92 protein-coding genes and 1 tRNA gene (2 of these 93 running past the window's edge) are annotated in these 115,343 nt (G+C 62.3%); 44 read left to right on the forward strand and 49 right to left on the reverse strand.

Annotation, left to right across the window (positions count from 1 at the left end):
• Both HDE79_RS07030 and HDE79_RS07035 read right to left on the reverse strand, forming a co-directional pair.
• Window positions 1-1,093, reverse strand: the 5' portion of a protein-coding gene (locus HDE79_RS07030) for a methylmalonyl-CoA mutase family protein (protein WP_184601245.1). 2,390 nt of this gene lie to the left of the window's left edge; 1,093 of the gene's 3,483 nt are visible here — the first part of the coding sequence; the start codon lies at window positions 1,091-1,093; its stop codon lies off the left edge, out of view.
• 110 nt (window positions 1,094-1,203) lie between these two features.
• Window positions 1,204-2,142: an alpha/beta hydrolase gene (locus tag HDE79_RS07035; RefSeq protein ID WP_255488318.1), complete on the reverse strand. Its 939-nt coding sequence runs from the start codon at window positions 2,140-2,142 to the stop codon at window positions 1,204-1,206.
• Between the two features lie 283 nt (window positions 2,143-2,425).
• Between HDE79_RS07035 and HDE79_RS07040 the strand changes: the two genes are divergently transcribed.
• The 6 genes from HDE79_RS07040 (at window position 2,426) to HDE79_RS07065 (ending at window position 8,583) form a co-directional block, all read left to right on the forward strand.
• Window positions 2,426-2,758, forward strand: coding sequence for a YXWGXW repeat-containing protein (locus HDE79_RS07040; protein WP_184601246.1), 333 nt, complete (start codon window positions 2,426-2,428; stop codon window positions 2,756-2,758).
• A 115-nt stretch (window positions 2,759-2,873) separates the two neighbouring features.
• Entirely contained in the window at window positions 2,874-3,224 is a 351-nt protein-coding gene (locus HDE79_RS07045; protein ID WP_184601247.1) for a hypothetical protein, read from the forward strand.
• Window positions 3,225-3,382: 158 nt separating this feature from the next.
• Window positions 3,383-3,736: a YXWGXW repeat-containing protein gene (locus tag HDE79_RS07050; protein ID WP_184601248.1), complete on the forward strand. Its 354-nt coding sequence runs from the start codon at window positions 3,383-3,385 to the stop codon at window positions 3,734-3,736.
• A gap of 231 nt (window positions 3,737-3,967) precedes the next feature.
• Window positions 3,968-5,071 (forward strand): Glu/Leu/Phe/Val dehydrogenase, encoded by a 1,104-nt coding sequence (locus HDE79_RS07055; RefSeq protein ID WP_184601249.1) that lies wholly within the window; start codon window positions 3,968-3,970, stop codon window positions 5,069-5,071.
• A gap of 94 nt (window positions 5,072-5,165) precedes the next feature.
• Entirely contained in the window at window positions 5,166-7,331 is a 2,166-nt protein-coding gene (gene yccS, locus HDE79_RS07060) for a YccS family putative transporter (protein WP_184601250.1), read from the forward strand.
• A gap of 94 nt (window positions 7,332-7,425) precedes the next feature.
• Entirely contained in the window at window positions 7,426-8,583 is a 1,158-nt protein-coding gene (locus tag HDE79_RS07065; RefSeq protein ID WP_184601251.1) for an isovaleryl-CoA dehydrogenase, read from the forward strand.
• Between the two features lie 118 nt (window positions 8,584-8,701).
• Here the strand turns inward: HDE79_RS07065 and HDE79_RS07070 are convergent, their stop codons facing one another.
• On the reverse strand, window positions 8,702-9,400 hold the full coding sequence (locus HDE79_RS07070) for a hypothetical protein (protein ID WP_184601252.1): 699 nt from the start codon (window positions 9,398-9,400) through the stop codon (window positions 8,702-8,704).
• A gap of 149 nt (window positions 9,401-9,549) precedes the next feature.
• Between HDE79_RS07070 and HDE79_RS07075 the strand changes: the two genes are divergently transcribed.
• Both HDE79_RS07075 and HDE79_RS07080 read left to right on the forward strand, forming a co-directional pair.
• Entirely contained in the window at window positions 9,550-10,713 is a 1,164-nt protein-coding gene (locus HDE79_RS07075; protein ID WP_184601253.1) for a histidine kinase, read from the forward strand.
• Window positions 10,710-11,351, forward strand: coding sequence for a response regulator transcription factor (locus HDE79_RS07080; protein ID WP_184601254.1), 642 nt, complete (start codon window positions 10,710-10,712; stop codon window positions 11,349-11,351). Before HDE79_RS07075 ends, HDE79_RS07080 begins: the two co-directional genes overlap by 4 nt.
• A gap of 158 nt (window positions 11,352-11,509) precedes the next feature.
• Here HDE79_RS07080 and HDE79_RS07085 read toward each other — a convergent pair whose 3' ends face one another.
• The 8 genes from HDE79_RS07085 to HDE79_RS07120 all read right to left on the reverse strand — a co-directional run bounded on the left by HDE79_RS07085 (window position 11,510) and on the right by HDE79_RS07120 (window position 26,664).
• Complete coding sequence (locus tag HDE79_RS07085; protein ID WP_184601255.1) at window positions 11,510-12,628, reverse strand: ricin-type beta-trefoil lectin domain protein; 1,119 nt, start codon at window positions 12,626-12,628, stop codon at window positions 11,510-11,512.
• A gap of 139 nt (window positions 12,629-12,767) precedes the next feature.
• Complete coding sequence (locus HDE79_RS07090; protein WP_184601256.1) at window positions 12,768-14,633, reverse strand: beta-galactosidase; 1,866 nt, start codon at window positions 14,631-14,633, stop codon at window positions 12,768-12,770.
• A 120-nt stretch (window positions 14,634-14,753) separates the two neighbouring features.
• Window positions 14,754-16,823 (reverse strand): enterotoxin, encoded by a 2,070-nt coding sequence (locus HDE79_RS07095; RefSeq protein WP_221440075.1) that lies wholly within the window; start codon window positions 16,821-16,823, stop codon window positions 14,754-14,756.
• Window positions 16,824-16,915: 92 nt separating this feature from the next.
• Window positions 16,916-20,035, reverse strand: coding sequence for a TonB-dependent receptor (locus HDE79_RS07100; protein WP_184601257.1), 3,120 nt, complete (start codon window positions 20,033-20,035; stop codon window positions 16,916-16,918).
• A 380-nt stretch (window positions 20,036-20,415) separates the two neighbouring features.
• Window positions 20,416-23,406 carry a TonB-dependent receptor gene (locus HDE79_RS07105; protein ID WP_184601258.1) on the reverse strand — a complete coding sequence of 997 codons (2,991 nt, stop codon included), beginning with the start codon at window positions 23,404-23,406 and terminating at the stop codon, window positions 20,416-20,418.
• Between the two features lie 311 nt (window positions 23,407-23,717).
• Window positions 23,718-24,638 carry a 1-phosphofructokinase family hexose kinase gene (locus HDE79_RS07110; protein ID WP_343205937.1) on the reverse strand — a complete coding sequence of 307 codons (921 nt, stop codon included), beginning with the start codon at window positions 24,636-24,638 and terminating at the stop codon, window positions 23,718-23,720.
• A 5-nt stretch (window positions 24,639-24,643) separates the two neighbouring features.
• Complete coding sequence (locus HDE79_RS07115) at window positions 24,644-25,567, reverse strand: carbohydrate kinase family protein (protein WP_184601260.1); 924 nt, start codon at window positions 25,565-25,567, stop codon at window positions 24,644-24,646.
• Window positions 25,564-26,664 carry a tagatose-6-phosphate ketose isomerase gene (locus tag HDE79_RS07120; protein ID WP_343205924.1) on the reverse strand — a complete coding sequence of 367 codons (1,101 nt, stop codon included), beginning with the start codon at window positions 26,662-26,664 and terminating at the stop codon, window positions 25,564-25,566. The genes HDE79_RS07115 and HDE79_RS07120 overlap by 4 nt, the downstream gene beginning before the upstream one ends.
• Before the next feature lie 156 nt (window positions 26,665-26,820).
• Between HDE79_RS07120 and HDE79_RS07125 the strand changes: the two genes are divergently transcribed.
• From HDE79_RS07125 to agaR, 3 genes are all read left to right on the forward strand, one after another.
• On the forward strand, window positions 26,821-27,738 hold the full coding sequence (locus HDE79_RS07125) for a fructose-bisphosphate aldolase (protein ID WP_184601261.1): 918 nt from the start codon (window positions 26,821-26,823) through the stop codon (window positions 27,736-27,738).
• A 26-nt stretch (window positions 27,739-27,764) separates the two neighbouring features.
• Window positions 27,765-29,027 carry an amidohydrolase family protein gene (locus HDE79_RS07130; RefSeq protein WP_184601262.1) on the forward strand — a complete coding sequence of 421 codons (1,263 nt, stop codon included), beginning with the start codon at window positions 27,765-27,767 and terminating at the stop codon, window positions 29,025-29,027.
• A gap of 270 nt (window positions 29,028-29,297) precedes the next feature.
• Window positions 29,298-30,095 carry a transcriptional repressor AgaR gene (agaR, locus tag HDE79_RS07135; protein ID WP_184601263.1) on the forward strand — a complete coding sequence of 266 codons (798 nt, stop codon included), beginning with the start codon at window positions 29,298-29,300 and terminating at the stop codon, window positions 30,093-30,095.
• A gap of 57 nt (window positions 30,096-30,152) precedes the next feature.
• Here the strand turns inward: agaR and HDE79_RS07140 are convergent, their stop codons facing one another.
• A complete protein-coding gene (locus HDE79_RS07140; protein ID WP_184601264.1) occupies window positions 30,153-32,978 on the reverse strand; it encodes a S8 family serine peptidase in 2,826 nt (941 codons plus the stop codon).
• Between the two features lie 225 nt (window positions 32,979-33,203).
• On the opposite strand from HDE79_RS07140, the gene HDE79_RS07145 reads away from it, so the two are divergent.
• From HDE79_RS07145 to HDE79_RS07155, 3 genes are all read left to right on the forward strand, one after another.
• Entirely contained in the window at window positions 33,204-34,388 is a 1,185-nt protein-coding gene (locus tag HDE79_RS07145) for an acetyl-CoA C-acyltransferase (protein WP_184601265.1), read from the forward strand.
• A gap of 168 nt (window positions 34,389-34,556) precedes the next feature.
• Window positions 34,557-34,970: a hypothetical protein gene (locus HDE79_RS07150; protein ID WP_184601266.1), complete on the forward strand. Its 414-nt coding sequence runs from the start codon at window positions 34,557-34,559 to the stop codon at window positions 34,968-34,970.
• A 162-nt stretch (window positions 34,971-35,132) separates the two neighbouring features.
• Window positions 35,133-36,740, forward strand: a complete 1,608-nt coding sequence (locus tag HDE79_RS07155) for a carboxyl transferase domain-containing protein (RefSeq protein WP_184601267.1) — start codon at window positions 35,133-35,135, stop codon at window positions 36,738-36,740.
• A 25-nt stretch (window positions 36,741-36,765) separates the two neighbouring features.
• Here the strand turns inward: HDE79_RS07155 and cgtA are convergent, their stop codons facing one another.
• The 4 genes from cgtA to HDE79_RS07175 form a co-directional block, all read right to left on the reverse strand.
• Window positions 36,766-37,845 (reverse strand): Obg family GTPase CgtA, encoded by a 1,080-nt coding sequence (gene cgtA, locus HDE79_RS07160; protein ID WP_184601268.1) that lies wholly within the window; start codon window positions 37,843-37,845, stop codon window positions 36,766-36,768.
• A 142-nt stretch (window positions 37,846-37,987) separates the two neighbouring features.
• Window positions 37,988-38,245, reverse strand: a complete 258-nt coding sequence (gene rpmA / locus HDE79_RS07165) for a 50S ribosomal protein L27 (protein WP_184601269.1) — start codon at window positions 38,243-38,245, stop codon at window positions 37,988-37,990.
• A 20-nt stretch (window positions 38,246-38,265) separates the two neighbouring features.
• Window positions 38,266-38,580: a 50S ribosomal protein L21 gene (gene rplU, locus HDE79_RS07170; protein WP_179477175.1), complete on the reverse strand. Its 315-nt coding sequence runs from the start codon at window positions 38,578-38,580 to the stop codon at window positions 38,266-38,268.
• A gap of 138 nt (window positions 38,581-38,718) precedes the next feature.
• On the reverse strand, window positions 38,719-39,510 hold the full coding sequence (locus tag HDE79_RS07175) for a DUF2059 domain-containing protein (RefSeq protein WP_184601270.1): 792 nt from the start codon (window positions 39,508-39,510) through the stop codon (window positions 38,719-38,721).
• 245 nt (window positions 39,511-39,755) lie between these two features.
• Here HDE79_RS07175 and uvrA point away from each other — a divergent pair, with 245 nt between their 5' ends.
• Window positions 39,756-42,749: an excinuclease ABC subunit UvrA gene (uvrA, locus tag HDE79_RS07180; protein WP_184601271.1), complete on the forward strand. Its 2,994-nt coding sequence runs from the start codon at window positions 39,756-39,758 to the stop codon at window positions 42,747-42,749.
• Window positions 42,750-42,877: 128 nt separating this feature from the next.
• Here the strand turns inward: uvrA and HDE79_RS07185 are convergent, their stop codons facing one another.
• Window positions 42,878-43,885 carry a sialidase family protein gene (locus HDE79_RS07185; RefSeq protein ID WP_255488320.1) on the reverse strand — a complete coding sequence of 336 codons (1,008 nt, stop codon included), beginning with the start codon at window positions 43,883-43,885 and terminating at the stop codon, window positions 42,878-42,880.
• A gap of 140 nt (window positions 43,886-44,025) precedes the next feature.
• Here HDE79_RS07185 and HDE79_RS07190 point away from each other — a divergent pair, with 140 nt between their 5' ends.
• Window positions 44,026-45,426, forward strand: a complete 1,401-nt coding sequence (locus tag HDE79_RS07190; RefSeq protein ID WP_184601273.1) for an alpha-L-fucosidase — start codon at window positions 44,026-44,028, stop codon at window positions 45,424-45,426.
• A 93-nt stretch (window positions 45,427-45,519) separates the two neighbouring features.
• Here the strand turns inward: HDE79_RS07190 and HDE79_RS07195 are convergent, their stop codons facing one another.
• The 8 genes from HDE79_RS07195 to HDE79_RS07230 are packed head-to-tail and all read right to left on the reverse strand — an operon-like array spanning window position 45,520 to window position 61,651.
• A complete protein-coding gene (locus HDE79_RS07195; protein ID WP_184601617.1) occupies window positions 45,520-47,352 on the reverse strand; it encodes a beta-galactosidase family protein in 1,833 nt (610 codons plus the stop codon).
• 23 nt (window positions 47,353-47,375) lie between these two features.
• Entirely contained in the window at window positions 47,376-49,745 is a 2,370-nt protein-coding gene (locus tag HDE79_RS07200) for a GH92 family glycosyl hydrolase (RefSeq protein WP_184601274.1), read from the reverse strand.
• 34 nt (window positions 49,746-49,779) lie between these two features.
• Window positions 49,780-51,237, reverse strand: a complete 1,458-nt coding sequence (locus HDE79_RS07205; RefSeq protein WP_184601275.1) for a glycoside hydrolase family 125 protein — start codon at window positions 51,235-51,237, stop codon at window positions 49,780-49,782.
• A 21-nt stretch (window positions 51,238-51,258) separates the two neighbouring features.
• Window positions 51,259-53,904: a glycoside hydrolase family 3 protein gene (locus HDE79_RS07210; protein ID WP_184601276.1), complete on the reverse strand. Its 2,646-nt coding sequence runs from the start codon at window positions 53,902-53,904 to the stop codon at window positions 51,259-51,261.
• Window positions 53,904-56,588 (reverse strand): glycoside hydrolase family 2 protein, encoded by a 2,685-nt coding sequence (locus tag HDE79_RS07215; protein ID WP_184601277.1) that lies wholly within the window; start codon window positions 56,586-56,588, stop codon window positions 53,904-53,906. The genes HDE79_RS07210 and HDE79_RS07215 overlap by 1 nt, the downstream gene beginning before the upstream one ends.
• Window positions 56,585-58,948: a family 20 glycosylhydrolase gene (locus tag HDE79_RS07220; RefSeq protein WP_184601618.1), complete on the reverse strand. Its 2,364-nt coding sequence runs from the start codon at window positions 58,946-58,948 to the stop codon at window positions 56,585-56,587. Before HDE79_RS07220 ends, HDE79_RS07215 begins: the two co-directional genes overlap by 4 nt.
• Window positions 58,949-58,964: 16 nt before the next feature.
• The gene (locus HDE79_RS07225; protein WP_184601278.1) at window positions 58,965-60,014 is read right to left on the reverse strand and encodes a glycosyl hydrolase family 18 protein; all 1,050 of its coding nucleotides are present in this window, start codon (window positions 60,012-60,014) and stop codon (window positions 58,965-58,967) included.
• Entirely contained in the window at window positions 60,011-61,651 is a 1,641-nt protein-coding gene (locus HDE79_RS07230) for an alpha-L-fucosidase (protein ID WP_184601279.1), read from the reverse strand. The genes HDE79_RS07225 and HDE79_RS07230 overlap by 4 nt, the downstream gene beginning before the upstream one ends.
• 224 nt (window positions 61,652-61,875) lie before the next feature.
• On the opposite strand from HDE79_RS07230, the gene HDE79_RS07235 reads away from it, so the two are divergent.
• A complete protein-coding gene (locus HDE79_RS07235) occupies window positions 61,876-62,055 on the forward strand; it encodes a hypothetical protein (protein ID WP_184601280.1) in 180 nt (59 codons plus the stop codon).
• Window positions 62,056-62,068: 13 nt separating this feature from the next.
• Here the strand turns inward: HDE79_RS07235 and HDE79_RS07240 are convergent, their stop codons facing one another.
• The gene (locus HDE79_RS07240; protein WP_184601281.1) at window positions 62,069-64,741 is read right to left on the reverse strand and encodes a TonB-dependent receptor; all 2,673 of its coding nucleotides are present in this window, start codon (window positions 64,739-64,741) and stop codon (window positions 62,069-62,071) included.
• 70 nt (window positions 64,742-64,811) lie between these two features.
• On the reverse strand, window positions 64,812-65,942 hold the full coding sequence (locus HDE79_RS07245; protein ID WP_255488322.1) for a glucokinase: 1,131 nt from the start codon (window positions 65,940-65,942) through the stop codon (window positions 64,812-64,814).
• Between the two features lie 360 nt (window positions 65,943-66,302).
• Here HDE79_RS07245 and HDE79_RS07250 point away from each other — a divergent pair, with 360 nt between their 5' ends.
• Genes HDE79_RS07250 through HDE79_RS07275 form a run of 6 tightly spaced genes read left to right on the forward strand, consistent with a single transcriptional unit; the run spans window position 66,303 to window position 72,398 of the window.
• Window positions 66,303-67,331: an aldo/keto reductase gene (locus tag HDE79_RS07250; RefSeq protein ID WP_184601282.1), complete on the forward strand. Its 1,029-nt coding sequence runs from the start codon at window positions 66,303-66,305 to the stop codon at window positions 67,329-67,331.
• Window positions 67,328-68,203: an amidohydrolase family protein gene (locus HDE79_RS07255; RefSeq protein ID WP_184601283.1), complete on the forward strand. Its 876-nt coding sequence runs from the start codon at window positions 67,328-67,330 to the stop codon at window positions 68,201-68,203. Before HDE79_RS07250 ends, HDE79_RS07255 begins: the two co-directional genes overlap by 4 nt.
• A gap of 49 nt (window positions 68,204-68,252) precedes the next feature.
• A complete protein-coding gene (locus tag HDE79_RS07260) occupies window positions 68,253-68,999 on the forward strand; it encodes an SDR family oxidoreductase (RefSeq protein ID WP_184601284.1) in 747 nt (248 codons plus the stop codon).
• A 16-nt stretch (window positions 69,000-69,015) separates the two neighbouring features.
• On the forward strand, window positions 69,016-69,879 hold the full coding sequence (locus HDE79_RS07265; protein ID WP_184601285.1) for a fumarylacetoacetate hydrolase family protein: 864 nt from the start codon (window positions 69,016-69,018) through the stop codon (window positions 69,877-69,879).
• Between the two features lie 52 nt (window positions 69,880-69,931).
• Window positions 69,932-71,251, forward strand: coding sequence for an L-fuconate dehydratase (locus HDE79_RS07270; RefSeq protein ID WP_184601620.1), 1,320 nt, complete (start codon window positions 69,932-69,934; stop codon window positions 71,249-71,251).
• A gap of 4 nt (window positions 71,252-71,255) precedes the next feature.
• Window positions 71,256-72,398 (forward strand): alpha-hydroxy acid oxidase, encoded by a 1,143-nt coding sequence (locus tag HDE79_RS07275; RefSeq protein ID WP_184601286.1) that lies wholly within the window; start codon window positions 71,256-71,258, stop codon window positions 72,396-72,398.
• Window positions 72,399-72,433: 35 nt separating this feature from the next.
• On the opposite strand, the gene HDE79_RS07280 is transcribed toward HDE79_RS07275, so the two are convergent.
• Both HDE79_RS07280 and fucP read right to left on the reverse strand, forming a co-directional pair.
• Entirely contained in the window at window positions 72,434-72,781 is a 348-nt protein-coding gene (locus HDE79_RS07280; RefSeq protein WP_184601287.1) for an L-rhamnose mutarotase, read from the reverse strand.
• Window positions 72,778-74,052, reverse strand: coding sequence for an L-fucose:H+ symporter permease (gene fucP, locus HDE79_RS07285; protein ID WP_184601621.1), 1,275 nt, complete (start codon window positions 74,050-74,052; stop codon window positions 72,778-72,780). The genes HDE79_RS07280 and fucP overlap by 4 nt, the downstream gene beginning before the upstream one ends.
• A gap of 228 nt (window positions 74,053-74,280) precedes the next feature.
• On the opposite strand from fucP, the gene HDE79_RS07290 reads away from it, so the two are divergent.
• The 3 genes from HDE79_RS07290 (at window position 74,281) to HDE79_RS07300 (ending at window position 77,520) form a co-directional block, all read left to right on the forward strand.
• Entirely contained in the window at window positions 74,281-75,051 is a 771-nt protein-coding gene (locus HDE79_RS07290) for an IclR family transcriptional regulator (RefSeq protein WP_184601288.1), read from the forward strand.
• 212 nt (window positions 75,052-75,263) lie between these two features.
• The gene (locus HDE79_RS07295; protein ID WP_184601289.1) at window positions 75,264-76,727 is read left to right on the forward strand and encodes a DUF4139 domain-containing protein; all 1,464 of its coding nucleotides are present in this window, start codon (window positions 75,264-75,266) and stop codon (window positions 76,725-76,727) included.
• A 22-nt stretch (window positions 76,728-76,749) separates the two neighbouring features.
• Window positions 76,750-77,520 (forward strand): enoyl-CoA hydratase/isomerase family protein, encoded by a 771-nt coding sequence (locus HDE79_RS07300; protein WP_184601290.1) that lies wholly within the window; start codon window positions 76,750-76,752, stop codon window positions 77,518-77,520.
• Between the two features lie 15 nt (window positions 77,521-77,535).
• On the opposite strand, the gene HDE79_RS07305 is transcribed toward HDE79_RS07300, so the two are convergent.
• From HDE79_RS07305 to HDE79_RS07315, 3 genes are read right to left on the reverse strand one after another with little or no spacing between them, the layout of a single operon-like run.
• Window positions 77,536-78,390, reverse strand: a complete 855-nt coding sequence (locus tag HDE79_RS07305) for a sulfurtransferase (protein ID WP_184601291.1) — start codon at window positions 78,388-78,390, stop codon at window positions 77,536-77,538.
• Window positions 78,387-79,199, reverse strand: a complete 813-nt coding sequence (locus HDE79_RS07310; protein ID WP_184601622.1) for a CoA pyrophosphatase — start codon at window positions 79,197-79,199, stop codon at window positions 78,387-78,389. The genes HDE79_RS07305 and HDE79_RS07310 overlap by 4 nt, the downstream gene beginning before the upstream one ends.
• 54 nt (window positions 79,200-79,253) lie before the next feature.
• Window positions 79,254-79,994, reverse strand: a complete 741-nt coding sequence (locus HDE79_RS07315; protein WP_184601623.1) for an FKBP-type peptidyl-prolyl cis-trans isomerase — start codon at window positions 79,992-79,994, stop codon at window positions 79,254-79,256.
• 170 nt (window positions 79,995-80,164) lie between these two features.
• Here HDE79_RS07315 and HDE79_RS07320 point away from each other — a divergent pair, with 170 nt between their 5' ends.
• Window positions 80,165-80,947 (forward strand): enoyl-CoA hydratase-related protein, encoded by a 783-nt coding sequence (locus tag HDE79_RS07320; protein WP_184601292.1) that lies wholly within the window; start codon window positions 80,165-80,167, stop codon window positions 80,945-80,947.
• A 1-nt stretch (window position 80,948) separates the two neighbouring features.
• On the opposite strand, the gene HDE79_RS07325 is transcribed toward HDE79_RS07320, so the two are convergent.
• The 6 genes from HDE79_RS07325 to HDE79_RS07350 all read right to left on the reverse strand — a co-directional run bounded on the left by HDE79_RS07325 (window position 80,949) and on the right by HDE79_RS07350 (window position 88,076).
• A complete protein-coding gene (locus HDE79_RS07325; RefSeq protein ID WP_184601293.1) occupies window positions 80,949-81,326 on the reverse strand; it encodes an MmcQ/YjbR family DNA-binding protein in 378 nt (125 codons plus the stop codon).
• A 76-nt stretch (window positions 81,327-81,402) separates the two neighbouring features.
• Window positions 81,403-82,329, reverse strand: a complete 927-nt coding sequence (locus tag HDE79_RS07330; RefSeq protein ID WP_184601294.1) for a DUF1684 domain-containing protein — start codon at window positions 82,327-82,329, stop codon at window positions 81,403-81,405.
• Between the two features lie 68 nt (window positions 82,330-82,397).
• The gene (gene mutL / locus HDE79_RS07335; RefSeq protein WP_184601295.1) at window positions 82,398-84,218 is read right to left on the reverse strand and encodes a DNA mismatch repair endonuclease MutL; all 1,821 of its coding nucleotides are present in this window, start codon (window positions 84,216-84,218) and stop codon (window positions 82,398-82,400) included.
• 92 nt (window positions 84,219-84,310) lie between these two features.
• The gene (locus HDE79_RS07340; RefSeq protein WP_255488323.1) at window positions 84,311-85,852 is read right to left on the reverse strand and encodes an N-acetylmuramoyl-L-alanine amidase; all 1,542 of its coding nucleotides are present in this window, start codon (window positions 85,850-85,852) and stop codon (window positions 84,311-84,313) included.
• Window positions 85,853-86,086: 234 nt separating this feature from the next.
• Window positions 86,087-86,587, reverse strand: a complete 501-nt coding sequence (gene tsaE / locus HDE79_RS07345) for a tRNA (adenosine(37)-N6)-threonylcarbamoyltransferase complex ATPase subunit type 1 TsaE (RefSeq protein ID WP_184601297.1) — start codon at window positions 86,585-86,587, stop codon at window positions 86,087-86,089.
• Complete coding sequence (locus HDE79_RS07350; RefSeq protein ID WP_184601298.1) at window positions 86,574-88,076, reverse strand: NAD(P)H-hydrate dehydratase; 1,503 nt, start codon at window positions 88,074-88,076, stop codon at window positions 86,574-86,576. Before HDE79_RS07350 ends, tsaE begins: the two co-directional genes overlap by 14 nt.
• Before the next feature lie 14 nt (window positions 88,077-88,090).
• Between HDE79_RS07350 and queG the strand changes: the two genes are divergently transcribed.
• The gene (queG, locus tag HDE79_RS07355) at window positions 88,091-89,188 is read left to right on the forward strand and encodes a tRNA epoxyqueuosine(34) reductase QueG (protein ID WP_184601299.1); all 1,098 of its coding nucleotides are present in this window, start codon (window positions 88,091-88,093) and stop codon (window positions 89,186-89,188) included.
• A 22-nt stretch (window positions 89,189-89,210) separates the two neighbouring features.
• On the opposite strand, the gene panD is transcribed toward queG, so the two are convergent.
• From panD to pcnB, 5 genes are all read right to left on the reverse strand, one after another.
• Complete coding sequence (gene panD, locus HDE79_RS07360) at window positions 89,211-89,597, reverse strand: aspartate 1-decarboxylase (RefSeq protein WP_184601300.1); 387 nt, start codon at window positions 89,595-89,597, stop codon at window positions 89,211-89,213.
• Between the two features lie 100 nt (window positions 89,598-89,697).
• Complete coding sequence (gene panC, locus HDE79_RS07365; RefSeq protein WP_184601301.1) at window positions 89,698-90,543, reverse strand: pantoate--beta-alanine ligase; 846 nt, start codon at window positions 90,541-90,543, stop codon at window positions 89,698-89,700.
• Window positions 90,544-90,563: 20 nt separating this feature from the next.
• Complete coding sequence (gene panB, locus HDE79_RS07370; protein WP_184601302.1) at window positions 90,564-91,394, reverse strand: 3-methyl-2-oxobutanoate hydroxymethyltransferase; 831 nt, start codon at window positions 91,392-91,394, stop codon at window positions 90,564-90,566.
• Window positions 91,395-91,472: 78 nt separating this feature from the next.
• Complete coding sequence (folK, locus tag HDE79_RS07375) at window positions 91,473-91,952, reverse strand: 2-amino-4-hydroxy-6-hydroxymethyldihydropteridine diphosphokinase (protein WP_184601303.1); 480 nt, start codon at window positions 91,950-91,952, stop codon at window positions 91,473-91,475.
• Entirely contained in the window at window positions 91,949-93,307 is a 1,359-nt protein-coding gene (gene pcnB / locus HDE79_RS07380; RefSeq protein ID WP_184601304.1) for a polynucleotide adenylyltransferase PcnB, read from the reverse strand. Before pcnB ends, folK begins: the two co-directional genes overlap by 4 nt.
• A 141-nt stretch (window positions 93,308-93,448) precedes the next feature.
• Here pcnB and HDE79_RS07385 point away from each other — a divergent pair.
• Both HDE79_RS07385 and fdxA read left to right on the forward strand, forming a co-directional pair.
• Window positions 93,449-93,524 (forward strand) — tRNA-Glu (locus HDE79_RS07385).
• Window positions 93,525-93,673: 149 nt separating this feature from the next.
• Complete coding sequence (gene fdxA / locus HDE79_RS07390) at window positions 93,674-93,997, forward strand: ferredoxin FdxA (protein ID WP_184601305.1); 324 nt, start codon at window positions 93,674-93,676, stop codon at window positions 93,995-93,997.
• Window positions 93,998-94,094: 97 nt separating this feature from the next.
• On the opposite strand, the gene HDE79_RS07395 is transcribed toward fdxA, so the two are convergent.
• Both HDE79_RS07395 and dapA read right to left on the reverse strand, forming a co-directional pair.
• Window positions 94,095-94,700 (reverse strand): hypothetical protein, encoded by a 606-nt coding sequence (locus tag HDE79_RS07395; RefSeq protein ID WP_184601306.1) that lies wholly within the window; start codon window positions 94,698-94,700, stop codon window positions 94,095-94,097.
• 34 nt (window positions 94,701-94,734) lie between these two features.
• Entirely contained in the window at window positions 94,735-95,631 is an 897-nt protein-coding gene (dapA, locus tag HDE79_RS07400) for a 4-hydroxy-tetrahydrodipicolinate synthase (RefSeq protein WP_184601307.1), read from the reverse strand.
• Window positions 95,632-95,755: 124 nt separating this feature from the next.
• Here dapA and HDE79_RS07405 point away from each other — a divergent pair, with 124 nt between their 5' ends.
• From HDE79_RS07405 to HDE79_RS07425, 5 genes are all read left to right on the forward strand, one after another.
• Complete coding sequence (locus HDE79_RS07405) at window positions 95,756-96,319, forward strand: glycine cleavage system protein R (RefSeq protein WP_184601308.1); 564 nt, start codon at window positions 95,756-95,758, stop codon at window positions 96,317-96,319.
• Between the two features lie 283 nt (window positions 96,320-96,602).
• Window positions 96,603-97,064, forward strand: a complete 462-nt coding sequence (locus HDE79_RS07410) for a peroxiredoxin (protein ID WP_184601309.1) — start codon at window positions 96,603-96,605, stop codon at window positions 97,062-97,064.
• Between the two features lie 130 nt (window positions 97,065-97,194).
• Complete coding sequence (locus HDE79_RS07415) at window positions 97,195-98,574, forward strand: PhoH family protein (protein ID WP_184601310.1); 1,380 nt, start codon at window positions 97,195-97,197, stop codon at window positions 98,572-98,574.
• A 503-nt stretch (window positions 98,575-99,077) separates the two neighbouring features.
• Window positions 99,078-99,581, forward strand: coding sequence for a GNAT family N-acetyltransferase (locus tag HDE79_RS07420; RefSeq protein WP_184601624.1), 504 nt, complete (start codon window positions 99,078-99,080; stop codon window positions 99,579-99,581).
• 288 nt (window positions 99,582-99,869) lie between these two features.
• Entirely contained in the window at window positions 99,870-100,805 is a 936-nt protein-coding gene (locus HDE79_RS07425; RefSeq protein ID WP_343205938.1) for an aspartyl/asparaginyl beta-hydroxylase domain-containing protein, read from the forward strand.
• 90 nt (window positions 100,806-100,895) lie between these two features.
• On the opposite strand, the gene HDE79_RS07430 is transcribed toward HDE79_RS07425, so the two are convergent.
• From HDE79_RS07430 to grxC, 3 genes are all read right to left on the reverse strand, one after another.
• A complete protein-coding gene (locus HDE79_RS07430; RefSeq protein WP_184601312.1) occupies window positions 100,896-101,909 on the reverse strand; it encodes an isocitrate dehydrogenase in 1,014 nt (337 codons plus the stop codon).
• A gap of 275 nt (window positions 101,910-102,184) precedes the next feature.
• Entirely contained in the window at window positions 102,185-102,571 is a 387-nt protein-coding gene (locus HDE79_RS07435) for a carboxymuconolactone decarboxylase family protein (RefSeq protein WP_184601313.1), read from the reverse strand.
• Window positions 102,568-102,831 (reverse strand): glutaredoxin 3, encoded by a 264-nt coding sequence (grxC, locus tag HDE79_RS07440; RefSeq protein ID WP_184601314.1) that lies wholly within the window; start codon window positions 102,829-102,831, stop codon window positions 102,568-102,570. Before grxC ends, HDE79_RS07435 begins: the two co-directional genes overlap by 4 nt.
• A 136-nt stretch (window positions 102,832-102,967) precedes the next feature.
• Here grxC and HDE79_RS07445 point away from each other — a divergent pair, with 136 nt between their 5' ends.
• The 7 genes from HDE79_RS07445 to HDE79_RS07475 all read left to right on the forward strand — a co-directional run bounded on the left by HDE79_RS07445 (window position 102,968) and on the right by HDE79_RS07475 (window position 112,155).
• Window positions 102,968-104,641: a M48 family metalloprotease gene (locus HDE79_RS07445; RefSeq protein ID WP_184601315.1), complete on the forward strand. Its 1,674-nt coding sequence runs from the start codon at window positions 102,968-102,970 to the stop codon at window positions 104,639-104,641.
• A gap of 162 nt (window positions 104,642-104,803) precedes the next feature.
• The gene (phoB, locus tag HDE79_RS07450; RefSeq protein WP_184601316.1) at window positions 104,804-105,493 is read left to right on the forward strand and encodes a phosphate regulon transcriptional regulator PhoB; all 690 of its coding nucleotides are present in this window, start codon (window positions 104,804-104,806) and stop codon (window positions 105,491-105,493) included.
• A gap of 113 nt (window positions 105,494-105,606) precedes the next feature.
• A complete protein-coding gene (gene phoR, locus HDE79_RS07455; RefSeq protein ID WP_184601317.1) occupies window positions 105,607-106,878 on the forward strand; it encodes a phosphate regulon sensor histidine kinase PhoR in 1,272 nt (423 codons plus the stop codon).
• A gap of 56 nt (window positions 106,879-106,934) precedes the next feature.
• On the forward strand, window positions 106,935-109,028 hold the full coding sequence (gene ppk1, locus HDE79_RS07460) for a polyphosphate kinase 1 (RefSeq protein WP_184601318.1): 2,094 nt from the start codon (window positions 106,935-106,937) through the stop codon (window positions 109,026-109,028).
• A 97-nt stretch (window positions 109,029-109,125) separates the two neighbouring features.
• Window positions 109,126-110,643, forward strand: coding sequence for a Ppx/GppA phosphatase family protein (locus HDE79_RS07465; RefSeq protein WP_184601319.1), 1,518 nt, complete (start codon window positions 109,126-109,128; stop codon window positions 110,641-110,643).
• Window positions 110,644-110,716: 73 nt separating this feature from the next.
• Entirely contained in the window at window positions 110,717-111,418 is a 702-nt protein-coding gene (locus HDE79_RS07470) for a peptidylprolyl isomerase (RefSeq protein WP_184601625.1), read from the forward strand.
• Window positions 111,419-111,426: 8 nt separating this feature from the next.
• The gene (locus HDE79_RS07475; RefSeq protein WP_184601320.1) at window positions 111,427-112,155 is read left to right on the forward strand and encodes a UDP-2,3-diacylglucosamine diphosphatase; all 729 of its coding nucleotides are present in this window, start codon (window positions 111,427-111,429) and stop codon (window positions 112,153-112,155) included.
• Between the two features lie 30 nt (window positions 112,156-112,185).
• Here HDE79_RS07475 and HDE79_RS07480 read toward each other — a convergent pair whose 3' ends face one another.
• Window positions 112,186-112,410, reverse strand: a complete 225-nt coding sequence (locus HDE79_RS07480) for a hypothetical protein (RefSeq protein ID WP_184601321.1) — start codon at window positions 112,408-112,410, stop codon at window positions 112,186-112,188.
• 92 nt (window positions 112,411-112,502) lie between these two features.
• Here HDE79_RS07480 and HDE79_RS07485 point away from each other — a divergent pair, with 92 nt between their 5' ends.
• A complete protein-coding gene (locus tag HDE79_RS07485) occupies window positions 112,503-112,661 on the forward strand; it encodes a hypothetical protein (protein ID WP_184601322.1) in 159 nt (52 codons plus the stop codon).
• A gap of 316 nt (window positions 112,662-112,977) precedes the next feature.
• A protein-coding gene (locus tag HDE79_RS07490; protein ID WP_184601626.1) for a TonB-dependent receptor crosses the window boundary here: on the forward strand, window positions 112,978-115,343 show its 5' portion. The gene runs 601 nt beyond the window's last position; the window shows 2,366 of its 2,967 coding nt (coding positions 1-2,366); the start codon lies at window positions 112,978-112,980; the stop codon falls past the right edge of the window.

Raw genomic sequence — 115,343 nt, forward strand, 5'->3', positions numbered from 1 at the left:
GCGCGTCTTCCGCGCCGCGCTTGTCGAACTTGTTGAGCACGATGAGCTCGGCGTAATCGATCATGTCGATTTTTTCGAGCTGGCTGGCGGCGCCGTATTCGCTGGTCATCACGTAGACGGGAAAGTCGACCAGGTCGACGATTTCCGAATCGCTCTGGCCGATGCCGGCGGTCTCGACAATGACGAGGTCGTACGGCTGGCTCTTCAGAAAATCGATGCAGTCGTGCAGCACGATGCTGGTCGCCGCGTGCTGGCGGCGCGTGGCCATGGAGCGCATGTAGACGCGCGGGCTGCGCAGCGAATTCATGCGGATGCGATCGCCGAGCAAGGCACCACCCGAACGACGACGAGTGGGATCGACCGCCAGCACGGCGATGCGCATCTGCGGAAACGCGTGCAGAAAACGCAGCAGCAGTTCGTCCACCACGCTGGACTTGCCGGCACCGCCGGTGCCGGTGAGGCCGAGCACGGGCGTCTGCTTGCCGGCCAGCGCCCACTGCTTGCGCAGCAGCGCGAGGTCGGTGTCGGCCAGCTTGCCCTCCTCGATGGCCGAGAGCATGTGGCCGATGGAAATTTCGTCGTCGATATCGACCTTGGGTACGGCAGCGACTTCACTCTGCGCGCGCTCGGCAGCACCGGTGCCGGCGCGCGCCATGACGTCTTCGATCATCTCGGTGAGGCCGAGCTTCATACCGTCATTCGGGTGATAGATACGCTCGACGCCGTAGGCCTGCAGCTCCTTGATTTCTTCCGGCGTGATGGTGCCGCCGCCACCGCCGAACACGCGCACATGGCCAGCGCCGCGCTCGCGCAGCATGTCGACCATGTATTTGAAGTATTCGACGTGGCCGCCCTGGTAGGACGACAGCGCGATGGCGTCGGCATCCTCCTGCAGCGCCGCGCGCACCACGTCTTCCACCGAGCGGTTGTGGCCGAGGTGGATCACTTCAGCGCCCTGCGCCTGGATGATGCGGCGCATGATGTTGATCGCCGCATCGTGGCCGTCGAACAGGCTGGCGGCGGTAACAAAGCGCAGCGGCGTGGACTCGGCCTGCGTGTCGCTGGCGGGAACGTGCTTGGCAGGCGTACTCATGGCGCAACTCCGACTCAAACGACTAGACCGGCCATTCTAGTGGGGTTCGTGCGCCCACTCTGGTGCACTGCAGCGGACGGGTACGACCGCGTTGTCTGGATGCCGGTCGTCTAGATGCCGTAAGCGAGATTGGGGCTGCCGACGATGCGATCGCCGACGTTTTCGCCACGCACGAAAGCCAGTGATGCATCGATCACTTCCGGCGCATCCACCACGCGATGGTGCCCCAGGCCCTGGGTGCTGAGCAGGCGCGCACTGGACCAGTGGCTGGCGCAGCGTTCGCCCTCCTCCCATGGCACGTCTTCGTCGCCGAGGTCGTGCACGATCAGTCCGGGCTGGCCCAAGGCGGCCAGATGCCGATGGGTTTGCAGATCCTGCGGATGCACACCGGTTTTCTGCTGATGCCAGGCAAAAAATGGCTCGCGCAGGTGTGGACCCAGATGCACCATCTCCATAAAGCGATCGGTAGCGGCAACCATGTCGGCGACGGGTGCCAACAGAATCATCCGATGCGCGCGCCATTGGTGATCCTGTGCCATCACCAGCGCAGCGGCGCCCAGTGAATGACCCACAGCCAGCGCGGCCGGACCGAAGCAGCGGCCGATCTCGTTGGTGGTTTCAACGAAATTCGGCAGCGTGCAGTATTGCCCGTCGCTGAGTCCATGACCGGGCTGATCGAAGGTGATGACTGCATAACCCAGGGCGCGCAGATGCGGTATCCATGACAGATAGCGCAAGCCGAAGCTGGACCAGCCGTGCACCAGCAGCGCATAAGGCTGGGTACTGGGGTCGCCCCAGATGTAGGTCACGACGCGCTGGCCATGCAGAAAGATTTCGCCGCGTCGCATGTCCGGATCAGGCTTGGCCGCGAGCGCGCGGCGATGGCTGCTGGCATAGGGCGTGGAGAAAAGTTTGGCCGCGCGATCGAGCGTTCGATGCGGCATGAGCCGACTGCCGAGCGCAAAGCCGGCGCGTACCGAACTCATCTTGAAGCTATGGCTGGCGGTGTGCGAGGAGGAAACGGGAGTGACAGCGGATGGATAAGGCATGGCGTTGCTCCGTTGGATTGGAAAGAGGCCGGGCCAGACACTGAAATCAACGTACGCGTGCTGGCGTATGACGTTGCTTGTTGCGTTGCAGCATAACCATAACGCATCCGACACGGCTTGGGGAAACGCCAATCGGGTATCGACTCCGGGAAAATTTCGTGGCGCGGCAGGTCTGCTGTTCCCCCGGCTCGAACCTGAACGAGCCGATCGCAAGAAGTCAACAGAGGCCGTGGCGCGGCGTTACTGTCATTGCAAGCCGCATGGTGCGGCCGGGAGATCAACGATGAAAAGCATGCCTCTCAAGCTGGCCCTGCTCGCCGGACTCGGCTTGGCGTTCGCCGGTGCAACGGCCTACGCACCACCCGCTTCGGCACAGGTTTACGTGACCACGCGAATTGGCGTTGCGCCGCCGCCGCCCCGTTTCGAGCGCGTGCCGCCGCCGCGCTATGGCTACGTCTGGGCGCCCGGTTACTGGCGCTGGGACGGTCGCCTGCGTCGCCACGTCTGGGCTGGTGGTTATTGGGTGCGTGGTCGCCCGGGATACAACTGGCGTCCGGCCTATTGGGACCATGGCCGTGACGGCTGGCGTTTCCGCAACGGTTATTGGGCGCGCTGAACGCGCAACAACCTGCGATCAGCGGACGGGTGTCGAGAAAGCCGCCGTCCGCTGACACTAGGCGCACCACGCAACTTTACATTTCTCAACCCAAACCCAAGGAAAGCATTCGACCATGTCCATTCGTCTTATTGCAGTCACGTCGTTAATCGTCGCAGCTGCGTTAGCCAGCGGTTGCGTGGAGGAGCGGGTGGTGCATGACCGCCCGGTCTACGTGCAGCAGCAACAGCCGGCGTACGTGGAAGTGGTCGCGCCGCGCCCACCACCGCCGGTTATCGTCGAGCAGGTTGGCCCGCGCCCAGGCTATATCTGGTCACATAGTTACTACCGCTGGGACGGCCGTCAGTACGTGACCGTGCGCGGTCACTGGGAAGTCGTACGCCAGGGTTACCACTATGTGCACCCGCATTGGGAACAGCACGGTGATGGCTGGCACTGGCGCGCCGGCGTGTGGATTGTCGGCTGAGATCGCCCGTAGCTGATTGATGTTGCTTGATGAAAACGCCCCGCCGATCGGGGCGTTTTCATTGGTGGGATGGGCACGATCTGTCTGTGTGCAGAGTGCCGCGATAAACTCCAGCGCCGTCATACTCTTCAATAATCCACCCTTTGGAATCGCACGCTATGGCCTATCGCGCACCCGCTCTTGTCACACTCGTCCTGGCGGCTGCACTTGCCGCCGGTTGTGCCGAGCAGCCATCGAACGGCCAACCGGTGGTGCACCGGCCGCTGTTTGAAAGCACGTACTCCCACGATCTGGTGTCGCCACGCGAGCCGCCGCCGTTTGTGATCGAGACCGTGCAGGAGCGCCGCGGCTATGTGTGGGCACACAGCTATTCCCGCTGGGATGGCCATGATTACGTGGCCGTACCCGGCCAATGGATACCGGCAAAACCCGACTACCGCTATGTCGACGCCACCTGGGAACGGCACCGGGACGGCTGGCACTTCAAGCCGGGATACTGGCTCCCACTGTGATCCTTGCATTCCCAGCCGGGTGACACACGCCAGATGATGCAGCGCGGTACCACCTCGATTGAGTGACGTATTAAACTTCGGCACCTGATTCCTCGCCCCGACCTCGGTCGGGGCGTTGAGTTTTCGGCTCGTTTATCCCCGACCACGCGGGCCACCTTCCGCTCTCGCTGTCTTCAGATGCCGCTCGACACCATCGACCCGGCACCGTCCTTCATGGAGTCAACCGTTCCAATGATCTTTGAAACCATCGCCAACACCGGTCACGAAGAAGTCGTGTTCTGCCAGAACAAGGACGCCGGCCTCAAGGCCATCATCGCGATTCACAACACGGTGCTGGGCCCTGCGCTCGGCGGCCTGCGCATGTGGCCATACAAGACCGAGCAGGAGGCCATCAACGATGTGCTGCGTCTGTCGCGCGGCATGACGTTCAAGAACGCGGTGGCCGGCCTGAATCTGGGCGGCGGCAAGGCAGTGATCATCGGCGACCCGAGCAAGGACAAATCCGAGGCGCTGTTCCGCGCGTTCGGCCGCTTCGTCAATTCGCTCAACGGCCGCTATATCACGGCCGAGGACGTCGGCATCGACGTCAACGACATGGAATACGTGTTCCGCGAAACCGAATACGTGACCGGCGTGCATCAGGTGCACGGCGGTTCGGGCGATCCGTCGCCATTCACCGCGTTCGGCACGCTGCAGGGCCTGATGGCCGCGCTGCAGTTCAAGTACGGCAACGAGGATGTGGGCAAGCACAGCTACGCCGTGCAGGGCTGCGGCCACGTCGGCATGGAGTTCATCAAGCTGTTGCGCGAACAGGGCGCCAAGGTGTTCGTCACCGACATCAACAAGGAGCTGGTGCAGCGCTGCGTCGACGAACTGGGCTGCGAAGCCGTTGGCCTGGACGAGATCTACGATGTCGACGCCGACGTGTATTCGCCGTGCGCGCTGGGCGGCACGATCAACGAGCAGACGATCGATCGGATCAAGGCGAAGGTGATCTGCGGCGCAGCCAACAACCAGCTGGCGACCGATGCGATTGGCGACGAGCTGTTCCGCCGTGGCGTGGTTTACGCGCCCGATTACGCGGTCAACGCGGGTGGCGTGATGAACATCTCGCTGGAAATCGATGGCTACAATCGCGAGCGTGCGATGCGCATGATGCGCACGATCTATTACAACCTCGGACGCATCTTCGAGATCAGCAAGACCGAAAACGTGCCGACCTACCTGGCCGCGGACCGTCTGGCCGAAGAGCGCATCAACGCGATCGGCAAGATCAAGCTGCCGCACATGGGCAACGGCAGCACACGCTTCCAGGGTCGCATGCGCGGTCAGTAAGCAGCGCCTGTCGTAACCATCCAACGCCGGTCTTTCGAGGCCGGCGTTTTTCATGCTGAGTCCTGTCGACAGGTCACGTATGCTGGTAACCGTGATGACTGTATCGACACCTGTTTATCGTTGGCGCCGGCTGCGCGGCTCGGATCGCTTCGCCGAGTGCGTGCGGGTATTTCTCGCGCTGGGTGGCATCGTGCTCTGGTGCGTCATCAGCCATCAGTTTGCCGTGGCGATTCCGGCAATGCTGGGCGTCATTGCCTGTGCGCTGGCGGAAACCGAGGATCACTGGCGCAACCGCCTCGCTACCTTGCTGGTGACGATGGCCTGCTTCGCCATCGCTGCGTTCGCGATCGAGTGGCTACTGCCTTACCCAGCGATCTTTGCAGCCAGCTTGCCCATCGCGACCTTTCTGCTGGTGATGCTGGGCGCGGTAAGCGGGCGCTATGCGACCATAGCTGGCGCCACGTTGATTCTGTCGATTTACACGATGATCGGTGCGGATCAGCACGGCGCGCACACGTTGAGCCTGTGGCGCGAACCACTGCTGCTGCTCGCCGGTGCAGCGTGGTACGGCGTGCTGTCGCTGGCCTGGAGCGTGCTGTCGCCGCAGCAGGCGATACGCCATTCACTGGCGCGTCTGTTCGAAACCCTGGCCGATGGCCTGGACGGAAAAGCAGCGCTGTTCGCGCCCCTGCCCGGCGTCGATCGCGAAGCGCTGCAACTCGCGCTGGCCATGCAGAACGAGCAGGTGGTGACCGCGCTCAACGACACCCGGCTGGTACTGATCGATCGCATCGGCACACGGCGACCACGTGGTGCGACGGCGGCGCGGCTGCAGCTGTACTTCATGGCGCAGGACATCCACGAACGGATCAGCTCGTCGCACTATCCCTACGACGCCCTGGCCGAAGCGTTTTTTCACAGCGACGTGCTGTTTCGCTGCGAGCATCTGCTGCGTCTCGAAGCAGGCCACTGTCGACGTCGCGCCGAGACGCTACGCCTGCGACTGCCTCTGGATGACGATGCGCAGGCCGCAGCGGCACTGGCCGATGTCCGTGCCTCCGTTGACGCATTGCGCGACCAACGCCAACCGCCAGCCGCCCATCTTCTGCGGGCGCTGGATGGGCTGCTGCGCAATATGGCGGCGATTCGCAAACAGCTCGCCGGTGACAGCCGTGTTGCCATGCCGGTCGAGGACGACGACAGCGCGCTGCAGGACCCCAGCCCGCGCTCACTGATCGACGCTTGGTCACGCATACGCCTGCAGCTCACGGCGAGTTCGCGGCGTTTTCGCCATGCGCTGCGGCTGGCCATCGCGCTGTTGGTCGGTTATGGCGTGCTGCACCTGGTGCACCCGCAGAACGGCTACTGGATTCTGCTCAGCACGTTGTTTATCTGTCAGCCGAGCTACGACGCTACGCGCCGTCGGCTGTTGCAGCGCGTCGCCGGCACGATGCTCGGTGTGGTGATCGGATGGGCGGTGCTGCAGCTGCTGCCATTCGGGCCAGCACAGCTATTGCTGGTGGTGATCACCGGTGTGGGATTTTTTGCCGCGCGCCAACGCTCGTACGCGCTTGCCACCGCCGCCATCACCCTGTTCGTGGTGCTGTGCTTCAACCAGCTTGGCAGCGGTTATGACGTCATGTGGCCGCGGCTGCTGGATACGCTGATCGGCGCCGGTATCGCCGCGATGGTGACGTATTTCATCCTGCCGGATTGGCAAGGCCGCCAGTTGCATCAGGTGATGGCCGATACGGTGCAGACCGATGCACGCTACCTGGTGCAGATAATCGCGCAATACGCCTCCGGCAAACGCGATGACCTGCCCTACCGGATCGCGCGGCGCGATGCGCACAACGCCGATGCAACGCTTAGCGGGACACTGGCCAGCATGCTGCGCGAACCCGGGCGACATCGGCAAGGGAGTGAGCCGCTGCTGCGCTTTCTCACCGCGGCGCATCGGCTGCTGGGTCACCTTTCCGCACTGGGTGCACACCGCCAGATGATTGCTTCACCGGTTGCGCTGGAAGCCGTCGTGCAGGCTGGTGATGTGACGATCGCCGCACTCGATCGGCTGGCTGGCGCGCTGGCCACGCATACCCCGGTTACGCCCTTCGGCGATAGCACGGCGTTTTTCAAGACACTGGAGTCGCACGATGTCGACGATGAGATCGCGACCCTGGTGATCGGGCAACTGGCCCTTGTACTGATGCTGCATGACCAGCTCGGCGAACTGGGCGTGGCCATGCAAAATCCGGACTGAGCCTGGGTACAAGCGACTTGCTGTCACGGACCAGGGCAGTTTGTTCGCTGTCGCGCTACCATCTGTGGCTGGCAATCCTCAGGAGCTTTATCGCATGCGTCCCTTTCCGCTTGGAGAAGACATCGATCTGTTGCGCGAAGCCGTGCATGCGTTCGCCGAAAAGGAAATCGCCCCGCGCGCCGATCGCATCGATCGCGACAACCTGTTTCCCGCCGACCTGTGGCAGAAGCTCGGCGAGATGGGCCTGCTCGGCATGACCATCCCGACCGAATACGGCGGTACCGGCATGGGCTTTCTGGCGCATATGGTGGCGATGGAGGAGATCTCGCGCGCTTCGGGTTCGGTCGGCCTTTCGTATGGCGCGCACTCGAATCTCGCGACACAGAATATTTTCCACAACGGCAACGAGGCGCAGCGGCGCAAGTACATTCCGAAAATGTGTAGCGGCGAATACGTCGGCGCTCTGGCCATGAGCGAACCGGGTGCCGGTTCGGACGTGGTGGGTTCGATGAGCTGCAAGGCCGAGCTGAAAGGCGATGTGTGGGTCGCCAACGGCAGCAAGATGTGGATCACCAACGGCCCGGATGCCGACGTGCTGCTGGTCTATATGCGCACCGCGCCACGTCCGGCCGGCAGCCGCTGCATGACCGCCTTCATCATCGAGAAAGGCATGAAGGGTTTCACCACCGCGCAGAAGCTCGACAAGCTCGGCATGCGCGGCTCGAACACGTGTGAGCTGGTGTTCGAGGATTGCGAGATTCCCGCCGAGAACATCGTCGGTGAGGTCAACGAAGGCGTGCGCGTGTTGATGAGCGGCCTGGATACCGAGCGCGTAGTGCTTTCCGGCGGACCGCTCGGCATCATGCAGGCGGCGCTCGATCTCACCATTCCCTACGTGCGCGAGCGCAAGCAGTTCAACGCACCCATCGGCACGTTCGGCGTGATGCAGGCCAAGATCGCCGACATGTACACCGCGCTGCAAAGCTCGCGCGGCTTCGCGTACATGGTGGCGCAGCAGTTCGATGGCGGCGTGAAGTCGCGCATCGATCCGGCCGCGTGCCTGCTCAACGCGTCGAAGAATGCCGTGCAGGTCGCGCTGGAAGCCATCCAGGCACTCGGCGGCAACGGTTACATCAACGACTACCCGGCCGGCCGATTGCTGCGCGACGCCAAGCTGTACGAGATCGGCGCCGGCACCAACGAAATCCGCCGCATGCTGATCGGTCGCGAGCTGTTTCACGGCAAGGCCTGATCGCAAAGTCTGGTCGAATACCGTATCAGCCACGCGCAACTGATGCTGCATGCCGAACAGCCGGAGAACTTGCGTCATCCGGCTGCCCGAGCCCACCGCGACACCATAGCGTTGCCGGCTAGTCCAGCGCCAGCGCGTCGGCAGCCTTGCGCGGAAAATACCTGCGGTTGAGTCGCACGCCAGCCACCAGGGCCGCCAGCACCGGCCCGAACCAGCTGAGCAGATCCAGTATTCCGCCCGGCTCGATGCCGGCGCTCTGCAAAAGCCGAGTGAGACCGATCGACAGGAAGGCGATATGCGTCGCCACACCGCAGGCCAGCATCGCCGCGAAATGCTCGCGCAGCCACCAGCGAGGACTGTTCAGCGGATGCCTGCGTCGCCGCAGCATGGTTACGCCGCCGTACGCGCTGATTGCGGCGAATCCCATCAGCACGGCAGTGCCCGTGCGCAGACCGATGGTGAATACGATCGCCGCACTGATCAGGTTGGCCAGCGCCACGGCCAGATAGGTGCGATCGCGAAAGCCTGCCTGATCGCTCTTGCGACGGACCGCCCGCCAGCCCAGCCATAACGCGGTCGCGGTAATCACCACCAGATAGGCCAGGAAAATGCCGGTGCCGGTATGGCCACGCATGAAAGCCACCGCAGCGATCGGCAGCGCGGTGGCGATAATGCCAAGCATGCTTTTCACGTAGATGCGCCCTGCCGACTTGTGCCTGGGCGAACCCTTGCGGCTGAGCGCGGCTGTCCAGAAACTCACCAGGGCCACCGTGCCCAGACAGGCATGTGCCATGACCAATATGCGATATGCATCCATCGTGACTCTCCCCGTCGAATCGATGCATGCATTCTTCGCGATCCACCGAAAACCCGGCAGGTGCAGATGGTCACCGTGCAGGGGTGAGAAAAGTCACCACTTGCACCAGGCCGTGCCGTACAGCGCCCCGGCATGCCTATACTCGAAGCATGCCGCTATCCGCATCACTATCCCGCAATCGTCATCGGCGCACGTCGGTGCTGGGGCCGCTGAGTCTGGCTGCATATGTCACCTGGCTGGCGATCGCATTGCGTTCGATATCGCCGGAACGACTCGTCGCCGGCGATGTGCGCTTCTGGATCGGCTCTCTCAGCCTGCTCGCCATGCTTGTCCTGTTCGTCGCGCATACCTTGAGCCAGCGAGCGCCTTCGCTGCGCCGCTCGCTGATGCTGATACTGCTGCAGGCTGCCGCGGCGCTGCTGGCCGGTTTCATGCTGCGCGATGGCTGGACCGGCGTGTTGTTGATCGTGGTCGCGGCGCAGCTGGCACTGCTGATGCCGGCGATGCGCACCATGGCAGTCATGCTGGCACTCAATCTGGTTCTGCTATATCAGTGGTGGCTGCTGGACGCGCACCTCGGCAGCGTGGCACTCGAACTGCTGCCGCTGCTGGCGTTTCAGGCTTTCGCCGCGCTGACCGCGCATTACCAGTCCGATGCCGAGCACAGCCGCGACGAACTGGCCCAGCTCAATGCCCAACTGCTGGCCACACAGGCCCTGCTCGACGAAGGCACGCGCAACGAGGAACGCCTGAAACTGTCGCGCGAACTGCATGATGTAGCCGGTCACAAGCTGACTGCGCTCAAGCTCAACCTGGCCTTGCTGGCGCGCGATCCGGCCTTGCGCGAACGGGCCGAAATAAGCACCGCGACCCTGCTGGCGCATGAGCTGCTCGACGATATCCGCGCCGTGGTCAGCCAGTTGCGGCGACACGACGGCATCGAATTACGCGCCGCGCTGGAAGCGTTGATCCGGCCGATTCCTGGTCCGCGTTTTACCTTGCAGGTCGACGAGGATGCACGCCCACCCTCAATGCAGGCGGCGGAAACCCTATTGCGCTGCGCGCAGGAATCGATCACCAACGCGCTCAAGCACGGCCAGCCGCGGTTGATCAGCCTGTACTGCCAGCGTACCGATGGGCGCATTCAGCTGCGTATTCGCGATGATGGTTCGAGCCAGCCGACCCTGGTGGCCGGCAACGGATTGACCGGCATGCGAGAACGGCTCGAAGCATTGGGCGGCGATTTGCGAGTGGCAGCCAATGCCGAGCGCGGTGTCGAATTGATCGCGCGACTGCCGGCAGAGCAGCCATGACATCGACCGATGCCATCCGCATCGCCCTGGCCGACGACCAGGCGCTGGTGTTGAAAGGGCTGTCGGCGCTGCTTGCCGACCAGGGCTTGCAGATCGCGTTGGAAGCGAGCGACGGCGAGGCGCTGCTGAGCGGGCTGGCGCAACGGCCGGTCGACGTGGTGTTGAGCGACATCCGCATGCCCGGCATGGATGGCTTTGCCCTGGTGCAGGCTCTGCGCGAACGCGGCGACGCCACCCCGGTGATCCTGCTCACCACCTTCGACGACAGCGAGCTGATGTTGCGCGCAGTCGATGCCGGTGCGCAGGGCTTTCTGCTCAAGGATGCCTCACCGGAAGAACTGTGCCTGGCGATCCGCCGCGTGGCGGCGGGCGAGACCTTGCTTCAGCCAGTGAGCCTGGGTGCAATACGTGCGCGCTGGTCAAGCAGCGATAGCAATAACGAACGACTACGCCTGACCGAGCGCGAGGCCAGCATTCTGCGGCTGGTCGCCGGCGGTTATTCCAACAAGGAAATCGGGCGCAGCCTGCATCTTTCCGAAGGCACGGTAAAGAACTACATGTCCGATCTGCTGGTGAAACTCGACTGCCGTGATCGCACGCATGCCGTGCTGAAGGCGATCACCCAGCGCCTGCTGTGATCGCCTCATGCACTGATCTCGCCATCGACTGCAGAGATCGGCATGCACATGCCGGAATGCTCGAACTGGCCGGTGTAATGGTTGTAATCGAGCTGTCGCGTCGAGCACAGCGTCATACCTCAGTTCCTACGCCATCAACCTCAACCTCCGCTCGTCGCTCAGTATTGGGACGGCGGCAATCGCCAGCTCTGGTTTGCGGCGACTTTGCATTTTTCCGTGGTCAGCGGCTCGCCCGCGGCCGAGGATGTCAGGCAGAGACCCGACATGTCATTGCTGAGCTGTGTGCCCACCCTGCTCCACTGCTGCTGACGATTGCCACTGCAGCTGTCGACGATCACCGGCGTGCCGGCTGTGGTGCCACTGCCGCTTGCGACATCCAGGCACAAATTATTGTCCTGCAGGCGCAGCGTATGATCGACCGCGAATACCCATGCCTGATTGGCCCCGCCGCTGCAGTTGTAGCTGATCGCCGGCACCCCGTTCTTCTCGCCACCTTGCGCATCGACACAACGGTCGCCCTCACCGACGATGGCGCCGCGCGATGAATTGCCGATGGCGTTGCGTTGCAGGCTTCCAGCGGGATTCTTGTTGATCTCGCTATAGGCCGTGCATGTCTTGCTGAGGCTGGTTTTTGAAATGCTTGCCAACGCGCTGCCCGTATTGCCAACCGGCAAATCAAACTCGGCGCTGGCATAGGGTTGATTGAAGCAATCGGAATCCGCCGAGCTCCATTCGAAATATTCAGTCCAGTTGACCATGCCGGCCGGCGAGATGCTGTTTGACGCGGTGCGGATGCTGCCTAGTTTGAACGAGCCGTGGGTGGTCAGATCGGTGACTGTCACGCCGAGCCATTGGTCGCCCTCGTAAGCGACGTGGAAACGATAGGTATGTCCTTGTTGCCACTCATGCACCATCCGACAGCTCTTGCCCACGCCTTCACCACCGAAGTTCACACAGGCACTTCCCTTGCTCCCTGACCTGGCTTCGGTCGCGTCCCAGATCGAAAACAGAAACATGCGATCGCTGCCGCCATTGCTCTGCATGCCGGTGTAACCGCCAGAGCGGGTGCCGACTAGGCTGAACTGGTTGCTCCAGAACACATTCGCGCGATAGCCGGGATCGGCCTTCACGGTGATGCCGAAGTCGACCGAGTTGAGCGCAGTCACCGCAGGATCGAATTGATAGTTGGTATAGGTCCCCGGCGTATCCCCCGCATGCGCGGTGACCGACAGCATCAACAGCAACAGCAGGCTGCACAGACACAGCGTCTTACTCATCATTGACTCCAGACTGATTCGACCACATTCGACAGCATGCGGTACGGTTGAACCATGCTTACGGGGCTTTTCGAAAGCTCACCGACAACGCGTCAGCTCTCCTGCCTTTCCCCGTCTGCAGCGAAAAATCACCGTTGTCTTATCCCTGCAGCGCATCGACACCGCGAATCGGCGCAGCCTCGGTGCGATGCAGGTCGAGCACCAGCACCTCGTTGTCGCCACGGCGAAACCACGAAGCGGGGCAATACAGCCGCTGCTGCGGACCGATATGCCAATAGCGGCCGAGCAGATGGCCGTTGACCCACAGATAACCCTTGTTCCACGCGCTCATGTCGATGTAACTGTCCTGCGCCTCGTCGAGATGCAGGGCGGCGCGGAAAAAGATGCCCGGCCGATCGAACGAACGCGACGGCTTGAGCTCGCGCATGTAGGTGGCATCCAGCGGAATGCTGTAAGCGTTCCACGTGTTCAGCACCTGCTGATCCAGCGTCACCGATCCCGTCAGCCCCTTGCGATCGGTGGTGTCGTGGCCATAGCCGACGTGCCCGAAACTGTCGACCAGAATATCCAGCGCGCATCCGGTCGCGGATGCCGAAGGCGGCAGCGCGATATGTGTCTTCGTCGGCAACCCAGGCTTGTCCACGCGGGATATCGCGTCGAGATAGCGCCCGTCGGCAAACACGGTGGCGTAGTCGTGCACGCCGTTGACCTCCAGCAGGTGACCTGCCGGTAACGATTTTCGATACAGCACCATGCCGTGTTCCTGCGCGAACAACAGCTCGTTGGGCAATGGGTGATCCACGGCTTTGGCCGCTGGCAGGTTGTCCCATAGCGAGGCCCAGGGACGCGGCGTTATGGCTGGCCATTTCGCCATGCTCGGCGACACGGGTATCGCGGGCAGCGGGTAGGCAACGGACTTCCCTATCGCATCGCGAAAACGGTGGTACGCACTGGTAGGAGTACCGCGCTCATCGATCGGTGCGCCGTAGTCATAACTGGTGATCACCGGCTCGAACTTGCTGCCATCACCGCTGGCATTGGCGCCTGCACCGAAGCCAAAATTGGTACCGCCGTGGACCACGTACAGATTGAACGAACGCCCCGCATCGAGCAGTTGTTGCAGCGTCGCGGTGTAATCGGCCGTCTGGAAGTCCGGCTCGCCCCAGTGCGTCAGCCAACCGGGATAGCCCTCGCCCACCCACACTGGCGCATCGCCGGCAATCGCCTGCCCGGCCTTGAAATCGGTATCGCCATCGAGCCCCAGTGCCGCACCCTCAAGATAAGTACCGGCCTCGCGAACCTGTCCCAGTCCGTCCGAAATCGAAAAGGGGCCGTCGATTCCGCGTGCCTGCCACATCGATCGCAATAGCTCGAGATAGCCCAGATCCTTGCCGAACGAAGCGTATTCGTTCTCCACCTGCAGCATCAGGATCGGCCCACCGTTCGCGGCCATCAACGGCACGATCAGCGGTGCAATGGCATCGAAGTAACGGGTGACTGCCCGCATGTAGTCAGCATCATCTTTGTCGCGTATGCGGATGGACGGATTGCGCAGCAGGTAAGGCGGCAGCCCACCGTAATCCCACTCGGCACAGCAGTAAGGGCCGGGACGCAGATACACCCACATGCCCTCTTCCGCACACAGTTTGATGAAGCGCACAAAGTCGCGATTGTCACTGGTGAGATCGAATACGCCAGGCTCGGATTCCAGCGCATTCCACATCACATACAGCGAGATGGTATTGAGCCCCATCGCCCGCGCCATCCGAATGCGATGCCGCCAGTACTCGGCCGGGATGCGGATCGGGTGCATCTCCCCGCTGCGAATTTGAAACGGCTTGCCGTCGAGCAGAAACACCTGCTCGCCGAGTTCGAAGCGATGTAGACGACCGTCCGGCGCGCACTCGACTGGCCTTGCTGCCAGGTGCGACCAGGCATCGACACGCCAGCTCAAGGCAGCGAGCGGCGTGAGTGCGGTCAATCGAAGAAAGTCCCGTCGTTGCATCATGGCTCCTTTGGATGGCCATACCCGATCGTTGGTGTACCAATGGCAATACTTCCACGTCGCTCACCCTGAACGCAGGGCCGAACGACGTGATTGAACTTCATCGCCAAACCGACGCTCTCAAGACCCAGCCGTCAACTCCAGCGTCAACACCTCGAACGGCGCCAGCGTGATCGAATCCGGATGATCCGCGTCCAGCTTCAATGCGGGTTTTCCGGCATCGCTCTTCCACGGGCTGCGTGCACGGAAACGACGAACTGCACCGGCGGGAAGCTCCAGCTGGCGTTGCAGGTCGATCACCGCCAGCTGTGTGTGGTCGCTCGGATTGCGCAGGGTGATGATCGACTTGACCGGCGACCACGCGGCCCATCCATAGACGTCCAGACGTCCGGGGTCGCCGCCGATCCAGTGCGTGTCGCGCAAGACTTCGGCATTCGCGCGCGACCAGCGTGCACTCTCGGCCAGCACGTCCCAATCCGCTGCAGTCAGCAGCGACGGCGTGATGTACATCTCCTGCAGTTGCGTGCCGGTAGCGAAGTACGAGTGCACCTCGTTGGCGAAGTCGTGGCCCGGGTCGGTATTCAGCCGCGAATTCTTTTGCGCGTAGATGATGCCGTGGAGCATCAGCGAATTGATCGGAAACAGCGGTCCCTGGACGACGATGTTCTCGTAGGTCTGCTGATCGCGATAAGTGATCCACTGCTCACGCTCGGTACCCACGCCGGCGTGCCAGTCATCCTCGCCGCCGCGCCAGATCGAATCGGCGTAATGCAGCCAGAACGGCGACGCCCAGGTACCGGTGGTGAGATTGATGAAAGTATTCGGCTTGTCGGCGCGAATGTCATCGATCAAGGCGATGGCCGCCGCGAAATCGCTGTCGAAGCGACTGCCCGGAAACACACTTTCGGCATTGCCGGTGCCGTCGAACTTGAACTGGTTGATGCCGTCGGTATCCAGCAGTTTCATCACCACGTCGTGGAAGCGCTGGTAGTACTTCGGTCCGGACAGCGCCAGACCACCATTGATGATTTCGTAACCGGTCGCCGTGCCGTTCTTCACCCGCTCCTTCTCGGGCGGACCGTAACCACCCCACGGCGACAGCCACATGCCTGGCGCGGCATCGTACTTCGCCGCGGCATCACGTAGCGGTGCGAAACCGCGCGGAAAATCCTTGCTGAAATTCCAGCTACCGCTACGGTCGTCCCAGCCATCGTCGAACAGGAACGAATCGAGTTTCACGCCACGTTTTACGCTCAGCTCCTCGCCGAAGGTGTTGATGCGATCCAGCGCCTGCGCCTCGGTGTACGGCGTGAAATAGCCGATGTCGTACCACGAGTTGTAATGCAGAAAGGGACGATACGGGTGCGCCCGCTCACGCTCGACGTAGCTGGCGAAATCGCGTCGCAGCTGACCTTCACGCACCACCCCGACCACCGCCGAATAGGTAATCGACTGACCTTGGCGCAGTGGCAGGCTACGGGCCATGGTCAGCGTCACACGTTTTCCGCGCACTTCGCTATCGGACAGCGGATTTTCAAAGCCCAGATAGACTTGACCGGCAATCACCGGCGAACCTTTCACCGTGCCATCGACCTCGGCACTCGCCGCCTCGGCTGGCAGCAGCGATACGCTGGTGATGGGTTCGTCCTGCTTGAGCGCGGTAATCGTCACCACTTCGCGCAGATAGGCCGAACCCTCGCGCTGCACCAGCTGCAGGTCGACGCGGAAGCGACCCTGCGCATCGATAAAAGTGCTGCTGACGCCCTGCCCCTGCAGACGCTCGGCCAAGCGTGATGCCTTGGCATTCACTGGCAACGCCTGTTCACTCGGTGATGTCTGCAGGCGCATGTCGCTGGCGCTGATGGTTTGCCCATCCGCAAAACTCAACGCGAAGGGAGTTTTGATCGTCAGCAGCTGACTGCCGTCGTGACTGACGATGGTCATATCCGTCATGTGGCTGTCGGCGACCTTCCAGCGGGCACCGATCGCGGCATTGCCAAAACTTTCCTGCCCCGCCTGATCCACGAACGATGGCGCGCCAGGCCGGGCGATGCCCGCACCGTCGATACCGGCCAATGCACTGCAAGCAAACAGCGCACTCAGTACACCAGCAGCAAGCAGCGACCCGCGCCGAATACGATCGTTGGGGAAGCCAGTCAATCCCGGCTTGTTGAAACACTCATAAGACATGTCTGTTCCTTCGTTGCGATTAATCATCAAATGTCTGCGCACTGAACCTCCGATCGGCATCGAATCCGATTGGGCTCCACCACTCTCGAGCGTCAGAACTTCTGCTGGTACTGCATGTAGACATAGCGACCGATGTCATACGAGGCGCTGTAATCGAAATAACTGTCGGTACCGCCATTGAAACCGCCGCCATAGATATACGGCCCGACGTGGTTGAAGATGTTGTTGACACCTAGCGAGAAGGTCGCCTTCCAGGGTGCGTTCCAATGCACCTGCAGGTCGTTGAAGGTGGCTGACGGATACTGTGTCAGTGGTTGCACGCCGGAACCGGGCGCGTAGTGGTCGGGCAAGGTGCAGGCGAAGCCCGGGTGTGCTGAATCGGGCGGCGGGTAGGCGCAGCCGCCTTCGAACGGCGAGTAATAACGCATGGTCCAGTTCGCGCCGAAATTACCCAGAGTCCAGCCCAGCGTGAGGCTGCCGCGCACCCGCCAACTGCTATAGAGGCCGGCGTCGTAATTGATGGCTGCGCCTTGGGCCGGCAACAGATTGAAGCTGGAAAGGTAGGTACTCTGCATGCCCAGCGTGAACTGGCCGAAGCTGTATTTCGGCAACACGTACTTGAACCCGAAGTCCCAGCCACGCTCCTTTTCCCAGCCCGCATTCGTTTCCAGATTCATCAGATTGATGATCTGGCCGGTGCCCGCCTGACGCTGGAATTGTCCACAGGCGGAAGTGATGCCGAACTGATAGCAATCGGCCAGTACCTGATCGTTGCTGATGCCGGTGATCAGATTGCGGATGTTGTAGGTCCACCAGTCCGCGGTGGCAGTGAAGCCCGGCACCCATGACGGGCTGTAGACCAGACCGACATCGCCGTTATAGGACGTCTCGGGCTTCAGATTGGTGTTACCACCGTTATAGCTGTTGGTAACACCGTAGGCCTCGGTTCCGGTGACCGGCACGCCGTTGGCATCGGTCTGCCGGAAGCCGGCGGGTACCCCGGGCAAGCCAGCGGTCCCGCTGCTGCAGCGTTTCGCCACGGCAGCACTGTAGCCATACTGGGATGGCCCATAGACCGAATCACAAGGGTCGGTAAAGCCGCCAGCCAGATAGAGTCCCTGATAGAGATCGTTGATGGTTGGCGCGCGGAAGCTGGTGCTGTAGCTGGCGCGAAACAGCAGATCGTCGAAGGGTTTCCAGGTCAGCTTGAACGCGTTGTTCTGCGTACCGCCGAAGTTGCTGTAGTGCGACCAGCGACGCGCCACATCGAGCGCAAGACTCTGTGCGCCCGGCAAGTCCTTCAACAGTGGCGCATAGAACTCGACGTAACCTTCGTTGAGATCGAAACTGCCCTGATTGGGGGCGACGGCATAGGCACTGGAATAGCCCGAATAGGCGGCCGGATCGGTATCGTCGAAACCCGCCTCGGAACGATGCTGCACACCCACCGCAAAGGTGAGATCACCACCAGGCAGCTCGACGATGTTGCCGCCGAAATCCGCCGCGGCGACCTTTTCGTCATAGCCGGTACGTTCTTCATAGTTGATGCGCGAATAGTCGATCATCTGCTGCGTGACCTTGCCCAGCGGATCGAACGGCACACAGCCGGCGATCACATTGCCCGGCGTACCGCACTGGACGACACCATTGGCCCCCATGAAGGATGGCCCAAGTGCCTGCGTCAGCTTGATCAGGTTGAAGTATCCGTTGCGGATATCGACGTCTCTTATCTTGCTGTCGTAGGTATAGACATCCCAGTTGAACTCGTGGTCGCCCACGCCGAAATGGCCATCCAGTCCGAAGCTGTAGCGGTAGTTTTTCGAGCTGTTGTCATTGCTGTAGAGATATTCGGGCAGGAAGCGGTTGATGCGCAGCGTTGCCGGCGTCTGCCCTGGCACATTGAGCGGGTTGTAGTAGCTGTGTGCGTCCAGCGTGATCGGATAATCGGGATTCGGAGAGAAGCCGCTGTAAATCGCACTCGGACTGCCCACGCCACCGTTGATGCTCTGGTTGTAGCCCAGGTTGATATGCGCATTGATGTTGTCGGTCAGATGGTAAGTACCATCCAGATAGAGATTCTTGGTCTTGTTCGGACTCAACAGTGTGGTCTGCTCACCACTGTTGTGGTTGTACATGTAGCCACCTTCGTTGGCGGGACTGTCGATAAAGCCGGTCACCGGATCGAAGGTTTGCGGTGTGACCCGGTAGTAGTCGGCAATATTGCGTGAGTCCCCGCCGGGTTCGAGCACCAGCGTATGACTCTTGCCATCCGGAAACAGCGAAGCGGGGGCACCGCTGATGACTCCACCATCCGGCGGGACATACGAAAGACCGAAATAGGGATGATTGTTGGTGTAGGGATACGCCGACCATGGCCGATTACCGGCCCATACCAAACCGCTGTTTTGATAGGAGGTGCTGAAGACCACCGAGCCCTTGTCGCCAGTTTTGCCGGCAGTAACACTGTATTGCTGTTGGCGACCATCCTCATGCGGCATGTACTGGCCGTCATAGGTGTCGATCTCCGCACCGTTGAAATTCTTCAACGTGACGATGTTGATCACGCCCGCAACCGCGTCGGAACCGTAGACCGCCGAAGCGCCATTGGCCAACACATCGATATGATCGACGATCGAGGTGGGAATAACGCTGACATCGGTATAGCCGCCATGGGTTGCACCGATACGTTCGCCATTCACCAGCACCAGTGTGCGCGGCGCACCGAGTCCACGCAGATCGATAAAACTGCCGCCCTGGTTGGGACCCAGCGACCCTGCGTCGGCACGACTCAGGTCGGGTGTGGCCGCCGATGAAATGTTCTGCAACAGCTGGGCCACCGTGGCGAAGCCCTGGCGCTGTATCTCTTCACGGGTGATGGTGATGGTAGGCAACGCCGTTTCCATATCGACACCGCGGATGTTCGAGCCAGTCACGGTCACCTCTTGCAGCTTGACGGCTTTGTCCTGCGCTTCCGACGTTGCGGCATCCTTCGCGGATTTCTTTTGGGCAGTCACCTTTTTAGTCGGTACCTTGACGGCCGTGGTAACAGCTGGCGGTGAAGTCTCGATCTGTGCCATGGCGATACTCGAAAAGGCCAGTCCGCCAACCGCACACGCCACCTGCATCGCCATCAATGACTTGTCGATGGATGCCGTCAACAACTTTCTGCTGATGCCATCGACCGTAGAAAATCCCCTATTTCCAATACGCATAAATGCTCTCCCGTAGTTCGCGATCGCCTGCGCAGACATGACCTCTCCCCTCTGCACCAAGCGGTTATGGATATTTCTCCTGTACGTGAACTCGCCTGCAGCTTCGTCAAGCCTCCAACGAGTGGCCAAACCCGGCCACGTTCTGCTCGCTGGAGCACACATGCAGCGTGTCCAATGGCTTGTTGAAGCTCGTGCGGTGCAATCCATCAGTCCACATCCAATGACTTGCCTCATCACAGAACTTCAACTCGCTGCCCTGAAAGCATTCGGGCAGCGTTTCATTCCGCTCGGACGTCAGAACTTCTGCTGATAGCGGAAGTAGACGTAACGACCGATGTCGTACGACGCGTTGTAGTTGTAAGGATCGCCGCCGTCCTGGATCAGTAGTCGTAGGTAACACCGAGCCGCACGTAGCGCGGCGGCTGCAGCACCAGCGGCGTGTCGTAGAGCGGGTTCGGCGTGCCCGCGCTGTTACCGTTGAAGTCGGGCGACAGGTTGAGCGGCGCGTGGCCGTTGAACACGTTGAATACGTCCACGCTGAAGGCGAGCTTGTGGTTGGCAAACGCCGGGCTGTAGTGGATGCCCAGATCAAGCTGTTTCATCCATGGCAGGCGTCCGGTTGCCCCCGGCGGCGACGGCTGGCCGTTGCACCAGTGGTAGTTGGAGCCGTAACTGTCTGGATCGGTTTGGCCTGTCCCGTAGTAGCCCAGACAGTACTTCGGTCCACCCGACGTCAGGTTGAGGTTGGCCGAAACCAGCCACTCGGGCGTTACCGCGTAGTAGCCGTAGGCCTTGATCACATTCGTGTGGTCGTTGCCTTGCGGGCCATCGGCGTAAGCCATCAGTTCCGGGAAATCCCAGTCCTCGTTTTGCGTGCCGCCAGTGGCCTGAATGTCGGACTGGCCCTGGCCTTCGCTGTTGCCATAGCTGCGCGAGAAGCTGTAGCTGACCTTGCCGTACCACTTGCCATCGAACGGATGCTCGAGGAAAGTCTCCAGCGCGTAATAGCGGCGCACCGCCTTCGGGAATTGCATGTCGGCGTTGGACAGCGTGACGCTGTGGAAAGCGCCGTTCGGATCCTGCACCGCGAAGGTGTTGGCCTGGCCCGGGTTGATGTAATAGCAGGTGTCGGTGTTGACGTCGGTGATGCCTTCCGAAGCCGCCTTGTTCACCACCGCCTGGACGTCGCACCAATCGTCGATCACGTGCCGCAGGATGCGCCGGGTGAGCTTGGCACCATAGATCCAGTTCGGGCCGGCGGTCTTGCTGAAGCCGAGCATGAACTCGTCCTGGTCCATGGCCTTGAGGCTGGTCGCTGTCATGGTGCGCGGATCGGGCGTCTGGCCGTAGGCACCGTTCGCCGACACCGGTGGCGACATCTGCGTCAGACCGGTGGGCGTGCCGTCCGCCGCGATACCGCTATACGTGTAGTACTGCGAGGTCGCCACATAGCCGTTGGCAGGATCGCCCGGGGCGATCGGCGAGCCGAGGTAGTAACGCCCCGCATTGCCGAACACTTTGAACGAACTGTCGCCGAACACGTCCCAACTGAAGCCCAGGCGTGGTGCCCACTGCGGCTTGGTCTGCTGCATATAGGGCTGCGCGCTGGCATTGCTGTTGGTGAAGCCGTCGTCGCGCAGGCCAATGGAAAACAGCAGGCGGTCGTTGACCTGCCACTGATCCTCGATGTACTCGGCGCGCTCGCTGGAGAACAGGTTGCCGCCCTGATTGAAGATGTATTTATAGGCGTAATAACCGCTCGCCCCGTTCGGGTAATTGGCCGGGGCGCCCACACCAAGGCCCGGATACAGCGGCTGATTCGGGGTAGTCGTATAACCATAAGCCCATTGGTAGCCCGGTCCGGAGGTCAACTCATCCTGATCCCTGGCCGCCGTACGCAGGTTGTCGATGCCTGCAGTGATCGTGTGGTCGCCCAGGGCATACGTCAGCGCGACGCGCAAGTTGGTGGACACGAAATTCATGCCCGGGTTGGTGATCTCGCTGACGTTCTGGTTGTTGGTGATCGGCGTTCCGCCGTTCAGTGCCGGGTTCTGGTTCGTATAGTTGGAGATATACGTCAGGCTCGGGTCATAGGCGGGGTTCTCGCTATAACTGCGCGTTGTCATGCTGCCGTACGCGGCGGTGAAGGTCAGCTTGTCCGTGATGTAACTGGTGAACTTCGCCTGCCACATGTCGCCGCCATGCTTGGTGTTGTTGGCGTAGGACTTGAAGCTCGAATCGCTCAGGTTGTTGTAGTCGTAGTTGTAGACGCTACCGCTCGTCTCGCTCTTCTCTGATGCGCCGGTCAGCTCGAGGAGATTGTTATCGGTGATGTTCCAGTTGACCTTGGCATACCACTTGGGCAGCGTGTCCTTGTAGTGCGAATCGGTTCCGGAAGTAACGCTGTTGACCCCGTTCCCTTCCGTATGGGCCATTTCCGCCGAGGCGAAGAGAAACAGGCGATCCTTGATCAGCGGGCCGCCCACGTAAAAGTCGTAAACAGACGTCCAGCTGTTGTTCTGGTTCCTCGGGTCGTACAGGTTGCCAGCCACAGGCGACGGCGGCAGGCCGTTCGCGTAGTACGTGTTGTTCTGGCTCGCAACCGTCGAAGACGGTTCGTAGAGATACTGCCCGCCGAAATGCCACTCGTTGGTGCCGCTCTTGCCGATCATGTTGAGCACGCCGCCATCGCTGCGCCCGTACTGCGCGCTGTAGCCACCGGTGTAGACCTCTTCCTGGTCAATCGAGCCATACGGCAAAGTGATGCCGCCTTCGGAGAGGTTCGGATCGGTGGTGTTGAATCCGTTGAGGTAGTACGCGTTCTCCGTGGACGACGAACCGCCGAAGCTGATCAGCGGTTGGCCCGTCGTGCTGGTCGCGCCGCCCGCGCCAAGGTTGGTCGCCGGCGCCAGCAGCGCCACCGCTTCCGCGCTATGCCCCAGCGGCAGCTTGGCCAGTTGGTCGGCAGTGATGACCGTACGCGAGTCCACCGAGCTGACGTCGATCGGCGGCAGCTTGTTGACCGTCACGTTCACGTCCGACAACTGCTTCGCATTCGCCACGCTCGTTTCAGCTACCGCGCCGCTGAACGAAATTTCCGCACCCACGCCCACTTGCAACAGCACATTATCGCGCGCTTGCACGACCTTTCCATCGCGCATCAACGAGACCGAGTACGTGCCGATCGGAAGCTGTGTCGCGTTGTATCGCCCCTGACTATCGACGCTGACGGTACGTGTCAGGCCGGTGTTGTTGCGAACACTGACGGTTTCGCCCGGCTGCACCGGTACATGGCCAAAGATGCTGCTGGTCGTCGACTGTGCGTGTGCGGTGTTCGCACCAAACGCAACCAGCAACCCCATGGCGAGCATGGTTCGCCTGAAACCACCAGCGTTGCCTCCTACGCTTACCTTGCTTCCGGCTTTTTCATGCACGACAGCAACCGGCAACGTCCTGCCCCTGTCATCAACGGTAAAACAGTCACTTTTCTCGACTTTCATGAAATACCTCACCCGTATTCGCTATTGCCTGCGCAGACATGACCACTCCCCTCTGCCCCAAGCCGTTATGGATGCCCTTGGAAACTCCGATTCCCATGGACTTGTTCGCACCTTCACCAAATTTCAGACGCAGGAATCCGTGCCGGACCAATCAAGGGTCCGGTTTGACTCCGTGCTTTCAGTTAAGCCAGGCGGTGCACTCGAACCTGAGAGAGCAACGCCTCTACCGCCCGCCGTTCGACGAAACCGGTTTCCTGACCTTGCGCATTGGCTGCCCCGCAAGCCACGCCCAAGCGCAAGGTCTCTTCCAAATTCATGCCGCGGGCGATGCCCACCGTTATGCCGGCCAGCAGGCAATCGCCCGATCCGACCGTGTTGCGAATCTGTGCAAGCTCGATGCGGGCGTGCCAGATGCCGCTCGCATCGATGGCGACCGCACCCAGTGCGCCCATCGTCACCACCGGCATGGCAATGCCTCGGGAGAACAACTCCTTCGCTGCATCGATCGCCGCATCGAGATCGTCGACAGGACGACCGAGCAACGACGAGATCTCATCGCGATTGGGTTTGATCAGAAAAGGCTGCGCCTGCAGCGCATGCTTGAGCACGTCGCCACTGGCATCGATCAGGCAACGCCGGCCGGCATCACGTGCATGACTGGCCAGCTCGGCGTAGGTGTTCGCAGCGAATCCACGTGGCAAGCTACCGGACAGAATAACCAGTTCGCTTTCCTCGACGCCGCGACGAAACGCTTGCACCAGGGCCGTCCGGTATTTTTCGGCAATCTCGGGTCCCTGGCCTAGGACTTCGGTGATCCGGCCCTGTGCATCCTGGACCGCGAAACAAGTGCGCATGTTGTCGGGAATTTCGATGCCATGAAACAGCACCCCACGCTCGCTCATGCGCCGACCAATCATGTTGCGATGCGCTGCATCGACCACGCCGATCAATTGCACCCGCTCACCCAGTGCAGCAATCGTCTGTGCGACGTGCAGCCCCTTGCCGCCGGGATATTCTTGTTCGCTGATGGCGCGGTTGACTTCACCCGGATGCAGCGCATCGACGCCGATGAGACGATCGATCGTGGTGTTGAAACCGGCCACCGTGATCAAGGAACTGCCTCAATCAAGGCAAGTACTTCAGCGGCATCCGCCTGGCATGTGGTTCCACCCACGCCGCGTGTCGACAGACTGCCGCAGGCACCACCCCAGCGCAGGCAATCGATCAACGACTGTTGACGCAACCATGCATGGATGAAACCGGCATTGAACGAATCACCGGCACCCGTGCTTTCCACCGATGTCATCGGATACGCCGGCCCGGCGAGCAGGTTTTCGCCATCGAACGTGGCGCTTCCCTGCGAGCCGCGCTTCACTACCGTGCGTGCCCGTCGGTCGGCCAACCGGTGCAGGCCGTCCATCAACGACGTCTTGCCGGTGACGCCAAGCAACTCCACATCGTTGGGTAGAAACAGATCCACCTCATCCAGCGTCTCGAACAGTTCATCACCCCATCGCTCGTCCGGGTCGAAGCCGGGGTCGAGCGAGGTGGTCAGCCCCTGCAGACGTGCGCGCGCGAACAGGTCGCGGCAACCCGGACGCAGGGCGCGCTGCAGGTAATACGATGAAATATGCAGATGATCGAAAGCCTGCAGCCACTCATCACTGATGTCGTCGGCGCTCAGCGTGGCGGTGGCTCCGGCGAACGTTACCAGCGCCCTATCCTGCGCCGTCGATAGCGACGTCGTGACGCCGGTTCTCAGTGTCTCGTCCCGCAGAATGCCCGTGGTATCGATGCCCGCGTCCCGCAGCGCCGCTACGCAATAATCGCCCCAGCTGTCCATGCCGCCCCAGCCGACAAAAGCCACCGGATTGCCGAGACGCGCCAGACCCATCGCGCAGATCATCGACGAACTGCCCGGTGTCATCACAAAGTCGTCGGCGAGCACTTCCTTGCCCGGCAGCGGAAACGCGTGGCAATCCCGAAAAACAAGATCGACGTTGATTTCGCCCGCGACGAGGATGCGCTTCACACGCCCTCCTGGTGGATCGAGAAGTTCTCCACCACACGGGTGAGTACACCTTGCGAGGGCGTATCCGGCTTGCCGCCGAGCGACAGGCAGGCGAAGAACGCGAGCAACTGACCGACGACGACATCTGCCAGCAATGGCAACACGTCGTCGACGGCATCCATGCCCGCGAGTTCCACCGCCACATCGTTCGGCCCCAGCCATTCGCTCGCAATGCCTTCACCCACCAACACGCGGGTCATGCCTAATTGCTTGCGCGACAGCTCGCGCAGCAGGTCGACCTCATACGCACGCACCGTCGGATTCGGCGAGAGAAAGCCGACCACCAGCGTGTCTTCCGTCAGGCTCGACATCGGCCCGTGCCGCAAACCGAGGTAGGTTTCCGCACTGGTGGTCACTGCGCCGCCAGTCATTTCCAGCATCTTCAAAGCGGACTCGTGGGCCGCGCCCAGCGCGCCGCCACTGCCCAGGTAGACCACCTTGCCGAAGCCCTGACGGGCTATCGCGGCCAGCGCATCGGCTTGATCGTCAAGCACGTGCTGGACGCGACGTGCCAGCCGATTTGCTGATGCCTTCCAGTAAGTGCGAGTCGTGGAAACCAGACCGGCCCCGGCCAGCAGCAGATTGGTGAAGCTGCTGGTCATGACCAGACTGCGGTCATTGGTGCGTTCATCGAGTAGCAGCACGGTTACCCGTGGATCACTCTTATAGTCCGTCGCCAGCTTGCCGTTGGCATTGCAGGTAATGACCAGATGGCGATAGTCGGGAGCATCGGCCAGCAGGCGACTCACCACGGCGCAGCTTTCCGGACTATCGCCCGAGCGCGCCAGTGAAATCAGCAAACCTGCACCGGGCGGTAGCACACTGCGCCAATGCGTGAGCAAGGTGCCCGCCGCGATGGGCTGCACCGGTATGCCAAGGCCGAGCTGCAAGCTGGGCGCAAGACACTCGCCGATATACATCGAGCTGCCCGAGCCGGTCAGCACGATATGGCTCGGCGCTGGCGTCAGCGCAGCCTGTAGTTGCGCCAGCACTTGAGGCTGGTGCAACAAGTCGGCGGTATCAGTCCAGGTGGCCGGTTGCTGCAGAATTTCACGCACGGTGTCGGCGTAACCTCGTTCCCGCTGTTCCGCAAGCGAGAGCGCAAGCAGCGTTCTCAGCCCGACCGAATCTTTCGTTTTATTGTTTAATATTGACATTTCGCCAGATACAATTGAATGTGAAAGCATGTAACCACTGAATCGAGAGTATTCGAAATGAAACAAAACTTACAAGAGGTTTCGAACGCCGGCAGCCAACTTTCCCGGCTTGCCCTGTCCCACGGCAAGCGCACCCGCCTGTGGCGGTTGCTGTACGGCCATGGTCCACGGAATGGCAGCCTGCTTGTATTACCGCTCGATCAGGGCCTGGAACACGGACCGACGGATTTCTTTCCGAACCCGCCGGCAGTCGATCCGGAGTACCAGTTCCGTCTCGCCGTCGAAGGCAATTTTTCCGCCATCGCGCTGGGTATCGGCCTCGCCGAAAAGTACATGGGCGAATACTGCGGGCGGATACCGTTGATCCTCAAGCTCAATGGCAAGACCAACATCCCCGACGACGGCGAAGCCACATCGCCGCTGTTCGCCTCGGTCGAGGATGCGGTGCGCATCGGCGCCGATGCCGTTGGCTACACCATGTATGTCGGCTCACCGCGCCAGCATGACGAATTCCGCCAATTCGAAAAGGTGCGCCAGGACTGTGAGCGTTACGGGATGCCACTGGTGCTGTGGTCGTATCCGCGCGGCAGCGCCGTCAATGCCAAGGGTGGCACCAATACCCTGTATGCACAGGACTACGCCGCACGCGTCGCCTTGGAACTGGGCGCCGATATCGTCAAGCTGCACGAGCCCAACGACAGCACCGCCAACGTGCCGGCACCGTATAACCAGTTGCAGGAAGATGCCACCGCGCGCTGCGCACGCGTCGTGCGTTCGGCAGGTCGTACCATGGTGCTGTTCTCCGGCGGCGTAAAAGACGATAACGATGAGGCCGTGCTGCGCCAGGTCGAGTTCTACATGCAGTCCGGTGCCAGCGGCGTGATGTTTGGCCGCAACATGTGGCTACGTCCGTTCGATCAGGCGCTGGCGCTTACGCGTGCAGTGCATGCCATCATGACCCGTTATCCGCGTTGATTGCTTTACACGACACAGGCAATCCGATGATCTGTACCCATCGCAAAGCACATCGACGCACGCCCGAGGCAAGGCAGCATTGCAGCATCACGCAAGCCGGCTGCCTGTGCTGCGCACCACCCAGTGGTGCCGGTACAGTCAAGGCTACTGCGAGCAAGAATCCGCTACAGACCCAGCCTGACACCGGCAAGAACGAGCTTCGCCTTGCGGACTTCCAGCCACGCAGCATGCTGCATGTGCCGAAGACGCGGATCGAGCGTCCGCGCTTTCCGGTGATCGACATGCATACGCACCTGACCTGGTCGAGCAACGTGCGCAATGGCATCTCGGTGGGTGAGGAAATCACCCTGTTCGCCCAACCCCAGGACCTGCTGCCGGTGATGGACCGCAAGGGCATACGCACGCTGGTGAATCTCACCGGCGGTGTCGGCGCAGGTCTGGAAGAAAGCATCCGCAGCTTCGATCATGTCGCGCCGGGACGCTTTCTCACGTTGACCGAACCGTCCTTCGCCTGCTTCCCCGAGCCGAACTACGCGCAACTGCAGGCTGACGCGATCGCGCATGCCAAACATGTCGGTGCGCGTGGCCTGAAACTGCTGAAGACGCTGGGTCTCTATCTGCGCGAACGGATCGATGAAGGTCCGCTGGTGGCGGTGGACGACCGCCGCTTCGATCCGATGTGGGAGGCATGTGCCGCACTTGATATGCCCGTCTTTCTGCACGTCTCCGACCCGGAGGCATTTTTTCTGCCCACCGACGCGACCAACGAACGCTACGAAGAACTGAGCAACCATCCGGACTGGTCGTTCTATGGCCCGAGCTTTCCCAGCAACGCGGAGTTGCTCGCCGCGCGTGACCGGCTGATCGCGCGCCATCCCAAAACCACGTTCGCCTTGCTGCATGTCGGCAACAATGCGGAGAACCTCGCCGCCGTCGCTGCGTGCCTGGATCGCTTTCCGAACACGGTCATCGATATCAGCGCGCGGATCGGCGAGCTTGGCCGCCAGCCGCGCACGGCAAAGCGTTTCTTCGATCGCTATCAGGACCGCATTCTGTTCGGCACCGATGCGGTGCCCTCGCCGTACGGTGATGACGTGCCGCAGCAGTTGTTCGGCGACGAACTCTACGAGATCTACTACCGTTTCCTGGAAACCGAGGACGAGTACTTCGACTATGCGCCATCATCCACGCCACCGCAGGGGCGCTGGTCGATCTACGGACTGAATCTCCCGGAGGACGTGCTGCGCAAGGTATATCATGACAACGCCGCCCGACTTCTGCATATCTAAGAGCCTGTCCATGATCTCCCCGTACCTCGCGTTGTCATCGAGCGGTCGTCAGGTGATAGGGCGTGGTGCCGGCTTGCCTGGCTGGCAAGCCAAGCCGCGCGCTGCCGCCTGGCGGCCGCTCGGTGACAACCCTCCGGGCCGGGGCTGTTTGCCCCCATCCCTGCGTCATCACTCAGTCGTGGACCGACGTCCACTCCTTCGTTCTTCCTTGGTCTGCGCGCAAACAGCTCCCGGCGCGAGGCACGGGGAGATCTTGAACAGGCTCTAACCATGAGTGAAACCCCCACTGCCTCGCCCCGACTGCTGGTTGAAGAACGCCGCCGCCTGATCGTCGAACTGGTGGAACAACAGGGACGGGCCACAGTGGATGAATTGGCGACCCGCTTCGGCACCTCGGCCGTCACTATCCGCACCGACCTCGACACGCTGGCGCGCAGTTCGGCAATCGCCCGTTCGCATGGCGGTGCGCTGCCGGTCTCGGCGGCGACGAATGACACGCCGCTCAACATCAAGGAAACCCGCTGGCACGCGCAGAAGCTGCGCATCGGTCAGGCCGCGGCAGGAATGATCCAGGACGGCGAAACGATCATCCTCGATTCCGGCTCCACCACGGTGGAGATTGCACGGCAGATCCGTCAGATGAAGTTCGAGTCGCTGACCGTGATCACCAATGCACTGAATATCGCGATGGAGCTGTCCGGGCTGCCGCAGATCCGCGTGATGATGCTGGGCGGCCTGCTGCGGCAGACCTCGTATTCGCTGGTCGGTCCGGATGCCGAGCAGGCATTGGCGAAACTTTCCGCCGACCGTTTGTTTCTCGGCGTCGACGGACTCGACCCCGAAGTAGGCGTGACCACACCGGACCCGCTTGAAGCCGCATTGAATGCACTGATGATCCGCGTCTCGCGCCAGACCATCGCCGTGCTCGATGCCAGCAAGCTCGGCCAGCGCAGCCTGTCGGTGATCACCCCGGTGCGGAACCTGCACGTGGTGATCACCGACAACAGCGCCGCTGCCGAAACCGTCGAGACATTGCGTGCTGCCGATGTGCAGGTTGTGCTGGTGTGACACTCGCGCAGCTGACTGCCGACCGCGCATCCCCGGCGCAGCGTCGACAGCCCCCGATCAGAACGCCAGTTTGTAACTGACCATGGCCATATTTCCGTCCTGGTACTGGTCGTAGTCCTTTTCGAGATCCAGCTGCAGGCTGGATTTCTGCGAAAAGCTCCAGTTGAGCGAAGTGGCAGCTACGCCACCGTAGCGTGACAGACCAATACCCCCCACCGGCGCCCATTGCGTCAGCCCGGTGAAGCTGGCATCCGGTATCTCGCCATGCATGGCGAGGGCACTCTGCCACAGCAGCCGGGTCTGCAAGGTCAACGCGGTGCCGTCATCCAGCAACCAGCGATGCATGGCACGCATACCCACGCCGGCCTGCCAACGTTCGATGTTCTGCGCATCGGACATCAGGCCGAAACCATCCGCACCGCCCTCGTTGAAGCCGTCACTCTGGATCTGTGCATATTGCAGGTTCACATAGGGGGTCAGCTGCATGCCGCCGAGCGTGAAACGGTAACCACTCTCGCCATAGGCCAGACCGTAGCGGCCATTGCTCAGGCTGGACACTCTGGAAAATTCATCGCCGAGCTCGAGTTCGCGCTGCATGTTCTCGCGATAAGTGCCGATGCCGAAACGCCCCATCGTGTACCAGTTTCCGTTGACCACGCCACCATAGAGCATGCCTTCCAACGCGTGACTGTTGCCCTGGTCGCCACTTTCGACGAGCCGGCCCAACCCCTGGCTCTGACTCACGGCATAACCCAGCACACCATTCAGGCCGAAGCGAATGTCCTCGCCGACCATGATGCCGCTCAGGTCATAACCGACATCGCTGTAACCGCTACGCGACATGCTGCCCTGGGAGCCGAGGTTCTGCGTCCAGCCGCCACCCAGCCTGGGTGCGTCGAGCAACTGATCGAAGCGACTGGACAAGGCCTCGGTGCCGGCGTCGATCGCCTGGAACGTCATCGCCGCACTGGCCGCATGCAACTGGCCGGATAGAGTGCTGAGCGAATTCTGCGCGGTAGCCAGCGTGGCCGATTGCTGCAGGCTCGCAGCACCAGCGAAAAAACCGCTGGCGACTGCCGTGGAAGTCGGCGTCAGCGTGCCCTGCGTGATCTGGCTGTTGAGTTGACCGAACGCGCTCTGCACGCGCTGCGCAGCGGCGTACGAGGCCGCCGTGTAACTCGCGCCTTGTATCGCCGTGACATTTACCTGCTGCACATTGAGCCACGCATCGTTGGCGTCGTAATTGAGCGTGGCGGTCAGCATCACATTGGATGCCGTGTTCAGTGCCGAGAACGTACCGGTGAGACCGCCAGCCGCGGTCAGCACATCGGTATGCGAGTTGACGACATAGCCGGCATTCGTGCCGGCCACGAACAGATCGCCACCGCTCAGGCTGGCTGTGCCGGTGACATTCAGCGCCGAGCCCAGCGACACCGCCAGCCGACCAGCACCCTGCTGGATATAGTTGCCGCCCACGGTGACGTTGCTGCCGCTGACGCCCAACACACCGGCATTGGTCACGCTGCCACCGATGGTCTGGGTGCCGCTCACCGTGGCGCCGGCGCTGATGCTTACGCTGGATGCCAGCGACTGGGCGGTGAGTGTGCCGCCCTGCACCTGGGTCATGCCGGTATAGCTCGATGGTTGGGTCAGATTCAGCGTGCCACTGCCCTGCTTGATCAGGCCGCCAGCACCGGAAATCGGGTTGTTCCAGCTGGAACTGCCGCTGAAGCTGACCGTGACATCACCCCAGTTGAATTGCTCGGGACCATTCACCGCTTTGCCGACATCCAGCTCGCCATAACCGAAGGTCGTATTCGGCTGCGAGCCGCCGAGCGGATCAGCCGTGCCAAGCAGGGTCTGGCGCACCAGATCATTGGTGAAGTACGGATAGGCCTGCCACACCAGTGCCGCCGCACCGGACACCTGCGGAGCAGCCAGTGACGTGCCCTCCACGATGTAATAGCTCGGGTTGGTGGTACTGGCGGTGGTGTCCTTGTCCAGAACGATCACATCGCCCGGCGCTGCCAGGCAGTAGTCCATCGCGATGCCGCACTTGTTTGAGTAGCCTTCCAGCTGGGTCGGGTTATTGCTGTTGACGGCGACGACGGTCAGCCAGCCCTTCGCCAGATCAGGCGCAAGACTGGGCAGTGCAGCGATCGTGCTGGGGTTGGCTTCCGAATCATTGCCTGCGGCGAACACCACCAGGCCGCCCCAGGAATTGACGTATGTGCTGTAGGCCGCGTCGAAAAGCTGCGTGGTGGCCGTATCGGTGGCACTCCACGTTATGCCACCCCACGAATTGTTCATGATCTTGGCACCGCCCGCGATCAGGTCCGCACTGACCTGCGGTAGCGGATCAGCCGAGGTGACCGCTGTTGGCGGGGTGGAACCGTTGTCGTCACTCGAGGTGTCATCGATGATGCGCGCCGAGATCAGATCAGCACCCGGCGCAATACCGCCGGGGAATTGTCCGAACGGGGCACCCGCCGCGATCTCCGACACCCAGGTACCGTGACCCACGACATCATCGATGCTGAGGTTGTTGGTGGTCGGGTCGACATAGGTCAATTCCTCCAGCACCCGTCCAGACACCGCCGGATTGGTGGCCATGATGCCGGTATCGACCACGCCAATGGTCACGCCGGCGCCGGTATAGCCCTGATTGTGCGCCGCGTAGGTATTGGTGATCGATAGCTGGGCATCGATCGGTGGCTGCGGCAACGTCGATGACGATGATGATGACGATGGTGGCGTAGTCGGTGCGGTCGACGTGGACTTGACGTTGCTGCCACCTCCGCCGCCGCAGGCGTTCAGGCCAAGCGCGATGGCCACCAGCAACGCCAGTTCACGACGCCGCAACCCGGAATCGAACGTTTTCATGATGTACCCCGTCACCGCACCCCAATCCTGGTATCGCGTGCGCGCCGGGCACACCGCGATGCCTCCCTGCGCGCATCTTGACACAACGAAAATCCAATGAAACACCGCGCAAGTCACATCCTGCGCCGAATCACCACCGTTTGCCGTGGTTTACGGCGGACTGCGATAATCCTGGGGCTATATGTCAGGCGTTCGCGCCCCTACTGTCTTCAAGTGGAGTTACCCATGTCGGATGTCAGCGTCGTCATCGTCGGTGCCAAGCGCACGGCCATCGGCTCCTTCCTCGGCCAGTTCACCGGTGTGCCCACGCCGAAGCTCGGCGCCACGGCCATCCGTGCTGCGCTGGAACAATCCGGTGTCGCGCCTGCCGATGTCAGCGAAGTGATCATGGGCTGCGTGCTGCCAGCCAATCTCGGCCAGGCACCCGCGCGTCAGGCCTCACTGGAAGCCGGCCTGCCCTTTGGCACCGGCGCCACCACGATCAACAAAGTGTGCGGTTCGGGCATGAAGGCGATCATGCTGGGTAATGACCTGATCAAGGCCGGCTCGGCCAGCATCGTGGTAGCCGGCGGCATGGAGTCGATGACCAACGCCCCGCACATGGTCAACGCGCGCACCGGCATTCGCTACGGCGACGGCCAGCTAGTCGATCACATGGCGTGGGATGGCCTGACCAATCCCTACGACGGCAAGGCGATGGGCGTGTTCGGCGAACTGTGCGCCGACAAGTATCACTTTACCCGCGAGGAGCAGGACGCCTACGCGATCGAATCGGTGAAGCGCGCGCAGGCTGCGCAGCAGAGCGGCGCGTTTGCCGACGAAATCGTGCCGGTCACGGTGGCTGGCCGCAAGGGCGACGTCGTGGTGGATACCGACGAGCAGCCCGGCCGCTCGGATATCGCCAAGATCCCGACCCTGCGCCCGGCCTTCCGCAAGGAAAACGGCACCATCACCGCGGCCAGCTCGTCGAGCATTTCCGACGGCGCTGCCGCCGTGGTGCTGCTGTCGGGCGACGAGGCAAAAACGCGTGGACTGAAGCCGCTGGCGCGCATCGTGGCGCATGCCACGCACTCGCAGACGCCGGAGTGGTTCACCACAGCGCCAGTCGGCGCCATCCAGAAAGTGCTGGAGAAAGCCGGCTGGAACGTGGGCGATGTCGACCTGTTCGAAATCAACGAAGCGTTTGCCGTGGTCGCGATGACACCGATGCGCGAACTGGGTATTTCGCACGACAAGATCAACGTCAACGGCGGTGCCTGTGCGCTCGGTCATCCGATCGGTGCCAGCGGTGCACGTCTGGTCGTGACCCTGCTGCACGCGTTGAAGAGCCGTGGCCTGAAACGCGGCATCGCTACATTGTGTATCGGTGGTGGTGAAGCGACAGCTCTCGCTGTGGAACGCATCGACTGAACTAACCTGGCTATCTGAAAAGCGCTGAGCATCTACACAGCTATCAAATAAACAGACTTTCAATGTGCACCCCGGCTTCACCATAAAAAAGTGGCATCGTCACGGCTTACCGGCTAAAACTACGCGCGCCCTACCAAAGGCCTTCCATTGCAATCAGGAGATTCACCCATGAAATTGACGCGCCCCCTTCTCGCCGCTGCGCTCGTTGCGTTGATGGCAGCATGCAGCAACAGCGCGCAGGATTCCGCTCAAGAAGCGCAGAAGTCAGCCGACGCTGCCCAACAGGCTTCGGATCAGGCACAGCAGGCTGCCGCCTCGGCACCGACCCCGACGACCCAGCAGGCTGCCGACCAGGCCAAGACCTCGGCTGACGCCGCCGGTCAGGCCGCCGACCAGGCTCAACAGGCCGCTGCTGCGGCTTCGTCAAATACACCAGCCAACAGCAACTCAGCGATGTCGATGTCCATGTCGAAGGATGCCGCTTCCAACGCCGCCTCGCAGGCTGACAAGGCTGCACAAGCTGCCAAGGACGCCGCGAGCAATGCGAAAGACGCCGCAAAGGACGCTTCCAAAGGCAATTGATTCTCGCCATTGATCCTTACAGTAGTGATAAAAAACGGCCGTGTAGTGCGGCCGTTTTTTATGCGCGATCCGCCGAACGATCAAGACAATTCCGATCCATGGCCGGCGCCGGTTATCATCGGCGACTGATCAGTGATGGCACTGAATGATGAGCCTGTTTCTATGACCATGATCGTTTCGCAGATCGATCCACGCTCGGCCGAGTTCCAGGCCAGCGCTTCGCAGTTGCGCGCCGTGACCGACGATCTGCACCGCGAACTGTCGCGCAGCGCCGAAGGTGGTGGTACGAAAGCCCGTGAGAAACACGAAGCACGCGGCAAGCTGCTGCCGCGCGAACGCATCCGCGCCCTGCTCGATCCCGGCTCGCCGTTCCTCGAACTCTCGGCGCTGGCCGCGCATGGCATGTATGACGATGCCGCGCCCGCTGCGGGCGTTATCACTGGCATCGGTCGGGTCAACGGCATCGAAGTCGTGGTGGTCGCCAACGATGCCACCGTCAAGGGCGGCACCTACTTTCCCATGACGGTGAAAAAGCATCTGCGCGCACAGGAAGTGGCTCTGGAAAATCATCTGCCGTGCGTCTATCTGGTCGATTCCGGTGGCGCGTTCCTGCCACTGCAGGACGAGGTATTTCCGGACCGCGAGCACTTCGGCCGCATCTTCTACAACCAGGCGCGCATGTCAGCGCTGAACATTCCGCAGATCGCCGTGGTGATGGGCTCATGCACCGCCGGCGGTGCCTACGTGCCCGCGATGAGCGACGAAACCATCATCGTGCGCGAGCAGGGCACGATTTTCCTCGGCGGACCGCCGCTGGTGAAAGCCGCCACGGGTGAAGTCGTCGATGCGGAAGCGCTGGGCGGTGCGGACGTCCATACGTCCATCTCCGGTGTCGCCGATCATTACGCCGAGAATGATGCGCATGCGCTGTCGATCGCACGTGACATCGTCGCCAGTCTCAACCGGAAAAAGACCATTCCGCTCGCGCTGCGCGCGCCAAGCGAACCGAAGTACGCTGCCGACGAACTCTATGGCGTGATTCCACAGGACACGCGCAAACCATTCGACATCCGCGAAGTGATCGCGCGCATCGTCGATGGCTCCGAGCTGCACGAGTTCAAGGCGCGCTATGGCAAGACCCTGGTCTGCGGCTTTGCGCATATCCATGGTTACCCGGTCGGCATCATTGCCAACAACGGCATCCTGTTTGCCGAGTCTGCGCTCAAGGGCGCGCACTTCATCGAACTATGCAATCAGCGCAATGTGCCGCTGGTGTTTCTGCAGAACATCACCGGCTTCATGGTCGGCAAGAAATACGAGCAGGCCGGTATCGCCAAGGACGGCGCGAAAATGGTCACCGCCGTGGCCTGCTCGCATGTGCCGAAATTCACCGTGGTGATCGGCGGCAGCTTCGGCGCCGGCAACTACGCAATGTGCGGCCGTGCTTACGGCGCGCGCTTCCTGTGGATGTGGCCGAACGCACGTATCTCGGTGATGGGCGGCGAACAGGCGTCAAGCGTGCTGGCCACCGTCAAGCGTGACGGCATCGAAGCCGCCGGCAAGACCTGGACGGCCGAGGAGGAAGAAGCCTTCAAAGCGCCGATCCGCGAGCAGTACGAGCGACAGGGTCACCCTTATTACGCCAGTGCGCGGCTGTGGGACGACGGCATCATCGACCCCGCCGACACCCGCCGCATACTCGGCCTGGCGATCTCCGCCTCGCTCAACGCGCCGATCGAGCCGCAGCGTTTCGGCGTGTTTCGCATGTAAGGAAGCAAGCAGGCCCGCCTGCGAATCAGCCTTTCGGCTCTTCGCCACGCAAGCGCACGTCATTTGGCAGCATGTCGACGCGTTCGATACTCGCATCACGCTGGGATTCGAAGAAGCGCTGCACGTGCTGGCAAACGTTCATCGTATTTTCGCGGGCGATGGCCGAGACTAGGAACCACGGCTCGGTCCAGCCTAGTTCGGCGATGATCTGTTCGGCGACTTCCTTGCGCTCGTCCTCGTCCAGCATGTCGGCCTTGTTCAACACCAGCCAGCGCGGACGCTCCAGCAGTTCGGGGTTGAACTTGGCCAGTTCCTGCTCGATCGCCCGGACTTGCCCGGCCACGTCGATGCCGTCGACCGGTGCGATGTCGACCAGATGCAGCAACAGGCTGGTACGCGCCACGTGGCGCAGAAACTGGATACCCAGGCCGGCGCCATCGGCAGCACCTTCGATCAGGCCGGGGATGTCGGCGATCACGAAGCTCTGATCGACGCCGAGGCTGACCACGCCAAGATTCGGCACCAGCGTGGTGAACGGATAATCCGCTACCCGCGGCGTCGCCGCGGATACGGCGCGAATGAAGGTGGACTTGCCGGCATTCGGAAAGCCGAGCAGGCCAACGTCGGCCAGCAGACGTAGCTCAAGCTTCAACTCGCGTGCTTCGCCCGGCGTGCCCGGCGTGGACTTGCGCGGCGCCCGATTCACCGAGGTCTTGAAATGGATATTGCCCAGGCCGCCCTTGCCGCCCTGCGCGACCAGCATGCGCTGGCCGTGGTTGGTGAGATCGCCGATCACCTCGTCGGTGTCGACGTTGGTGATCATGGTGCCGACTGGCACGCGGATCGTCGTGTCATCGCCACCTTTGCCGTACATCTGGCTGCCCATGCCGTTCTCGCCGCGCTTGGCCTTGAAGCTGCGCTGATGGCGGAAGTCGACCAGCGTGTTCAGACCCTCGTCGGCCACCAGCCAGACGGAGCCGCCGAAGCCGCCATCGCCGCCATCCGGACCGCCGAACGGGATGAATTTTTCGCGGCGAAAGCTGATGCAGCCATTGCCACCGTCACCGGCAAGAACTTTGATATTGGCTTCGTCGACAAATTTCATGGGTTTTGCTCGGGAGACGGGGGAACGGAAAAATCATAGGGCAAACCGGGCGGCGACCTTTACCGCTCCCTGTCGTCCATTTTCAACTGCAGCAACAAAAAACCCCGCCGAAGCGGGGCCTTCGTTGCCGCGTCGTTGAGGTTTAAGCCTGAACGACGTCGACGAAGCGGCGATTCTTGTTGCCGCGAACCTTGAACTGCACTGTGCCATCAACCAGCGCGAACAGCGTGTGGTCGCGACCGAGGCCAACGCCGGTACCCGGATGGAACTGGGTGCCACGCTGACGGATGATGATATTGCCTGCTTCGATAGCCTGGCCGCCGTAAATCTTCACGCCCAGGTATTTCGGGTTCGAATCGCGACCGTTGCGGCTGGAACCTACGCCTTTTTTATGTGCCATGACTTAGTTGCTCCAGATGCTCAGGCGTTGATGCCCGTGATTTCGATTTCGGTGAAATGCTGGCGATGTCCCTGCTGACGCTTGTAATGCTTGCGTCGGCGAAACTTGATGATGCGAATCTTGTCGGCCCGGCCATGCTTGCGAATGGTGGCGCTGACGGTGACTCCATCAACCAGCGGTGCGCCCACAACAACCGACTCACCGATGCCATGCATCAGCACCTGGTCGAAGTTGAAGGTCGCGCCTTCTTCGGCGTTCAGCAACTCCACGCGCAGGACATCGCCCTGCTGTACGCGGTACTGCTTGCCACCGGTCTTGATGACTGCGTAACTCATCGTATTGCCCTTCTTTAGTTATTCTCTTGGGTACCGCCATAGCCTAATTGCGGCTTGGCGAACCGCGGATTATAACGACCTGAGCGCGCGCTGGTCAAATACTGACCACCACCCCGCATGGACCGCCCTACGCCGCGCTCAGGTGCCCTGGCTGGCTGGCGCCGTTTTCTGGCTGTCGGATGCAGGTTTTTGCGTTGTGGCGTGGGGTTTGGTCGCGGTCTTGGTGGGCATCGTGGCCTTGGCAGGCACGCCTTTCTTGGCCGGAACGGTCTTTTTGGCAGGCACAGCCTTCTTTTTCGTGGTGGTGTGCTTTTTGACCGGCACGTGCCCGTGCCGCCTGGAGGACGCGGCATGCTCCGGAACAGCCACGGCAGTCTCTGCCACCGGCCCGGCCTCATCGCTTGAACTTGCATCGGCCGAGGCTGCGGAGGCGCTGGACGCCGGGTTTCCCACGAAGGCAGTCGCCGGGCAACGGCCATCGGTACCCAGCGTGCCGGCCTGCACCAGCTTGGAGATCATTTGCTGGGTGTGCTCATGACCCCACTGTTGGCCGGCCTGATTCGCCTCGGCCAACGCCAGCGGCATTTCGGTGAGCACTTTTTGACCTAAGGGGGAGCTGTAGAACTTCACCATGCCATCCACCTCGTCTGCGGTGAAGTGCTTTTGATAGACCGGGACAAGACGACCGATAAAGTCCTTGCTGCTGTTCTCGTCGATATAGCTCTGCCAGTAGTTGGATGACACGCAGGGCAACGCCTGCTGCATGCTGGTGGCAACCTGCGCATTCATCTGACTCAGCGACTTGCCCAGTCCGATCACGTCCATCAGCTGGCGGACCTGCTGTTCGGTGGGTTGCGCAGCAAATGCCGGCGCGATGGTCGCTGCCAGCAAAATGCCGACGATCAAGCCGAGCCGCTTGCGCATTGCCATCTATCTACCTTCCGTTCGAAGCAACTGACTGAAATTAGCTTCACATAGTAACCAGATACACCGGCCGGGCCACAAACCGCAGCTGACTGGCGGACATCAGGCCCGATTGACGGGCGTCCGCACGACGCTGCCGGACGCATCCGGCAAGCTGTCCCGAGCCGGCGACAACAAGTGCTGTACATGGCATACACGGAAGCCATCACACAGGTTGTTATAGTTCCTGTTCACCCCAAAATCCGAGCGTCATGGACACCATCAAAATCCGCGGCGCACGCACGCACAATCTCAAGAACATCGACATCGATCTGCCGCGCGACAAGTTGATCGTGATCACCGGGTTATCCGGCTCCGGTAAATCCTCGCTGGCATTCGACACCATCTACGCTGAAGGCCAGCGGCGCTATGTCGAGTCACTATCAGCCTATGCACGGCAGTTTCTGTCGATCATGGAGAAGCCCGACGTCGACCATATCGAGGGCCTGTCGCCGGCGATCTCGATCGAACAGAAATCCACCTCGCACAACCCTCGCTCCACCGTCGGCACGATCACCGAGGTGTACGACTACCTACGCCTGCTTTTTGCTCGCGTGGGCACGCCGCGCTGCCCCGACCACGGCATTCCACTGGAGGCCCAGACGGTGAGCCAGATGGTCGATGCGACGCTGGCAATGGATGGCGAGAAGCGATACATGCTGCTGGCGCCGGTGATCCGCGAGCGCAAGGGCGAGCATGTGCAGGTGTTCGACCAACTGCGCGCGCAGGGGTTCGTGCGCGCCCGCGTCGACGGCGTGGTCTACGACCTCGACGCCGTGCCGCCGCTGACGCTGCGCCAGAAGCACACCATCGAAGCGGTGATCGACCGCTTCCGCCCGCGCGACGACATCAAGCAGCGGCTGGCCGAGTCGTTCGAGACGGCGCTGCGGCTGGGCGATGGGCTGGTGATCGTCGTGGATATGGATGCTGCACAGGGAAGTGCGAATGCCGCGGGCGCAGGAAGCGCAGGAGCGGCAGATCAGAAGGCCAAGGAACAAATGCTCTCCTCGCGTTACTCCTGCCCGGTCTGCGATTACTCGCTGCCGGAGCTGGAGCCGCGACTGTTTTCCTTCAACTCACCGGTCGGCGCCTGCCCGGATTGCGATGGTCTGGGCGTGACCCAGGTGTTCGATCCCGCGCGCGTGGTCGGGCATCCCGAGCTGAGTCTGGCCGGCGGCGCGGTGCGCGGCTGGGATCGGCGCAATGCCCATTACTTCCAGCTGATTCTGTCGCTGGCAGCACACTATAAATTCGATGTCGACGCGCCGTGGAAGTTGCTGTCGGCAGACGTGCAGAAGGCCATTCTGTTCGGTAGCGACAAGGAAAAAATCGCGTTCCGTTACATCACCGAGCGCGGCGGCAAGGTCACCCGCGAACATGCCTTCGAGGGCATCCTGCCGAACCTCGATCGACGCTACAAGGAAACCGAATCATCTGCGGTGCGCGAGGAACTGGCCAAGTACATCAGCGATCAGCCCTGCCCTACTTGCGAAGGACAGCGCCTGAATCGCTCGGCACGCAATGTATTCGTCGCCGACCACGCGTTGCCGTCGCTGACCCATCGCTCGATCGACGACACACTGACTTTTTTCGAGACGCTGACGCTGGCCGGCTGGCGCGGTGAGATTGCCGCGAAGATCGTCAAGGAAATCCGCGAGCGGCTGACCTTTCTCAACGATGTCGGCCTCAACTACCTCACCCTCGATCGCCAGGCCGATACGCTGTCCGGCGGCGAGGCACAACGGATCCGGCTAGCGTCGCAGATTGGCGCCGGCCTGGTCGGTGTGATGTACGTACTCGACGAGCCATCGATCGGCCTGCACCAGCGCGACAACGAGCGCTTGCTCGGCACGCTGACGCGACTGCGCGACCTGGGCAATACGGTGATCGTGGTCGAGCATGACGAAGACGCCATCCGCATGGCCGACCACGTACTCGATATCGGACCGGGTGCGGGCGTGCACGGCGGCGAAGTGGTCGCACAGGGCACCATGAAAGACCTGCTCGCGTCGCCTCGCTCGGTCACCGGCCAGTTCCTGTCCGGCAAGCGCGCGATCGAAGTGCCGAAGGAACGCCGCCAGCCGATCGACAAGGACTCCTGGCTGCATCTGAAAGGTGCCAGTGGCAACAATCTGAGGAACGTCGACCTGGCGATTCCGGCCGGGCTATTCACCTGCGTCACGGGCGTATCGGGCTCGGGCAAGTCGACCCTGATCAACGACACTCTGTTTTCGCTGGCCGCCGCCGAACTCAACGGCGCCGGCACACAGGCCGCACCATACAAATCGATCGAAGGCATGGACCTGTTCGACAAAGTGGTCGATATCGACCAGTCGCCGATCGGGCGCACGCCGCGCTCAAACCCAGCCACCTACACCGGCCTGTTCACGCCGTTGCGCGAGATGTTTGCACAGGTACCGGAAGCGCGTTCGCGCGGTTACACCGCGGGCCGCTTCAGCTTCAACGTGCGCGGCGGCCGCTGCGAGGCCTGCGAAGGCGACGGCATGATCAAGGTGGAGATGCACTTCCTGCCCGATGTCTACGTGCCGTGCGACGTCTGCGCCGGCAAACGCTACAACCGCGAGACGCTGGCGATTCTGTACAAGGGCCACACCATTGCCGACGTGCTGAACATGACGGTGGAGGATGCGCTGAAGCTGTTCGAGAACGTGCCGACCATCGCGCGCAAGCTCGATACGCTGCGTGCCGTCGGCCTCGATTACATCAAGCTCGGTCAAAGCGCGACCACGCTATCCGGCGGCGAAGCGCAGCGCGTCAAGTTGTCGAAGGAACTATCCAAGCGCGACACTGGCCGCACGCTCTACATCCTCGATGAACCGACCACCGGCCTGCACTTCCACGATATCGAGCAACTACTCGACGTGCTGCACCAGCTGGTCGACCAGGGCAACACCGTGGTGGTGATCGAGCACAACCTCGACGTGATCAAGACGGCCGACTGGATCGTCGATCTCGGCCCCGAGGGAGGCGCAGGAGGTGGTCAGATCCTCGTTGCCGGCACGCCGGAAACTGTCGCCGCGACCACCAGTTCGCACACCGGGCATTTCCTCGCGCCGCATCTTAAATCGCACAAGGCCAACAAAGCAGCGCGGGCACCGGGAGCCGAGAAGCGGGTCAAGGCGGCGACCAAGCACATTGCGTCCGCCGACAAGCATCATCCGCTACCGCGAAAGAAGCGCTCGTGAGTACATCGACGGAAGGATCGGGCGCGCCGCTTGCCGGCAGGTAACTGCGGGGGCAAGCACGCCTGCCTCAGATCCTCTTGCGTCTGCGTTTGACCACTGGCGCAGCATGCGCATGCTGACGATGTGACTCACAGCCTTGTCGGATCGATCACGACATGGCGAATGCGCTGACGCTTCCAGGTGTAAAGGATATGCACCAGGCCATCGCGCGTCTGGATCACCGCCGGATAGGAGAACTCCGCGCCCGGCTCGTTCTCCAGAGTAAGCGCGCGGGTCCAGTGCTCACCGTCGCGCGACAGGGCCAGCGCCAGCTGACCGCGACCATCCCACCAGTCCTCGCCGTGCTCCGTGGGGTTGTAGACAAGCAGGGCGCGGCCGTCCGCCAGCGACACCACGTCGATACCCGAATTCGGATTGGCCAGCTCCAGCAGATGCAACGCTGACCAGTGCCTGCCGCCATCGCTGGACCGGGTGCTGAACACACGGTTCTGACGTGTGCGACCAATCGCCTGCAGCCGCTCGCCAGGCCAGCGCAGCAGGCTGGGCTGGATCGCCTCGATATGTTCCGGATTCGGCACCGCGCTGGCCAGCGTCCAGTGCTCGCCGCCGTCGGTGGAGCGCTCGAACTGGATGCGCCAAGACCCGTCTTCGTGACTGGACGGACTGACGATACTGCCATCGGCGAGCTGCACCGGCTTGTTCTTGATCGGCCCCAGCACGCCATCGGGAAGCCGGCGCGCATCGCTCCAGTGGACGCCCTGATCGGCCGAGGTTTTCAGCATGCCCCACCAGTGCTGCGGATCGGGGCCGACCTTGTAGAACAGCATCAGCGGCCCGTGCCTCGGCAGAAACAGTACCGGATTCCAGCATGGCAGGCGCTCGCCGCTGGCCTGTACACCATTGGCCACCTCGACCGGCGGCGTCCATTGCCCCGCCAGCTTGCGCGACAGCCAGATACCCACGCCCGGGTCGCGCTCGTGCCTGCCGCCGAACCATGCGGCGGCCAGCGCGTTCGGTGTCTGCACGATGGTCGCCGCATGACTCTGCGGCGTGGCCGGCGAAACAGCGATGAACTCGCGCAGTTGCACCGCATTTGAGGCGGCATGCAACCGGAAAACCGAAAAAACGAGCAGCAAGAATCCCCACCGGACCACTCTGCGATCCGGTCGATAAAAGTCGGACTTTTTCATTGACATGGTCGCTATATGGAACCTCTAATGGATGGCATCGAATAGACGTTTTTACGTCCAAATATAAAAACCACCAAGAGCACCGCATGAAAACTGCCAGCGATCGAACCCATCGCCACCGCCGCTTGCGCCACCGCCTTCTGACGAGCGCACTCGCCTGCGCTTTCGCCTGGACCGGCGCCGCGACGGCGGAGAACTTCACCGACATCACGCCATCGCCGCAGCAAACGCATTGGCAAGACCTCGAATTCGGCGTGATCGTGCACTTCGGCACCAACACCTTTCTCGACCGCGAGTGGGGGGACGGCAGCGCCAGTCCGAGCGTGTTCAATCCCGACCACGTCGATCCCGACCAGTGGGCGAAGGCAGCCAAAGCGGCGGGTGCGCGTTATCTGGTGCTGGTGGCCAAGCACCACGATGGATTCGCGCTGTGGCCAACCGGCAAGAGCGACTACTCGGTGAAGAACAGCCCGTGGATGCACGGCAAGGGCGACCTGGTGCGCATGACCGAAGAAGCAGTGCGCCGACAGGGCATGGAATTCGGCATCTATCTCTCGCCGTGGGACCGGCACGAGCCAAGCTACAAGAACTCTGGCGCCTACGACGCCTACTATGCCGGACAGGTGGAAGAGCTGGTGCAGCCCTACGGCCCCCTGGTCGAATGGTGGCTGGACGGCGCCGGCAGTGCAGGACACATCTACGACTTCAAGAAGTACATCGAAACGTTGCGCACCTACCAACCCAACGCCATGGTGTTTGCCGACGTAGGCCTGTTCGCTTACGGCGACATCCGCTGGGTGGGCCAGGAAGACGGCCGCATCCACGGAGAGAACTGGAACGTGATCGACCGCCATGGCGAACTGCGCTGGCGCCCGGTGGAGGTGGATACCCCGCTGCACAAGCTGCAATGGTTCTGGCATCCGGACAGCGACCAGACACTCAAGAGCGTCGCCGAACTGATGGACATCTGGGAGAACAGCGTTGGCCTGGGCGGCCAGCTGATGCTGGGCCTCGCGCCCAACCGGCACGGCCTGCTGCCCGAGGCGGACGTGACCCGGCTGAAAGCGTTCGGCGAGGCGCTGCGGGCACGCTACGGCAACGACAGGGATCTGGCCCGCCAGCACCTGCCCACCGATGCCAACACCGCCGCCGCCCTGGACGACGATGGCGACACGTTCTGGTCGGCACCGGAAGGTTCGCATCACGCCCTGTTGGAGGTGGACTTTGCCCAGCCGGTGACCTTCAACCACAGCATGACCACGGAGTGGCTCAATGCCGGTCAGCAGGTGCAGAAGTACGCCGTGCAGGCGTGGGTCGACGGCGCCTGGAAAACCGTGGCACAGGCCGAGGCGATCGGCCACATGAAGATCGATCGCTTCGCGCCGGTGACCACGAGCAAGGTGCGCCTGAACATTCTTTCCAGCACCGGCACCGCGCATATCCGCGACTTCAAGCTGTTCGACGTGACCGACCCGGCCACGCCCTGAGCGAGGGAGTCCGGAAAACATAGGACGCATGCCGCGTCGCCGGGGGCTGGCGCGGCATGACGGTATCCAATGACAGCGGGCAGGCATCACGCGTCAGTGCGCCGGCGATGACCACACCGGCTGCACCGAACCACTTACCCGCGCGTCGTGTCGGGTCTGCAGATCGAAGATCACCAGGGTGTTGTCGCCGCGCTCGAGCCACGGCGCCGGCAAATACAGCGAACGCTGCGGGCCGATATCCCAGATCCGACCGAGGTTGCGGCCATCGACCCAGGCCGCGCCCTTGCCGAACACGCTGACGTCGAGATACGTGTCGGCCGGCTGCTCGACGCGGAAGTGCGCTCGATGGAAGGCAGGCCCTTCGACCGGGGCGGTGGTCCAGCCGCGCAGCGTATCGGGCGAACGCATCGGCAGCGGATAGACCTGCCAGCCGTTCAGCCGTTTGCCGTCGAGCCAGACCGGATCGACCAGCCCGGCGCGGCCGTCGGCCAGATGCGGACCGTAATTGATGCGCCCGGTATTCTCGACCAGGATATCCAGCGTATGCGTGCCGTCGCCAACTGTAATCGGCAGCGTCTCCTGCTTTAGACGGCGATCGACCGTGCCCACAGGCTGGCGATCCAGATACACCGCCGCGTAATCACGCACCTCGCCCAGATACAGCAGACCCCTGGCCGGCCCGCTCAGCTGGGTGCGGTAGAGGATGTAACCGTAGTCCTGGCCGAACTGTTCCATCGGTGCTGGCTGGTCGACACGGATCGGCGCAGGCAGGTTGTCCCACAGCGAGGCCGACTCGCCCAGCGTAATCGCCGGCAACGTCATGAACGGCGTAGGCGCGGGCAGTGGTGGCGAAGTGCGGCCGGTTGCCTTGGCGATCACGTCGCGGAACAGGTTGAACTTGGGCGTGGGCCGGCCAGCCTCATCCAGCACGGCGTCGTAGTCGTAGCTGGTGATCTGGGCCGCGTAGTGGTCGGCGGGGCTGCCCTGATAGTTGGCGCCATTCATGAAGCCGAAGCTGGTGCCACCCTCGAACATATACAGGCTTACCGAGTAACCCTGCGCCAGCATCCAGGCCAGCTCGCCGGCCTGTTGGGCGGCATCGGTATGCGCATGTTCGCCGCTCCAGCCATCGAACCAGCCGGCCCAGTATTCGCCGGCCATGCGCGGCTGACCGGGGCGAAAGGCGGCGAGTTTGGCGAACGCGCTCTTGGCCTCGCCAGGTGCGAAATTGATCACCGCCAGCATGCCCGGCAGCGCGTCGTTGGCAAGCATGTCGGCGCCGTCGGAGGTGAACATCAGGTCCTGGCCCAGGCCGGCGCGAATCAGCGTGCGGTGGATATCCTCCATGTAGTCGCGGTCGTTGCCGTAGGAGCCGTATTCATTCTCCACCTGCACCGCGATGATCGGCCCGCCACGCGCCGCCATCAACGGTGCCAGTTGCTGTCCCAGGCGCTGCAAATAGGCGTCGGCTGCAGCGAGGTAAGCCGGGTCCTGCGTACGCACACGCAAGTGCGGATCGGCAAACAGCCACGCGGGGAAACCGCCCGCCTCCCACTCGGCGCAGACATAGGGGCCCGGCCGCAGGATCACATTCAGGCCCTCGGCCTGCGCCATCCGGACAAAGGCCGCCACATCGTTGGGTCCGCTGAAATCGAAGTGGCCGCGCTGCGGTTCCACCGCGTTCCAGAACACGTAAGTTTCGATGGTGTTCAAACCCATCGCACGCGCCTTGCGCAGGCGGTCGCGCCAGTACTGCGGTGGAACGCGCTGGAAGTGGATCGCGCCGGAAATGATCTGATAGGGCTTGCCCGCGCGAACGAAGTGATCGCCCTGGATGGTGATTGGCCCTGCGCTGGGCACCGCCGTTGCTGCGCAAACGCTGCCGGCTATCGCCAGCATCAGCGCGCAGATCGTCAGGCGGCGCAACAACGCGCTGATGTGTGCTCCCATCATGCGAACTCTCCAAACGATGGCGGCGCGTCGGCCTCGGCCGCGCCGTAAGTCTTGTTGGGCTCGGCGCCCATCTCGAACTCCAGATGCCCGCCAGCAGCCAGGTCGGCGTGCCGCAGCCAGGTCTTGCGGTACGGCTTCCCGTTCCATCGCACGGACTGGATATAGGGCCGGTCAGGACCGTTGTTGTGCGCCTCGATTACCAGACGACTACCCTCGCCCACGGCGATCTCGGCCCGATCGAACAACGGGCTGCCGATGACGTAGTTGGTGCTGACCGGATCGACCGCATAAAGACCCAGTGCGCTGAGCACGTACCAGGCACTCATCTGGCCGCAGTCCTCGTTGCCGGCAAGGCCGTCCGGCTGATCGCTGTACATGGTATCGAGCAGCATGCGCACGCGCGCCTGGGTCTTGTAGTGTTGCCCCGCGTAAGCGTAGAGATAGGCCACGTGATGGCTGGGCTCGTTGCCATGCGCGTACTGTCCAACCATTCCGGCGATGTCCGGCGGCGCATCCGGCGGCAATGCCGAGCTCATGTTGAACAGATGGTCGAGCTTTTTTGCAAACGCCTCGCGTCCGCCGAACATCTGCATGTAGTGATGCACGTCGTGCTGGTTGAGAAAGGTGGCCTGCCAGGCGTTGGATTCGGTGAAATCGTGCCACTGCGTGGAGTGCCCCATACCGCGCGGATCGAATGGCGTAGCCCACGTGCCGTCGGCCAGGCGCGGCTGCATGAAGTGGTTCTTCGGGTTGAACACATTCCCGTAATTGCGCGACTGCTTGAGCAGCGCGCGGTAGTCGGCCTCGGCACCGGCAGCCTTGGCCAGATGCGCCACGGCCCAGTCGTCGTAGGCGTATTCGAGCGTCTTGCTGATCGCTTCGTCGACTTTGTCGCTGGGGATATAGCCGAGCCTGCGATACTCACCGAGGCCACGGTAATCATCTTGCATGGCACGCTTGCGGTAGATCGGCCACGCCGCAGCATAGTCGATCCCGCTGAAGCCTTTGGCCTGCGCCTCGGCCAGCACCACCGCCGAGTGGTAGCCGATCATGCAACCGGTTTCCACGCCTTGAAGCGGCCATACCGCCGGCCCCGTCGGGCTTTCCTCGGCCATGCGCACCAGACCGTTGACCAGATCCGGCACGCGGTCGGGGGCAATCAGAGTGAGCATCGGATACACGGCGCGGTAGGTGTCCCACAGCGAGTAGCTGCTGTAATTGCACGTGCCTTCGGGCAGTTGATGGATCTTGAGATCCATGCCGCGGTAGCGGCCGTCGACGTCGCTGAACAGCGAGGACGACAGCAGACTGTGATACATCGCCGTGTAGAAGATCCGCCGATCCCGCGGCGACGAAGTATCGATGCGCACACGCCCCAGCTCGCGCTCCCATGCAGCCAGCGCCGACGCGCGCACGCCGGCGAAATCCCAGCCGGGGATGTCGGCGTCGAGATTGTGCAGCGCATTTTCGGCGCTGACCGCGGAGATGCCTACCTTGACCAGCAGCGGCGCGTCGTGCGCGTCGGGATAGTGCAGCACCGTCTTGAGCCTGGTGCCGCTGGCGCTGTGCGCCGATGCCGCCAGCGCAACGTCGTCCGAGTAAAGCTGAGCCCCGGCAAACGGCCGCGACAGCTTCATCGCGAAGTAGATGTATCGGCCATCGGCCCACTGGTGCACGCGGCGGCCACCAGTGAGGGTGTGGTCGTCAACCACCGTCAGTTCGGCATCGGTGACCCGCGTCGGCGTTTGCGGGTTGTCCTGCATGCCGTGGAACAGGTCGAGCACCAGATGGCCGCTGCTACCTGCCGGGAAGGTGTAACGGTGCAGGCCCGCGCGCAGCGTCGCGGTCAGTTCGGCGCGAATGCCGTAATCCTTGAGCAGCACGCTGTAGTAGCCCGGGCTGGCGACTTCGTCGGCATGGTCGTAGCGCGAGCGATAGCCGGCGCCGGAATCATCCAGGCCGCCGGGCACGATTTTCACCTCGCCGGTGGCCGGCATGACCAGAAAGTCCAGCATGTCGCCGATACCGGTGCCGGACAGATGCGTATGCGAGAAGCCCATGATCGAACCGTTCGACTGGTGATAGCCCGAGCAGGCATCCCACACCGCGTTGTAGGTATCCGGGCTCAGCTGCACCATGCCGAATGGAAGGCTGGCACCGGGAAACGTATGCCCATGCCCGCCGGTGCCGATGAACACATCGACGTGGCGCGTCAGATCGGCAGCGACGCTATCGGAGCGGTCACCGTCGGCGGGACCGACACCCGTCCCGGCGGGCGGCAGTGGCAGCGCCGACGCGAAGCCATCGCTGGCGGCAAACAGCGCGAAAGCGATGGCACTTTGCAGAAAACCCCGACGCGTAACCATGGGTAAACCTCGTAGGCGCCTGCCGCGACGCGTTTCAGCGGCGCAGCAGCGCGGGATGGCGTTGATGAAGATCGACGATGAACTCGCCGAACAAGGTGTTGGCCCAGGCGAACCATGCTCGCGTGAAATGCGCCGGATCGTCCTGGTCGAAGGCCTCGTGCATGAAGCCGGTGCCGGCATCGGTGTCACGCAGCCAGGCCAGGCACTGGGTGATCTCGGCAGGTTCATCGCTGGTCAGCGCGCGCAGCATGATCGACATTGGCCAGATCATCCGCAGTCCCTCGTGCGGACCACCGATACCCTCGGCGGCCTGGCCCCGGAAAAAATACGGATTACGCGTGCTCCACACCGCCGCGCGCGTGCGCTGGTACAGCGGATCGCCACGCTCGCAGCAGCCCAGGTAAGGCAGGCTTAACAGGCTGGGCACATTGGCGTCATCCATGAACAGCTGGTTGCCGTAGCCGTCTATCTCGTAGGCCCAATGAGTGTCGCCGTTCGCGTCGCGCATCTGCCCGTCGCGCTGCGTCGCCTGCTCCACTTCCGCCGCGAGCGCCTCGCACTGCGCGGCAAAATCGGCGTCGTGATGGATCGCGCGACTCATCCGTGCCAGCTGGCGCAGCGACACCACCGCGAACAGATTGGACGGCACCAGCAGCGGATACAGGCAGGCATCGTCCGACGGCCGGAACATCGAGTGGATCATGCCGTTGGGTCGGGTCGGGTTGCCGTAGCCACCGAGGAACTGCGTCTCGGTCGGCACTTCGGATACGCGCTGGAAGCGATACGGACCATGGTCGTGCTTGCGCTGTTGCTCGACAAAGGTGGCCAGTACCCGCTGCATGGCCTGGCGCCAGTCGTCGTCGAACGGTGAGGTGTCGCCGCTGGCCTGCCAGTAGCCGTGCGCCAGCCTGATCGGATAGCACAGCGAGTCGACCTCCCACTTGCGCTCGCCCACACCGGGCTTCATGTCGGTCAGATCATGCACCGACCAGCTCAGCGGGGAATCATGCGGATGCGGCATGAAGGCGTTGGCGTACGGATCGATCCGGATGCAGCGCGCCTGTCGTGCGATCAGCCCGCGGAACAGGCGGCGCAGCGACGCGTCGCCGCGCGCCAGCGGCAGGTAGGGATGCACCTGGGCGGAGGAATCGCGCAGCCACATCGCGTCGATATCGCCGGTGATGACAAAGGTATCCGGCTTGCCGTCGAGCGTGCCCACCTCGACCGTTGTGTCGAGCGTATTTGGATAACAGTTCTCGAACATCCGTGCGAGCTTGGGGTCGTCAATGCCGGCCTGCACCGCGGCGAGCTGGCGCTCCACCGCCGCACTGATGAACTTGCGCTGGTGCGGCGGTGGACGCTTGCCAGCGAACAACGCAGGCGTGCCCATCGGGGCTTTGCCGGTCACCGCCTGCGCGACGCCGAGCGCACCCAGCGCCGAGGACGCACCGGCCAGACTCATCCATTTGAGCATATCGCGACGTGTCAGCATCGACCTATTCTCCCTATCACTTCAATGCGGCAGCGTTTGCCGGCCGGTGATGCTGAAATCGGTGCCAACTCCCGCGCCGAACCCGGGCTGGCCACCGCCGATGAAAACACGATACGTCCCCGCCTCGACGGCGCGCTCGCCGCTGGCGTCCACCGTGCTCAAGGCGCGCGGCGACAGCTCGAACATCACGTGACGATGCTCGCCCACGGCCAGATGCACGCGCTCAAAGCCGACCAGGGCGTGACGCGGCGCCAGCGGCGTCTGCGGTGGCACCAGATACACCTGAACGACCTCGTCGCCATCGCGCTGGCCGTCGTTGCGCACGTCGACACCGACCGTGAGCGGCCGGCCGGCCGCAAGCGACGATGCGGAAAGCACCGGCGCGGTGTAGGCGAAGTGCGTATAGCTCAGCCCGTAGCCGAACGGATACAGCGGCGTGCCCTGGAAATAGCGGTAAGTGCGACCCTTCGTGGCATAGCTGGTGTACGGGGGCAGATCACGGCTGGAACGATAAAACGTCACCGGCAAGCGTCCGCCGGGGTTGTAATCGCCGGCCAGGGTCTGCGCGATGGCGGTACCGCCCTGCGCGCCCGGATACCACGCCGCGACGATCGCGTCGGCGTGCTGCTGCGCCCAGTTCAGCGCCACCGCGCTGCCGGACATCAGCACCACGATCAGCGGCTTGCCGCTGGCGGCGACGCGTTCGAGCAGCGCATCCTGCTCGGGTGGCAGACCGATCTGGGTACGATCACCGCCATCGAAACCCGGGACGTCGATCTGCAACTCCTCGCCTTCCACATCCGGCGACAATCCAACGAAGGCGACCACCGCATCGGCCTTGGCCACCGCGGCCTGCGCCTCGGTCAGCTGTGTCGCCGCCGGCGCCAGCCACTGCAGCCGGATGCCCTGATCCTGCCCGCGGTGCACCAGCTCCAGGCGAATCGCATGCGGCCGGGTATCGGCAAAGTGGATCGGTAGCTGCAGTTGGCTGTCATTGCCGTGATCGTCCAGCACGGGCTTGCCATCGACAAAAAGTCGTACCGGGTCATGTCCGGCGCAGTCGAAACAGCGGTCCACATGTACCGCCAGGATGTAGTCGCCGGGGCCTGGCGGCAGCAACTGGCCGGTCCAGCGCACCGCGTAGCGATCGGCATGCAGGCCCTGGATCGGGGCGACATGATCCCAGTCGAAATCGATCCGGCGATCGGTGCGCAGCGCCTGCGGCGGGCCACTGAAATCGGTGTTGTCGAAATAGCTGCCGGCAAGGCCGATGTCGCCATGCGTGTCGTGCAATGCCGTCTCGGGAATCGGTATCGGCACCCCGGCGGCGATCGGCGCGCCCTGCGCGTAGCTCACGCGATCCGCACCGAAGCGCGCGCGCAACCCTTGCAGCGGCGTCACCGGCGCGCTGGCGGTGCCGTGATAGTTCGCTTCCAGTGTCTCCAGCGTATCGGCATTGGGACCGATCACCGCCAGTCGCATGCCGGCGTGCAGCGGCAACGTGCGGTGCGCGTTCTTCAGCAGCACCAGCGACTCCAGCGCGGCGCGCAGCGCGAGCTGCTGATCGGCCGGCGTGTCGACCTGCTCGGCACCGATGCTCTGGTACGGGCTATTGGGCTCGGGTGCCAGTTCGCCCAGCCGGTAGCGCGCGCTGAACAATCGGATCAAGGCACGGTCGATCACCGTCGTGTCGAGATGGCCCTGCTGCACCGCGCGGTCAAGGTCGGCGTAGGCATAGCCGCAATCCAGGTCAGTGCCGGCGCGGATGGCGGCAGCCGACGACTGCGCGTTGTCCGGCTTGAAATAGTGGAACTTGGTCATGTCGTCGACGGCATCGCAGTCGGACACGACATAGCCGCGAAAGCCCCAATCCGTCCGCAGCCGCTGGTCGAGCAGCCACGGGTCGGCGCAGACCGGCGTGCCATGCAAGGCGTTGTAGGCACACATCACCGAATCGGCGTGGCCATCGACGATGGCGGCACGGAACGCCGGCAGATAGGTCGCTTCCAGATCGTGCGGCGAAACGTCGACGTCGAAGCCGTGCCGCCCCGCCTCCGGCCCGCTGTGTACGGCCAAGTGCTTGGGCGTGGCGATGGCGCGCGGATGGGCCGGATCGTCGCCCTGGATGCCGCCGATGAAAGCCACCGCGAGCCGGCCGGTGAGGAACGGATCCTCGCCGTACGTCTCCTGGCCGCGGCCCCAGCGAGGGTCGCGAAAGATATTGACGTTCGGCGACCAGATCGTCAGTCCCTGATAGCGGGCATGGTCATGGCCGGCACCGATGGCGTTGAAGCGCGCACGGGCCTCAGTCGACACCACCGTGCCCACGTCGTGCAGCAGCGGTGGATTCCAGCTGGCCGCCAGCGCGATGGCCTGCGGAAACACCGTGGCATAGCCGCCGCGAGCCAGCCCGTGCAGCCCTTCGCCCCACCAGTCGTAGGCCGGCACGCCCAGGCGCGCGATGGCCGGTGCGCCGCTCTGGGTCTGCGCCACTTTCTCGGCCAGCGTCATCCGGGCCACCAGCGCTGCAGCGCGCGCCTGTTCGCGATCGGGCGACGGCACCTCGGCGGCGCGAGCCACGCCGATAGACACCAGTCCCAGCGCGCAGACCAGCGCGTATGCGCATCCACCGCGCGCGTTCAGCGAGGCACGGCGGATGCGCGCCATCATTGCGGCGCCCCGGCGGCCATCACATCGCCCAGGCTGGTCACGCTCAGCGCATGCTGCAAGGCATCGAGCGACGCCTTGCTTTGTACCGTGAGTGTGACGGTCTCGCCCGGCAGCAGGTTGAACGCATTATCGGAAAGCTCGGCATCGAGATCGCCGAAGGACACCCACACATCGCGCGCCAGCGAGCCGGCGGTGAGCGTGAGCTGGTAGCCGTTCTGCGCTGACGCCAGGGTGGCGTGGATATCCGCTGGCGGCAGCGACAGCTGGTGCGGCTGATCGAAGAACACCAGGTTGCGCGACACCGTGCGTTCGCCGTCCAGCCACTCGAACACCGCGAAGGTCGCGTGCGGATCGGCACCGTGCAACAACTGCGCGTCGGTATAGCTAGCCACCTGGGTGCTGGACAGCGGGGCCACGGTGATCTCGCCAGCGGCCTGCGACAATACCTTGCCGTCGAACGACATTAGCCGCATGCGCCAGTGCGCCGGTACCGCCGTGGTGCGATCGGACACAAGCGACACCGTGGTGGTGCCGTTATTGCGCAATGCAGCCAGCAGCTGCGGTGCGTAGAAACGACGCGCGTGGAACTGCAGCGCCTTCCAGCGTCCGAAATAGTCGATGCTCGACCACGACGCGCCCGGCCATACATCGTTGAGCTGCCAGTAGAGCGAGCCCATGGCCTGCGGCCGCGAAGCGCGCAGGTGCTCGGCGGCAAGCTGGATGCCGTCTGCCTGCATCACCTGGCTGAGATAGACGAAAGACGCGAAGTTTTTCGGCTCACCATAGGCACGCCGGATGTACAGCAGCAGACGTTGGTTGCCGTTGCCGCTGTCGTATTTCTGGTGCGCGCGCATCACCGCCGATTCCGGCTGGCGGTCGTGCGGACCGGTGAACGCATCGATGGTACGCATCACCGGGAACGACTGCAGGCCGTACTCGGACTGGAAACGCGGCGTGATGTTGAGATATTCCTCCACTGGCTTGGCCTGGCCCGACCACACATCCCAGTAGTGGTAATCGCCGTCATCGGGCACGTTCGCCGCGCCGTCGTAATCGGTGCTGGGCGTACTGGCCCAGTAGGGTACGTCCGGCGCGTAGCGCGTGACCACGTTGCGCAGCACGTTGCCGAACAGGTTGACCATGCCGGTGACGATGCGCTCGCGCTCGTCGGGACTGATCGCCTTCTTGAACGCCTGCCGGTCGGGCCAGGACTCCCAGCCGGTCTGCACCTCGTTGTTGCCCGCCCACAGCACGATGCTCGGATGGTCGCGCAATCGCCGAACCTGCTCGATCGCCTCCACGCGGGTGTTCTCGCGGTAGGCCACGTCGTACGGCGGGATCGCACCGCCGAACATGAAGTCCTGCCAGATCATCAGACCGAGCCGGTCGGCCATGGCGTAGAACGCATCGGACTGGTAGTAGCCACCACCCCAGATACGCAGCATGTTCATGTTGGCATCGCGCGCGGACTCGAGTACACGGCGCATCTGCGCTTCAGTCGCCCGCGTGGGGAAACTGTCGAACGGGATCAGGTTGGCACCCTTGGCGAAGATGGGGATGCCGTTGACTACAAACTCGAAGCTCTTGCCCCAGGCGTCGGTGCGTCGCCGCAGCTCCACCGTGCGCAGGCCGGTGCTGTGCTCCGCCCGATAGAGCTCGCCCCCGCTGTCGCGCAAGGTGGCGCGGAAGGTGTACATGTCCTGGGCGCCGTAGCCGGCCGGGTACCATAGACGCGGCCGCTCGATACGCAGCGGCAGGCTCAGTGTCTGGGTACCCGGATCGATCGTCACCTCCCGCGTGATGCGGGCCACGCTACTGCCGTCGGGACCGATCGCCTCGACCGTGGCCTGCAGCGGCACGCCGACATCCGCCTGCACCTCCAGTTGCACATCGACCTGCGCGGCCTCTCTGGAAACGTCGGTCTGCGCGACGTGGAAATCCGCCACGCGCAGCGTGTCCCAGCTGTCCAGATGGACGTGCTGCCAGATGCCTTCGGTAACGATGCGCGGACCCCAGTCCCAGCCATACTGGTATTGCGCCTTGCGGATGTAATTGGCGGTCTGCTTGCCCTTGGGCTCGTCGCCAAAGGCGGAGTCGAACTCGCCCGGCAAGGCGTATGGCTGCTTGAGCAGCCACGGCTGCAGCCGCTTGATCGGTGAATACAGGCGCACTTCCAGCGTGTTGCTGCCAGCGTGCAGTTCGGTCTTGGCCGGGATGCTCCAGCGGCGAAACATATTGTCCGCGCTGATCAGCTTGCTACCGTTGAGATAGACCTCGGCAAACGTATCCAGGCCGTCGAACACCAGCTCCAGGTGATCGCGCAACAGCGTGGCGCGATCCACCTGGAAAGTCGTTCGGTACTGCCAGTCGGCCAGCCCCGCCCACTGGATCGCCGCCTCGTTGTCGCGCACGAACGGATCGCTGACCAACCCGGCATCCAGCAGATCGGTCTGCACCGTGCCAGGAACTGTCGCCGGCCGCCAATGGGCGGTATCCGGGTACGCCCTGGCCTCACTGTCGCCGGGGGCAAGCCGGAACTGCCAGCCCTGGTCGAGCGACTGCGAGCCAAGCGGCGCATGCCCGGCCAGACTGGGAAACGCCGCTGGTAGCAGCAGGGCACCGAACAGGAACCCGCGAAGGCGGCCGGCATGCGCGCGCACCCGGAGTTGAGCAAACATCATGGCGTAGGCTTCCCTGGCAGGTCTGAGGTCGCGTGTTTTTTTGCTGCAGTAATCAACTGCACCGTGCCGATGGCATAGAGCGGGCCATCCGACGGCGCCGTAAAGCGCATGCACAGATCGTGACCGCCGCTTTGCGCAGGCATGGCGCCGGACAAGCTCATGCGCGCGCCCGGTGCCTTGCCTGCCGGTAGCGGCAGGCGGACAAGCACCGGGCCGTCGCAGCGGTCCAGCCGCACTTCGAGTTCGCCATGGGCGGTGGTTGCCGGATAGCTGATCACTTTGACCTGATCGTGCGCCAGACCGAAGTTGCGTGGCAGGCGCGCCGCGTCGACATGGATCGCCGCGATACCGTCCAGCCGTGCGGCTGGATAGATCTTGCACGCGCGGAAGATATCGGCGTTGTACACCGGCGTGTCGGGCGCACCAAGATCCGGCAGCAACGGCAGGCGCAGACCGCTGTCGCCATCGGGACACGGCACCAGCTCGCTGCTCGGCAACGTGCGCAGCGCAGCGTCATCGAGTACGCGGCTGCGCACGGCGGCCAGCACCGTACCATCGGCGGCAAACGGCTGCGCACGCACGGTGGCTGGCAGGCTCAGCTCGATCGGGCCGACGTAGCGCGGCGAGGCCAGCGTCGGAATGCTGCCATCGGTGGTGTAGTGGACCTGACCGTCGTCAACCTGGTTGGCCAAGCTCACCCGCGCCTTGCCGCTGGACAGCGCGACATTGGCACCGCCATCGAGTGTGATGTTCACCGCATACGCGCTGTCGGCGAACGGGATATCCAGCGCCCTATAGCGCCGCAGCTGCGCCGGCATGCGCGCCAGGAAGCTGTGCCAGTCGCGCACTGCGGGTGCCGACCAAGCCACCTCCGCCAATGCATCGATGCGCGGAAACAACGCGTGCTCGATATGCCAGGCCGAGGGCAGATACTCCGACCATAGCGCCGCCTCGGTGCCAAGTACGTGGCCGGCCTGGTCGGCGGTCAGCGAGCGGTCGATCGGGTCGAACGCGTAGACCGTCTTCAGCGGCAGCACGTCGTAACGGCCGTTGGGCTCGTCGGCGCGGTCGCTCTGCAGGTGATCGAAGTACAGCGCACTGCCCGGCGCGAGCACCACGTCGTGGCCCATCCTGGCCGCGTCGATGGCGCCCTGGGTGCCGCGCCAGGACATCACCGACGCGCTGGCCGGCAGGCCTCCCTCGAGAATCTCGTCCCAACCGATCAGCCGACGACCATGCTTGTCCAGGTAGCGGCCGATCTGATCGATGAACCAGCTCTGCATCGCGTTTTCGTCGTTGATGCCAAGCTGCTTCATCTGCGCCTGCACGGCGGACGAAGCTTTCCACTGATCCTTGATCGCCTCATCGCCGCCGACGTGGATATAGGTCGAGGGAAACAGCGCCATCACCTCGTCGAGCACGTTCTTGATAAACCCGAGGCTGTTGGCATCGGTGGCGTACAGGTATGGATTGACGCCCCAGTCGACCGATACCGCAGGACGCTCGCCGGTGACGCCGATGCGCTGTGGATACGAGGCTACCGCCGCCTGCGCGTGCCCGGGCATGTCCAGCTCCGGCACCACCGTGATGTGCCGCGCTGTCGCGTAGGCGACGATGTCGCGCACCTGTGCTTGGGTGTAGAAGCCGCCGTAGCGGTTGGGTTCGCCGTGGGTGCCGGCGCCCGGCGGCGTGCGCCACGCACCGATCGCGGTGAGTTCGGGATAGCGCTTGATCTGCAGCCGCCAGCCTTGGTCGTCGGTGAGATGCCAGTGGAAAACGTTGAGCTTGTGCTCGGCCATCGCGTCCAGCAGCTGCTTGACCGTATCGACACTCTGAAAATGCCGGGCCGAGTCGAGCATCAAACCGCGCCAGCCGAACCGCGGCCAGTCACGCATGCTCAATTCGGGCACGCTGACCGCACCGCGGTGATCGTCCGGCGTCAACAGCTGCCACAGGGTCATGGCGCCGTAGAACAAGCCGGCGCCGCTGCGCGCGGAAAGGCGAATGCCGTTGTGGCCCACTTCCAGCGCATAGCCTTCGGGCTGGGTAACCGGTGCGTTGGGGTCCAGAGCGATACGAATCGCACGTGGCGATGGGGCCGGCTCCTGCCGCACCGTCAGCAGCAGACCACGGGTGCGCCCGAGCAGTTCGGCCAGCTGATGCGCGGCATTCAGCGCATCGGCGTGATCAGCGGGCACGGAGAGCGTCGTGTCGGTCGTCACCTCGAAGCGACCATCGTGACGCTCGATCTGTGCCGGCAGCGGAATCAGCGGCAGCGACCTCGCCTGATCCGCGAACGTCAGTGCGGGTATCGCCAGCCACGCAAGCGCCCATCCGATGCTGACCAGCGCACGGCTCATAGCCATCCGCCGCGTCTCAACGCTTCACGATGGGCAGGGCATCCCAAATCTTCGGATCCTCGGCCCCCAGCACCCACGAACAGAAACCCTCCAGACCGTACTGGTTCACCAATTGCAGGCGGTCATTGAAACTGCGTGCGTCGGGCATGAATACCCATTCGCGCATATCGTCGCGATAAAAGTAATACCAGGACTCGTGCTCGACCGGGTCCCACTGGATCTGCGCACCCTGCTCCCTGGCCAGCGGAAACGATGCGTCGGCATCGATATAGTCGGCGCTGATGTTGGAGGCCTCGGTGCCATCCGCTTTCACCGGGTCGCCGGTGAACCAGCGGTAGCCGTACAGCGCGATACCCAGCGACAGTTTCTCTTTGGGTACAAATTTCAATGCATATTCGAGGTGCTTGAGCATCCACGGCATCCCGTCGACCGGGCCCGGCGTAGTCCAGCGTGTGCTCTGGTCGTACGTCATCAGGCAGATCAGATCGGCATACTTGCCCAGTGCCGCCAGATCGTAGGCGCCACGCCAGTACTGCCACATCCACTTGGAGAACGGCCCCTCGCCGGCGTGGCCTGGTGCATTGGGTACCACCGCGATCGACAGTTTCAGGCCGTGCTTGTGTAGCGCCTCCGCCGTTTGCTTGGCCATCAAGCTATAGGCGTCGCGGTCGGTCCACGAGATGCTCTCGAAATCAAACTGGAACCCGACGTAGCCGTGCTCCGTGGCCTGCTGCAGCAACGACCCGATCATCTGCTGCTTGGCCGTCTCGTCATGCAGCAGCTCGTGGAAACCCTTGCGGCCGGCGGTCATCGAGAGAATCGGCATCACCGGCAAATGGTGCTGCCTGGCGAGGTTGAGGACGAAGTCGTTGGGCGCGCCGTTGACCAACCCCTCCGCATCGACGCCATACCAGGTGGGCACCAGCAGGCCGATCTTGTCGACGTGGGCCACCATGGAGTCGACCGACTTCTGCGTGCTCATCAGGTAGAACAACGCGGTCGGTTCGGCGTGCACGGCACTGCTCAAAAGCATGCTGGCGAGCAGCCATCCGAGGAGTCGTTTCATGGCTGATCCTTGGCGCTGGAATCGAGGCCGGGCATCGCGATGCGCAGCACATACGCGGATTCCCCCGCCGGCTTGCCGGGCAGGCTGACGTGCAGTCCGTCGGACTGCTGGGTCGTCTTGAGCGTCTTGCCGTCGGCGAGCAAGGTGACCGCACCGACATGGTCGGACGGTTTGATCGAATGGATCACCGCCTCGGCGTTTTTCGGCCAGCCCAGCTCGATGGCGTACAACGCGCCCGGCTTGGTGGTGAAGCGGAAGTCCTCGGCGGTATACGGCTTGGTCCTGGTGTCCTGGAAGCTTCCGCTCGCCACCTCGGTGGGACCTTCGCCGTATACCCGCCACGGCCGGGTATCGTAGATCGCCTGACCGTTGACCTTCAGCCAGCGACCGATCGCCAGCAGGATGTTGCTTTCGGCTTTGGGAATGGTGCCGTCGGCACGCGGCCCGATATTGAGCATCAGGTTGCCGTTCTTGCTGACCACATCGGCCAGCAGATGGATCAGGAAGGTGGGCGACTTGTAGGTGTCGCCCTCCACGTAACCCCAGGAGTTGTCGCTGACCGACGTGTCGGTCTGCCAGTGGCGCGCCTGGATACCGGATAGTTGGCCACGTTCGATGTCGAGCACGCCGGCGCCCTCGGGAAAATCGCCGAGCTTGTAATTCACCACCACGCCATCGCGCTTCGCGCCCTGGTTGTAGTAGTAGGCGAGCATCTTTGGCAGCGTGTTGCGAAAGGTGGGATGACCGATCCACCAGTCGAAATAGATCATGTCCGGGTGGTAGTCATCGATGAGTTCGGCGGTGCGCGCAAGCCAGTCATCCAGCCATGCCTGCGAGACATAGGTCCAGTCTTCGGCGAGCTTCTGGTCATCCTCGGACAGATGGTTCTCGGCTGGGCCGTACAGGCTGGCATAACGCGGATCGTTGACGTCCGAATCGATATGCCGGCCGCCGTCGAAAAACCAGTCATGTTCGGCGCGATGAGACGACACGCCAAAACGCAGGCCCTGCGCGCGCACGGCCTTTTCCAGCAGCCCGATGATGTCTTTGTGCGGACCCATCTTGGCGGCGGTCCATTCCGACAACTTGGAGTCGTACATGGCGAAGCCGTCATGGTGCTCGGCGACCGGCACCACGTAGCGCGCGCCGGCCGCTTTGAACAGCGTCGCCCAGGCAGCCGGATCGAAGCGCTGGGCCTTGAACATCGGGATGAAGTCCTTGTAGCCGAACGTCGACTGCGGCCCATACGTCGCGATGTGGTGGGCGTAATCCGTGCTGCCCTTCTGGTACATCTGGCGCGAGTACCACTCGCTGCCGAACGCGGGCACCGAATACACGCCCCAATGGATGAAGATGCCGAACTTGGCGTTGTCGTACCAACCTGGGGATCGGTACGTTTCCAGCGACGCCCAGTCAGCGTGGAACGGGCCGTCATCCATATGCTCGGCGACCCGATTGAGAATGGCGCTGCGCTGGGGCGCGTATGTCGCCGTGGCCTTCTGCCAGGCCAGGTCGGCCTGACGCGGCGTGAGCGTATCGGCGGTCGGCGCCGTGGGCGACACCGCCGCAGCGGCCGCCACCGCGCTGGCGCAAAACAGGCCAGTCAGGGCGGCGAGAAAAGTCCTTGAGGGCTTCATGGGGATGATGTCTCCGTGCTTGACTGGTAGTGGGCGCTAACGAAGCGCGCCGCGTGGAAGGAGCGACGCAGACTATTCACGCACACTCCGGTGGAAGCATCACTATCGATTGGCAACTGCGCATTGTCGATGGCGGCAGCGGGTTTCCAGTTGCTGTGCAGGGCGCAGGGCGTGGCCAGGTAGGCTGAGCAGGCAGATCGCCGCGACCAGCACAGGCATCGTGCATGATTCCGGCGAGCAGAAAAAATATCAGAAAGGTGCAAGCTCGCCTCGACATCGTTCAATCACCCACCATGTCTAGCCAATCCCTACCCATCGTGCCGCACCGGCAACCAGCGATGGCCATGCAAAAAAGCCACCGGCGGCGGGTGCCTTGGGAGAAAAACATCCGCCGCCAGTGGTGACGCACTTGCTACATCAAAGCTTGAAGTTGAAGCCGACCGTGTATGTCCGCCCATTCTTGTAATAACCGAGCGGTGCTGCCTCGTCGGTGCTGAACTGGTAGTACGTCTGGTCAAGCAGATTCGTGGCGCTGGCAGTCACGCTGAGCCAGGAATTGATCTGATATGCCGCCGTGAAATCGAGCTCCTTGTATGCATCGCTGAACTGCTGTGCGTCCAGACGACCGATCTGCGTGAAGTATCTCGTACGCCAGCTGTAATTGAGGCGTGCCGTCCATGGTCCGTGCTCGTAATACGGGATGATGTTGATCGTGTTTTTTGACAAGTACGGCATATTCAAGCCAGGACTTGTGCTCGCATGGGTGTAGGTGTAATTGGTCTGCAGACCAAAACCGTGTCCAAGATCCTGCTGGTACATCAACGAGATGCCACGGACTTTGGCGTTGCTTTCATTGACCGGCGAGGAAACCGAATAGGTCGACACTGTTCCGGTGAGCGGGTTGAGCAACTGCTCATCGTGCGCCACATTGACAATGTAGGTTCCGATATCGCGGTAGAACACTTCGGTGGACAACACACTGGACGGTGCGAAATACCACTCGCCCGCCAAATCGTAGTTGGTCGACTGATACGGTTTGAGGTCCGGATTGCCACCACTGGCCGTCAGTTGCTGGTCGTCGCGAGTGACCTGTCCCGCCAGATCGCTATAGCGTGGCCGTGCGATTACCTTGGAGGCCGAAAAGCGCAGAACCTTGTCGTCATCGATGTCACGGGCGAGGTTGAAGCTCGGCAACGGCTTGTAATACTCCTTTTTGGCAGCGATCTGCGTGTAAGTCGTACCGCTGTCGAGTGTCTGCCAATAGGTAGATTTGTCCATGGTATCGACGTAGCGCACACCGAAGTTGCCACGCCAACCATTGGCATCGAAGTTGAACTGCGTGTACAGATCCTTGGTGATTTCCTTGACGCCGAAGGACGAGCCGTAATCGATGTGGTAAGCGCCCTGCGGCAGCGACTTCAGGTAAGCGATCACGTCATTCAGATTGGCGGTGGGCCAATTGTTGAGATCGCCGCTGGTATTCATGCCATCGTAAAGACCGCTTGGTGCCGTACCTGGATCGAACTGGCTCAGCAGGATGTCGCTCGTGGCATAGATCGAGTTGCCGAGAGCGGCGACGCCATTATCGTGGTTGATGTACTTCACCCCCATCTGCACCTGATTGATCGGCCCCCAATCGAGATCGCGGCTGGCATCGAACTGGGCGTACTTCTCCTTGTCATCGCTCACCGCATAGTAAATGCCGCCGGCCTGTTGACCGCTCGTCAGTCCCCAGTTACTGGCACTGCCATTGTCGTAGTTGACGCTGGTGGCGCCGTTGGTCGTACCGGCGTAACCGAAGTTGTAGCCACCCGATTGCAGCAAATACTTCATCAGGTATTCCGGGTCCTTGCCGCCCGTGGCATCGGTATAGCCCACTTGACTGGTGAACACCCAACTGTCGCCGTTGTAGTCATGGCGAAGATTGAAGCTCTTGGTGGAGACCTCGGACTTGCGGTAGTTGGCGTCCAGCTCTGCATAGGGCTGATTGCCGTTGCCCGCACCGGCCGTCACGGTACCTGAGGTGATCAGACCGTTGTTGACGGTAAGACTGGTAATTTTGTCCATGTCGCCGCAGCCAGGGCAGACATAGCGCGCCTCGCTGTAGTTGTTGTACGTGCCTTTGACGTACATGCCGGTGAAGTTGAATTCGTTGTGGTCGTCGGGCCGCCATTCCAGGGCCGACTGGATACCGTTGCGCTCACGTGTTTGCTGAAAGAAGTCGCTATCGACGGCGACTGGAATCTTGGCAGTCTTGTAGTCACCGCTGCCGGTGACGGTCGGATTGCCGGTGATGCCGGCGCCGGTGGTATAGCCGAAAAACTCGATGCCGGCCTGCGAAAGATTCTGCTTGTCGTGTGTGACCGTGGTCAGAAAGCCGAAGGTATCGTCCTGGTTCTTCCAGCTCCACAATACCGAGCCGCGCGGATTCCCGTCTTTGGAGCGATCGTTGTAGCTCTCGCCGAGCGAACCACGCAGGGTGTTGGCTGGCAGATCCAGCGGCTTTCGCGTATTGACGATCACCGTGCCGCCAATGCTGCCTTCGTCGATGCGCGCTTCAGGCGACTTGTAGACCTCCATCATGCCGATGATTTCGGGTGACAGCAGCGTGTAGTTGAAAGTGCGTCCGCTCGTATCGCTGGGGTTACCGCCCCAGTCGCCGGATGCCACAGTCTGGCCATTGAGCAGGATACGATTCAACGCCGGGTCGGTGCCGTTGATGCTGACCTTTTCGCCTTCACCGTACAGACGGTCTACGGTGATGCCCGGCAAATGCGACAGCGATTCGGCGGCGTTGGTATCAGGGAACTTGCCGATATCCTCGGCGCTGATCGCATCGACTACCGCATTGGCATTGCGCTTGATATTGAGCGCCTTTTCAAGGCTCTGGCGATAACCGGTGACGGTCACTGTCTGAAGCACCTTCGCCTGCTTTTCCTTCGCCCGCTCCTCCGGGGTCTTGGTCTTGTCAGCCGCGGCATCCTGGGTCGGTGAGGCCTGAGTCGGTGCGGCGGCATCCTGTGCGTGCACTGCGGCCACCAGCCCCAAACCGGCAAGAATGCTGGCGCACAAGATTGTCTTGCTGATCATCATTGAGTTCCCCCTAATCGTAGTATTTATTGGGGCACGGCCACGCCCTGCGTGACCGGCACAGTCACCTTCACTTGCCTGGCTGTGGCTCCCTACCACCAGGTAGAACCGGGCCTGCGGCCCATGCAGCGTCGGCGCGCATATTCAAAAACCAGCTGGCGGCACCAATGACACCTAGCTGGCCGTGATCCACCACATGGATCGGAATTTTGTGGAGTAACGGGCGCATCACACCCTTGTCCAGAAAGCGATCGACCAGATCGCTCGCGCGCATGAAAGCGGTGATTTGCGAGAGAAAGCCGCCGGCCAGGTAAACGCCACCGGTCGCTCCATACAACAAAGCAAGATCGGCGGCGAAAGATCCCAGCCAGCCGCAGAACAACGACAGCGCTTCATGCGACAGCGATTGCGTATCGGCCAGAGCCTCGGCGGAAATCTCTGCCGGCGTCTTGAGCGCGGGATAGCGATCGCGCACGGCACACAAGGCAACGTAGAGGCGGTAGAGACCCGGTCCGCAAAGCACCGCTTCGTACGGCACATGACTATCACCCCAGTCGAGATGTGCCAGCACCTGCTGCTCCAGCCCGGTGCGCGCGGCCAGCTGGATCTGGCCAGCCTCGGTAGCCAGCACCCGCGATGGCTGACCGGGAAGTCGCACAGCCGCGCCGAGCCCCGTACCAGGCCCGATGATCACCACCGGACCCTGCGCCAAAGAATGAGACTGCATCGGCTTCAGGGTGGTCGTGTTGCCTTCGTTGAGATGCGCCGTGGCGTAGGCGAGCGCCTCGAAATCGTTGAGCAGGCTGACCTCATCCATCTGCAGGGCGGCCGCCATTTGGGCGGGCATGATCGGCCAGGCCAGATTTTTGTTGACCACCATGCCGGCATGCTCATAGCCGGCGCACGCCAGCACCATGTCGCGAGGCCGCACGCCAGCCTCATCGCAAAAGCATCGGACAATATCTTCGAGATGCGGGTGATCGGCGCAGCGGTACGTGCGGTAATCCAGCAACTCGGGCACCTCTCCGCCCGCCTTGCGCGCTACCAGCGCAACCCGGGCATGCGTACCGCCGACATCAGCCGCGAGGAAGGTATGCAATCCCGCGTCCTCACCGGGCTGCGCAGCCAAGTTCTGCCATGACTGCCGCAGGGACGGCTCAAACGGGCCAGCCGCATGCATTACCGACACCTTGCCCGCCATGACTCGCTCTGCCGCCAACTCAGCCAGAGCCGCCCCACGTTGATGTCTTGTCGAGCCCCGCGTATCCACTCGCCACCCCCACGAATGCCCGTCTTGCCTTGACTGACTTTGCCGACCGATCAAGGAGCGCTGAAGCGACCTTTGTTCATCAGCAAACTTGATGTTTATATGTAACCGCGGTGTAACTTAGACCTTCTCCAGCCGTATCGCAAGAAAAAGTTGACGGCCGTTTCTTAAAACTTACGATTACATATGAACTTAAAGTTTATCTGTACACATACAAGGCAATTGCGCCATCATGCGCGAAAAGCTTGATGACCGGCCGCTCGGATGACGGCGGCACAGTTCGGGGAACGACTCATGGCAGTATCCGATGCGGCATCCAATGCAGGCGCAACCACGATGGGCGCGGCAAAGATCGAGATCTCCCGGCTCTCCTTTGGCGGCGCACCGGTCGGCAATCTCTACGCGTCGGTAGACGAAGACACCGCGATCGCTGCGATTGCGCAGGCCCACCAGCAAGGCATCCGGCACTTCGATACCGCTCCCTACTACGGCTACGGCTTGAGCGAACAGCGGCTGGGCACGGTGCTGGCGACGCTCGATCGTGACAGCTACACGTTGTCCACCAAGGTAGGACGCCTCATCGAGAACCATGCTGGCCGTGTCGACCGTGCCGACGGATTCGCGGTCGACCATCGCGGCGCCCGCTTCGACTACAGCCGTGATGGCGTACTGCGATCGATCGAGGCCAGCCTGGCACGCCTGGGAACCGATCACGTCGAGCTGCTCCTGCTGCACGACGTCGGCGCGCTGACCCACGGCGCGCGACATCGTGAGATCTTGCAACAGGCGCTGGACGAAGCCTTGCCCGCGATGGCGGAGCTACGCAGCCAGGGCGTTTGTCACGCGATTGGCCTCGGCGTCAACGAGGAAGCGGTTTGTCTTGACGTGATGCGGCACTTTCCGCTCGACGCGATCATGCTTGCCGGGCGTTACACCTTGTTTGAACAGCAGGACAGTCGCGCCGTGATGGCCGAGGCCCGCGCGCGAGGCGTGACGATCCTGGCTGCGGGCCCCTACAACTCCGGCCTGCTGGGCGGCACGGATGGCCCAGGCCAGTTCTACAACTACCGTCCCGCCGAGCAGGAAACACTCCTCCGGGCACGGCGCTTCTATGAAATTTGCGCGGATGTCGGAGTGGATGTCGGTGCGGTGGCCCTGCAGTTCCCGCTAGCCCATACGGCGGTGGCGAGCGTGGTCTGCGGCCTGCGTTCACCCGCCGAGGTAGACAGCGCAGTCGATCGCATGGGTACGCACCTGCCGGCGGCGATCTGGCCGGCGTTGCGCGAGGCCGGGCTGCTCTGCGCCGATGTGCCTACGCCATGACGATGGTCGACGCACATCAGCATTACTGGCGGCCTGACCGCGGCGATTATGGCTGGTTGGCGCAAGCACCGGCGTCACTGCGGCGCAACTTTCTGCCTGACGATCTGCGAGCGCAGCGCCTGGCCGCCGGCGTCTACTACAGCGTGCTGGTACAGGCAGCGCCGAGTGAGCATGAAACGCGCTACCTGTTTGAGTTGGCCCGCACCGACCCCAGCGTGCTGGGCGTGGTCGGCTGGGTCGACATGGCGGCGGATGACGCCTGCTCGCGCATCGAGAACCTGATGCGAGACGGCGCCGGCCTGCTGCGCGGCATACGCCCGATGGCGCAGGACATTGCCGACCCGCAATGGTTGGCCAGGCCAGTCCTCGATCGTGCCTTTGACTGCCTGCAGGCGCACTGCCTCACCTTCGATGCGCTGGTCACCACTACCCAGTTGCCAGCGCTGCACCAGCGCCTGCGACGCCAGCGCAGTCTGCGCGCCGTACTCGATCATGCGGCAAAGCCGCCGATCGTCGATGGCGACCATGCGCAATGGTTCAGCTGGATCGACGAGCTGGCGCAGCTGCCCGAATTGCACTGCAAGCTCTCCGGCCTGCTCACCCTGCTCGATGCCGGCACCAGTGAAACCGTGATCGAACCCTACGTCGAACGACTCTTCGAAAGCTTCGGCGCGGGGCGGCTGCTGTGGGGTAGCGACTGGCCGGTATTGACCACTCACGCCGATTACGACCACTGGCTTCGGCTGGCCCTGAGCCTGACCACGCAATTCGCACCAGGCCGGCAGGCCGAGGTGTTCAGCGCCAACGCCATCCGCTTCTACGGACTGGACGTGGCGCCCGCCCTTTCTTGTGCCCCGGAGACCCAACCATGACCACCGTGCATCGTATGCCTACGTTTTCATCGCCGTGCCGAGCGCGCGCATGAAAGGCCGGCTACACGGCAAAACCGCACTGATCACCGCAGCCGGTGCCGGCATCGGCCGCGCCACCGCGCTGGCATTCGCCGCCGCCGGCGCGCGCGTGCTGGCGACGGATATCGATCCGTCGGCGCTGGCAAGTCTTGCTAACGAGCACCCGGCTATCGCCACCGCACCGCTCGACGTAACCGACACCGCCGCCATCACGGCGCTGGTCGACGGTGCGGGCGCGCTGGACGTGCTGTTCAACTGCGCGGGGTACGTCCATGCCGGCACCATCCTCGACACCGACGAGGCCAGTTGGCAGCGCTCCTTCGCAATCAACGTCGACAGCATGTTCCGACTGTGCCGGGCTGTACTGCCGGGAATGCTCGAACGCGGCGGCGGCAGCATCGTCAACATGTCCTCGGTGGCATCAAGCATCAAGGGCGTGCCCAACCGCTTCGCCTATGGCGCGAGCAAGGCTGCGGTCATCGGTCTGACCCGCTCCATCGCTGCCGACTTCGTCGCCCGTGGCGTGCGCTGCAACGCGATCTGCCCCGGCACGGTCAGGAGCCCGTCGCTGGAACAGCGCGTACGCGCAATGGGCGGCGACGAGGCGGCGGTCTGGCGCAGCTTCACCGAACGTCAGCCGATGGGTCGGCTTGGCGATCCCCATGAAATCGCGGCGCTTGCGCTGTATCTGGCCTCCGACGAGTCCTCTTTCACCACCGGCACCGTCCATGTCGTGGACGGCGGCTGGTCGAACTGACGGAACCCTTAAGCTTATGAAACTACTGCGCTACGGCAACCCCGGCCAGGAACGGCCTGGCATGCTCGACGCCGACGGCCGCCTGCGCGACCTGTCGGCATTCGTCGCCGACATCGACGAGCAGGCCCTCAGCCGCCACGGCTTGAGCCAACTTGCCGCGCTCGACCCTGGCAGTCTACCGATCGTTGCCGATTCAGATTCAGTGCGTCTCGGCGCGCCCGTGGCTCGGGTCAGCAAGATCATCTGCGTCGGCATGAACTACGCCGATCACGCAGCCGAAACCAACGCACCGGTGCCCGAGCAGCCGGTGCTCTTCATGAAAGCAACCACCTCCATCGTGGGCGCCAATGACGACGTGATGATTCCGCGCGGCTCGGTGAAAACCGACTGGGAAGTAGAACTCGGCATCGTCATCGGCGAGGTGACGCGCGACGTGTCCAAAGCCGAGGCCTTGAACCATGTTGCCGGCTACCTGGTGGTCAACGACGTGTCCGAGCGGGCGTTTCAGCTCGAGCACGGCGGCCAGTGGGACAAAGGCAAGGGCTGCGATACTTTCGGCCCGCTCGGCCCTTGGCTGGTAACGAAGGACGAGGTGCCCGACCCGCAGAATCTCGACCTCTGGCTGGAGGTCAACGGCCATCGCTACCAGCGCGGCAACACCCGCACCATGGTGTTCGGCGCCGCCCATCTGGTGAGCTATATCAGCCGCTACATGACCTTGCTGCCCGGTGACGTCATCAGCTCGGGTACGCCTGCCGGCGTCGGGCTGGGTCTGCATCCGCCAACTTACCTCAAACCTGGCGACGTGATGGAACTGGGCATCGCGGGGCTGGGGCGGCAGCGCCAGCGTGTCGTGGCCCATCCCGCCGATGCGCGCTGAACGCTCTTCCCCTACTGATCAGTTTATGCGGCACGATGGAGGCCGAATCGCCATGGCGAAAATTACAGTGCTGGAGACGCACGATATTCGTTTCCCGACTTCCCGTGCATTGGACGGATCGGATGCGATGAACCCGGATCCCGACTACTCCGCGGCCTACGTCGTGCTGCGCACGGACGACGACAGCGAACTCAGCGGCCACGGTCTGGTCTTCACCATCGGGCGCGGCAACGACGTGCAGACCTCGGCATTGGCGGCGCTGCGCCACCTGGTCGTGGGGTTGTCTGTGGATGAGGTGGTCAGCGACCTGGGCGCATTCGCGCGGCGGCTTACCAGCGACTCCCAGCTGCGCTGGCTGGGGCCGGAAAAAGGCGTGATGCACATGGCCATCGGCGCCGTGATCAACGCCGCCTGGGACCTGGCGGCACGCAAGGCCGGCAAGCCCCTGTGGCGCTTCATCGCCGACATGACGCCGGAGCAGTTGGTATCGCAGATCGACTTTCGCTACATCAGCGACGCGCTCTCGCCCGCCGAGGCACTGGCCATGCTCAGGGCCGCCGAGCCGCACAAGCCCGCACGCATCAGGCAACTGCTGACTGAAGGCTACCCGGCCTATACCACCTCACCCGGCTGGCTCGGCTACTCTGACGAGAAGCTGCAGCGGCTGGCCCGCGAGGCCGTCGCCGAAGGGTTTCGCACGATCAAATTGAAGGTGGGCTCCAACCTCGACGACGACATCCGTCGCTGCCGTCTGGCGCGCGCCGCGGTCGGCCCGGATGTCGCCATCGCCATCGATGCCAATCAGCGCTGGGACATTCCGGCGGCGATCGAGTGGCTGCGCCGATTGAAGGAATTTGACATCGCCTGGATCGAGGAACCGACCAGCCCGGACGATATCCTGGGACACGCCGCGATTCGGCAGAACATCGTGCCGATGCCGGTCTCCACCGGCGAACACACGCACAATCGGGTGATGTTCAAGCAGCTGTTCCAGGCGCAGGCAGTGGACCTGGTACAGATTGACGCCGCGCGCGTGGGCGGCGTCAATGAAAACCTGGCGATTCTTCTGCTTGCCGCCAAATACGGCATACGGGTCTTCCCGCATGCCGGTGGCGTCGGTCTGTGCGAGCTGGTACAGCATCTGGCAATGGCCGATTTCATTGCCATCACCGGTAAAAAGGAGGATCGCGCCATCGAATTCGTCGATCACCTGCACGAGCACTTCATCGATCCGGTGACGATTCGGGACGGTCGCTATATGGCGCCGGTCACGCCCGGCTTCTCGGCACAGATGCATGCCACCTCGATGGCCGCGCATGCTTTCCCCGAGGGGCGGGTATGGCGCGATCTCTCGTTGGTTGCCAACGCCTGACCGTATGCGCGAGCCCATCACCAACATCATGGATCTGCGCGAACTCGCTCGCCAGCGCGTGCCGCGCGCGTTTTTCGAGTACGCCGATCGCGGCTCATACGAGGAAACCACGCTGCGCGAAAATCGCGCCGCTTTCGGTCGCCTGCAACTGCGCCAGCGGGTGATGGAGAACGTCGATGAACGTTCCCTGGCCACCGAGATCGTTGGCCAGTCCGTAAGCATGCCGCTGGCGATCGCACCGACCGGCCTGACCGGGCTGCAGCACGGCAGTGGCGAAATTCACGGCGCACGCGCTGCCGTGAAAGCGGGCATCCCGTTCTGCCTGAGCACGATGTCCATCTGTTCGATCGAGCAGGTGCACGCGGCCACCGATTCACCCTTCTGGTTTCAGATCTACGTGATGCGCGATCGCGGTTTCACTCGCGAACTGATTCAGCGCGCTGTCGCCGCCAAATGTTCCGCGCTGATGCTCACCGCCGACCTGACGGTCCAGGGCCAGCGGCATCGCGAGATCAAGAACGGGCTCTCGGTGCCACCAAAGATCACCCTGCGCAATCTGTTCGATATCGCCAGCAAGCCGCGATGGGCGTGGGACGTCTTGCGCGCGCCGAGCCGCTCATTCGGCAATCTCGAGGGACGCATCGGCGGCGCTGACAGCCTCACCACGCTGGCACAGTGGATCGCCAGCCAGTTCGATCCGACTCTGAGCTGGCACGATCTTGGCTGGATCCGTGAGCTATGGCCGGGCAAGCTGATCATCAAGGGAATCATGGATGCCGGCGACGCACGCCTCGCTGCCGAGCACGGCGTGGATGCGATCGTGGTGTCGAACCACGGCGGTCGCCAGCTCGACGGCGCGCCGGCCACCATCGATGTACTCGCAGACATCGTCGATGCCGTCGCGGGCTCCACCGAGGTGCTTTTCGACAGCGGCATCACCAGCGGACAGGACTTGCTGAAAGCGCTCGCACTCGGCGCGCGGGCGGGACTGATCGGCAAGGCATTCCTGTATGGCTTGGGCGCTGGCGGCGAAGCCGGCGTGACTCAGGCGATCGAGATCATCCGCCGCGAACTCAGCGTCAGCATGGCTCTCACCGGGCAGCGCGACGCACGCCACATCGATCCAGCGGTGATCTGGCGCCGCTGAGATCCCTTTACGGTCTGTGCCTAGCCCGCGCCGGTTCAGTCGCCACACTGCCGCAGGCTGAAGATGCGTGCCATAGGCACCCACTTCTGACCCGCCGATGCCCACGGCAGCGCCTGCTGGAAGTGCTCCATCATCTGCTCCCAGGCATGCACGCGGGGATCGGCGGCATCGGCGGCGGCCTTGGCAACGGGGTCGAATGCCGGACCCACCTCCATCGCCATGACCAGCCGATTGCCGGTGCGGAAGATTTCCATGTCGTCAATACCCGCGGCGCGGATCGAGGCGACGATCTCCGGCCATATGCGGTCGGGCTGGTGCCACTGCTCGTACTCGCGGATGGCCGCTTCGTCGTCGCGCAAATCCAGCGCGAAATACAGCCTCATGCGCGATCCACCTGGCGGCCGTGGCGGATGGCAAACAGCAGGATCAGCACGAAACAAATGCCTGGTACCAGCATGGCGTGAGCGATACCGGCCAGATCGGAGGCCGCGCCCATCGCAGCCGTCAGCACGGCGCCACCGATGATGGCCATCACCAGCACCGAGGCGCCGAACTTGCGCTCGTTGTCGTTGCGCCCCTCCACACCCATGGCGAAGATGGTGGGATACATCACCGACATGAAGAAGCTGCAGGCAACCAGGGCATACACCCCGACCGCGCCAGGCAGGCATACCGCGATGCCGGTCAGTGCAATGTTGATCAGTGCAAATGCCGCCAGCAACCGCGCGGGCCGGACGTATTTCATCAGCGCGGCGCCGGCAAACCGACCGACCATGAAACACACCAGGGAGGCGGTGAGAAAGTTGGCCGCAAGGCGTGCCGTGGTCCCCGGCATGGTCGCCTGGACATAACGAATGAGGTAACTCCACACACTCACCTGGGCACCCACGTAAAAGAACTGCGCGGCGACAGCGGCCATGAAACGGCCGTCGCCCAGCAAGCGCACCGGCACGCCAGCGTGCGCGTCATCGTCAACTGCTGGCGGGCGTGCGTTGGGGAATCGGGTGACCGCGATCAGCGCCGCCCAACCGATAACCACCAGACCAATGATCAGATAAGGCCACTGCACCGCGGCGGCCTCGGAGACCGCGTAGGCATGGTGTTCGGCAGCAGACATTGTGGCGAGCTGCGCCGGCGTGTGTTCTGTGCCGGAGAAGATGAAGAACTGACCGATCAGCACGCCAGTGATGGAACCCAGCGGATTGAACGCCTGCGCGAGATTGAGCCGGGCAGTCGCCGACTCGGCAGGGCCCAACAAGGTTACGAGTGGGTTGGCCGACGTCTCCAGAAACGCCAGTCCAGCGGCAATCACGAACAGCGCCAGCAGGAAGTTGTTGTAATTGGCCGAGGCCGCAGCAGGCCAAAACAGCAGCGCACCGATGCCGTAGAGCAGCAGACCGAACACAATCGCGCCCTTGTAGCCGAATCGACGCATGAACAAACCGGCCGGTACAGCCACCAGGAAATAACCCAGATAGAAGGCGCTCTGCACCAGCCCGGCCTGCAGATCGGAGAGGGTGAAGGCCGCCTTGAAATGGGCAACGAGGACGTCGTTGAGGTTGTTCGCCACCCCCCACAGGAAGAACAAGCTGACGACCAGGGCCAGCGCCAAGCCACCGGTCGCAGCCTTCCGGACGGCCGACGCCGACCCCATCGTTTCACTCGCCTGCGGCATGCCTTGCTCCAGATAATAAACAGGCTGTCATGCTAAGAATGACAGCCAGGGCTCTTCTGTGCATATATGAAACAAATATTCACCGGCATGACAAGATGCAGCGCAGCATACGTTCACCGCTCAGCGCACATCTGCGTAAACTGATCGGGTTTTTCACTCAATCCTCGGCTCGAATTGTCCCTTCTTCACCTCACACCAGCGACGACCATGCCCAAGGCTCCGCCCAAATATCGCGCTCCCGCCCTGGACAAGGGCCTGGACATCATCGAGCTGCTCGCCAGTGCCCATGCACCACTGAGCATTGCGGACATTTCCGACGGCGTGGGGCGATCCAGAGGCGAAATATTCCGCATGCTGCAGGTGCTGGAAGAACGCGATTACATCAGCCGAGGCGACGGCGACTCGGGCTACTCGATCACGCCGCGGCTGTTTCGATTAGGCATGGAACAGCCACCGGTCAAAAGTGCCGTGGAGACGGCGCTGCCGATCATGCATCGACTGGCCGATCAGATCGACCAGTCGTGCCACCTGGTGGTGCCATCGGGCGACCAGATCGTGGTAATCGCCCGCGTCGACCCACCTGGCGACGTGGGCCTGGTAGTGCGCATCGGGCACCGCAGACCGATGGCCCAGTCAGCCTCCGGCCATGTGCTGCTGAGCTGGCAGAGTGACCCTATCCGCGAGCATTGGCTGGGCATCATCGCCGAGAGCGAGCCGAACCTTGATCGCAAGAAGCTCCTGAAGTCCATCCTGCTGATACGCGCGCAGGGATACGCCAGTCACGCGAGCCGCGAAGTGGACGGGGTAACCGATCTGTCCGCGCCCATCATGGAACACGACCGCGCAGTGTGTGCGTTGACCGTGCCATTCATCGAACGCCGTACCGCCTCCAAGACGATCGACTTCACGCTGAAGTACCTGCAGCAGGCCACGACGGATATCTCGCATGCCCTGCTGTATGGGTCCGATGCCAAGTAGCGGCTGATCGCCCGCTCTCTCACGGGAGGGTTCCAGGCCATTTTCGCGGACCTTTGCAAGAAGGCCGATGATCGGCGGAGGCCGGCGCGCGGTAGCGATGTTGTCGATCAATCCGGCCAATCGCAAAGTGGTTTCCTTGCCGCGTTCCGAACGGACAGCGTTCACGCGTCGTCGTTATGATGAGCGTCGGCTTTCTCGAGGGAGTCCACCCGATGTTTTCAGCGCAGCGCACCATCCTTGGCCTTGCCATCGCCGGTTTCGTCGGCGTATCCGGCATCAGCCCCGCTCATGCCGCCGATGGCAGCGAGCTCACCCTTTATCGCAGCGACGACGCATCGCTGTATGCTAGCAGCGGCGACGGCAATATCGACGGGGGCTATGCCGTTGTGCAAGAGCAGCGTGCGCTGATGCTCACGGCCGGCACCCACGATGTGGTGATTGGCGATCTGCCGACCTCGCTGGATGCCGAAGCCCTGGCCTTGGGCTTTCCAGGCGGTGATGCCAAGGTGCTCTCGCAACGCCTGCTGTTGGCGCAGGGACAGAGCGCGGCATTGACCGGGCTTACAGGTCACACGGTTGAGGTGCTTGGCAGCAGCGGCCAGCCGCTGGCCAGCGGCACCCTGCTGCGCGCCGGTGACGGCCTGCTGATCCGCGATAGCGCCGGCAACACGACCTTGATCACCAGCTATGCCGGCGTGCGCACCACCGGCACGGACTTTCCCAGCGGATCGAGCCTGAGTCTGCGCATAGACGCATCGCGCTCGGGGTCTGCCAACGCCGTACTCAGCTATCCCACGTCCGGCCTCGGTTGGCGTGCGGCCTATGTGGCTACATTGCAACCGGGCAACACATGCCGCATGCAGTTCGAATCACATGCCAGCATCGCCAACCGCAGCGGCCGTGACTGGAAAGACAGCAAGCTCACCCTGATCGCCGGCGAACCGAATTTCGCCAAAGCATCCGCACCGCGACCGATGATGATGAAAGCCGCCCGCGTCATGGCCAGTGCTGAGGCGATGCCGGAGCAATCCACCCTGGCCGACTACAGGAGCTATACCCTGCCTGGCGCCGTCGACCTGCCCGATGGCAGCGTGAGCCAGGTACCGCTGTACGCCACGCGCACGATGGATTGCGAGCGTACCGCGCTGTTCGAAAGCGGCAACAGCTACCAACCACCGCAGCCAGTACTTAACGAGGATCTGAATCAAGACAGCGGCAATGCCATCATCAGCACGTTGAAGCTGCGCGCTTTCGACAGCCTGCCCGCCGGCTACCTGCGCGTGCTGACGGCGGACAAGAACGGTACACCGCAATTCATCGGCGAAGGGCGCATCAACGACACGCCCAAAGGCAGCGATGCCAGCATCACGCTGGGCACCGCGTTCGACTTGCGCGCCGAGCGCACGCGAACGCATTTCAGCGTCGACAAAGCAGGCCGAACACTGGACGAGGCATTCCGCATTGTCGTGAGCAACGCCGGCGACAGCCCCCGCACCGTGACCGTGCGCGAGCATCCCAACCGCTGGCGTCAGTGGACGCTTGCTTCGTCGAGCATCAAACCCAGCCAGCAGACCACCGACACGCTGGAGTTCAAACTGGAAGTGCCGGCCAATGGCAAGGCCACCCTGGACTATGCCGTGCATTACTCCTGGACGGCGAATGATCAGCCACAATAGGCAATCACCTTAGGAGTTGGCCATGCTCAACCTGATCTCTCACGACGCCACGGCAGGCGGCATCATCAGCGAAATCCAGATGGCCCGGCCGCCGGTCAATGCGCTGAATCTGGACATGCTGCGCGCGCTGCATGCAGCCATTGATGAGAGCATTGCCAAAGGCGCACGCGGTATCGTGCTGTCGGGTGCACCGGGAATGTTTTCCGCCGGCGCCGACGTGCCTTCACTGCTTGGTATTGACCGTGCCGGCGTGCATGAATTCTGGCGGGAATTCTTTGCGGTCTGCGCCGCGCTGGCGCGCTCACCGGTACCGGTCGCGGCATCCATCACCGGACACAGTCCGGCGGGCGGCGCAGTACTTTCCCTGTTCTGCGATTACCGGGTGATGGCGGAAGGCCCGTTCAAGATCGGCCTCAACGAAGTGCGCGTGGGCTTGCCCGTGCCCGAAAACATCCAGATGGCGCTGCGCCGTGTCGTCGGCGCCTACCGGGCAGAGCGGCTGCTGGTTTCCGGGGCGATGATCGATGCTGCCGAGGCGCTAGCCTGCGGCTTTGTCGACGAAACGACCGGCGTCGACCAGGTCACTGTGCGTGCGCTCCACTGGTTGAACGAACTGCTCGCCCTGCCATCCGAGGCGATGCTCGCCACTCGCGCTATCGCCCGTGCCGATCTTCTCACGACCTATGCCAACCCTGATGCACTGCCGCTGGACGGTTTTGTCGAAGGCTTCTTCCGTCCACAAACACAGGCCGTACTGCAGCAGTTGGTGGCACGACTGAAGAGCAAAAGCTGAGGCGAAGTTACCCGCTCAACCTTTCGCCACTGGCCGGGCTGGATCACTGATCCAGCCGCTCCACGATGGCGCATAGAGCCGCGAGCCATGCAGACCGGCATGCTCCATTGCCAGCAGGTTGTGACAGGCAGTCACGCCCGAACCGCACATGTGCACGACGTTCAACGGGTCGGTCGACGAGCCCAGTACGGCGACAAATTCATCGCGCAGCTGGGCCGCCGATTTGAATCGGCCGTCGCTGTCCAGGTTGTCGCCAAACGGGCGGTTCAACGCACCGGGCACATGACCACCGACGCGATCCAGCGGCTCGACATCACCACGGTAACGCGGCGCGGCGCGGGCATCGAGCAATGCGCCCTTGGCGACCGCATCGGGCAACCGCGTGTGATCCAGCAACAAGCTCGCGTCGAACCGCAGCGATACCTCGCTGGCAGTTCGTGCCGCGGCTTCGCCTTTTTCGATCGGCAAACCGGCGGCCTGCCAGGCGGCATAGCCACCATCGAGCACAGAGACGTTTTTTTCACCGACCAGACGCAGCAACCACCACAGCCGGGCAGCAGCCAGCGCACCACCGGCCACGTCGTAACTGACAACCTGCATGCCAGGCTGCCAACCCCAGCGCGAAAGTACCTGGCTTAGCGCGGATTCCAGCGGCAGTGGATGCCGCCCCAGACCCTCGACCTGACGCGAAAGATCGGACAGATCGCGATCGAGGCTGGCGTAAACGGCGCCAGGGATATGGCCGTCCAGATATTCACGCTCACCCTTGGCGGGATCGGCAAGATCGAAGCGGCAATCGACGATAAGTACACCGTGCGGCGCAAGCCTCGAAAGACTCTCGGCATCGATCAGCGTAGTCCGCAGGCTCATGCGTGTGCCATACCCATTCGCTGCAGCAGGTTAAGCAACATGGATGCGGTGGCACCCCAGATGCGATGGCCGCCGTACACAAACTCGACCATCGGACGTCGATGGCCACGAAACTCCATCGTATAACGGCGCAGGTTGGATGGCTCCAGCAGGAAGGCGAGCGGCACCTCGAATACTTCGGCCACTTCATCCGGTGCCGGATGCAGTTGCGCGTCGGCCGCAATGCGCGCCACCACTGGCGTGATGACATAGCCACTGATCGTCTCGAAACAATCGAGATAACCCAATGGGGTGACCAAGGCACGGGCAAGACCGATCTCTTCCTCGCTTTCACGCAATGCAGTGATGATGGCGCTGCCATCTTCCGGATCACTGCGACCACCTGGAAACGCTACCTGGCCGGCGTGCGATTGCAGATGATCGGTACGCACCGTCAGCACGAGCCGGGGCTGCACACCTTCGCGAAACCCGACCAAAACGGCAGCTGGCTGGCGTATCGTCGTACCGAGCAACGCGGTCATGTCGTCGTGATTCCAACCCGGCGCGGTCGGCGGCAAGGACAGCGGATGCAGCGCGGCCAGCAGAGGCGTCAGGGCATCATCTTTCATCGCCGTTGTCTGCCGCGTGGGAAGAACATCGCGCATGTAGAACAGTCGCTCGCTGTCGCTCATGTGAGCCCAGCGACCGATTTCCTCACCCGTTCGCTGGCAGCCAACGCACAGACCACGACCATCCAGTCGGCAGACGCCGATGCAAGGAGTAAGCGGGGCTGCCGAGACGAGTTTGTAGGCGTTGGACATCGCCTTCATGCTACCACCAGCGGCGCTGTTCATCAGCTCACAACATAGCCATGGTGACCCGAATCAGGGCGTATCCGACTGCGGCTTGATGTCGAGTAGCTGGATCTCGAATACCAGTGCCTCGTTCGGGCCGATGCGCGGTAGCGCACCGGTTTCGCCGTAGGCCAGCTGCGGTGGAATAACCACCTTCCAGCGGTCGCCGACGTGCATGCGCGGAAGCACGTCCTGCCAGCCACGGATCATCTTGTCGACCGTAATGGTCGCCGGCGCACCGTGCGCCCAGGTGCTGTCGAACTCGGTGCCGTCGATCAGCATGCCAAGGTAATTCACCACCACGGTGCTGGTTACCCCGGGACTGACCGTGCCTGCGCCTTTCTTGATGACCGAATACTGGATGCCCGATGGCAGCTGCACCACGCCGCGCTGCTGGGCGTTTGCCGTCATGAAGCCACTGCTCTTGCGCGCGTTGTCCTCGGCGATATGTTTGTATTCGGTCAGTGCGTTCGCATGCATCTGCTGGGCGAGCAACTGCAACTGTTCATGCATCTGCTGCATCGGAACCGCTGGATGCCGCTTGGCGTAGGCATCCTGAATCGCGCGCTGCAGCGTGGGAATATCCACATCCGGTTTGCCGTCAGCGAACTGGTCGCCGATCTGGTAGCCGATGGCATAGGAGAGCTTGGCCTTGTCGAGTTTTGCTGATGCGGGCAGAGCATCGGGTGGGCGTCCTTGCGCGTACACCAAGCCGCTGAGCAGAAACAAGCCCAGCATGATCCAGCGCCAATGTGTTGTGCATTTTTCCATCGAGCCCTTCTCTGTCGTCACGGCCAGCCTGATCATCACAGCCAGCCTGGATGCGACATCGTAAGCGGTTCGCGGCAATCGTGCAGCGATAACGTTCGGGGATAAGAACCTCCCCGGTTACAAAGGTTCCCACTGCTAACATCACGGTTTTGTCTCCATTGGGATTGCTCATGGCCTTTCGCAACCTGGAAATCACCCACCGCGGCGCCGTGCATACGATCATCGTCAACCGCCCGGACAAACTGAATGCGCTGAACCGCGAAACGCTCAATGAGCTGACCATCGCGTTTGCGCAGGCGGCGCAGGACGATGGCGTTCGAGTCGTCGTGCTGACTGGCGCGGGTGAAAAAGCCTTTGTCGCTGGTGCTGATATCGCCGAGATGAACGGCTACACGCCTACGCAGGCGCTGGCATTTTCGCGCACCGGCCAACGTCTGATGAGCTCGATCGAGCGGCTCGGCAAGCCGGTGATCGCGCGAGTCCAGGGATTTGCCCTGGGTGGCGGCATGGAGCTGGCGATGGCCTGCCATCTGCGCGTAGCCAGCGAGAAAGCCAGGTTCGGCCAGCCTGAAATCAATCTCGGCCTGATCCCTGGCTTCGGCGGCACCCAGCGCCTGCTGCGGCTGGCAGGCCGCGGTGCCGCGCTGGAACTGTGCCTCACCGGCGCGACGATCAACGCCCAACGTGCCTATGAACTCGGGATTGTTACCCGCGTGGTTGCGCCCGACGCGCTGGATGAAGCCGTTGCAGTGCTGGCCGATCAACTCGCCAACGCTGCACCTTTGGCCGCTGCCGGCATTCTCGACGCCGTACTCAGCGGTGGAGAAGCCGCGATCGACCAGGGGCTGGAGTTCGAAACGCAGGGCTTCGCGCTGGCGTTTTCCACGGAAGATATGCGCGAAGGCACATCGGCGTTCCTGGAGAAGCGCAAAGCCACGTTCGTAGGGCGCTGAGTCATCGCACGAAGTCTCTATTGCGGGCTTCGTGAGCAGCGATCCATTTTCTCGGAGCCACCAGTCGCCAGGACTGCCATAGCAAATCGTGCAGCATCGACGTATCGGCCGTGGCAAGTTCTATATACGTCCAACCATGTTGACCCCAAGACGGCACCAACGAAAACGTCTCGGGATCGGACAGGGTCAGCGCAGCCTGATCCGCCATGGACAACTTGACGAGGGCACGCGGCGTTTCGCGATCATGCTTGGATGACTGCTTCGATAGCTGGGCAAAGATTTTGCCGCCGACACGAAACGATGGGCTACCGAAGTGATCGCGCTCTTCCGCATCAGGCAATGACAACGCGAGTTCGTGCGCCACCTGCCAGGACGTCATGACGTCTGCCTAATTCTGCGCGAGCTTCTGTTGCTCGATGAGTCTTGTCATCGAGCATGTATCGCCGATACGACAATCAGTGCGGATGGCCGCCACGGTATTTTTCCTCACCGGCCGTTACGCGCAGATCGAGGCGATTTTCCGGCGGCGCCAACGGACATGTGGCATACGGGGTAAACGCGCACGGTGGGTTGTAGGCCAGGTTGAAATCGAGGATCACCTTGCCGTCTTTCGGTAACGGCACATCCATGAAGCGTGCAGCGCCATAGGTTTCCTTGCCGGAGGTGCGATCGGCAATCACGAAAAACAGATCACCACCGGGCTCTTCCTGGTATGGCATCAGCTCGTAGGTGTGGCCGTCGTGCTTGAATACCGCCTTGCCAGGCACATCGACCTTGTCGATGGTACCGATCACCGAACCGATTTCCATCTTGTGCGCCGGATTGAACGGCACCCAGTCGGCCACGATGTGCCACGACGGATCGATCGGGAAATAGTCGAGGCCGAGAAAATGCTTGCGCGTCTCCGCATCGCTGTCTTTCACGCGCAGCGCCTTGCGGCCATCGCGGTCGATCACGTAGAAGTTGGCATTGCCAAAACTCACCAGCGTTGGATGGGTATCGCCGGTGGCATGCGCGTCGTCGATCAGCGCCGCGCTGGTCACCACCTTGCCGTCGATGGTGGCGCCACTGTCCTTGACCAGCACGATGTGCAGGCTGCCGTCCTTGCCCTCAGTCACTGTGCCCAGATGCGCCGGTCCGGCCTTCAGCACAATGTCGTTGTCGGCGGCTGCGCCGACGCGATTGTCCCCAACCTTCAGCCACTCCAGTCCGATCAGGCTGAGCCAGCCGCTGGGCGCGTTCAGTCGCGCAACGCGCGCCGCGCGCAATTGCTGGATCTGTTGCGTGTACGCGGTAGTTGAATCGGGAACATTGGGGGATTCGGCGTGCACGGCAGCAACTCCGGAAAACAGTGCGAGGGCAACAAGGGCGTGACGCAACATGGGGGCAATCCGCATCGGATGGAACGCCGAGTATCGCTGGCGATTTGAGCGCAGCGCAAGCCGCGCGATCAGCGGCCTCGCATGAACAACCGGTCAAGCTCGGTCACGCTCAGCTGCGTCCAGGTGGGTCGACCATGGTTACATTGGCCCGAACGTTCGGTCGCCTCCATCTCGCGCAGCAAGGCGTTCATTTCGGGCATGGTCAGACGCCGGCCCGCGCGCACGGAACCGTGGCAGGCCATGGTCGACAGCAGTTCGTTCTCCAATTCCTGCAACCGGCGTGAACTGCCGTGCTGGGCCAGTTCGGCGAGTACGTCGCGGGTGAGCTGTGCCACATCGGCACCTTCCAGCAATGCCGGGATCCGCCGCACCACCACCCCCGACGGACCGCTGCGTGACAACTCCAGGCCCCACTCGGCGAGCGCCTCGGCATGCTCCTCTGCGGCCACGGCTTCCTTGGCGCTCACGGCGATATTCAGCGGCACCAACAGCAGCTGCGAACGCAGGTTGCTACCGGCGCGACCACTCTTCAGCTTCTCGTAGGTGATGCGCTCGTGCGCCGCGTGCATGTCGACCAGCACCAGACCCTGCGCATTCTCGGCCAGCACATAGATGTTCTTCAGTTGCGCAATCGCAAAGCCGAGCGGTGGTGCTTCGCTGTCGTCGTTCGCAGGCAGTGGCGCGTAGGCCACCTCCGAATACCGTGCTGGCTCACCTGTCAGTGCGGCATATTCCGCCAACGGTGCATCGCGCACACCAAGACTCAATCGGCTCTGATTGAAACTGCCCGACCACGCCGACGGCGCAGCGTAGGCGGTCGGCGGGGCAACCGACGTGCTCATCGTCAACGCACCGTCATCCGAATGCGCACTGGATGCCACCTGCCCGGCCCGCGTCTGCGCCAGCGCTTCGTGCAGGGTGCGATAAAGGAAATCATGGACCAGCCGCTGCTCACGGAAGCGCACTTCGTGCTTGGCCGGATGCACATTGACATCCACACCGGCCGGATCGAGCTCGAGATACAGCACGAACGCCGCGTGGCGCCCGTGGAACAGCACGTCGGCATAAGCCTGACGCACCGCGTGGGCAACGATGCGGTCGCGCACCAGCCGACCGTTGACGTAGAAATACTGCGAGTCCGCCTGACCGCGCGACGCGGTCGGCAAACCAACCCAGCCAGACAGATGCAGGCCAGCCGCTGCATGATCGATGCGCAGACTCTGCCCTGGAAATTCGTCACCCAGCACTTCGGCAACCCGCTGCAGTGCGGCTTGTTCACTATCGGCGGATTTCCAGATGCGCACCGGCTTGCCGTTATGGCTGAGCCGGAATTCGACGCTACTGCGCGCCAGTGCCAGCGACTTCAGCAAATCGTCGATATGCGCGAACTCGGTGCGCTCGGCACGCAGAAATTTTCGCCGTGCCGGCACGTTGTGGAACAGATCACGTACTTCGACGCTGGTGCCAGACGGGTGTTGTGCCGGGCGTGCCGCCTGCAGCTTGCCGTTATCCACCTCGATGCGAAATGCCGCGTCCTGTCCGCGCACTCGTGAAGTCATGGCAAAACGTGACACCGACGATACGGACGCCAGCGCCTCACCACGAAAGCCCATGCTGGCGACGTGTTCCAGATCATCGAAACTGCCAATCTTGCTGGTCGCGTGCGACGCCACCGCCAACGGCAGTTCGTCGACACGGATACCGTCGCCATCATCGCGCACCCGGATCAACCGCGAGCCGCCGGCTTCGATATCCACTTCGATACGGCTGGCGCCAGCATCGAGGCTGTTTTCCACCAGCTCTTTGACCACCGAGGAAGGCCGTTCGATGACCTCACCGGCAGCAATTTGATTGATGAGTTCGGGGGGCAGCAGGCGGATGATCGACATCCGTCAAGCTTAAGCGAGCGGCGAGCGGCATGAAAGCGGCGACGTCGGTTACTACCTCATTGGGTCAAAGGCCCGCTTCCGCTGAAGCGGCTTCAGCTTGTCGGAATGGCCAGCATGGTGCCAGCGCGCACGCTGTTGCTGCTGATCTGGTTGGCGCTTTTCAGCGAGCTGACGCTGACGCCGTACTGGTTGGCAATGCTGCGCAGGCTTTCGCCCGGGCCAACACGATGCATATCGCGCGCCTTGACGTACGAACGTGGCTTGTCGCTGCTGGCCTGGGAGGTCCCGCTATCGTCATCGGCATCCGCCAGTGCCATGGCCGATTTGTCAGGCCCTCCCGTCGATGCGAGATCGCCACCATTGCGACGTGCGGCCTGCGCCGCAAACCAGGTTCCCGGGGGTGGCGTGGATTCAAAATAATTCTTGACGCCGCTCATCACCGCGGCAGCGAGTTGATCCTGATGGTCGGGATCGCGCAGCTTGCGCTCCTCGGATGGATTGCTGATAAAGGCGGTCTCGACCAGGATCGATGGCACGTCCGGTGAGCGCAGCACCACAAAGTTGGCCTGCTCGACGTAGCCACGATGGGTCGGGCCAAGCATGCCCAGCGCCCTGAGCACGTTGCCGGCAATCGTGTCACTTGCCTGAATAGCCCAGCTCTGCTGCAAATCCATCAATACCTTAGCCAGATCGTCACTCTTGTCATCCAGCGTGGTGCCACCGATCAGTTCGGCGTTTTCGCGATCGGCTAGAAAGCGAGCCGCCTCGTTGGTCTTGCCACGCGGCGACAGCACCCACACCGATGAACCCTTGGCATCGTCGCTGGTGTAAGAGTCTGCGTGGATCGAAATGAACAGGTCGGCCTTGTTGTCGCGGGCGATCTTGAAGCGCTGTGTCAGCTCGATGAAATAGTCGCCGTCTCGGGTCAGCACGGCCTTCATGCCCGGCTGGCGGTTGATCAGTGCGGCCAGATCGCGGGCGACCGCCAGCGTGACGTTCTTTTCCAGCGTGCCGCCCGGGCCATGCGCGCCCTGATCCTTGCCACCATGACCGGCATCGATCGCCACCACTACCTTGCGCTGGCCACCGAGCATGGCAGCTGCGTCACGGGCGGACGTGCCGCTGTTGCGTGAGCTGCGAGAGGTCCGAACGGGAGTGGGAACCGCGGACGGCTCCGGCTCGCTGAGCACGTCGGCCGAGACAGTCTTCGCTGCATCGGTCGAATCATCGCTCGGCACTTGCTCCGCGACCACCGCGCTGTGCGGCATCACCGGTCCAGTCGGTGCCGTACCGGGATACAGATCCAGCACAAGGCGATAATCCGAACCGCTGGTCGGCTTCAAAACAAAACTTTTCAAACGACTGTTCGGATCGATCTTGGCCGTCAGCTGCAACCGGCCACCCCGCTGCCCGTGAGTCATGCCGTGAAACAGGCCATGCCCGGCGGGATCGGCGAAACCATCTGTGACCTTGCTATCAGCGAGGTCGACCATGAGTTGATCGCCCGATTGGGTGACCTTGTAGTTCAACGGACCAGCGGCATCGATAACCAGGCGGGTGTACTCGGGGCCAGCCCAGACACGAGCGCCCTTGAGATCAGCGGCGTGAGTCAGGCAAAGCGGCGCGGCCGCCATAATCGCGACTGCGAATCCACCCATCTTGTTCAGGTATGCCCTCATAAGCCGCATTGAAGCGCAGTCCCTGCGCGAATGCAACAGCATTTTTCTTTGTTTATCCGTAACCTGCAGGCTATTCGTCAGGCCATATCAAGTTATCGATTGCAAGCTACGCATTACGAAAGGATCGTTGCCCGAGAATGTTTACGGCGAAACTCAAGGAAAATCAGCGCTTAAGCTTTTCTGCCGCGGTCATACGCCGTCGAGCTTCGTCCAGTTCAGCTGCTCCAGCAGCCGCTCGCCACGCGCCGTGAGCGCATGCGCCCTTGCGTGCCGACCATCACCGGCATAGACCAGATGCCATTCCAGGTCAGCCGCCGGCAAGGCGCCGACGCCGCGCTCGGGCCACTCCACCAGCACCAGCGCTGCCGGATCGCTCAGCGCATCCAAACCTAGCCACTCCAGTTCGCCGGGATCTGCGATCCGATACAGATCCAGATGCCACGCAGGCCGCCCTCTTGCGACATAGCCTTCGATCAGACTGTAAGTGGGGCTCTTGACGCGCTCGCCGACACCCAGCGCCGTCAGCAAGGCCCGCGCGAAGCTGGTTTTGCCCGCGCCCAAGGGACCGTATAGATAGAACACCATCCCTTCATCGAGCGCGCGGGCCACCCGAACAGCCAGCGCACGGGTGGCGTCCTCGTCAGGTAGCGCCCATTGCGGTTCGCCTGCCAATGTTTCAGACATGGGCATGCTCATGGGCAGGCGGGTCGTTGACCAGAGCATGTAGTGCCGGCAGCAGATCCGTAGCCAGCAAACCACGCTCACCCTGTCGGGCAGCATGATCACCTGCCCGCGCATGCAATCCAACGCCCAGACAAGCCGCCTGCCAGGCATCGCAACCCTGTGCGAGCAAAGCCGCGATGATGCCAGTCAGCAGATCGCCCATGCCGCCCGATGCCATGCCGGGGTTGCCCCAAGGACAGACGTCCAGACGTCCAGACGGATCGGCAATCAGGCTTCCCGATCCCTTGAGCACCACCACGGCGTTGTAACGGTGGGCCAGCTCGCGCGCGGCGGCAAAGCGATCGCGTTCGATATCTTTCGTCTCTATGCCCAGCAAACGCCCCGCTTCGCCAGGATGCGGCGTCAACACGGTCGCCACAGCGAACTGGCGGTGCTCGCGCGAGAGCAAGTTCAGCCCATCGGCATCGAGTACAAGTGGCTTGTTGGCATCCAGCGCAGTCAGCCACAGCGCATGACCCCATGCACCCTTGCCGAGACCCGGTCCCAGTGCAATCACGCTGGCGCGTTCGAGCAATGGCTCCAGTGTCTGCGGCCCATCGACCTCATGCGCCATCAGCTCCGGACGTGCCGCATTCAACGCCGTTATGTGCCCCGCGCGTGTTGCCACGCTGACCAGGCCGGCTCCCGTCCGCAGGGCCGACTCACCCGCCATTCTCACGGCGCCAGCCATGCCATGGTCGCCGCCGATCACCAGCACGTGACCGTTGTTGCCTTTATTGGCATAGCGAGGACGCGGCGGCAACGAATCCACTGCCAGCAACTGCGCATCGGGTCTTGCCGCGGCATAGACATCCTCGGGCACACCCAGCGTTGCGACCTCCAATACCCCTGCATAGTCAGCGGACTGGCCAGTGTGCAGCCCGCGCTTGTTGGCAATGAACGTGACCGTGACATCTGCCCGCACCACTGCGCCAAGGTGCCGACCGCTGTCGGCATTGATGCCTGAGGGCACATCGAGCGCCAGCACGGGGGCATCCATCGCGTTGATGCATTCGATCAGCGTCGCAATGGATGACTCCAGAGCACGATTGAGACCAATGCCGTACAGCGCATCCACCTGCACATCGGCGGCAGGCAGTGCGGTGTCGTCCGAACTCCATCGGTGCACTTGGCCGTCATCGGCTTCCCAGGCTGCTCGCGCCAAGGCCGCGTCACCATGCGAGGCGTCGCTCAGTGCGATGATCTGTACCTGCAGTCCCGCCTCGCGTGCCAGCACGCCAAGCAAAAAGCCATCGCCACCGTTATTGCCTGGGCCACAGTAGATACTGATGCGGCGAGCCTCGGGCCAGTGCCGTCGAAGGCTGTTCAAGGCGGCGCTGGCCGCGCGACGCATCAGGTCCGTACCGGAAACCGCCAGCGCGGCAAACGCCTTGCGCTCCAGCACGCGCAACTGCTCGACGGTGTAGAGATCTCGACTGTGAAGGGAATTGGGCATCCGGAATTATAGGCATGACCAACGTCTACAATAGATCGATGTCCGCCGCCGATACCCGTACCTGCTTCGACTACATCGCGCTTGCTGGTGACATCAAGCGCTGGGCGATCGAGTTGGGTTTTGCCGACGCCGGCATCAGCGGCACGGATCTTGGCGACGACGAGCAGCATCTTGAACGTTGGCTCGACGATGGCCATCACGGCGAAATGGAATACATGGCGCGCCACGGTGCCAAACGCAGCCGCCCAGCCGAACTGGAACCGGGTACACAGCGCGTAATCTCCGTGCGGATGGATTACATCCCGCCCGGTACGGCCAACGCGTGGGGCGTGATCGAAGATGCTGAAGCGGGCTATGTGGCGCGTTATGCACTGGGTCGCGACTATCACAAACTGATGCGCAACCGGCTGCAGAAGCTGGCCGAACGCATCCACGACGTGGTCGGCGATTTCGGCTATCGCGCCTACGTCGATTCGGCGCCGGTGCTGGAAAAGGCGCTGGCACGCAACGCCGGGCTGGGCTGGATCGGCAAGCACACCGTGCTGATCAACAAACGCGCCGGTTCGTATTTCTTTCTCGGCGAGCTGTATACCGATCTACCGTTGCCGGTAGATCCACCGGCCAGCGCGCACTGTGGCAGCTGCAATCGCTGCATCGACATCTGCCCGACCCAGGCGATCGTCGGCCCGTACCGGCTCGATGCACGGCGCTGCATCTCCTACCTCACCATCGAGCTCAAAGGCAGCATTCCCGAGGAACTGCGCGCGCCGATGGGCAACCGCATTTTTGGTTGCGACGACTGCCAGCTGATCTGCCCCTGGAACAAGTTCGCCCAGGAAACGACCGAACCGGATTTCGCACCACGTCACAGCCTCGATGGCGCAAAACTGGTCGATCTGTTCGGCTGGAGCGAGGATGAATTCCTCAAACGCACCGAAGGCATGGCGATCCGCCGCACCGGCTACGAGGGATGGCTGCGCAATATCGCCGTGGCGCTGGGTAATGCGCCGAAATCAGACACGGTCACCGCCGCGCTGCAAGCGCGCGCGACTCATGATTCCGAGGTGGTGCGCGAACACGTGCAGTGGGCGCTCACCAGACATCAGGGCTGAATGGAGCCCTGCGCCGAAGGCCTTAGGCGGCTGCCATCTGCTTGGGAATCGACCGATTCGTATGCGAGATGCGGTTATGCGCGTCGGCGTAGACCAGTGTGGGCTGGAATTTCTCCAGCTCGGCTTCGCTGAGCTGGGCGAAGGCGGCGATGATGATCAGGTCACCGGGCTGAGCGCGATGGGCGGCGCTGCCGTTCACCGAAATGATGCCCGAACCTTCCTCGGCGCGCAGTGCATACGTGACAAATCGCTTGCCGTTGTTGATGTTCCAGGCGTGGATCTGCTCGTACTCGCGAATGCCGGAGGCATCGAGCAACACGCCGTCAATCGCGATCGAGCCTTCGTAGTGAAGCTCGGCGTGCGTGACGGTGACCCGGTGGATCTTGGCCTTGAGCATGTTCAGGTGCATGACGTACTTCCCGCAGGAACGGCCTGCGTAACGGGTAATTATCGAAGCCCGGAGGCTTCGCCGCAACTCTGCGGCAACCTGGCCCTTACGTAGGGGCGCTTTAGTCGAACATCAAGTTGTCGATCAGCCGGGTCGTCCCCAGCCGGGCTGCGATGAGCGCTATCAGGCCTTCACGTTGGTCTTCAGCAGGTTCGGCCAGGTCGTCAACACGGCGAATCACGGCATAATCAGGCACGAAACCGGCGCGAACCAGCCGCGAGGTGGCCACCTGCTCCAGTGCCCGCCACGCGTGCCCCTGCAGGAATAGCTCGCGCATCTTGACCAGCGTGTCATGGATCAACACCGCCCGGGCACGCTCGTCAGCGGAGAGATACTGATTGCGTGAACTTAGCGCCAGTCCGTCATCCGCGCGCAATGTTGGGGCGGCCATCACCTTTACCGGCAGCGAAAGGTCACGAACCATCCGCTCGACCACCTTCAGCTGCTGGAAATCTTTCTGGCCGAATACGGCGACGTCCGGCTGCACCAGGTTGAACAGCTTGCATACCACCGTCGCCATGCCATCGAAGTGCCCCGGCCGATGGGCGCCTTCCAGTACGTCGGTGATCTGCGGAACATGCAGACTGACGCTGTGTTCGGCCCCAAAGGGGTAGAGCGTCCCCACGTCCGGCGCAAACAGCAGATCGCAATCCTGATCGGCCAGCGCCGCCTGATCCTGCAACAGCGTGCGCGGGTAACGCTCGAAATCCTCATTGGGACCGAACTGGGTGGGATTGACGAACACGCTGGCAATCACCCGTTCGGTGCGTGCCCGTGCCAGCTTGATCAGCGACTGATGACCGGCGTGCAGATTGCCCATGGTCGGCACGAAGCCTACCGTCTGGCCTTTGCTGCGCCAGCCGCGGATGGCCGCGCGCAGCGCGGGAGCGTCTTGTACGGTCTGCATGGTTGAGAGCTTCGGTTGCGTCAGTTGAAACAGTGTTCGGGCGCCGGGAAAGCGCCGCTGCGCACGTCCTCGGCATACGCAGCGATCGCTGCCCCGACAGAATCGCGCCCGGCCAGGAAATCCTTGCTGAACTTGGGTCGCTTGCCCGGCGTAATGCCGAGTACATCATGGATCACCAGCACCTGCCCGTCGCAGTGCGGGCCGGCACCGATACCAATCACGGGGATATTCAGCGCTGCTGTCACGCGTTCGCCCAGCGTGGTGGGCACGCCTTCGAGCACAAGCAGATCGGCACCCACGGCCTGAATCGCCAGCGCCTCGGCCAGGATATGGTCGGCCGCGGCCTGCTCGCGCCCCTGGATACGGAAACCGCCGAACTTGTGCACCGACTGCGGCGTCAGGCCCAGATGAGCGCAAACGGGAATGGCCCGGGCGACCAGCGCGGCAATACCTTCGAGAATATGTGGCGCAGCACCTTCGATCTTTACCATCGCGGCACCCGCCTCTCCCACCAGCCGCGCACCGGCCTCAAGCACGTGCGTCGTATCGCGGTCGGCCATGAACGGCAGATCGGCCACGAGCATCGTTGCCGACAGCCCACGAGCAACGGCGGTAGTGTGGTAAACCATCTGGTCGAGGGTCACCGGCAGCGTGCTGCGATGGCCCTGCACCACCATGCCGAGCGAATCACCTACCAGCGCAATATCGATCCCGGCTGTTTCCAGCTGCCAGGCGAAACTGGCGTCGTAGGCGGTCAACACGACGATACGCCGTCCCTGCGCTTTCATCGCATGCAGGCCTGGCACGGTGACCAGCTTGCGTTCGGGGGTGCTGGCGTTCTGCACGTACACGGCAATTCCTCACGGTAACAACGGACAACGGGCGCCGATTATCGGCCGCTCGCGGTGGTGGCTCAAGGCCGGATGCTCTCAGAACAACCTTTCACAACCTGCGGAGTCGAGCTTCGCCAACAGCATCGACACCGATCCGTGGCCAGTTATCTCCAGCGCAGGCGCAATGTCGCGCAGCGGTAACAGCACGAAAGCCCGCTCGGCCATGCGTGGGTGCGGCAGCACCAGACGTTCATCGTCCAACTGCACACCATCGACATGAAGCACATCCAGATCCAGCATACGTGGGCCGTTGCGCTCGGCACGAATCCGGCCCGCCGCTGTTTCGATCCGCAGCAACGCATCCAGCAGCTGATGCGGCGATAGCGCGGTATCCAGCGCCACTGCGGCATTGACGAACGGTGGCTGCTCAACCACGCCCCAGGGTGGTGTCAGATAGAGGTGCGAACGCTGCAGCAGGCGCGTATCCGGCAACGCGGCCAACGCATCCATGGCATCAAGCACCTGCTGCCGCGAATCACCCAGATTGCTGCCAAGTGCGACGTAAGCCAGTGTCACGCCGAGCCCGATTTGTCGCCCGGCTTGCGGCGACGCCGACGCGGACGCGGCGGCCGACCGGCGCTGGGCATCGGCATATTGTCACTGGCATGACTGCCGCCGCCAGCCGGCAGCGCCGCCGCCAGCACCTCCTGCGGCAGCAACTGCGCGTGCGCCCACCACTGACCCAACTCACGCATCGCCGGCGACTCATCGGCACGCAGCAGCAGAAAGTCGAAGGCAGCGCGAAAGCGCGGATGCGTCATCAGGCGGAACACCCGCTTGCGCTGGATCTGCTCGAAGCGTGGCTGCAACGACCAGATCTCTTCCATGGTGAAGGTGAACCGTCGAGGGATCGCCACCCGCTGGCACTGCTCGGCGACGACCTGCGCGGCGGCACGCGCCCACGCTTCGTTGCCGTCCATGCCCTGCCCAATCCACTGATGCGCCAGATCGCGCACCTCGCCCCACAGCAGCACCGCAAACAGGAAAGCCGGCGTCACCGATTTGCCTTCGGCGATCCGGGTGTCGGTATTGGCCAGACCCTGCTCGACCAGTGAACGCAACGCCTGATCGCCACGCTTGAGCGCTCGCGCCGTGGCCGGGAACAGAAATTTCAGCAGCCCGCACTTTTCCAGCATGCGAAAGCTTTTCAGACCCTGGCCGCCGAGAAACATCTTCAGCGATTCGTCAAACAACCGCGCTGGCGCCGCGTCGCCCAGCAGCGGACCGAGCGTCTCGAACGGCGCCATGGCAGCCGCATCGATTTGCATGTCGAGCTTGGCCGCCAAACGCGCTGCGCGCAGCATGCGCACGGGATCCTCGCGGTAACGTGTGACCGGATCGCCAATGAGCCGCAGCACCCGATCGTCGAGATCGCGGCTGCCATTGACGTAGTCGCGCACAGAGAAGTCGCTGATGTCGTAATACATCGCATTGACGCGGAAGTCGCGGCGGATGGCGTCTTCTTCGATGGTGCCCCAGATGTTGTCCCGCACGATTCGACCGTCGACGATGTGGCGATCACCTTCGCCGCCCTCTTCACCCAGGCCACGGAACGTCGCCACCTCGATGATCTCCGGCCCGAACACCACGTGTGCCAGGCGAAAGCGCCGACCGATCAGGCGGCAGTTGCGGAACAACTTTTTCACCTCGTCCGGCGTTGCGCTGGTAGCAACGTCGAAATCCTTGGGATGCAGGCCCAGCAGCAGATCGCGGACCGCACCACCCACTAGGTAAGCCGTATAGCCGGCCTCGTTCAAACGGTACAGGACGCGCAGGGCCGCCTTGCTGATGTTCTTGCGGGAGATGATGTGCTGTTCACGCGGAATGATCCGCAGCGTCGGCGTGATGTCGGTCCCTGGTTCGAAGTTCAAGCGGTAGGAATCCTTGCAGGACGATGGGCCCATGAGTTGAGTCGTTACAATACAGCGCCGTCAGTGCATACCTGGAATCAGGCGTATCGAGCATTGCCGGGCGAAACAATTCCGTTATACTAGCGCGCCTCGCAGGATAACGCTCCCTTCGTCTAGTGGCCCAGGACACTGCCCTCTCAAGGCGGGAACACGAGTTCGAGTCTCGTAGGGAGCACCATTATTTGTGCAATCTTCCATGATTGCTGTTGTCTGGAGAGGGTCTCGACGACGCGCGGCGCTTGAATTGGCTGGTCCAGAAGCGGCCATCCATGGCCGCACTCTTCACTAGAGCCTTCCGACCGCCACACCTACAGCTGAATTGCCTCCATGACTTTCGTCGTCATCGACAACTGCATCAAGTGCAAATATACCGATTGCGTCGAAGTCTGCCCGGTCGATGCCTTCCATGAAGGCCCCAATTTTCTGGTCATCGATCCGGACGAGTGCATCGACTGCACGCTGTGCGAACCCGAGTGCCCGATCAACGCGATCTATCCGGAAGATGACGTACCCGCCGGGCAGGAATCGTTTGTTGCGCTCAATGCCGAGCTGGCCAAGGGCTGGCCAGTGATCACCGAGCGCAAGGATGCCCTCGCAGACGCGAAAGACTGGGAAAACAAGCCCGGTAAACTCGACCTGCTGCAGCGCTGATTTCTGCGAACCCCGAATGCAAGAACGCCGCCTTGAAGGCGGCGTTCTTTTTGGGCAACCCTGCATGCATCTTGGCCATGCAGGGCAAAGACCAGTGTTACTTGTCTTTCTTCTTCTTGCCCAGCGTCGTCCTCAGCGCATCGACAACCTTGATCACCGCAGGCGCATCACCCTGGGCACGAACTTCACTGGCCTCCGTACCGCTGCTGTCGACAGTGATCTGCACCGGATGCGTGGTCGCACCGGCAGCATCGACAGGTGTCGGTGCGCTCTTCTTGAACATGCCGAAGAAGCCTTTCTTCTTCTGCTGGATCACCGCGTTGGGCACACTGACCGAATAGGTGCGCGCGGTATCGTCGTGAGCCGTCACCTGACCCAGGCTACCGTCAGCCAACTGGGCGCCCACCGCCTTGTAGGCATCGTCGACATTGCCGACCATCACGAAGCCGTCGGTGATCGCACCGGCCGAGCCACCATTGATGCTAGCCGTGGCGCCATTGGACGTTGGCTGATTGCCCCCCGGCGGCGGAATCACCAGCGCTGCACTGGTCGTGGGGCGATCCAGCTGCGGCGGGATCTCCAGCGGCGACTCCTGCTGGGCGGTGTCCCAGGCTTTGTGCGAGCGAAACATGCCGCAACCAGAGAGCAGCAGGCCACTGAGGGCCAGAACTGGCAAGGCCACGAGGAGTGGAGTTTTCTTCATGTAATCGGATTCCGTAAGAAAGTTCAGACAGCCGTCAAGCGGCCGCAGTCGCCAAGGATGCCAGACTGGACAGCGCTTGGTGCAATCGGGCGCGATCCGGACCGTCGTTCAATTCAACCAGAGGTAACCTTGGCACCGCCAAGCCCAGCCCCAAAACCGGCAATCCGGCCTTCACTGCAATCGGGTTTGGCGCGCAGCTCAGTGCTTGCAACAACGGCTCGATGGCGGCGTGACAGCGTGCCGTACCTGCCTTGTCACCAGCAATCGCCGCGTCACAGAGCGCACGAAACGCCTGCGGCACCAGATTGACCACGACCGAGATGGTGCCGGCGGCTCCCGCCAGCATCGCTTCACCGGCCGAATCGTCGTCGCCGGAGAGATAGACGAAATCCGGGCTCACAAGTTCCGCGAGCGCTGAAATGCGTTCCCGATCGCCCCGCGCCTCCTTGATGCCGATGATCGCCGGATGCTCGCGCAGGCTGGCTACGGTCTCCGGCAGCAAATCGCTACCGGTGCGGCTTGGCACGTTGTACATCAGCACCGGCAGCTCGCCATGATCGGCGACATCGAGATAATGGCGGCGCAAGCCTTCCTGGGTCGGGCGCACGTAATACGGTACCACCACCAGCGCAGCATCGACGCTCAGCGCCTTGGCCCGGCGAGTCAGCGCGATGGTCTTGGCGGTACCCGCTTCGCCCGTACCCGCGATCACCGGCACGCGCCCCGCGACGCGCTCCACGGCATAGGCCAGCAGGCGATCGAACTCGTCGTGCTCCAGCATGTGGGCTTCGCCGGTCGAACCGGCAACGACGAGCGCCTGAGTGCCGCCGGCCAGCTGGTAATCGATCACTCGACCGAATGCTGGCAGATCGAGCGCGCCATCGGCGGCGAACGGGGTCACCAGCGCGCAAATGCTTCCGCGAATGTTCAAGAATCGATTCCGCTCCAGGGCAGACCGTACATGTTACTTGCCGCCTCACAAGGCGAGCAAGTAAGCCTGATGGAGTAATCTCACATCACCGCGCTGCGCGGGATCACGTCACCAGGTGGATTTTTTGAAAGCCTCTTCCCCTTCCGCGCATTCAAGCAGCGACAATCAGCTGCTGATTCAGGCTCTCACGCCGTCAACCAAGTCGCCGCTGCTGGCGCTGGCCAAGCGCATTGCCGATGCCGGCTGCAATCTTTCCGAATCGCGCGTTTCCAGCATCGGCACGGAAATTTCGCTGATGCTGCTCGCCAGTGGCGCGTGGGATGCGCTGGCCAAGCTGGAAACCGCGGTAACCAAGCTGGCCCGCGACGAAAGCCTGCGACTGGTGCACTACCGTACTGGCCCGCGCGAAAACAGCTCGCACTTGCTGCCGTATCTGGTGGAAGTGGTCGCGGCCGACCGGCCCGGTATCGTGGTGCGCATCGTGGAGTTTTTCACCCAGCACGGCATCAGCGTGGAACAACTCAATTCGACACGCTATCAGGCCATGCAGACCGGCGCGGAGATGTTCCAGGCCCAGTTCACTATCGGCGTTCCATCGGAAATACACATTGCCGCGCTGCGCGACGATTTCCTTGAGCTGTGCGACGGGCTGAATCTGGATGCAATCATGGATCCGGTGAAATTCTGAATCTCACCGGGCCTTTGAGCATCGCGCGATAACGGCCGGCTGACAAGGGCTGTTATCTGCCGCCATGCACGCGCTAGTCTAGACCCGGGACTTCAGAGGGACGTTGCATTGCAGCCAGCTCATCGATTCACAAGGATTGCCATCGGCGCGCCAGTCGCCGCATCGGCGACACCGCAGCATCAAACCTCTGTAGCACGCCCCCAACCCATCGTTGTCCGCGTCTCTTACCTCATCCATCTCAAACGCATCGACCACGGTGACGCTTCACCGTGCCGGAGTCATCATGCCCGAGCTCGGCAAGAAACTTCCCCCACTGAAAGGACAGATCAGCGACGGCAGCGAGCTGAAGCTCGCCAGCCTCAAAGGTCAGTGGGTGGTGGTGTATTTTTATCCCAAGGACAGCACGCCCGGCTGTACCACTGAAGCGAAGGACTTTCGCGAACTGTATGCAAAATTTCGCAAGCGAAATGCCGAGATCATCGGTGTGTCACGCGATTCACTGAAATCCCATGCAAACTTCGTCGCAAAACAGGAGCTGCCGTTTCCGCTGGTTTCCGATGGCGACGAGGCCTGGTGCCGGGCATTCGACGTGATTCACGAAAAAGTGCTGTACGGAAAACGCCACATGGGCATCGTGCGCAGCACCTTTCTGATTGACCCCGATGGCAGGCTCCACCAGGAATGGCGCGGCGTGAAAGTCCCCGGTCACGCGCAAGCCGTGTTCGACGCCATTCCTGCCAAGTGAACTTCATGCCATCCCGCGCTTTCACAGCAACGACGTGCCAACGCCGCCACGTTGATCGCCGTGATCATCCGATGACGGCAGACTGCACGCCATCTTTGTGTCACCCACCCACCAGCGAGGACTCTTCCGCATGACCGGAAGCAAGCGCATCTACGCTCTCGACACCAACGTCCTGCTGCATGACCCGACCTCGCTGTTCCGTTTTGCGGAGCACGACGTCTTTATCCCAATGACCGTGCTGGAGGAGCTGGACGAAAAAAAGAAAGGCGCCTCGGAAGTTTCGCGCAACGGCCGTCAGGTCAGCCGTTTTCTCAACGAGCTGATCGAACGTGGCAAAAACCACAACCTGAGCGAAGGGCTGGAGCTTTCCAACCCGCAGGGCATCAACCTCAAACGAGACAATGCAGTAGGCCGGCTGTACTTCGAGCAGCGCATCAGCGCCAATCGCGGCAAGGCGGACAACCAGATCCTCGCTTCGGTGATGGACTTGCGCGATCAGCATGCGGATCGCGATGTCATTCTTGTCACCAAGGACATCAATCTCCGGATCAAGGCCAGCATCGAAGGCGTGGTCGCCGAGGACTACGAGAACGATCGCGCGCTGGACGATTTCTCGCTGCTCTACACCGGTGCGGCCGAATTGTCAGAGGACTTCTGGAATCGGCATCCCGAGGTAAAATCGTGGACCGAGCGCGGGCGCACCTTTTACAAGGTCCATCGCCATGATGACGAAGACTGGTACCCGAACCAATGCCTGTTCCTGCCCGGTGAGAACGAGGTCGAACTGCGCGTGCTGCATCTGGACGATGTCAACGCCACGCTGGTGTTGCTCGATGACCACTCGCACGCCAATCATCACGTGTGGGGTATCGGCGCACGTAACCGCGAGCAGAATTTCGCGCTCAACGCGCTGATGGATCCGGACGTCGATTTCGTCACCCTGCTCGGCAACGCCGGTACCGGCAAAACCCTGCTGGCGCTGGCCGCCGGACTGGCACAAGTGATGGATCAGCAGCGCTATCGCGAGATCATCATGACTCGCGCCACGGTCTCGGTCGGCGAGGACATCGGCTTCCTGCCCGGCACCGAGGAAGAAAAGATGACGCCATGGATGGGCGCGCTCACCGACAACCTCGAAGTGCTCGCCAATCCCGAAGACGGTGGCAGCTGGGGCCGCCAGGCGACCAACGACCTGCTCGCCTCACGCATCAAGATCCGCTCGTTGAACTTCATGCGCGGCCGAACGTTCTTGTCTCGATATCTGATCATCGACGAAGCGCAGAACCTCACGCCAAAGCAGATGAAAACCCTGATCACCCGCGCAGGTCCCGGCACCAAGATCGTCTGTCTTGGCAACGTCGAGCAAATCGACACGCCTTATCTCACCGAAACCACCTCCGGCCTCACTTATGCGGTCGATCGCTTCAAGCAGTGGGAGCATTCGGCGCACATCACCCTGCGTCGCGGCGAACGCTCGCGACTGGCGGACTTTGCGGCGGAGGCGCTCTAACCGGCTTGGTTTCCGGATCGGTGGCGAAGGTCCATCACAAGAAAAGGGAAATCATGCGCAACAAGATATTTGACGTCATCGGCATCGTAGTAAGCAGCTTGCTCGTTCTCGATTGACTGGTTGGTCCAGTTGCATCCCGGTTGTGTAAACAGCAGAACTGCTGCTTACACAACCGGTTATGCCGTCGGGCAAGGCTTCGCCCATATCCACGGGATACTGTTGTTCGTTGCCAGCATTTCTTGCCGGTTCAAGAAACCCTCCTGACCTGTCAATGTCGTCTCATCCACCAGTGCCTGTCTGCTGGCTGCTGACGCGACAAGCGTGATGCTTCACTGATTCCGCTGGCCGACGTGCTTACGCCCAACCTGTCCGAGGCCGAAGCACTGCATCGGAATGGCAGTGCTGTATGTATAACGGGCCCTGAAGCACGGCTATCGACCCAGTAGCGACCCGGCACCTGTACTTGCACACTGATGTACTTAACCTTGCCGGCCTGCTTGCTGATGCAGCACAACTCTCTCCCAGGGCATTCATCGCTCGAACTTGAAATCCGCCGCGCGCGCGTTGAAGACTGCGTGGCGCTGCGCGCGCTGCTGATCGACACCTATCGCGGCACATGGTTGCCGCAACTCAGCATCGAAGCCGCAGAGGCTTTCGAGCGCGAAGATCGTCTTGGTCAGTATGTGAACGAAGCCTGGGAGCAGTTCTGGATTGCCGCCAGAGACCAGCAAGTATGTGGCGTGGTGCATTGGCGGGACGATTTTATCGAAGCGCTGCATGTGAGCCGAACCCATCAGGGCATGGGCATCGGTTCGACGCTGCTTGAGCTGGCCGAGCAGCAGATGGCCGCGGCGGGCGTCAGCCTGTTCAGGCTGGAGACGGATACCTTCAACACGCAGAGTCTGGCTTTCTACCGCAAGCACGGCTACCAGGAAATCGACCGGTACCCGGATACCGAGTGGAACAGCGATTTCACCACCGTGTTAATGCACAAACTGCGGCGCTAGGCAGCAGCAGGCGCTCGTCCATACCGACATTTTCAGCGTAAATTCGCATGTGCGGCATCGGGCCAACGGCTTCCAACCTTGCCTGCGTCAGGTAGTTCGATCGGCATCCATCGTTCGTCTACCACCCTGCCGGCTTGCCGCGCGGACAAGCGCAGATAACCATGCGGAGTATCATGGACACGATAGAAGGCGTGGCTGGATCACCTTCTGCTCGCCTGCATCCCGCAGATACAGGCCCAACGCAACCCGAACTTGCTGGACAACATGGATTTCTTCACGCTCCGCTTGATTGTGCTGTACCTGTTGCTGGCATTCGCATTGTGCGTGCTGCTGGTGCATTTGCGTGGGCGCGTGCGGCTGCGATTCGATCGTCAGCTGGTCGATCACTCGGCGATATTCGCGCCCTATAACCTCTTGATGTACGCGTTCTCGGCGGTACCGGCGCGACCGATTCTCGATCGTCGTGGCTTTCCGCAACTCGACCTCCTGCAGGCCAACTGGCGAGTGATCCGCGACGAAGCCATGCATCTGTTCGACGAAGGTTATATCCGCGCCGCGGCGAAGAACGATGACGCCAGCTTCAACAGCTTTTTCAAACAAGGCTGGAAGCGCTTTTATCTGAAGTGGTACGGCGAGCCGCTGGCCTCGGCCGAGACGCTCTGCCCCAACACCGTCGCGCTGCTGAAGTCGATTCCGAGCGTAAAAGCCGCAATGTTTGCACTGCTGCCCCCCGGTGCAAAACTCAATCCGCATCGCGACCCGTTTGCCGGATCGCTGCGCTACCACCTGGGGCTGATCACGCCCAATTCGCCTGCCTGCCGCATCTTCGTCGATGGTCACGAGCATGCCTGGGGCGACGGCAAGGATGTGGTGTTCGATGAAACCTACGTGCATTGGGCCGAAAACGGTACCGACGAGACTCGGGTGATCCTGTTCGCCGATGTGGAACGACCGCTGCGCACGCGCTGGATGAATGCGATCAACCATCGCGTTGGCGTTTTCATGGGCAGCATTACCGCCTCACCCAACTCCGATACCGATACCGAGAAAACCGGCTTCATCAATCGCCTGTTTGCTTTCAGCAAGCGCAAAGGTGATTCATCGAACTCGTTCAAGAGTCGCTTCAAGAGCCGGCACAAGAAGATTTACAAGGGCCTCAAATACGCTGGCATCCTGGTGATGATCTGGCTGATTTTTCTGGCGCCATGGCCAATTTTTCGCTGAAAATTTCCGCCGACTGTTCGCATAGGCAATAAAAAAGCCGCGGAACCAGCCGCGGCTTTTATTTTGGACGGCCAAACGTGAACGAGTGAATCAGGCCTTGATGCGCTTGACGATCGCGTCGGCGAACGTATCCGTACTGCCCTTGCCGCCCAGATCGGGCGTGATCTGTTCGCGATCGTGTTCCACCGCGGCGCGGATCGCCGCACGCAGCTGATTGCCCTTGGCCACCATGTCGAAGTAATCGAGCATGTCGGCCGCGGCGAGCAGCAATGCACAGGGATTGGCGATACCGCGACCGGCGATATCCGGCGCCGAGCCGTGCACGGCTTCGAAGATCGCCGCGTTGGTACCGATGTTGTCGCCCGGCGCCAGACCCAGACCGCCGACCAGACCTGCACACAGGTCCGATAGGATGTCGCCGAACAGGTTGGTGGTCACGATGACGTCGAACTGGTGCGGGTTCATCACAAGCTGCATGCAGGTGTTGTCCACGATCATCTCGTTGAACTCGATCTGCGGGTATTCCTTGGCGATTTCTCGTGCCACGTTGAGGAACAACCCGGTGCTGGTCTTGAGGATGTTCGCCTTGTGCACGGCAGTGATCTTCTTGCGACCCTTGCGCACGGCCATCTCGAACGCATAACGCACGATCCGCGTGCTGCCCTTGCGGGTGTTGCGGATGATCGACTGGGCGATCTCGCCATCCTCGGACAGCGTCTGGCCTTCGGCGAGATAGGCGCCCTCGGTATTTTCGCGCACCGTGATGATGTCGATATTCTCGTAGCGCGACTTGGTACCGGGAAAGCTGATCGCCGGACGCACATTGGCGTACAGGTCGAAATGCCGGCGCAGGGTCACGTTGACCGAGGTAAAACCACCACCGATCGGCGTAGTCAGCGGGCCCTTCAACGCCACTTTGTGCTTGCCGATAACCTCCAGCGTGGACGCGGGCAGCAGGTCACCGTGCTTTTCCAGCGCAACCATGCCCGCATCGACAAAGTCGTAAGTCAGATCGCAGTCGAGCGCATCGAGCACACGCAGCGTGGCTGTCATGATCTCCGGGCCAATGCCATCACCGGCGATCACAGCAATCGTCTTGCTCATGGGAAACTCCTTGAACGGGGAATCGAGCAGCGCACGCAGGGGGAGGAAGAACGGGGGCGCGCGCTGAAAACCGATCAATTATCGCCGATGTGGCGCGATGCGGCCAGTGCAAGGGGGCTGCTGGGCGCTGAAAATACTTGCACGGAGCGTTGCGGAAAGCTGCACGGGTCAACCATGCGGCGAGCATGAATACCCGAGAATGCGGGAATTCTCCGGTGAATTCGCTTCATCGGGCGTGCCTGAAACCATCGCGGTCAACGACCTTCCCACATTGATTACTTGGTGGCGTGATCCGCGCAACCAGCCGCACCACTGGCCGTACCTGCCTCAAGCTTGTCCAGCAGATCCACGCCACGACGCAAGTGCGGAATCACGATCGAGCCGCCGACCACCAGGCCTACGCTGAACACTTCGAAAAACTCGTTGCGCTGCACACCGGCTTCCTTGCACTGGGCGATGTGGTAGCTGATGCAGTCGTCGCAACGAAGCACCATCGATGCCACCAGACCGAGCATTTCCTTGGTCTTCACATCCAGTGCGCCCGCCTTGTAGGTCTGCGTGTCGAGCGCGAAAAACCGCCGCACCACCTGGTTATCTTCGGCGAGGATGCGGTCATTCATGCGCTGACGAAATTCGGTGAACTCAGCGAAGCTGTCGCTCATGCCGACAACTCCAGCAGCTGGGCCAGCTTGCCGCTGCGATCGGCAGCGACCAGATCATCGAATCCGCCTACGTGTTGATCATTGACGAAAATCTGCGGCACCGTGCGTCGACCACCGCTGCGCGTCAGCATCGCATCACGCTGCACCGGATCGGTATCGATGCGCACTTCGGTCCACTCCAGCCCCTTTGCCTTGAGCAGATTCTTGGCGGATACGCAGTACGGGCAAACGGCGGTGGAATAGACCTCGATCTTGGACATGACAGCACTCCGAACTTAATTTGAACTTAAATTGACGATGGTCCGTGAATTGGGGGCAGACAGTGCCGAGCTCAAGCACGCACGGCAGCAGAACCGCTGCAATCCAGCGCGGTCACAGTGGTATTGTCGCTTACCTATGATCATGGCACCACGACGACTTGCACCACGCCTGCTGACGGCCTTGATGACCGCCACGCTGGCATGCGCTGCAGGCGCGCAGCAAGAGGACCGCCTGCCCGACCTTGGCAGCTCGGCCAACGCGCTGATCTCGCCACAGGAGGCGCAGGATTACGGTGCTGCGATGCTGCACCAGATGCGTGCGCTGGATCTGGTGGTAGACGATCCGCTGCTGGATGACTACATCAACGACCTCGGCTTCCGGCTGGCCGCCAACAGTGACAAGCCGAAAAACCACTTCGCGTTTTTCGTGGTGAAGGATCCGGAGATCAACGCCTTCGCCGCACCGGGTGGCTACATCGCGGTGAACTCCGGTCTGATCATCATCACCCGCAATGAAAGTGAGCTGGCCGGCGTGATCGCGCATGAGATCGGCCATATCACGCAAAACCATCTGGAACGGGCCTTCGAGGACTCCAAGAAGGATGCGCCGCTGATGGCTCTGGTGCTGCTCGGCGCCATCGCTGCCGGCGCTGGCGGTCACGCCGGCGACGCACCGATTGCCGTGCTAGCCGGCGGCCAGAGCCTGATCGCGCAGAAGTCGATCAATTTCACCCGTCACGACGAGATCGAGGCCGATCGCGTCGGCATCCAGACGCTGGCAAGGGCTGGCTTCGACCCAAACGCCATGGCCAGTTTCTTCGAGCGTCTGGAGGAAGTCACCAGCGCCGATGCTGGCGGCATCCAGACACCATCGCTGCTGCAAAGCCATCCAGTGACCACCGAGCGCATCAGCGATGCCAAGTCGCGCGCCGGTGCGCTGGTGGCCGCACAGAAGCTGCGCCCCGCACCAACCAGCATGAACAAGAGCCAGTGGGAGAAAATCACCGCGCCGATGTCATTCGTCAAGGATCCGTCCGTGCTTACCGCCGCGGCGACAACACCCGGTCAGCCGGATACCTATTCGCTGATGCGCGAACGGGCACGCGTGCTGGCCGACGACGCACCCAAGCAGGTGATTTACTACGCCTCCAACCTGAAAGATCAGTATGGCTTCGACACACCCGCAACACGGTACGGTTATGCGCTGGCGCTGACTCGTAGCGGTCGCGGCACACAGGCGATCGAACAACTGCAACCGCTGCTGCAGGCACACAGCGACAATCTGATTCTCAAACTGGCCATGGCCGATGCGCGCCTGCAGGCCGGTCAGCGCGCCGCCGCGCTGGCCATGTATGACGAACTCACGACACAGTCGCCGCGGAATCGTGCTGTGGCGCTGGCCTACGCCGACGCACTCGTGGCGAAAGGCGACAAGGCACAGGCCACCCAGGCGGCGAATCTGCTGCGGCCGCTGCTGGACAACGCCGACGAGCCGGAAATCTACAGTGCCTATGCCCGCGCCAGTGAAAAAGCCGGTGACAGCGTGCGCGCCCAGGAAGCCTTCGCCGATGCCAGCTATTACTCCGGCCGCCCGTTCGACGCGATGGAACAGCTGAAGCGGATGCTCAAGCGTACTGACCTCGACTACTACGCGCGAGTGCGCATCCAGGCACGCATCACCGAACTGACGCCACTGGTGATGGAACTGCACAAGCGCCGGATCAGCACCGACGACAATCCCGACGGGCGGCAGCAGCCCGGCCAGCAGAATCAACTGTGCGGCGAACGCCTGTGTTTCGGCGCCGGCTAGCCATGCGCGATCCCGTGCGCCGATTCACTTAGCAATGCAGCGTTTGAACGTGCTTCGTGACAATCCGCGGCCATTGGACTAGAAATGACCTGACCCATGTCATCGAGACGTAACATTGATGGGTTGCAATACTTCCGTCATAAGCCACCGGCAGACCACCGCGTGCACAAGCGCATTTTGATCGTTGAAGACGAAGTCTCGATCCGCGAGATGATCGCGTTCGCCCTGCGCAAAGCCGGCATGGACGCGATGCAGGCCGCCGATGCCCGCGCCGCCCAGTTGGCGATTGCCGAGCAGGTGCCCGACTTGATCCTGCTCGACTGGATGCTACCCGGCACGAGCGGCCTGGAGCTTGCCCGGCGCATGCGCAAGGAAGAACTCAGCCGCGAGATCCCGATCATCATGCTCACCGCCCGCGGTGAGGAGATGGATCGCGTCAACGGCCTGGAAGCCGGCGTCGACGATTATGTCGTCAAGCCCTTCTCCACCCGCGAACTGATCGCACGCATCAAGGCCGTGCTTCGGCGCAGCCAGGGTGACGACGGCTCGGGTATGGTGGAACTGGGTGGCCTGCGCATCGACGGCCCTGCCCATCGTGTGTTTGCCGGCGAAGACGCGGTGCCGATCGGCCCGACCGAATACCGCCTGCTGTACTTTTTCATGACGCATCCCGAGCGCGTCTATTCGCGTACGCAGCTGCTCGATCATGTCTGGGGCGGCAGCGTCTACGTGGAAGAGCGCACTGTCGACGTGCATATCCGCCGCCTGCGCAAGACGCTGGAACCATGGAAGCTCGACGAGATGGTGCAAACCGTGCGCGGCACCGGCTATCGGTTTTCAATCAGCGCCTGAAACCATCCATGCCTGATCCGGTCGCATTTGAATTGCGCGCCGGGCTTGCAGCGGCGCAAGCTTTTGCCGATGCTGGCGACCCAGCCTCCAACGCTCGCCAGCATCCCGCCTGAATGGCACAGTCCGCGACAATATCTTTCTGGAAATTATCGATAGCGCTCGCGGCTGCCTTGCTCGCGGGTGCTTTGCTTGGTTGGTTTGCCGGCGGACACGTGGCATCCGGCGTGGCGCTTGTCGCGCTTTTCGAAGTCGTCTTGCTGCTGACTCGAATCCGTCATCAAACGCAGCCCATGATGCCCGCACCCGCTGGCGTCAGCCCTCTACAGCATGACCGTTTCATGACACGTTCCCGTCGTATCGCCTCCAGCCTGCGTGATTTGCGCAACGCCGCCAGTCATCTACCCGATGCGGTGGTGCTGCTCGATCAGCAACAGCAGGTTCGCTGGTTCAACCACGCCGCCGAGAATCTACTCGGCCTGCGTCGGCCGCGCGACCGCGGTGTATTGCTGCATCAGCGGCTGGCAACATCGGACCTCTCCGGCTGGCTGCAGGATGGCGCGCTGGAGCCGATCAATGATGTGATGGCCCCTGGACATCCCGAGAGCCAGCTCAACGTCAGCATGTTGCCGTTCGGTCGCCGCCAACACTTGTTGCTGGCACGCGACATCAGCCACCTGAACCGACTCGAGCAGATTCGCCGCGACTTCGTCGCCAACGTCTCGCACGAACTGCGCACGCCGCTGACGGTGATTCACGGTTACCTCGAACTGATCGACCCGGAAGACGTGCCCGAACTGGCGCCCGTGCTGGGCGAAATGCGCGCGCAATCCAAGCGAATGGGGCAGATCGTCGAAGATCTGCTCACCCTGTCGCGACTGGAAACCCAACATCAGGTCGCTGACGAACGTGTGCCGATGGCATCGCTGCTGGCCACCGTGCGCAAGGAGGCCGAGGCGCTGAGCCAGGGTCGCCATCAGATCACCCTGGAGTCGACTGCGGAAGCGGATCTACTCGGTTCGCCGAAAGATCTGCACAGCGCGCTGTCGAACCTGGTCAGCAACGCCGTGCGCTACACACCGATCGGTGGCAGCATCACCATTCGCTGGCGGCGCACGCCGGAGGGCGCGGCATATTCGGTAAGCGACACCGGTTTCGGCATTCCGACTACGCACCTGGCGCGGCTCACTGAGCGCTTCTACCGCATTTCATCGAGCCGTTCGCGCGACAGCGGCGGCACCGGCCTGGGACTATCGATTGTCAAACACGTACTGAACCTGCATCAGGCGCAGTTGCAGATCGAGAGCATGCCGGGCATCGGGTCCACCTTTGCCTGTCATTTCGGCCATGCGCGCCTGCTGACCGCTGGCGGCAGCGACGAGAACTGAACACCCCGCCATTTCGTTGTCTGTATTTGACCACCGGCATGGGCGAGAATGACGCCATGCCACGTCCTTCTCCCGACTCGCCGCCTCCGATCGATCTCAGCGCACCGCATCTGTATCTCAGCAGCGAGCTGGCCACGCTGGAATTCAACTTCCGCGTGCTGGCAATGGCGCGCGATGCCGGTGTGCCGATCCTCGAACGGCTGCGCTACCTCAGCATCGTGGCGAACAATCTCGATGAATTCTTCGAGGTGCGCGTGGCGATGCTCAAACATCACCATGCCTATGGCACGTCTGCGCCCGGGCCGGACGGCATCACGTCGGGCGAGCTGCTCACGCGCATCCGCCGTCGTGCGCTGGATCTGGTCACCGAGCAGTTTGCCACTTGGCAGGATCATCTCGTTCCGCAGCTGGATGCAGAGAACGTGCATGTGCTCACCCGCAAACAGTGGACGCCGAAACAGCGGCGCTGGCTGCAAGGGTATTTCGAGCACGAGGTGCTGCCGGTGCTATCGCCGCTGGGGCTGGATCCGTCGCATCCGTTTCCGCGCATCCTGAACAAGACGCTCAACATCGCCGTGGTATTGAAGGGTCGCGACGCGTTTGGCCATGAAGGACACATGGCGCTGGTGCGGGCACCCCGCTCTCTGCCACGCATTATCCGCGTGCCCGACGAAGTCAGTGGCGAAGGCAGTCATTTCGTATTTCTGGCCGAGTTGCTGCAGGCGTTTACCGACCTGATGTTTCCCGGCTTCAAGGTGGTCGGCTCATATCAGTTCCGGGTCACCCGCAACAGTGAGCTGATCGTCGAAGAGGCCGAGGTCGAGAATCTGGCTCACGCGTTGAGCGAAGAGCTGATCGGCCGCGGCTACGCGCGTCCGGTGCGGCTGGAAATCGCCAACGATTGCCCGAAGGCGATCACCGCGATGCTGACGCGCAACTTCGAGCTGGAAGACACCGACGTGTATCGCTGCGACGGCCCGGTCAACATCATTCGTGCTCAGCTGATCTACGACCTGCTCGATCGTCCCGAGCTGAAATTTCCGCGTTTCAATCCGCAGCTGCCGGCGGCACTGGATGGCGCAAAGAACAAGTTCGACCTGATCAGCCAGCGTGACGTGCTACTGCACCACCCTTACCAGAACTTCGCCGCCGTGATCGACCTGTTGCGCCAGGCCAGCGTCGATCCCCAGGTGCTGGCGATCAAGCAGACGCTCTACCGAGCCGGTGAGGACACGCCGCTGGTCGGCCTGCTGGTGGAAGCGGCGCGCAACGGCAAGGACGTGACCGTGGTGATCGAGCTGCGCGCGCGTTTTGACGAAGCCGCCAACATCCAGCTCGCCGTGCGGCTGCAGGAGGCCGGCGTGCAGGTGGTCTATGGCGTGGTGGGCTACAAGACGCACGCCAAGATGATGCTGATCGTGCGGCGCGAGGGCAACGGGCTGCGCCGCTACGCGCACCTGTCCACCGGCAACTATCACCAGATCAACAGTCGTACCTACACCGACATCGGCCTGATGACCGCCAACCCCGAGATCGGCGAGGACCTGCACAAGATCTTCCAGCAGCTGTCGGGACTCGGACCGATGATCAAGCTCAACTGTCTGCTGCATTCGCCATTCACGTTGTACACCGGTCTGGTCGCGAAGATCGAACGCGAGACGGCGCATGCCAAGGCGGGACGCCCGGCGCGCATCGTCGCCAAGCTCAATGCGATGAACGAATCGCATGTGATCGAAGCGCTGTACCGCGCGTCGCAGGCCGGTGTGGAGATCGATCTGATCGTGCGCGGCGCCTGCACGCTGCGGCCCGGGTTACCGGGTATTTCAGAGCGTATTCGCGTGCGTTCGATCATCGGGCGCTTTCTCGAACACAGCCGCGTGTACTGGTTTTCCAATGACGGGGAACCGGAACTGTATTGCGCCAGCGCCGACTGGATGGCGCGCAACCTGATGCGCCGCATCGAAGTGGCGTTTCCGATTCTCGATGCAGAATTGTCCGCACGCGTGTTCGAGGAAACGCTGGCCAGCAGCCTGGCCGACAACACGCAGGCGTGGCTGCTCGACAGCAAAGGCGTCTACACACGTGCCGAGCCTGGCGAAAACCCGCCATACAGCGCGCAGCAGAGCCTGCTCGAGCGGTACTGTCCGTGAGGTTTCTCTCTTGCACAGAACATCATTCCGCGGTGCGTGACGTCAGCCTCACTCGTGCGTGCGAGAATCGGACTTCATTCGATCAGGGAGGCTTGACGTGAGTCCAGCCGATTCGACACCGATCCAGGATGGCGAACTGATCGCCGCCGTAGACATGGGCTCCAACAGCTTCCACATGGTGGTGGCACGGATGGAGCACGGCGAGCCGCGCGTGATCGACCGGCTGCGCGATAGCGTGCGGATGGCTGCCGGTCTGCGTGCTGACGGTACGCTGGACGCCGAGCGTCGCGCCCGTGCCATGAATTGCCTCGCCCGTTTCGGCCAGCGCATTGCCGGCCTGCCGTCATTGCGCGTGCGCGCGGTGGCCACCAACACAGTGCGCCGACTCGCTTCGCCACAGACGTTTCTGACCGCTGCGGAGAGCGCGTTGGGCCATCCGATCGAAGTGGTCTCCGGCCGCGAAGAAGGCCGGCTGATCTTTCTCGGCGCGGCACACGACCTGCCTGCCTCGCGCGAGCCGCGATTGGTCATCGATGTCGGCGGCGGCAGCACCGAGTTCATCATCGGTCGCGGACTGGCACCACTGCATACCGAAAGCATCCAGGCCGGCTGTATCGCCTCGACGCTGCGCTTTTTCCCTGGCGGCAAGCTCACCCGCAAGCGCTGGCAGCGTGCGCGCAGCGAAATCGGCGTGCTGCTGCAGCAGTTCGACGAGGACTACCGCGAATCGGGCTGGCAGGATGCGTACGGCTCCTCCGGCACGGCCAAATCGATTGGCGCGGTGGTACAGGCGATGAAGTTTTCCGACGACGGCATCACGCCCTCGTCACTGGCCTCGCTACGCGACGCGATACTCGACCAGGGCCAGATCAGCCTGCTCAAGCTGCCTGGCTTGATCGAGGAGCGCGCTGCGGTGATCGCCGGTGGCGTGGTGATTTTCGAGGCTGCCTTTGCAGCACTGGGCATCGAGCGGCTGCGTGTGTGCGAAAGCTCGATGCGCGAAGGGCTGATGTGGGATCTGATCGGCCGCGCCGGCGGCAGCGATCCGCGCACCGCCAGCATCGACGCGCTGGCTGCCCGCTATGGCGTGGATCGCGCCCAGGCAAGGCGCGTGGAATCCACCGCGCTGATGCTGTTCGATCAGGTCGCCAAACCGTGGAAACTCGATGCCGATGCGCGTGAGTGGCTATCGTGGGCTGCGCGCGTGCACGAGATTGGTCTAGCCATCGCGCACAGCCAGCATCACCATCATGGCGCCTACATCCTGCGCCACGCCGACCTCGCCGGGTTTTCGCGACAGGAGCAGCAACTGCTCGCCGCGGTGGTCGAAATGCATCGGCGCAAGCCGGACAAGGCGCTGATCGCCACCCTGCCGCTGCGCTATCGGGCGCTCGCGCGCTACACCACGGCGCTACTGCGCCTGGCTGTGCTGTTTCGCCGGGCACGCCGCGCCGAATCGCTGCCACAGATGCGGTTGGCAGCTACCAGTCAGAAACTGCGCCTGACCCTGCCGCTGGCCTGGTTCGATCAGCATCCGCTCAGCGAATCCGACCTGCAGCAGGAGCAGTCACCGATGGTTGAGCTGGGACTGAAGCTGGACCTGTCAAGCAGTTGAACCCTGCGGCTTTCATGAACCATGCCGGTGGTGTGCGCGTATCATGTGCGCACGCCAAAACCGCCTGATGCCCATGCTCAAATCACTGCTTACCACCCTCCTGCTGCTCGCACCACTAACGCTGGTACCACTGATGCTGACAGCACAAACCGCCAAGCCAGCGCCCGCAACGGCTGCCGCGGTAGCGTCGGCGGAGGTCGTGCTGCATACCTCGCAGGGCGACATCACCGTATCGCTCTACGGCGACAAAGCGCCCAAGAGCGTGGCCAATTTCCTGCAATACGTGCGTGACGGCTTCTACGACGGCACCGTGATGCATCGGGCAATCCCTGGCTATCTGGTGCAAGGCGGCCTGTATACGCGCGACCTGCAGCCAAAACGCACACGTCCGGCAATCGCGAGTGAGGCGGACAACGGCCTTTCCAATCTGCGCGGCACCCTGGTGGTCGCGCGCGGCGCGGACCCCAATTCCGGCACATCGCAATTCTTCTTCAACCTGGTCGACAACCGCCGATTGGACTTCACCGGCAACCAGAGCGGCCTGACCTGGGGCTATACCGTGTTCGGCAAAGTCACCAGGGGCATGGACGTGGTCGACAAGATCGCCGCGCTGCCAACGCGGGGACTCGGACCATTCGCCGCCGACGTGCCCAATCCGCTGGTGGTGATTACCAGCGCCCGCGTTGTGGGTGAGGATGCGCCGGCAGATGCCTCCAGCACCGCTGCACCCGCCACCGCCAAGCCGGCCAAGAAATCCGCCAAGCATCAGGGCTGATTATCACGATGGCCACCCTGTTCATCGCCGATCTGCACCTGGATCCATCCCGCCCACAGATCACCGCACTGTTCGAGAACTATCTGGCCAGCGACGAAGTGCGTCATGCCGACGCGCTTTACATCCTCGGCGATCTGGTTGAGGCGTGGATCGGTGACGATGACGATGCCGAGCTGCCGCAACGCATTGCAACAGCGATCCGCGCTGTGCGCGATGCTGGCGTGCCGGTGTATTTCATGGTCGGCAACCGCGACTTTCTGCTGGGTGAAACGTTCGCACAACGCGCCGGCCTGACCCTGCTCGAGGATGGCACCGTGCACGAAATCCAGGGTCGCCCCACCCTGCTGATGCACGGCGACGTACTTTGCACCGATGACGTCGCCTACCAGAACGTACGTCGGCAGGTGCGCACGCCGCAGTGGAAAGCACAGATCCTGTCCATGCCACTCGAAGCCCGCAGGGCGTTTGCCGCCAAGGCTCGAGAAGATAGCCGCGCCCACACCGGCGCCACGCAGGAAAGCATCATGGACGTCAACGCCGATGCCGTGCAGCTAGCCCTGCGCGATGCCGGCGTCAGCCGACTGATCCACGGTCACACCCATCGCCCCGCCGTGCATTCGCTCGAACTAAATGGGGAAGCCGCCGAACGCATCGTGCTCGGCGACTGGTACGAGCATGGCTCAGTGCTCAAGGTGACACCCGATGGCGTCGAACTGCACGGTCTCGCCGTCGCCTGATCGTTGCCGCGAGTCCGACAGCGGCATGTTTTAGGGCTCTAGCCGTCCGCCTGTCTGTCGAACGGCAATCCAGCCGACGGATGCAGCATCATGAAAAATCACACCATCCTGCGCTGGTGCGCATGCGTATTGCTTGCCATCGCGCTGCTGTTCGCCGTCGGCCTCTGGTGTACTGGTTGATCCATCCCGCGCAGCACTCGGTGGGCTCACCACCAGCTGACCTGCCTGCACGATCGGTGAGTTTTCATAGCGCATCCGGGTCACTCATCTACGACTGATTCGCGGCAGGTGAACCTGGTCGAGGTGCAGTGCTGCTCCTGCACTGCGTAAGGACAAACCCTCTCAGCATGCTCGACTCCGCCTGCTTTCGGCACGCCGCTGGACATGCCGTGTTGTTGATCAATTTCCTGGCATCCGTTGAAAGCCCCGGTGACACGATCAGCTTTGGTTATCGCGAAGCGCATGACGTGTATGCACGGCTGCAACAGCCACTGACCGCTCCATAACGCAGCCCAACCGCCTGTAAAGAACGTTTCGTTATGTGAGTATTCCAAATACTCATCCCATTTAGACGTCTAGATGTCCATATGTTGTGTACTATTCATCTCGTACTCAGCATCGTCTTGACGATCGCCATAGGGGCGAAAGAGTGCATTGAACCCATCGGATCCAGTGGCATTGATGCCGCATGAAACCGTCGATCCATACCCATGGACCGATGATATGACATGAGCAAATCGCCTGGCATACCGCATCCATACCCAAGCTTTCGAGAGTCCAATTTTGAAAAATCGAACTACGCTCAAGCCTGACGCGCTTGCAATGGCACTGGGCATCGCACTGATAGTTGTCGCCACACCGCTATTCGCCCAGTCGACCACGGGCAGCATCTTCGGGCAGGCACCCACGATCGGCAATGAAACCGTACAGGTCAGAAGCAGCACTGGCATCTCGCGTGTGGTGACTGTGGACGGTCACGGCCATTACGTAGCGAGCGAACTTCCACTGGGCACCTATACCGTATCGCTGCTGCGCGATGGCCAAGTGGTCGATACGCGCAGCGACATCAACCTGCGCGTCGGCACCGGTTCGGATGTGTCGTTTCAGCCCGCGGCAGTAAAGGATCTCAACGCGGTAAAGGTCAGCGCCAACGCACTGCCGCCAATCGATGTCACCAGCGTCGATTCGCGCACGGTGATTACCTCGGCTCAGCTGGCGCAGTTGCCATTGGGCCGTTCTGCGGAAGCCATCGCACAACTGGCGCCTGGCGTGGTGAACAACAGCGGTGGCTACGTCGGGCCCACAGGGCAATCGTTAGTCAGTTTCGGTGGCTCGGCCGCCAGCGAGAACGCGTATTACATCAATGGCTTCAACACTACCGATCCACTGCGTGGCTTCGGCGGACTCACCCTGCCGTACGGTGCCATCGAGCAACAGGAAATTTATACCGGCGGCTACAGCGCGCGGTACGGCCGCTCCGATGGTGGCGTGATCAACATGGTCGGCAAAAGCGGCACGGATCAGTGGCATTTCGGCGGGCAAGTGCTGTGGGAGCCCGACTTCGCGCACGCCGATGCCACCAACACCTACTACACCAACGGACTGCCTTCGTCGCCGGTTGCCGGCAGCCTGTATGACCCGAACAGCAAAAATCGCCAGTGGACGAAAACATACGACGCCTATCTTGGCGGCCCGCTGATCAAGGACAAACTGTTTCTGTTTCTCGCCGCCGAAACCTCTACCCAGGATGGCGATACGGTCAACAATGTATCCAAGGCGCAGCCTTACGTGCGCTACCAGTACCAGCAACCCAAGTGGTACGGCAAGCTGGACTGGAATATCACCGACAGCAACATTCTCGAGCTCACCGGCGCCTCGAACAAAAATCAGACCAACGGCAGCGTCTACAGCTACGACTACAACGCGCTGAAGCCGGGCAGCTTCATCAACTATGCCGACAGCATCAAGACTGGCGGCGACCTCTACACCGCCAAGTTCACCAGCTACATCACCGACAGTCTCACCCTCACTGCCACCTACGGCAAGATGAAGACCGTCAACTACGATGCGCCGGGCGGCTACGACAGCAGCCTGACCTATCTGTACCACGTGCAGTACCAGAACCCCGCATTGAATGGCGGTACACCGATCAGCAACAATCAGATCACGCAATCGCTATACAACGGCAATCGCCATAACGACACCAATAATCTGCGCCTCGACCTGACCTACCAGTTGGGCCAGCATGCCATCTCGTTCGGCATCGACAACCAGAATGCGCGCGCCGTCGACCAGGGCAGCCAGATCTCTGGCCCAGGCTATTATTGGGATTACGCATACACCACCACGCCGACGGTAGCGTTGATTCCCAATCTCGGCGTGGGTGCGCCGGCCAATTATTCGAATGGCGCATCCGGCTATTACGTGATCAAACACGTCAACAGCTCGATTGCCAGCGTGCGCTCCGCCCAACGCGCGCAATACATCGAAGACAAATGGCAGGTCAGCGATCGCTGGCTGTTGTCGCTGGGTCTGCGTAACGACCAGTTCACCGACTACAACGCCGATGCGCAGTCCTATATCCGCCAGACCACACCGCAGTGGGCTCCGCGACTGGGCTTTAGCTGGGATGTGAATGGCGACGCCAGCTTCAAAGTCTACGGCAACGCTGGACGCTATTATCTCGGGTTACCGCTCAATCCCGCATTGAATGCCGCTGGCGCGTACGTGGCCACCCAGCAATATTTCACCTATAGCGGCGTCGCTGCTGACGGTACACCCACCGGGCTCACGCCTTTCTCCAACCCGGTATCGCCCAACAATACATACGGTGTATTGCCCGATCCAAAAACGGTGACCGCACAGAACCTGAAGTCGGAATACCAGGATGAATTCATCCTCGGCTTTACCAAAGCGCTCGACGACCAGTGGGTGTATGGCGCCAAGCTGACGCAGCGCATTCTGCGCAACGCCATCGACGACTACTGCGATGTCAGCGCGATCGAGAACAAGGCCGCCTCATTAGGTTACGACGTCAACGCCACCAACAGCTGCTATCTGATCAATCCAGGCCGGGCCAATACGTTTACCGTGGCCGATACCAGCGGCACCTATCACAGCGTGACGCTGACCAACGCCGAGGCCGGTTTTCCACCGCTTAAGCGCCAGTACTACGGCCTGGAAACCTT

Source organism: Rhodanobacter sp. MP1X3, from assembly GCF_014207165.1.
In the GTDB taxonomy this organism is placed as follows: Bacteria; Pseudomonadota; Gammaproteobacteria; order Xanthomonadales; family Rhodanobacteraceae; genus Rhodanobacter.

Excerpts from the sequence above, each read along its gene's own strand:
- HDE79_RS07275 (WP_184601286.1), top strand. The coding sequence starts at position 71,256 with ATGCGCGAGCCCATCACCAACATCATGGATCTGCGCGAACTCGCTCGC.
- phoR (WP_184601317.1), top strand. The coding sequence starts at position 105,607 with ATGGCACAGTCCGCGACAATATCTTTCTGGAAATTATCGATAGCGCTC.
- HDE79_RS07340 (WP_255488323.1), bottom strand. The coding sequence starts at position 85,852 with ATGGCGGCCGCGCCGCTTTGCCTGACTCACGCCGCTGATCTCAAGGGC.
- HDE79_RS07410 (WP_184601309.1), top strand. The coding sequence starts at position 96,603 with ATGCCCGAGCTCGGCAAGAAACTTCCCCCACTGAAAGGACAGATCAGC.
- HDE79_RS07220 (WP_184601618.1), bottom strand. The coding sequence starts at position 58,948 with ATGAGCCGTGCGCTGGTCAGCATCGGATGGGCGCTTGCGTGGCTGGCG.
- HDE79_RS07315 (WP_184601623.1), bottom strand. The coding sequence starts at position 79,994 with ATGGAAAAATGCACAACACATTGGCGCTGGATCATGCTGGGCTTGTTT.
- HDE79_RS07155 (WP_184601267.1), top strand. The coding sequence starts at position 35,133 with ATGACCATGATCGTTTCGCAGATCGATCCACGCTCGGCCGAGTTCCAG.
- HDE79_RS07125 (WP_184601261.1), top strand. The coding sequence starts at position 26,821 with ATGAAACAAAACTTACAAGAGGTTTCGAACGCCGGCAGCCAACTTTCC.
- HDE79_RS07475 (WP_184601320.1), top strand. The coding sequence starts at position 111,427 with ATGGCCACCCTGTTCATCGCCGATCTGCACCTGGATCCATCCCGCCCA.
- HDE79_RS07420 (WP_184601624.1), top strand. The coding sequence starts at position 99,078 with ATGCAGCACAACTCTCTCCCAGGGCATTCATCGCTCGAACTTGAAATC.
- HDE79_RS07215 (WP_184601277.1), bottom strand. The coding sequence starts at position 56,588 with ATGATGTTTGCTCAACTCCGGGTGCGCGCGCATGCCGGCCGCCTTCGC.
- HDE79_RS07470 (WP_184601625.1), top strand. The coding sequence starts at position 110,717 with ATGCTCAAATCACTGCTTACCACCCTCCTGCTGCTCGCACCACTAACG.
- HDE79_RS07310 (WP_184601622.1), bottom strand. The coding sequence starts at position 79,199 with ATGAAGGCGATGTCCAACGCCTACAAACTCGTCTCGGCAGCCCCGCTT.
- fucP (WP_184601621.1), bottom strand. The coding sequence starts at position 74,052 with ATGGGGTCGGCGTCGGCCGTCCGGAAGGCTGCGACCGGTGGCTTGGCG.
- panD (WP_184601300.1), bottom strand. The coding sequence starts at position 89,597 with ATGCACCTGAACATGCTCAAGGCCAAGATCCACCGGGTCACCGTCACG.
- HDE79_RS07065 (WP_184601251.1), top strand. The coding sequence starts at position 7,426 with ATGCGTCCCTTTCCGCTTGGAGAAGACATCGATCTGTTGCGCGAAGCC.
- panC (WP_184601301.1), bottom strand. The coding sequence starts at position 90,543 with ATGCAGACCGTACAAGACGCTCCCGCGCTGCGCGCGGCCATCCGCGGC.
- HDE79_RS07105 (WP_184601258.1), bottom strand. The coding sequence starts at position 23,406 with ATGCTCGCCATGGGGTTGCTGGTTGCGTTTGGTGCGAACACCGCACAC.
- HDE79_RS07320 (WP_184601292.1), top strand. The coding sequence starts at position 80,165 with ATGGCCTTTCGCAACCTGGAAATCACCCACCGCGGCGCCGTGCATACG.
- HDE79_RS07300 (WP_184601290.1), top strand. The coding sequence starts at position 76,750 with ATGCTCAACCTGATCTCTCACGACGCCACGGCAGGCGGCATCATCAGC.
- HDE79_RS07045 (WP_184601247.1), top strand. The coding sequence starts at position 2,874 with ATGTCCATTCGTCTTATTGCAGTCACGTCGTTAATCGTCGCAGCTGCG.
- tsaE (WP_184601297.1), bottom strand. The coding sequence starts at position 86,587 with ATGCCCATGTCTGAAACATTGGCAGGCGAACCGCAATGGGCGCTACCT.
- HDE79_RS07330 (WP_184601294.1), bottom strand. The coding sequence starts at position 82,329 with ATGTTGCGTCACGCCCTTGTTGCCCTCGCACTGTTTTCCGGAGTTGCT.
- fdxA (WP_184601305.1), top strand. The coding sequence starts at position 93,674 with ATGACTTTCGTCGTCATCGACAACTGCATCAAGTGCAAATATACCGAT.
- HDE79_RS07095 (WP_221440075.1), bottom strand. The coding sequence starts at position 16,823 with ATGTCTTATGAGTGTTTCAACAAGCCGGGATTGACTGGCTTCCCCAAC.
- HDE79_RS07305 (WP_184601291.1), bottom strand. The coding sequence starts at position 78,390 with ATGAGCCTGCGGACTACGCTGATCGATGCCGAGAGTCTTTCGAGGCTT.
- HDE79_RS07145 (WP_184601265.1), top strand. The coding sequence starts at position 33,204 with ATGTCGGATGTCAGCGTCGTCATCGTCGGTGCCAAGCGCACGGCCATC.
- HDE79_RS07430 (WP_184601312.1), bottom strand. The coding sequence starts at position 101,909 with ATGAGCAAGACGATTGCTGTGATCGCCGGTGATGGCATTGGCCCGGAG.
- cgtA (WP_184601268.1), bottom strand. The coding sequence starts at position 37,845 with ATGAAATTTGTCGACGAAGCCAATATCAAAGTTCTTGCCGGTGACGGT.
- rplU (WP_179477175.1), bottom strand. The coding sequence starts at position 38,580 with ATGAGTTACGCAGTCATCAAGACCGGTGGCAAGCAGTACCGCGTACAG.
- HDE79_RS07245 (WP_255488322.1), bottom strand. The coding sequence starts at position 65,942 with ATGGCGGGCAAGGTGTCGGTAATGCATGCGGCTGGCCCGTTTGAGCCG.
- HDE79_RS07055 (WP_184601249.1), top strand. The coding sequence starts at position 3,968 with ATGATCTTTGAAACCATCGCCAACACCGGTCACGAAGAAGTCGTGTTC.
- HDE79_RS07100 (WP_184601257.1), bottom strand. The coding sequence starts at position 20,035 with ATGCGTATTGGAAATAGGGGATTTTCTACGGTCGATGGCATCAGCAGA.
- HDE79_RS07230 (WP_184601279.1), bottom strand. The coding sequence starts at position 61,651 with ATGAAGCCCTCAAGGACTTTTCTCGCCGCCCTGACTGGCCTGTTTTGC.
- queG (WP_184601299.1), top strand. The coding sequence starts at position 88,091 with ATGACCAACGTCTACAATAGATCGATGTCCGCCGCCGATACCCGTACC.
- HDE79_RS07260 (WP_184601284.1), top strand. The coding sequence starts at position 68,253 with ATGAAAGGCCGGCTACACGGCAAAACCGCACTGATCACCGCAGCCGGT.
- HDE79_RS07210 (WP_184601276.1), bottom strand. The coding sequence starts at position 53,904 with ATGGCGCGCATCCGCCGTGCCTCGCTGAACGCGCGCGGTGGATGCGCA.
- HDE79_RS07290 (WP_184601288.1), top strand. The coding sequence starts at position 74,281 with ATGCCCAAGGCTCCGCCCAAATATCGCGCTCCCGCCCTGGACAAGGGC.
- HDE79_RS07485 (WP_184601322.1), top strand. The coding sequence starts at position 112,503 with ATGCTCGACTCCGCCTGCTTTCGGCACGCCGCTGGACATGCCGTGTTG.
- HDE79_RS07090 (WP_184601256.1), bottom strand. The coding sequence starts at position 14,633 with ATGCAACGACGGGACTTTCTTCGATTGACCGCACTCACGCCGCTCGCT.
- HDE79_RS07050 (WP_184601248.1), top strand. The coding sequence starts at position 3,383 with ATGGCCTATCGCGCACCCGCTCTTGTCACACTCGTCCTGGCGGCTGCA.
- mutL (WP_184601295.1), bottom strand. The coding sequence starts at position 84,218 with ATGTCGATCATCCGCCTGCTGCCCCCCGAACTCATCAATCAAATTGCT.
- rpmA (WP_184601269.1), bottom strand. The coding sequence starts at position 38,245 with ATGGCACATAAAAAAGGCGTAGGTTCCAGCCGCAACGGTCGCGATTCG.
- HDE79_RS07280 (WP_184601287.1), bottom strand. The coding sequence starts at position 72,781 with ATGAGGCTGTATTTCGCGCTGGATTTGCGCGACGACGAAGCGGCCATC.
- HDE79_RS07240 (WP_184601281.1), bottom strand. The coding sequence starts at position 64,741 with ATGATCAGCAAGACAATCTTGTGCGCCAGCATTCTTGCCGGTTTGGGG.
- HDE79_RS07190 (WP_184601273.1), top strand. The coding sequence starts at position 44,026 with ATGAAAACTGCCAGCGATCGAACCCATCGCCACCGCCGCTTGCGCCAC.
- yccS (WP_184601250.1), top strand. The coding sequence starts at position 5,166 with ATGACTGTATCGACACCTGTTTATCGTTGGCGCCGGCTGCGCGGCTCG.
- HDE79_RS07415 (WP_184601310.1), top strand. The coding sequence starts at position 97,195 with ATGACCGGAAGCAAGCGCATCTACGCTCTCGACACCAACGTCCTGCTG.
- HDE79_RS07395 (WP_184601306.1), bottom strand. The coding sequence starts at position 94,700 with ATGAAGAAAACTCCACTCCTCGTGGCCTTGCCAGTTCTGGCCCTCAGT.
- grxC (WP_184601314.1), bottom strand. The coding sequence starts at position 102,831 with ATGTCCAAGATCGAGGTCTATTCCACCGCCGTTTGCCCGTACTGCGTA.
- HDE79_RS07225 (WP_184601278.1), bottom strand. The coding sequence starts at position 60,014 with ATGAAACGACTCCTCGGATGGCTGCTCGCCAGCATGCTTTTGAGCAGT.
- HDE79_RS07130 (WP_184601262.1), top strand. The coding sequence starts at position 27,765 with ATGATCTGTACCCATCGCAAAGCACATCGACGCACGCCCGAGGCAAGG.
- uvrA (WP_184601271.1), top strand. The coding sequence starts at position 39,756 with ATGGACACCATCAAAATCCGCGGCGCACGCACGCACAATCTCAAGAAC.
- HDE79_RS07235 (WP_184601280.1), top strand. The coding sequence starts at position 61,876 with ATGATTCCGGCGAGCAGAAAAAATATCAGAAAGGTGCAAGCTCGCCTC.
- HDE79_RS07200 (WP_184601274.1), bottom strand. The coding sequence starts at position 49,745 with ATGGTTACGCGTCGGGGTTTTCTGCAAAGTGCCATCGCTTTCGCGCTG.
- HDE79_RS07040 (WP_184601246.1), top strand. The coding sequence starts at position 2,426 with ATGAAAAGCATGCCTCTCAAGCTGGCCCTGCTCGCCGGACTCGGCTTG.
- HDE79_RS07035 (WP_255488318.1), bottom strand. The coding sequence starts at position 2,142 with ATGCCTTATCCATCCGCTGTCACTCCCGTTTCCTCCTCGCACACCGCC.
- HDE79_RS07175 (WP_184601270.1), bottom strand. The coding sequence starts at position 39,510 with ATGGCAATGCGCAAGCGGCTCGGCTTGATCGTCGGCATTTTGCTGGCA.
- HDE79_RS07250 (WP_184601282.1), top strand. The coding sequence starts at position 66,303 with ATGGCAGTATCCGATGCGGCATCCAATGCAGGCGCAACCACGATGGGC.
- HDE79_RS07480 (WP_184601321.1), bottom strand. The coding sequence starts at position 112,410 with ATGCGCTATGAAAACTCACCGATCGTGCAGGCAGGTCAGCTGGTGGTG.
- agaR (WP_184601263.1), top strand. The coding sequence starts at position 29,298 with ATGAGTGAAACCCCCACTGCCTCGCCCCGACTGCTGGTTGAAGAACGC.
- ppk1 (WP_184601318.1), top strand. The coding sequence starts at position 106,935 with ATGCCACGTCCTTCTCCCGACTCGCCGCCTCCGATCGATCTCAGCGCA.
- HDE79_RS07080 (WP_184601254.1), top strand. The coding sequence starts at position 10,710 with ATGACATCGACCGATGCCATCCGCATCGCCCTGGCCGACGACCAGGCG.
- HDE79_RS07070 (WP_184601252.1), bottom strand. The coding sequence starts at position 9,400 with ATGGATGCATATCGCATATTGGTCATGGCACATGCCTGTCTGGGCACG.
- HDE79_RS07085 (WP_184601255.1), bottom strand. The coding sequence starts at position 12,628 with ATGAGTAAGACGCTGTGTCTGTGCAGCCTGCTGTTGCTGTTGATGCTG.
- HDE79_RS07435 (WP_184601313.1), bottom strand. The coding sequence starts at position 102,571 with ATGAGCGACAGCTTCGCTGAGTTCACCGAATTTCGTCAGCGCATGAAT.
- HDE79_RS07445 (WP_184601315.1), top strand. The coding sequence starts at position 102,968 with ATGATCATGGCACCACGACGACTTGCACCACGCCTGCTGACGGCCTTG.
- HDE79_RS07255 (WP_184601283.1), top strand. The coding sequence starts at position 67,328 with ATGACGATGGTCGACGCACATCAGCATTACTGGCGGCCTGACCGCGGC.
- HDE79_RS07350 (WP_184601298.1), bottom strand. The coding sequence starts at position 88,076 with ATGCCCAATTCCCTTCACAGTCGAGATCTCTACACCGTCGAGCAGTTG.
- HDE79_RS07270 (WP_184601620.1), top strand. The coding sequence starts at position 69,932 with ATGGCGAAAATTACAGTGCTGGAGACGCACGATATTCGTTTCCCGACT.
- HDE79_RS07150 (WP_184601266.1), top strand. The coding sequence starts at position 34,557 with ATGAAATTGACGCGCCCCCTTCTCGCCGCTGCGCTCGTTGCGTTGATG.
- HDE79_RS07265 (WP_184601285.1), top strand. The coding sequence starts at position 69,016 with ATGAAACTACTGCGCTACGGCAACCCCGGCCAGGAACGGCCTGGCATG.
- HDE79_RS07205 (WP_184601275.1), bottom strand. The coding sequence starts at position 51,237 with ATGCTGACACGTCGCGATATGCTCAAATGGATGAGTCTGGCCGGTGCG.
- HDE79_RS07295 (WP_184601289.1), top strand. The coding sequence starts at position 75,264 with ATGTTTTCAGCGCAGCGCACCATCCTTGGCCTTGCCATCGCCGGTTTC.
- HDE79_RS07075 (WP_184601253.1), top strand. The coding sequence starts at position 9,550 with ATGCCGCTATCCGCATCACTATCCCGCAATCGTCATCGGCGCACGTCG.
- HDE79_RS07140 (WP_184601264.1), bottom strand. The coding sequence starts at position 32,978 with ATGAAAACGTTCGATTCCGGGTTGCGGCGTCGTGAACTGGCGTTGCTG.
- HDE79_RS07325 (WP_184601293.1), bottom strand. The coding sequence starts at position 81,326 with ATGACGTCCTGGCAGGTGGCGCACGAACTCGCGTTGTCATTGCCTGAT.